The sequence below is a fragment of the Collinsella sp. AF31-11 genome (genome assembly GCF_003475605.1).
Taxonomy (GTDB): Bacteria; Actinomycetota; Coriobacteriia; order Coriobacteriales; family Coriobacteriaceae; genus Collinsella.
On record NZ_QRQS01000011.1, the window covers coordinates 1,583 to 98,952 of the forward strand.

The 97,370-nt window shown below is 60.9% G+C and carries 83 protein-coding genes, 4 tRNA genes and 1 pseudogene; 51 read left to right on the top strand and 37 right to left on the bottom strand.

Translation table 11 applies throughout. The features are described 5' to 3' along the window. Window positions 1–66: 66 nt before the first annotated feature. A complete protein-coding gene (locus DWZ22_RS07815) occupies window positions 67–1,158 on the bottom strand; it encodes a hypothetical protein (RefSeq protein WP_118405839.1) in 1,092 nt (363 codons plus the stop codon). Between the two features lie 191 nt (window positions 1,159–1,349). Between DWZ22_RS07815 and DWZ22_RS10240 the strand changes: the two genes are divergently transcribed. Next, a complete protein-coding gene (locus DWZ22_RS10240) occupies window positions 1,350–1,520 on the top strand; it encodes a hypothetical protein (RefSeq protein ID WP_158573316.1) in 171 nt (56 codons plus the stop codon). 24 nt (window positions 1,521–1,544) lie between these two features. Here the strand turns inward: DWZ22_RS10240 and DWZ22_RS07820 are convergent, their stop codons facing one another. Further along, window positions 1,545–2,648: an RsmB/NOP family class I SAM-dependent RNA methyltransferase gene (locus DWZ22_RS07820; protein WP_118405840.1), complete on the bottom strand. Its 1,104-nt coding sequence runs from the start codon at window positions 2,646–2,648 to the stop codon at window positions 1,545–1,547. Between the two features lie 36 nt (window positions 2,649–2,684). Beyond that, window positions 2,685–4,835: a class I tRNA ligase family protein gene (locus tag DWZ22_RS07825; RefSeq protein ID WP_118405841.1), complete on the bottom strand. Its 2,151-nt coding sequence runs from the start codon at window positions 4,833–4,835 to the stop codon at window positions 2,685–2,687. A gap of 132 nt (window positions 4,836–4,967) precedes the next feature. Between DWZ22_RS07825 and DWZ22_RS07830 the strand changes: the two genes are divergently transcribed. From DWZ22_RS07830 to queA, 3 genes are all read left to right on the top strand, one after another. Then, window positions 4,968–5,534, top strand: coding sequence for a DUF3267 domain-containing protein (locus DWZ22_RS07830; protein ID WP_118256389.1), 567 nt, complete (start codon window positions 4,968–4,970; stop codon window positions 5,532–5,534). A 10-nt stretch (window positions 5,535–5,544) separates the two neighbouring features. Then, complete coding sequence (locus tag DWZ22_RS07835) at window positions 5,545–6,120, top strand: epoxyqueuosine reductase QueH (protein ID WP_117758770.1); 576 nt, start codon at window positions 5,545–5,547, stop codon at window positions 6,118–6,120. A 70-nt stretch (window positions 6,121–6,190) separates the two neighbouring features. Beyond that, entirely contained in the window at window positions 6,191–7,402 is a 1,212-nt protein-coding gene (gene queA / locus DWZ22_RS07840) for a tRNA preQ1(34) S-adenosylmethionine ribosyltransferase-isomerase QueA (RefSeq protein WP_118405842.1), read from the top strand. Between the two features lie 367 nt (window positions 7,403–7,769). Here the strand turns inward: queA and DWZ22_RS07845 are convergent, their stop codons facing one another. After that, window positions 7,770–9,533 carry a hypothetical protein gene (locus DWZ22_RS07845; protein WP_118405843.1) on the bottom strand — a complete coding sequence of 588 codons (1,764 nt, stop codon included), beginning with the start codon at window positions 9,531–9,533 and terminating at the stop codon, window positions 7,770–7,772. Between the two features lie 295 nt (window positions 9,534–9,828). Between DWZ22_RS07845 and DWZ22_RS07850 the strand changes: the two genes are divergently transcribed. The 5 genes from DWZ22_RS07850 to DWZ22_RS07870 all read left to right on the top strand — a co-directional run bounded on the left by DWZ22_RS07850 (window position 9,829) and on the right by DWZ22_RS07870 (window position 13,734). After that, on the top strand, window positions 9,829–10,629 hold the full coding sequence (locus tag DWZ22_RS07850; RefSeq protein ID WP_118271003.1) for an SDR family NAD(P)-dependent oxidoreductase: 801 nt from the start codon (window positions 9,829–9,831) through the stop codon (window positions 10,627–10,629). Window positions 10,630–10,975: 346 nt separating this feature from the next. After that, window positions 10,976–12,115 (top strand): tRNA guanosine(34) transglycosylase Tgt, encoded by a 1,140-nt coding sequence (gene tgt / locus DWZ22_RS07855; protein ID WP_118271004.1) that lies wholly within the window; start codon window positions 10,976–10,978, stop codon window positions 12,113–12,115. Window positions 12,116–12,320: 205 nt separating this feature from the next. After that, complete coding sequence (locus tag DWZ22_RS07860) at window positions 12,321–13,010, top strand: TIGR00730 family Rossman fold protein (protein WP_369833946.1); 690 nt, start codon at window positions 12,321–12,323, stop codon at window positions 13,008–13,010. Between the two features lie 113 nt (window positions 13,011–13,123). Next, window positions 13,124–13,423: a type II toxin-antitoxin system RelB/DinJ family antitoxin gene (locus DWZ22_RS07865; RefSeq protein ID WP_118405845.1), complete on the top strand. Its 300-nt coding sequence runs from the start codon at window positions 13,124–13,126 to the stop codon at window positions 13,421–13,423. A 2-nt stretch (window positions 13,424–13,425) separates the two neighbouring features. After that, window positions 13,426–13,734, top strand: coding sequence for a type II toxin-antitoxin system YafQ family toxin (locus DWZ22_RS07870; RefSeq protein WP_118405846.1), 309 nt, complete (start codon window positions 13,426–13,428; stop codon window positions 13,732–13,734). 93 nt (window positions 13,735–13,827) lie between these two features. Here the strand turns inward: DWZ22_RS07870 and DWZ22_RS07875 are convergent, their stop codons facing one another. After that, complete coding sequence (locus DWZ22_RS07875; RefSeq protein WP_118405847.1) at window positions 13,828–14,688, bottom strand: DegV family protein; 861 nt, start codon at window positions 14,686–14,688, stop codon at window positions 13,828–13,830. A gap of 156 nt (window positions 14,689–14,844) precedes the next feature. On the opposite strand from DWZ22_RS07875, the gene DWZ22_RS07880 reads away from it, so the two are divergent. The 9 genes from DWZ22_RS07880 (at window position 14,845) to DWZ22_RS07920 (ending at window position 24,508) form a co-directional block, all read left to right on the top strand. After that, entirely contained in the window at window positions 14,845–15,507 is a 663-nt protein-coding gene (locus DWZ22_RS07880) for an HAD hydrolase-like protein (protein WP_233546473.1), read from the top strand. A gap of 54 nt (window positions 15,508–15,561) precedes the next feature. After that, window positions 15,562–16,998, top strand: coding sequence for a M20 family metallopeptidase (locus DWZ22_RS07885; RefSeq protein WP_118405849.1), 1,437 nt, complete (start codon window positions 15,562–15,564; stop codon window positions 16,996–16,998). 362 nt (window positions 16,999–17,360) lie between these two features. Continuing rightward, window positions 17,361–18,299 (top strand): phosphate ABC transporter substrate-binding protein, encoded by a 939-nt coding sequence (locus DWZ22_RS07890; RefSeq protein ID WP_117637295.1) that lies wholly within the window; start codon window positions 17,361–17,363, stop codon window positions 18,297–18,299. A gap of 24 nt (window positions 18,300–18,323) precedes the next feature. After that, a complete protein-coding gene (gene pstC / locus DWZ22_RS07895; RefSeq protein ID WP_117637294.1) occupies window positions 18,324–19,232 on the top strand; it encodes a phosphate ABC transporter permease subunit PstC in 909 nt (302 codons plus the stop codon). After that, window positions 19,225–20,151 carry a phosphate ABC transporter permease PstA gene (gene pstA, locus DWZ22_RS07900; RefSeq protein WP_199583474.1) on the top strand — a complete coding sequence of 309 codons (927 nt, stop codon included), beginning with the start codon at window positions 19,225–19,227 and terminating at the stop codon, window positions 20,149–20,151. Before pstC ends, pstA begins: the two co-directional genes overlap by 8 nt. After that, window positions 20,148–21,020, top strand: coding sequence for a phosphate ABC transporter ATP-binding protein PstB (pstB, locus tag DWZ22_RS07905; RefSeq protein WP_199583476.1), 873 nt, complete (start codon window positions 20,148–20,150; stop codon window positions 21,018–21,020). Before pstA ends, pstB begins: the two co-directional genes overlap by 4 nt. Before the next feature lie 255 nt (window positions 21,021–21,275). Continuing rightward, on the top strand, window positions 21,276–23,135 hold the full coding sequence (locus DWZ22_RS07910) for an ABC-F family ATP-binding cassette domain-containing protein (RefSeq protein WP_118405851.1): 1,860 nt from the start codon (window positions 21,276–21,278) through the stop codon (window positions 23,133–23,135). Window positions 23,136–23,141: 6 nt separating this feature from the next. After that, window positions 23,142–23,912 carry a Cof-type HAD-IIB family hydrolase gene (locus DWZ22_RS07915; protein ID WP_117735566.1) on the top strand — a complete coding sequence of 257 codons (771 nt, stop codon included), beginning with the start codon at window positions 23,142–23,144 and terminating at the stop codon, window positions 23,910–23,912. Window positions 23,913–24,118: 206 nt separating this feature from the next. Continuing rightward, window positions 24,119–24,508, top strand: coding sequence for a metal-dependent transcriptional regulator (locus DWZ22_RS07920; protein ID WP_117735567.1), 390 nt, complete (start codon window positions 24,119–24,121; stop codon window positions 24,506–24,508). 417 nt (window positions 24,509–24,925) lie between these two features. On the opposite strand, the gene DWZ22_RS07925 is transcribed toward DWZ22_RS07920, so the two are convergent. The 5 genes from DWZ22_RS07925 to DWZ22_RS07945 form a co-directional block, all read right to left on the bottom strand. Continuing rightward, complete coding sequence (locus DWZ22_RS07925; RefSeq protein WP_199406658.1) at window positions 24,926–26,878, bottom strand: heavy metal translocating P-type ATPase; 1,953 nt, start codon at window positions 26,876–26,878, stop codon at window positions 24,926–24,928. Window positions 26,879–26,978: 100 nt separating this feature from the next. Then, window positions 26,979–27,197 (bottom strand): cation transporter, encoded by a 219-nt coding sequence (locus DWZ22_RS07930; RefSeq protein WP_118405852.1) that lies wholly within the window; start codon window positions 27,195–27,197, stop codon window positions 26,979–26,981. Window positions 27,198–27,260: 63 nt separating this feature from the next. After that, window positions 27,261–27,593: a helix-turn-helix transcriptional regulator gene (locus tag DWZ22_RS07935; RefSeq protein ID WP_158549285.1), complete on the bottom strand. Its 333-nt coding sequence runs from the start codon at window positions 27,591–27,593 to the stop codon at window positions 27,261–27,263. 422 nt (window positions 27,594–28,015) lie between these two features. Then, window positions 28,016–29,137: a hypothetical protein gene (locus tag DWZ22_RS07940; protein ID WP_147352282.1), complete on the bottom strand. Its 1,122-nt coding sequence runs from the start codon at window positions 29,135–29,137 to the stop codon at window positions 28,016–28,018. Between the two features lie 640 nt (window positions 29,138–29,777). Then, the gene (locus DWZ22_RS07945; RefSeq protein ID WP_089572078.1) at window positions 29,778–30,746 is read right to left on the bottom strand and encodes a DNA polymerase III subunit epsilon; all 969 of its coding nucleotides are present in this window, start codon (window positions 30,744–30,746) and stop codon (window positions 29,778–29,780) included. A 171-nt stretch (window positions 30,747–30,917) separates the two neighbouring features. On the opposite strand from DWZ22_RS07945, the gene DWZ22_RS07950 reads away from it, so the two are divergent. Beyond that, entirely contained in the window at window positions 30,918–32,006 is a 1,089-nt protein-coding gene (locus tag DWZ22_RS07950) for a putative manganese transporter (RefSeq protein WP_118405854.1), read from the top strand. A gap of 19 nt (window positions 32,007–32,025) precedes the next feature. On the opposite strand, the gene DWZ22_RS07955 is transcribed toward DWZ22_RS07950, so the two are convergent. Both DWZ22_RS07955 and DWZ22_RS07960 read right to left on the bottom strand, forming a co-directional pair. Beyond that, a complete protein-coding gene (locus DWZ22_RS07955) occupies window positions 32,026–32,487 on the bottom strand; it encodes a DUF188 domain-containing protein (RefSeq protein ID WP_233546474.1) in 462 nt (153 codons plus the stop codon). Between the two features lie 22 nt (window positions 32,488–32,509). After that, the gene (locus tag DWZ22_RS07960) at window positions 32,510–33,112 is read right to left on the bottom strand and encodes an HdeD family acid-resistance protein (protein WP_118405855.1); all 603 of its coding nucleotides are present in this window, start codon (window positions 33,110–33,112) and stop codon (window positions 32,510–32,512) included. Window positions 33,113–33,345: 233 nt separating this feature from the next. Here DWZ22_RS07960 and DWZ22_RS07965 point away from each other — a divergent pair, with 233 nt between their 5' ends. From DWZ22_RS07965 to DWZ22_RS07975, 3 genes are all read left to right on the top strand, one after another. Further along, window positions 33,346–34,017 (top strand): nitroreductase family protein, encoded by a 672-nt coding sequence (locus DWZ22_RS07965; protein ID WP_117735574.1) that lies wholly within the window; start codon window positions 33,346–33,348, stop codon window positions 34,015–34,017. 80 nt (window positions 34,018–34,097) lie between these two features. Beyond that, entirely contained in the window at window positions 34,098–34,640 is a 543-nt protein-coding gene (locus DWZ22_RS07970; protein ID WP_117735575.1) for a histidine phosphatase family protein, read from the top strand. A gap of 18 nt (window positions 34,641–34,658) precedes the next feature. Next, the gene (locus tag DWZ22_RS07975) at window positions 34,659–35,294 is read left to right on the top strand and encodes a histidine phosphatase family protein (RefSeq protein WP_117735576.1); all 636 of its coding nucleotides are present in this window, start codon (window positions 34,659–34,661) and stop codon (window positions 35,292–35,294) included. A 132-nt stretch (window positions 35,295–35,426) separates the two neighbouring features. Here the strand turns inward: DWZ22_RS07975 and DWZ22_RS07980 are convergent, their stop codons facing one another. Both DWZ22_RS07980 and DWZ22_RS07985 read right to left on the bottom strand, forming a co-directional pair. Further along, window positions 35,427–36,125 (bottom strand): DUF1015 family protein, encoded by a 699-nt coding sequence (locus DWZ22_RS07980; protein WP_118405856.1) that lies wholly within the window; start codon window positions 36,123–36,125, stop codon window positions 35,427–35,429. Window positions 36,126–36,164: 39 nt separating this feature from the next. Continuing rightward, entirely contained in the window at window positions 36,165–37,385 is a 1,221-nt protein-coding gene (locus DWZ22_RS07985; protein WP_118405857.1) for a M20 family metallopeptidase, read from the bottom strand. A gap of 152 nt (window positions 37,386–37,537) precedes the next feature. Between DWZ22_RS07985 and DWZ22_RS07990 the strand changes: the two genes are divergently transcribed. Next, the gene (locus DWZ22_RS07990; RefSeq protein ID WP_118405858.1) at window positions 37,538–38,587 is read left to right on the top strand and encodes a hypothetical protein; all 1,050 of its coding nucleotides are present in this window, start codon (window positions 37,538–37,540) and stop codon (window positions 38,585–38,587) included. Window positions 38,588–38,935: 348 nt separating this feature from the next. Here the strand turns inward: DWZ22_RS07990 and DWZ22_RS07995 are convergent, their stop codons facing one another. From DWZ22_RS07995 to DWZ22_RS08005, 3 genes are all read right to left on the bottom strand, one after another. Then, window positions 38,936–40,099 carry a phosphoglycerate dehydrogenase gene (locus DWZ22_RS07995; RefSeq protein WP_117794524.1) on the bottom strand — a complete coding sequence of 388 codons (1,164 nt, stop codon included), beginning with the start codon at window positions 40,097–40,099 and terminating at the stop codon, window positions 38,936–38,938. Between the two features lie 71 nt (window positions 40,100–40,170). After that, entirely contained in the window at window positions 40,171–41,295 is a 1,125-nt protein-coding gene (gene serC / locus DWZ22_RS08000) for a 3-phosphoserine/phosphohydroxythreonine transaminase (RefSeq protein WP_117794523.1), read from the bottom strand. Window positions 41,296–41,521: 226 nt separating this feature from the next. Beyond that, window positions 41,522–43,123 (bottom strand): potassium/proton antiporter, encoded by a 1,602-nt coding sequence (locus DWZ22_RS08005; protein ID WP_118405859.1) that lies wholly within the window; start codon window positions 43,121–43,123, stop codon window positions 41,522–41,524. 252 nt (window positions 43,124–43,375) lie between these two features. On the opposite strand from DWZ22_RS08005, the gene DWZ22_RS08010 reads away from it, so the two are divergent. After that, window positions 43,376–44,215 (top strand): metallophosphoesterase family protein, encoded by an 840-nt coding sequence (locus DWZ22_RS08010; RefSeq protein ID WP_118405860.1) that lies wholly within the window; start codon window positions 43,376–43,378, stop codon window positions 44,213–44,215. A 387-nt stretch (window positions 44,216–44,602) separates the two neighbouring features. On the opposite strand, the gene DWZ22_RS08015 is transcribed toward DWZ22_RS08010, so the two are convergent. Beyond that, complete coding sequence (locus tag DWZ22_RS08015; RefSeq protein WP_233502263.1) at window positions 44,603–46,177, bottom strand: lipopolysaccharide biosynthesis protein; 1,575 nt, start codon at window positions 46,175–46,177, stop codon at window positions 44,603–44,605. 178 nt (window positions 46,178–46,355) lie between these two features. Here DWZ22_RS08015 and DWZ22_RS08020 point away from each other — a divergent pair, with 178 nt between their 5' ends. The 6 genes from DWZ22_RS08020 to DWZ22_RS08045 all read left to right on the top strand — a co-directional run bounded on the left by DWZ22_RS08020 (window position 46,356) and on the right by DWZ22_RS08045 (window position 52,821). Then, entirely contained in the window at window positions 46,356–47,927 is a 1,572-nt protein-coding gene (locus DWZ22_RS08020; protein WP_118273133.1) for an L-lactate permease, read from the top strand. Window positions 47,928–48,205: 278 nt separating this feature from the next. Beyond that, on the top strand, window positions 48,206–49,876 hold the full coding sequence (pckA, locus tag DWZ22_RS08025; RefSeq protein ID WP_199583478.1) for a phosphoenolpyruvate carboxykinase (ATP): 1,671 nt from the start codon (window positions 48,206–48,208) through the stop codon (window positions 49,874–49,876). Between the two features lie 227 nt (window positions 49,877–50,103). Then, window positions 50,104–50,823 (top strand): B3/4 domain-containing protein, encoded by a 720-nt coding sequence (locus DWZ22_RS08030; protein ID WP_118405861.1) that lies wholly within the window; start codon window positions 50,104–50,106, stop codon window positions 50,821–50,823. Window positions 50,824–50,996: 173 nt separating this feature from the next. After that, window positions 50,997–51,446: a MarR family winged helix-turn-helix transcriptional regulator gene (locus tag DWZ22_RS08035; RefSeq protein ID WP_117735596.1), complete on the top strand. Its 450-nt coding sequence runs from the start codon at window positions 50,997–50,999 to the stop codon at window positions 51,444–51,446. A 119-nt stretch (window positions 51,447–51,565) separates the two neighbouring features. Beyond that, window positions 51,566–52,420 carry a DegV family protein gene (locus DWZ22_RS08040; RefSeq protein ID WP_118405862.1) on the top strand — a complete coding sequence of 285 codons (855 nt, stop codon included), beginning with the start codon at window positions 51,566–51,568 and terminating at the stop codon, window positions 52,418–52,420. An 80-nt stretch (window positions 52,421–52,500) separates the two neighbouring features. Further along, complete coding sequence (locus DWZ22_RS08045; protein WP_117735598.1) at window positions 52,501–52,821, top strand: MGMT family protein; 321 nt, start codon at window positions 52,501–52,503, stop codon at window positions 52,819–52,821. Window positions 52,822–52,968: 147 nt separating this feature from the next. On the opposite strand, the gene DWZ22_RS08050 is transcribed toward DWZ22_RS08045, so the two are convergent. The 3 genes from DWZ22_RS08050 to DWZ22_RS08060 form a co-directional block, all read right to left on the bottom strand. Then, window positions 52,969–53,262, bottom strand: coding sequence for a DUF6485 family protein (locus DWZ22_RS08050; protein ID WP_199570190.1), 294 nt, complete (start codon window positions 53,260–53,262; stop codon window positions 52,969–52,971). Between the two features lie 221 nt (window positions 53,263–53,483). Continuing rightward, window positions 53,484–54,533 carry a tryptophan--tRNA ligase gene (gene trpS / locus DWZ22_RS08055; protein WP_118405863.1) on the bottom strand — a complete coding sequence of 350 codons (1,050 nt, stop codon included), beginning with the start codon at window positions 54,531–54,533 and terminating at the stop codon, window positions 53,484–53,486. A 159-nt stretch (window positions 54,534–54,692) separates the two neighbouring features. After that, complete coding sequence (locus tag DWZ22_RS08060) at window positions 54,693–55,892, bottom strand: MraY family glycosyltransferase (protein ID WP_117743957.1); 1,200 nt, start codon at window positions 55,890–55,892, stop codon at window positions 54,693–54,695. Between the two features lie 534 nt (window positions 55,893–56,426). Between DWZ22_RS08060 and DWZ22_RS08065 the strand changes: the two genes are divergently transcribed. The 5 genes from DWZ22_RS08065 (at window position 56,427) to proB (ending at window position 60,910) form a co-directional block, all read left to right on the top strand. Further along, window positions 56,427–57,365, top strand: coding sequence for a radical SAM protein (locus tag DWZ22_RS08065; RefSeq protein ID WP_117763106.1), 939 nt, complete (start codon window positions 56,427–56,429; stop codon window positions 57,363–57,365). A 151-nt stretch (window positions 57,366–57,516) separates the two neighbouring features. Beyond that, window positions 57,517–57,589: transfer RNA gene (locus DWZ22_RS08070), tRNA-Ala, on the top strand. Between the two features lie 64 nt (window positions 57,590–57,653). Then, window positions 57,654–58,112, top strand: coding sequence for a hypothetical protein (locus tag DWZ22_RS08075; RefSeq protein WP_118405864.1), 459 nt, complete (start codon window positions 57,654–57,656; stop codon window positions 58,110–58,112). A gap of 84 nt (window positions 58,113–58,196) precedes the next feature. Further along, window positions 58,197–59,702, top strand: a complete 1,506-nt coding sequence (locus DWZ22_RS08080) for a nicotinate phosphoribosyltransferase (protein WP_118405865.1) — start codon at window positions 58,197–58,199, stop codon at window positions 59,700–59,702. A gap of 80 nt (window positions 59,703–59,782) precedes the next feature. Beyond that, complete coding sequence (proB, locus tag DWZ22_RS08085) at window positions 59,783–60,910, top strand: glutamate 5-kinase (protein WP_117735603.1); 1,128 nt, start codon at window positions 59,783–59,785, stop codon at window positions 60,908–60,910. 99 nt (window positions 60,911–61,009) lie between these two features. On the opposite strand, the gene DWZ22_RS08090 is transcribed toward proB, so the two are convergent. Then, window positions 61,010–62,428, bottom strand: coding sequence for an alpha/beta fold hydrolase (locus DWZ22_RS08090; protein ID WP_118405866.1), 1,419 nt, complete (start codon window positions 62,426–62,428; stop codon window positions 61,010–61,012). Window positions 62,429–62,541: 113 nt separating this feature from the next. On the opposite strand from DWZ22_RS08090, the gene DWZ22_RS08095 reads away from it, so the two are divergent. Both DWZ22_RS08095 and DWZ22_RS08100 read left to right on the top strand, forming a co-directional pair. Further along, on the top strand, window positions 62,542–63,828 hold the full coding sequence (locus DWZ22_RS08095) for a glutamate-5-semialdehyde dehydrogenase (protein ID WP_117735605.1): 1,287 nt from the start codon (window positions 62,542–62,544) through the stop codon (window positions 63,826–63,828). Window positions 63,829–64,044: 216 nt separating this feature from the next. After that, the gene (locus tag DWZ22_RS08100) at window positions 64,045–64,803 is read left to right on the top strand and encodes a transposase (RefSeq protein ID WP_158550252.1); all 759 of its coding nucleotides are present in this window, start codon (window positions 64,045–64,047) and stop codon (window positions 64,801–64,803) included. A 63-nt stretch (window positions 64,804–64,866) separates the two neighbouring features. Here the strand turns inward: DWZ22_RS08100 and DWZ22_RS08105 are convergent, their stop codons facing one another. Continuing rightward, entirely contained in the window at window positions 64,867–65,466 is a 600-nt protein-coding gene (locus DWZ22_RS08105) for an HD domain-containing protein (RefSeq protein WP_117743969.1), read from the bottom strand. Window positions 65,467–65,573: 107 nt separating this feature from the next. Further along, window positions 65,574–66,059, bottom strand: a complete 486-nt coding sequence (locus DWZ22_RS08110) for a CarD family transcriptional regulator (RefSeq protein WP_006235480.1) — start codon at window positions 66,057–66,059, stop codon at window positions 65,574–65,576. A 342-nt stretch (window positions 66,060–66,401) separates the two neighbouring features. Between DWZ22_RS08110 and argS the strand changes: the two genes are divergently transcribed. The 4 genes from argS to DWZ22_RS08130 all read left to right on the top strand — a co-directional run bounded on the left by argS (window position 66,402) and on the right by DWZ22_RS08130 (window position 73,920). Next, window positions 66,402–68,255, top strand: a complete 1,854-nt coding sequence (gene argS, locus DWZ22_RS08115) for an arginine--tRNA ligase (protein ID WP_117655689.1) — start codon at window positions 66,402–66,404, stop codon at window positions 68,253–68,255. Between the two features lie 911 nt (window positions 68,256–69,166). Further along, window positions 69,167–71,749: a transcription termination factor Rho gene (rho, locus tag DWZ22_RS08120; RefSeq protein WP_233546475.1), complete on the top strand. Its 2,583-nt coding sequence runs from the start codon at window positions 69,167–69,169 to the stop codon at window positions 71,747–71,749. 313 nt (window positions 71,750–72,062) lie between these two features. Beyond that, a complete protein-coding gene (locus DWZ22_RS08125; RefSeq protein WP_118405867.1) occupies window positions 72,063–73,463 on the top strand; it encodes a hypothetical protein in 1,401 nt (466 codons plus the stop codon). 7 nt (window positions 73,464–73,470) lie between these two features. Further along, the gene (locus DWZ22_RS08130; RefSeq protein ID WP_117735610.1) at window positions 73,471–73,920 is read left to right on the top strand and encodes a VanZ family protein; all 450 of its coding nucleotides are present in this window, start codon (window positions 73,471–73,473) and stop codon (window positions 73,918–73,920) included. Window positions 73,921–74,034: 114 nt separating this feature from the next. Here DWZ22_RS08130 and DWZ22_RS08135 read toward each other — a convergent pair whose 3' ends face one another. Together DWZ22_RS08135 and DWZ22_RS08140 are read right to left on the bottom strand one after the other, a co-directional pair. Further along, window positions 74,035–74,925 (bottom strand): ROK family protein, encoded by an 891-nt coding sequence (locus DWZ22_RS08135; RefSeq protein WP_118405868.1) that lies wholly within the window; start codon window positions 74,923–74,925, stop codon window positions 74,035–74,037. A gap of 141 nt (window positions 74,926–75,066) precedes the next feature. Further along, window positions 75,067–76,248 (bottom strand): pyridoxal phosphate-dependent aminotransferase, encoded by a 1,182-nt coding sequence (locus DWZ22_RS08140; RefSeq protein ID WP_118405869.1) that lies wholly within the window; start codon window positions 76,246–76,248, stop codon window positions 75,067–75,069. A gap of 166 nt (window positions 76,249–76,414) precedes the next feature. On the opposite strand from DWZ22_RS08140, the gene DWZ22_RS08145 reads away from it, so the two are divergent. From DWZ22_RS08145 to DWZ22_RS08155, 3 genes are all read left to right on the top strand, one after another. Next, window positions 76,415–76,491: transfer RNA gene (locus tag DWZ22_RS08145), tRNA-His, on the top strand. A gap of 22 nt (window positions 76,492–76,513) precedes the next feature. Further along, window positions 76,514–76,589: transfer RNA gene (locus DWZ22_RS08150), tRNA-Lys, on the top strand. Between the two features lie 43 nt (window positions 76,590–76,632). After that, window positions 76,633–76,708: transfer RNA gene (locus DWZ22_RS08155), tRNA-Lys, on the top strand. Window positions 76,709–77,100: 392 nt separating this feature from the next. On the opposite strand, the gene DWZ22_RS10620 is transcribed toward DWZ22_RS08155, so the two are convergent. From DWZ22_RS10620 to DWZ22_RS08170, 3 genes are all read right to left on the bottom strand, one after another. Next, entirely contained in the window at window positions 77,101–78,627 is a 1,527-nt protein-coding gene (locus DWZ22_RS10620; RefSeq protein ID WP_118405870.1) for an FAD-dependent oxidoreductase, read from the bottom strand. 296 nt (window positions 78,628–78,923) lie between these two features. Continuing rightward, on the bottom strand, window positions 78,924–79,928 hold the full coding sequence (locus DWZ22_RS08165) for a GGGtGRT protein (protein ID WP_117640944.1): 1,005 nt from the start codon (window positions 79,926–79,928) through the stop codon (window positions 78,924–78,926). An 18-nt stretch (window positions 79,929–79,946) separates the two neighbouring features. Continuing rightward, window positions 79,947–80,681 carry an iron-sulfur cluster assembly scaffold protein gene (locus DWZ22_RS08170; protein WP_006235554.1) on the bottom strand — a complete coding sequence of 245 codons (735 nt, stop codon included), beginning with the start codon at window positions 80,679–80,681 and terminating at the stop codon, window positions 79,947–79,949. A gap of 403 nt (window positions 80,682–81,084) precedes the next feature. On the opposite strand from DWZ22_RS08170, the gene DWZ22_RS08175 reads away from it, so the two are divergent. Further along, entirely contained in the window at window positions 81,085–81,885 is an 801-nt protein-coding gene (locus DWZ22_RS08175; protein WP_118405871.1) for a transposase, read from the top strand. Window positions 81,886–81,950: 65 nt separating this feature from the next. Here the strand turns inward: DWZ22_RS08175 and sufU are convergent, their stop codons facing one another. The 5 genes from sufU to sufC are packed head-to-tail and all read right to left on the bottom strand — an operon-like array spanning window position 81,951 to window position 87,196. Then, window positions 81,951–82,385, bottom strand: coding sequence for a Fe-S cluster assembly sulfur transfer protein SufU (gene sufU / locus DWZ22_RS08180; protein WP_118346008.1), 435 nt, complete (start codon window positions 82,383–82,385; stop codon window positions 81,951–81,953). Continuing rightward, window positions 82,378–83,703: an aminotransferase class V-fold PLP-dependent enzyme gene (locus DWZ22_RS08185; RefSeq protein WP_199569723.1), complete on the bottom strand. Its 1,326-nt coding sequence runs from the start codon at window positions 83,701–83,703 to the stop codon at window positions 82,378–82,380. The genes sufU and DWZ22_RS08185 overlap by 8 nt, the downstream gene beginning before the upstream one ends. Then, complete coding sequence (locus DWZ22_RS08190) at window positions 83,700–84,971, bottom strand: SufD family Fe-S cluster assembly protein (protein ID WP_118405872.1); 1,272 nt, start codon at window positions 84,969–84,971, stop codon at window positions 83,700–83,702. The genes DWZ22_RS08185 and DWZ22_RS08190 overlap by 4 nt, the downstream gene beginning before the upstream one ends. Further along, a complete protein-coding gene (gene sufB / locus DWZ22_RS08195; RefSeq protein WP_022094821.1) occupies window positions 84,971–86,383 on the bottom strand; it encodes a Fe-S cluster assembly protein SufB in 1,413 nt (470 codons plus the stop codon). Before sufB ends, DWZ22_RS08190 begins: the two co-directional genes overlap by 1 nt. A 12-nt stretch (window positions 86,384–86,395) precedes the next feature. After that, window positions 86,396–87,196: a Fe-S cluster assembly ATPase SufC gene (gene sufC / locus DWZ22_RS08200; protein ID WP_118405873.1), complete on the bottom strand. Its 801-nt coding sequence runs from the start codon at window positions 87,194–87,196 to the stop codon at window positions 86,396–86,398. A gap of 224 nt (window positions 87,197–87,420) precedes the next feature. Between sufC and DWZ22_RS08205 the strand changes: the two genes are divergently transcribed. The 5 genes from DWZ22_RS08205 to DWZ22_RS08225 all read left to right on the top strand — a co-directional run bounded on the left by DWZ22_RS08205 (window position 87,421) and on the right by DWZ22_RS08225 (window position 92,470). Continuing rightward, window positions 87,421–87,852 carry an Rrf2 family transcriptional regulator gene (locus tag DWZ22_RS08205; protein ID WP_055310594.1) on the top strand — a complete coding sequence of 144 codons (432 nt, stop codon included), beginning with the start codon at window positions 87,421–87,423 and terminating at the stop codon, window positions 87,850–87,852. An 8-nt stretch (window positions 87,853–87,860) separates the two neighbouring features. Then, a complete protein-coding gene (locus DWZ22_RS08210) occupies window positions 87,861–88,148 on the top strand; it encodes a nucleotidyltransferase family protein (RefSeq protein WP_006235563.1) in 288 nt (95 codons plus the stop codon). After that, window positions 88,135–88,554, top strand: a complete 420-nt coding sequence (locus DWZ22_RS08215; protein ID WP_055286557.1) for an HI0074 family nucleotidyltransferase substrate-binding subunit — start codon at window positions 88,135–88,137, stop codon at window positions 88,552–88,554. Before DWZ22_RS08210 ends, DWZ22_RS08215 begins: the two co-directional genes overlap by 14 nt. 128 nt (window positions 88,555–88,682) lie before the next feature. Next, on the top strand, window positions 88,683–90,470 hold the full coding sequence (locus DWZ22_RS08220; protein WP_118405874.1) for a hypothetical protein: 1,788 nt from the start codon (window positions 88,683–88,685) through the stop codon (window positions 90,468–90,470). A 203-nt stretch (window positions 90,471–90,673) separates the two neighbouring features. After that, entirely contained in the window at window positions 90,674–92,470 is a 1,797-nt protein-coding gene (locus DWZ22_RS08225) for an AAA family ATPase (RefSeq protein WP_118405875.1), read from the top strand. Between the two features lie 17 nt (window positions 92,471–92,487). On the opposite strand, the gene DWZ22_RS08230 is transcribed toward DWZ22_RS08225, so the two are convergent. The 3 genes from DWZ22_RS08230 to DWZ22_RS08240 all read right to left on the bottom strand — a co-directional run bounded on the left by DWZ22_RS08230 (window position 92,488) and on the right by DWZ22_RS08240 (window position 95,916). Further along, window positions 92,488–93,510: a glycosyltransferase gene (locus DWZ22_RS08230; RefSeq protein ID WP_118405876.1), complete on the bottom strand. Its 1,023-nt coding sequence runs from the start codon at window positions 93,508–93,510 to the stop codon at window positions 92,488–92,490. A gap of 170 nt (window positions 93,511–93,680) precedes the next feature. Beyond that, complete coding sequence (locus DWZ22_RS08235) at window positions 93,681–94,811, bottom strand: acyltransferase family protein (RefSeq protein ID WP_118405877.1); 1,131 nt, start codon at window positions 94,809–94,811, stop codon at window positions 93,681–93,683. Window positions 94,812–94,815: 4 nt separating this feature from the next. Beyond that, window positions 94,816–95,916: a glycosyltransferase gene (locus DWZ22_RS08240; RefSeq protein WP_118405878.1), complete on the bottom strand. Its 1,101-nt coding sequence runs from the start codon at window positions 95,914–95,916 to the stop codon at window positions 94,816–94,818. A 1,010-nt stretch (window positions 95,917–96,926) separates the two neighbouring features. On the opposite strand from DWZ22_RS08240, the pseudogene DWZ22_RS10155 reads away from it, so the two are divergent. Next, a pseudogene (locus DWZ22_RS10155) lies at window positions 96,927–97,370 on the top strand (hypothetical protein); the annotation flags it as partial.

Here is a 97,370-nt window from a genome sequence, read left to right on the forward strand (position 1 = left end):
TAGTCGCTATTTAGGGCGTCCAAGATTTGGGACGCAGTTCAGTGGGGCGGGCCTTGCTGTTGGGGGTTAGCGTTTCTTTCCGCGGAAGAAGAAGCCGTGCAGTGACGGCTTGAGGCCGCGGTTGGCGCGATGCTCCTCGACGCGCTCGTGGATCGAAGCGACGCGCTCGATGACTTCGTCGGGAATCGGCACGTCGGGATTCATGTTCTCGACCTGGCTGACCTCGGCGGCGGAGACCTGGTCGATAATGGGCACATCGTCGTGCGAGATGACAGGTGTGGCGTCTTCCTTCATCTTGCGATAACGCTGCATCATGTCGGTCTGTAGCTGCTGGGCCGAAGGCGGCGTCCAGATGATGGCGTTGGCGCCGGCGGCGATGGTTTCACGGATGCTCTCTGGCGTCTTGCCGCCCGGCGCGATGAGCGGCAGGTTGGGATAGTGCTTGCGCAGCTCGCGTAGGACCTGGGGCGTGTTCTTGCCGGCGGCGATGTTGAGAATCTTGGCTCCAGCGCGCACCTTGGCGTGGGCATCGTCGTCGCAGCGAACGACCGTAGCGATGACGGGGATGTCGGCGATGTTGGTGATGTGCTCGACCATCTCGGCGGTGGCGGGGGAGTTGACCACGCATCCCGCCGCGCCCTGCATCTCGGAGACGGCTGCCATCTGCACGGAGCGCTTACCAGTGGTGGTGCCACCGCCCACACCTACAAAGACCGGGCACTCGGCGACGGTCAGCAGCGCTTGCGTAATGGCGGGCTGCGGCGTGAAAGGGTAGACCGCAAAGACGGCATCGGCGTTGGAGTTGCGGATAACCGCGACATCGGTGGTGTAAATGAGCGACTTGATGCGGCGGCCAAAGAGCGTGAAGCCGCTGGCCTCCTCAATCTCGTCAGGCATGCGAAGGGCCGCCTTGCGCAAACGCCCGTCGATGGGCAGCGGCTCCATGGGGAGCAGTCCGTTGGGGGTCACGGCTACCTGGGGCTCGGTGAACTCGTCTGCGAGCTCGACCTCGGAGAAATCGACCGAGGCGACGATGTCCTCGTGAACCTCGGCGGGCACATCGATGGGGGATTGGTCGTTTGCCGCGGCAGGCGTGTCGAAGGAGCTGGTGCCGACGAAGGCGTCGACGCGCTCATTTAGATCGTTGAGGGTATCCATGGAGGCTCGATTCTATGTGATGACGGCCGGCAGGGTGCCGGCAGCGTTGTGCTTGCTAAACCGTTTGACGAGTTGATTTTTCCCCGCCGCGCCATCCGTTAGACCGAAGGGCCGGCGAACGTGAAGGAGCTGTGGTGGCGGGGATCGAGGTGCTATCTTGAAAGTCCCGTTTAAAAGAGAGGTGACGCGGTATGGAATTTTCGGCAATGTTGGGCTCGATTGGCCTATGCGTGGGCGCAATCGTAGCCGCCGCGGTCATCTACTTTGTGGTCACGGCCATTAAGGGCAAAAGGGCCGAACGCAAGGAGCGCACGATGCTTAAACGGCATCGCGACCAGCAGGGCAAACGCGCACGGAGATAGCTTGTTGAGTTTTGGATCCGTGCGCTAACTGCGTTTTCGGATCAGGGCAATGTAGAAGCCCTCAAAGTCGCGGCTGGGCGGAATGGTGAGCGTGCCGGGCAGGCCGTTGGCGATGGCCGATACCTGACCCGCGGCAATGGCTTCGGTCAGGGCGTTGGACTCGATGCGCGGCTCCTCACCAGCTTCCTGGGCGCGGCGTGCCTCACTTTCGCTCGGCGTGCCATCGAGGGGGATAAGCTCGCAGTCCATGTGCTTGTCGAGGGCCTCTTGCAGGGCGTCCTCGTTTTCCTGCGGCAAGATCGAACAAGTCGAATAGACGAGCGTGCCGCCCGGTTTGAGGGCTCCCATGGCGCGGTCCAGAAGTGCTCGCTGCGAGCGGGCGCACCTGCTCAGCAACTGCTCGGTGAGGCCGCGCAGGCTCTTCTCGTTGCCGCTGACGACTGTGCCCGTGCCGGTGCAGGGAGCGTCGAGCAGGATACGGTCAAAGCGGAAGAACTCGTCGAGCTCGCGTGCGTCGATGCGCATGACGGGCACGTTTTTTGCGCCTTGGCGGTGGAGGTTGGCTTCGAGCTTCTCGGCGCGGGGAATGCTCATCTCGCAGGCGGTAAGGTGCGCCTGGCCCTGCGTGAGGGCGGCGATCTGCGTCGTCTTGCCACCGGGGGCCGCGCACATGTCCAGGATGTCCTCGCATGCCTGGGCGCCCAGGACCAACGGCGGCATCATGGACGACAGACTTTGCAAGTAGATCTTGCCGTCGCGGTAGATGTCGAGGTCCCACAGGTCGGAAACCTGGGCGTCGGGCAGGATGAAGGCGTCTGGGTACCAGGCGACGGGGTTGTGGGCGATGCCGGCGGCATCGAGCGCCGCAGCGATGTCCTCGGCGGTTGCCTTGAGCGTGTTGGCGCGCAGCGTGACCGGGCGTGTGGCCGCGGCGCCGAAGCCCTTGATCATGAGCTCGGCATCGGCGGGCGCATAGGCGCCGGCGACCGTGTCGACCATAAAGCGCGGCAGGTCGGCGGCGCAAGGAAGGGCGGCAAGCTGGTCGGAAAGCTCGGTGGCGGCAAACTGCCTGAGCTTGAGCTCGGCCTTGACCTGCTTTTTCTGCTTACGACGACGCGGCTTGGACATCCGTCTTTCCTTCCCATTCCGTTACATGTCGAGTGTTTAGTACTGGCTCTCGTGCTTGCTAAAGAAGTCGAAGCGCGGGGGCAGCGGCTTCACGCGGTGCTCGCCGGGCTTCTCGCCCAGGATCTCCACGAACTCGTCCGTGGAGGCAAAGATGTTATCCCAGCTAAAGAAAGCGACCGGGTCGACGTCGAAGTACTCGCAGATGAGCTCGCAACCGGCCGGCACAATACCGTGCATCAGGACGGTCGCCACGCGCAGCTCGGTAAAGGCGTCGACAAGGGCCTGCGTCATCGCGGCATTGGCCGGCTCGCCCTCGAGCTTGTTGGCGGCCTTGGAGGCGTCGCTCCAGCGCTTGTTGGCGGCGCGCAGGTAGTCGTCGCACACGGCAAGCGCGCGGTGCGTCTCGAACTTGTACATGGCCTGCTCAAAGGCGAGGGCTGCCTGCTGGGCGGCTTCGACCACGGTGTCAGAAGCGGCACCGGCGGGGATGCAGCCGTTGCGGTAGGGGCTCTCGTCGCCTTCCTTGACGGCGACGCCGTAGAAGCAGCTGCGGGCCAGACGGTTGAACACGCCGGTCAAAAGGGCGCTCTCCTTAAGGGCCGGGTCGATAACGCGCTTGTCGTCGCAGGCGCGTACCTCGTTGCCGTCCTTGTCCTTGCCGGTCACACGCGTGTCGTATGCCTTGGGGCTAAAGCTCACCGGCTTCTCGGATAGGCCGAGCGACAGCCAGTGCGCGCGCATCTGCTCGCAGGTGTAGTGGTTGAGCAGGTCGTCTGCCGGCGGGGGAGGCGTCTGCGAGGACGAGCTGGCCTTTTTGCCCATGTAGAGCAGGTGATAGCAGGCGCTGACGGTGCTCTGCGTAAGGTCCCAACCCAGGGCCTCCCACATGGCGGTTTGCGCGATGCAGTAGAAATAGATGTTGTCCTGACCGATGAACTGGTAGATCTGCGCGTCGTCCGAGCACCACCAGTCGCGCCAGTCGAGCGAGCTGTGCTGGTAGGTGGGCACGGGGACCTGCGTGGAATCGGCGGCGGGCTCGCCCATGAGGGCGGCATCCTGGGCGGCGACGCCCTCGGTCACGCCGGCGGCCTTGGCATCGCGTGCGAGCACGGTGCGAGTGTAGCTGATGGGCGCCCACAGGCTCTCGGGCCAGCACCAGCAGGTGACGTCGGTTACGCCGTCAACCTCGGGCACCGGAACGCCCCAGCCGATGTTGCCGGTGATGCGGAAGGGCACGAGCGCCTTGCCGCTGCGGAAGCGCACGCCGCCGTTGGCGAGCACCGCGTGGGCGTCGTCGCGCTCCTTCCAGCTGGGGAAGGTGACGGTAAAGCTGCTCTTGTTGCCCTCGGGCTCCAGCACGGTGTGCTCGGGGAGCTGGCCCTCGACGGCATCGAAGGCCTCGCGGAACTTGTTCTGGATGTAGAGCTGAGCCGGCAGCAGCCACTCCTCCATGGTCTTGGAGACCACGGAGCGAACCTGCGGGTTCTGGGCGAGCTTGGCGGTATAGGTCTTCATAAAGTCGAGGTAGGCCGGCAGATCAAAGTAGAGATTGTCGACCGGGCGCAGCTCGGGCACCTCGCCGGTGAGCTGGCTCTTGGGCGCGATGAGCTCCTCGGGCTCAAACTGGTGGCCCAGATCGCACTCGTCGGCATAAGCCTTCTCGGACTTGCAGCCCTGGATGGGGCAGCGGCCGATGACCTGGCGGCCGTTGAGGAACGTGCCGGCCTTGGCATCGTAGAACTGCAGCGTGGAGCGCTTGGAGATGGTGCCCTGCTCGTGCAGACGCTCGATAATCTCCGCGGTCACCTCGTTGTGAATCTGCGCAGCCGGCTCAAGGCCCGAGCCGCCGTAGATGTCACAGCTGATGTTGTAGTTGTTGAGGGTCGCGGCCTGGCGGGAGTGATTGGACTCGACATACTCGCCGATGGACTTATCGTAGCCTTCATTCTCCTTGAGCTTGCGGTAGCTCTCCATGATGGGCGAGCCGTAGCAGTCGGTGCCCGAGGTGAAGATGACGTTCTCGCGGCCCAGGCGGTCGCGCAGGAAGCGGGCGAAGAAGTCGGCCGGGACAAAGACGCCGCCAACGTGGCCAAAGTGAAGGCCCTTGTTGCCGTAGGGCTCGCCGGCGGTAACGATGGCGCGGCGAGGCCAGCTGGGACGGTCGTTCATGGAGTATTTGGATGCCATGGGACTCCTTCGCATATGGTAAGAGCGCGGCCGGGCGCAAGGCCTGGCGATGCGGTGGTCAATTCGTGCATATCGTTCGACATTATCGCACATGCGGACGGGTACGTGGCAGGGGCGCTATCCTAAGATGCTATGAATGAGATTTCCAACATACATGCGTTTGAGGACGAGGATTTTCTACACGCTTGCTTCGTGTGGGGGATGGCCGTGATCGCGGTGTTTGCCGTGTGCCTGGTGCCGATGTTTATGCTGCTGGGCGGGCCTGCGGACTTGGATGCGGCTGAGGCGGGCGGCTGGACCACCGTCGTGGGCTGGATGGTCGGTGTGGCTGCGGTTTCTGCAGCGTCGTTTGCCGTGCACGAGCTGGTGCATGCGGTGTTTTTTAAGCTGCTGGCGCCTGCGGGCGCGCATGTGACCTTTGGCGCGAATCGTGAGACGGCGATGATCTATGCCTGCGCCGAGGGCGTTGTGTATTCGCGTCGGCGGTACATGGCCATTTGCCTGGCGCCCACGGTTGTTTTGACGGTGGCGTTTGCCCTGGGGTTTGCGTTCTCGGGCTATCCGCTGCTGTGCTACCTGGCGGCTGGTCTGCACTTGTCGGGCTGCGTGGGCGATTGGTATTACGTGCGGACCATCCTGCGCGACCGCCGCATTGTCGCCTGCGAGGATACGTCCTTTGGCGTGCGCTTTTTCGGGTGAGGAGATGTTGATGAGGCCGTTGTTGTTGCACGCTTGCTGTGCGCCGTGCTCACTTGAGCCGGTTCGCTTGCTGCGCGAAGAGGGGTTTGAACCCACGATTTGCTGGACCAACCCCAATATTCAGCCGCGCGATGAATGGCAGCGCCGCTTGGACGAGCTACGCCGGTGGTGTGCCGATGGCGACATCGAGCTCATCGAAGCGGGGGAGGACCGCGAGCGCTGGGAGGCCGGCGTGGCCCCGCTGGGCGCCGATCGACCCCGTCGCTGTCGCGCGTGCTATGCCCTGCGCTTGGCCGAGGCGTGCCGCGTGGCCCAGGAGCGCGGGTTTGAGTTTGTGGGCACGACGCTCGCCGTCTCGCCGTATCAGCTGTTCGATACCTGCAATGATGTTTTGGAGCGTCTGGCTGTCGCCCGCGGTCTCACCCCGGTGATTCGCGATTTTCGCCCGTATTATCCCGAGGCCACGCGTCGTTCGCGTGAGCTGGGCATGTATCGGCAGAATTACTGCGGCTGCCGATTCTCGGCCGTCGAGGCGGCCATGGACCGCGCTCGCATCCGCGACGAGCGCAAAGCGTCCAAAAAGTAGTTCTTTTGAGCTGGCAGCCTGCTAGGATGTAGAGCGGACTTTAGCTATATAAGGAGTATCCGACGTGTCTATGCGTACCGATGATTTTGACTACAACCTTCCTGAGGAACTGATCGCCCAGGCTCCTGCCGAGCCGCGCGACTCCTGCCGCCTGCTGGTGGTGGATCGCAAAGGCTCCCAGGCGGGGAAGCCGCTGGAGCACGGCGGTACCGTTGAGCACCGCATCTTCCGCGACATCATCGACTATATCGAGCCGGGCGATGTGCTCGTCATCAACCAGACGCGCGTGATGCCGGCCCGTCTTATCGGTCGCAAGGCTGGCTCGGGCGGTGTGGTCGAGACGCTGCTGCTCAAGCGCCGCGAGGATGTTGACCCGCTGGGTCACGTTTGGGAGTGCCTGGTCAAGCCGGGCAAGCGCCTGAAGCCCGGTGCTCAGATTGAGTATCGCGCCGGTGGCGCCCATGCGCCCGAGGGGGCTCCCGTGGTGCTGATGGCCGAGGTCATCGACTTTGTCACCGATAGCCGCGGCGGTCGTCTGGTGCGTTTTGAGCCGGCCGGTTGCAATGCCGCCGGTGACCCGCGCACGCTCGACGAGGCCATCCATGCTGCCGGCCACGTGCCGCTGCCGCCTTACATTACCGATTACGAGGGCGATCCCGAGAAGTACCAGACCGTCTACGCCATGAAGGAGGAGCACTCGGCTGCCGCTCCTACGGCGGGTCTGCATTTTACGCCCGAGCTTATGGCCGCTATCGAGGCCAAGGGTGCGAAGTTTGCCGCCGTCGAGCTCGAGGTGGGTATCGATACCTTCCGTCTGGTGGAGGAGGACGACCCCACGCAGCACGTGATGCACACCGAGCGCTACCACGTGTCGCAGGAGGTTGTCGACGCCGTGCATAAGGCTAAGGCCGAGGGGCATCGCGTGATTGCTGTCGGTACCACCGCAGTGCGCTCGCTCGAGAGCGCCTTTGACGCTGAGGCACCGGTGTCCGATCCGGCCGTGACGGCGCGCTATTTTGAGGGCCGCGAGGACGGGGCCGATACACTTGGCCGCGGTGACATCGTGGTGCGCGAGAACGCCACGACGCAGCTCTACCTTATGCCCGGCTCGACCTATCACGTGGTCGACGCGCTGATCACAAACTTCCACGTGCCGCGCTCCACGCTCATGATGCTCGTGAGCGCGCTTGCCACCCGCGACCAGATCATGGATGCCTACGCCGCCGCCATCGAGGAGCGCTACCGCTTCTTCAGCTTTGGTGATGCGATGCTCATTTGTTAGTTACGCGGTTCTACGAACCGCGTAACGGCTCGACGCTGCAAACCCGCCAGAGCGGCAATCTGCCTTTCAACTTCGGCGGCATGACCAGAAGGTCAATGCCGCCTCGTTTCAAGGCACCTTGCTCGCTCTGGCGGGTTTTCGCTGACTTTGCCAAGGCATCGGCGTCGCCTTTGTTGGCACTTGGGGACGTTCCTTTTGTGTCGGCACTTGGGGACAGTCCTTATGTCAAGAGATTGGTGCAAGAGGGATAGGTTGCCTTGCGTCGATTTAAATAGGTTGCGGTGAGATAGTTCTTGAATTGGCCTTATTGAGGACTAAACAGGAACTATCTCACCGCAACTGCGTTGAACGTTTTTTGGCAACTGGTTTACTTGCTCGCGAAGAGCCAGACCAGGATGATCGCTAGAATCACGGCGACGATGCAGACGATGGCGCCGGTGAATTTGATGCGTGAGTCGCGGGTGCGCTCTCGTACGTCATCCTCGGTAGCCTCGAGCTGGGCCACTTCGTGCTCGGTCTCGGTATGCTCGGCCTTGTCGCGTGCCAAGGCCCCGGCGAGCGATTCGGTGATTTCGGGATGGTCGTGCACCTCGGTCGCCTGTTCGATGATCGACTGTGCATGTGCGGCATCTGCTTGGGCGTTGGCGATGCTCTGCTCCTGGTCGCGGCGTGCCTTGTCCTCGGCAGTGATCTTCTCGCGCAGTTCGCGCTGACGAGTCGCGGCGGCTGTCTTCGCCGTCTGCAGCTCGTCGCGCGCGGCATCGGCTTCGGTCGTCACGGCTTGGTGCGCGCGTTTTGCGTCGGCGATAGGGGCTTGAGCCTGCTCGACGGCCTGCTCGGCTGCGGCAAGCGAGTGCTCAAGGTCGGCGGTGATGCGCGGGACATCTTCTTCGGCTTTACGCAGGGCATCTGCCGTGTCGGAAATCTGCATCGAGAGCTCGCTGGTGCGCACCGTATAGTTGGCGGGATTTGCCGAGGGATTGCGTTGCAGCTCGGCATACTCATGGCGCAGCGTCTCGAGCTGGGCGCGCGTGGCGTCGACGGTTTGTTGTGCGGCCGCAATGCCGGCGTCTCGCTCGGCCTTCACCTTGTCGCGGATGCGCTTGGAATCCTCAAGACGTCGAACGAGGCGGTTGCCGGTCTCGCGAGAGCTCGCCTCGCGGGCCTCTACGGCGTCGAGCGCGGCCTTCAGGCGGAGCTCAGTCGCGTCATCCTCTGTCTTCATTTGTTCGAGCTGACCATTGAGCTCTGTCGCTTTGGCGGCGTGGGCATCACGGTCAATCTCGGCTGCCGCAGCGGTCTTTTGCGCTGTGGCGATCGCCTGACGCTGGTCGGCGACGATCTGGTCGTAGCGGCCTGCGATATCCTGGCGCGTCTCGAGTTCCTCGGCCTGATCGGCAATGCGCTGCTCAAGTTCGGCCAGGTGGGCGCGGGCATCGGCAAGTGCCTTTTTCGCGGCGTTCATCTCGCGCATGGCCGAGGCGCCCTGGGCGATAAAGGTGCCCACGGCGTTCGCAGTGTTCGAGACAGCGGTCCCCAGATCGCGGCTCGCGGCGGAGGAGTGCGGGGCGGTCGGGCGAGCGGTGTCGGCAGCGTCCGCATCGGCAGCCTGCGGCACGGCGATATTGCCGGTACCGCCCTCGATCACAGAAAAGCCTGCTGCGTGCGGGTCGACCGCATCGGCACCAATCGTGGGATGCTCGAGCTGCAGAAACGAGGGCATGGTGCTGCCCTGGTCGGCAACCGGAGTCTCGCCGGGTACAAAGGTCGAGGCCGCCTCGGCGGCCTCCTCTTCCTCGGCGTCAACGTCAGCGTCGGCCACGGCGTCTTTCATCGCTTTGACGGCATCCATCATGGAGTCCATGACGGCGTCGAGCTCTTCTTCCGAAGAAACCTCGATAGGGCCCGCAGCTTGCGGAGCAGCATCCTGTACGGGGTGGTCGTCCTGAGCGGGCGCATCGTCGTTTTGCTCGCCTGCATCTTCGGCGCCGGGGGTTTCCGCCGTAGCGCTTTCGTCTAAGATGGGGTCGTCGAGGCCAATATCATCGCAGGTCACAGCGTCAGCATCTGCAGTGACGTCTGCGGAATCATCAATATGCTGTTGAGTCTGGGGGTCCAGCTCGTCTGTCATAGGCATGTGCTCCTCATCGTTGTTTGTCACCCTATGATAAAGTCTCGCGCCGACATCCCGCGCGCTGCAGCAAAGTTTCAAAACGTGTTCGATGGCTCGCGTCGATAGCAAAAACTCGGCCACTTTATCCAGTTTGTGCTTGACATCCCCTTCGCCGAATGACGTTGTGCCGTTCGCCTGCCGCAGTCTTTATTTTTCACTTGAACACGTTAAAGTTGCATTTCAGCTTTTGGCGCGTGAATTTGGGTGCGCGCAGTCGGCGGGCGTGCCCGTCGTGATTTGAAAGGACTTTCTTATGGGACTTTTCACTGGCAAGACCGTGATCGTCACCGGCGGCGGCAAGGCCACGCTTAAGGACGGTTCCGCTGGCTCCATCGGCTACGGCATCGATATCGCTTTTGCCAAGGAGGGCGCAAACCTCGTCATCACCGGCCGCAACGTTGCTAAGCTCGAGGCCGCCAAGGAGTCTCTCGAGGCCGAGTACGGTGTCAAGGTTCTGCCCGTTCAGGCCGATGTTTCGGCCGGTCAGGACAACGAAGTCGTCGTCCAGAACGTCATCGACAAGGCCATTGAGGAGTTCGGCCGCATCGACGCCGTCGTCAACAACGCTCAGGCCAGCGCCTCGGGCGTGACCATCGCCGACCACACCATGGACCAGTTCAACCTGGCCATTTACTCCGGCCTGTACGCCACCTATCTGTATATGCAGAAGGCCTATCCGCACCTGAAGGAGACCAAGGGTTCCGTGGTCAACTTTGCTTCGGGCGCCGGCCTGTTTGGCAACTATGGCCAGTGCAGCTATGCTGCCGCCAAGGAGGGCATCCGCGGCCTGACCCGCGTTGCTGCCAACGAGTGGGGCAAGGACGGCATCAACGTCAACATCGTGTGCCCGCTTGCTTGGACCGCTGCGCTCGAGAACTTCCAGGATGCCTATCCCGAGGCGTTCAAGGCCAACGTCCACATGCCGCCGGCGGGCCATTACGGCGACGTCGAGAAGGAGATCGGCCGCGTTGTCGTTCAGCTCTGCGGTCCCGACTTTAAGTATATGAACGGCGAGACGGTCACCCTCGAGGGTGGCATGGGCCAGCGGCCTTAAGGGTTACGCGGTTTTACCAAACCGCGTAATGGCTCGACGCTGCGCGGTCGCCAGAGCGACAACTTGTCATTCAAAGAGGACGGCATGACCAGAAGGTCTATGCCGCCCTCTTTTCATGCCAATTTGTTCGCTCTGGCGACCGCTCGCTGACATTTCCAAGACATCGGCGTTGCTGTGGCTTTCGGGAATGATTCGTTGGGGACGGAGGAAAACGGATCATTTTTATCCTGGTGCATTGGTGCAAGGGGGCAGGTTTCCTTTGCACCAGTTTCTGTCGAGTCGGTGCTTCTTGCGGGTTGCCCGTATAATGGTTTGCGTATGAACCGCAACCAAGGAGTTCCAGTTTATGGACCAGAACCTTTTTAAATTCGACCTGATTACCGAGGATCCGACGACGCACGCGCGCGCCGGCGTACTGCACACCCCGCACGGCGACATCGAGACGCCGATCTTTATGCCCGTGGGCACTAAGGCAAACGTCAAGGGCATTCCTACCGAGACTGTCAAGAAGCTCGGCGCCCAGATCGTGCTCGCCAATACCTATCATCTGTCCATGCGTCCCGGCGAGGATACCATCGCCGAGCTGGGCGGCCTGCACAAGTTCATGAACTGGCACGGCCCCATCCTCACCGACTCGGGCGGTTTCCAGGTCTTCAGCCACAACGATGCCGTCAAGCTCACCGATGAGGGCGTGCGCTTTATCGTCAACGATTACGACGGCCGCCACGTGTTTTGGACGCCCGAGGACAACATGGAAATCGCCATGAAACTCGGCTCCGATATCTGCATGCAGCTCGACCAGTGCCCGGGCTATCCCGCCACGCGCGCCTACGTTGAGCGCGCCGTTGAGCTGTCGAGCATGTGGGCCGAGCGCTGCTATAAGGCGCATACCCGCGATGACCAGGCGCTCTTTGGCATCGTTCAGGGCGGCATGCACCTGGATCTGCGCCTGCGTTCGCTGCGCCATCTGGAGGAGTGCGGCGACTTCCCGGGCTATGGTATCGGTGGCTATTCGGTGGGCGAGGATCACGAGACCATGTTCGAGACCCTGGCGCCGCTCGTGAGCGAGTACATGCCCAAGCATAAGCCGCGCTACCTGATGGGTGTCGGCAACCCGACCACGCTCGTGCGCGGCGTTGGCGTGGGCATCGACATGTTTGACTGCGTGCTGCCGACGCGCACCGGCCGTATGGGCACGGCATTCTCCAGCGAGGGTCGCCTCAACTTCCGCAACGCTCGCTTTGCGCACGACGACGGTCCCATCGATCCCACCTGCACCTGCCCGGTGTGCACGGGCGGTTACAGCCGTGCGCTCATTCGCCACATGGTCACGCAGAAGGAGATGCTCGGCGGCATTTTGCTTTCGATGCACAATATCTACTACCTGCTCAACCTTATGCAGCGTGCCCGCCAGGCCATTATCGAGGGCCGCTACGGCGCATTCGTGAGCGACTGGATGAATAGTCCTGCCGCGGTGGATTACTAAGAGCCGCGACCGCTGACCGATGCCTTGCAAGCGCATGATGCATCGTGGGTACCATACCGAATAGTTGATGTTCGGGCGGGTGTTTGACGCATGGCGTCGACCCCGCTCGCTTTTCTTTTTCTCGATAGGAGTACCCTTGATTAAGAATGAGAACGTCGAGGGCGAGCCGGCCTACGACGAGACGTACCGACGCGGCCCCGTGGTCATGCGCGGCCCCATGATTCCTAAGGACAACACCTACGCCAACCTGCTGGCGCCCGAGGACTCGACCGACTGGTTGCATGCCGACCCCTGGCGCGTGCTGCGCATTCAGGCCGAGTTTGTCGATGGCTTTGGCGCGCTTGCCGAGCTTGGTCCTGCGGTGACCATCTTCGGCAGTGCCCGCACGCCCAAGACCGATCCGCTCTACAAGGCGGCGCGTACGGTCGGTCGTAAAATCGCCCAGCGCGGCGTGGCGGTCATCACCGGTGGTGGCCCCGGCATCATGGAAGCGGCCAACAGGGGAGCGGCGAGTGTCAACGGCAAGTCAGTTGGCCTGGGCATTGAATTGCCGCACGAGCACGGGCTCAACAAATACGTGAACCTGGGTATGGACTTCCGCTACTTCTTTGTGCGCAAGACCATGTTCGTTAAGTACAGCTCGGGTGCCATCGTGTTCCCCGGCGGCTTTGGTACGCTCGACGAGATGTTCGAGGTACTCACGCTGGTGCAGACGCACAAGGTCAAGCGCATGCCGCTCGTGCTGGTGGGCAGCGAGTACTGGCAGGGCCTGTTCGACTGGCTCAACGGCCCGGTGATGGACACCGGTATGATCAGCCCGCTCGATCCGGAGCTGGTGCACATTACCGACGACCTCGACGAGGCCGTCGATATCGCCCTGAGCGGGCTGATGTAGGGCGGGCGTTCCTGCCCTTATGGTAATTTGAATGGCAGTCTGATGCTAAGTAACATCAGGCTGCCATTCAAATTGGGTATACTGATGCAAAAGACGAGGCGAGGAGGTCGCGAATGTCTACTGCAACGGTTAAGCCAACGACAGTTCGCATCGAAGAGGGGCTCAAGGAACAGGCGACTGAGTTTTTGGATTCGGTTGGCCTGAGTCTCAATTCGTATCTCAATCTTGCTGTTCGGCAGCTTGTAAATCAGCGGAAGATTCCGTTTGATATTGTGGGTCGGCCCGAAGTCCCCAACGAGGCGACGAGGCGCGCCATGGTGATCGCCGAGGCTCATGAGTTGGGGATTCTGCCAGACGACAGCCCGTCATTCAATAACGCTGATGAGCTTATATCGTTCCTCGATGAGGACTAGCGATGTTTGAGATTAAAGTCGAGGCTCAGTTTAAGGCGGATTACAAACGGACGATGCGCATCCATCCGCAGCTAAAAACCGAGTTTAAGGCGGCAGTCGCAGAGCTTGCAGCTCGCGGCTCGCTTCCCGCGGAATATGGCGCCCATGAGCTTTCAAGCCCGGGCGGCAATTACAACGGCCACATCGATTTCCTTCTATCCGATGGGTTGGTCGATGTGGTCGTTCTGTACTTGCCGCATAAGACTAATCCTGTGATCCGACTGGTCAGAATGGGCTCGCATGAGGAACTGTTCCGGGGTCCGCAGGGCTGATTGCCGATTTCTAAGTTGCGGTGGAATAGGGATTGATTTGCGGCTGATAAGCCAAAAACAGTCCCTATTTCACCGCAAGTGGTAAAGGTGCCCCTAGTGGATGGGCTGGTAGCGGGGGCAGTAGCTGATGGCAATGGCGTCGACGCCTACGTGGGTGGCGATGGTACAGCCGATGGGGCCGGTGCCGGCGTCTACGTAGTCCTGGCCTGCGAGCGCTTGGTTGACAAGCTCCTGCTCCTCGGCGGCGCCGGTTGTGAGCACGCGAACGCTGGAGCCCGGATGCTCGGCCAAAAATGCGAGGCAATCGGACATGGTGTTGGCGACGATGCGTTTGGCGCCGCGGCCCTTCTTGATGGCCTTAATCTCGCCCGATTTCCATTCCGGCGAAACGGCCAGGCGAATGTTGAGCATCTGCGTCAGCTGGCCGGCGAGTTTGGGCGCGCGGCCGTTCTTAACGAGGTTCTCGAGCGTGCGGGGAATCAGCAGCAGGTGGGCATCGGGCAGCGTCGCGCGGATCTGCGCCTCGGTCTCGTCCAGGCTGCGGCCGTCCTCGCGCATGGCCAGCGCGTACTCCACCAGCAGGCCCTCGGCACCCGAGCCGGTGCGCGAGTCGATACAGCGCACGTCGAGCTCGTGCGTTTCGGCCGTCAGGCTGGCGTTGGCATAGCAGGCGGACCACTCGCTGCACAGCGAGATAAAGATGGCGCTGTCGTGGCCGTCGGCGAGCACGCGATCAAAGAGCGCTTTGAACTCGCCGGCGCTCGGCTGCGAGGTGTGCGGCAGCTGCTCGGAGCCGGCCATGCGGGCGACGTACTCTTCGGCGGTAATCTGCACCTGGTCGAGCAGATCCTCGCCTTCGATAATCACATGCAGCGGAATCACGTAAATGCCGAGCTCTTGGGCGCGGGCGGGGGAGATGTCCGACGTGGAGTCGGTTATGATGGCAAAAGACATAATTGCACCTTTCGTTGGGGCGCGGCAACGCCGCCTTCAGAGAGCAAAGTTCGTCAAGTATAGTGGAGTTGCTCTACATTGCTAGGTTCAATTGTTGAATAGACAACAGTTTGAAGTGTCGATGTGGAAATCGTCAACTGGGGAAGAGGAATGCCGATGGAGGCACTGGAGATATGCAGGCGGCCGGTCGTGCTGTTCGATTTTGACGGCACGGTGGCCGATACGGGCCGGGCGGTGATGACCTCGACGCGCAAGACGCTGGCTGCGCGCGGTTTTTCGGAGGCGCAGATGGGTGACCTGCGCCGCATGATCGGGCCGCCCCTGTGGAAGAGCTTTCACGACTTTTACGGCTTTTCCCGCGAGGAGTCGCTTGTGGTGGCCGATGAGTACCGCGCCTTTTTTGATGAGCTGGGGCCGGAGGAGTATCCCGTGTTCGATGGGATTCCCGGGTTACTCGACGGCCTTGCCGCCCAGGGCAAGCGCATGGCCGTTGCGACGTCGCGCATGGAAGCGAAGTGCATCGATATGGTGCATGAGCTGGGTCTTTCTCAGTTCGAAGCCGTGGTCGGCATGAATCCGCCGCAGGGCCGCGAGACCAAGGCCGATTCGATCCGCGATGCCCTGGCGGCACTTGGGGCGTGCGCCGACGATGCCGTGATGGTCGGCGATCGCTTTAACGACGTGGAGGGCGCGCACGCAATGGGCGTGCCGTGCATCGGCATCTATTCGGGTGCGGCGGCGCCGGGCGAGCACGAGGCCGCGGGTGCCGATGCGGTGGTGCACTCGGTGGCCGAGCTTGCTAAACTTTTCGCTATCTAATGACGTAATGTGAGGGGCGGGCGTGCTCGTCGCTCATTGGTAAGGAGGTCGTCCATGAATCAGGTGGAGCAGAGTGTTGCCGAATACGTCGACGAGGTCTGGGAGGATGTCGTCGCCGATATCGAGCAGCTGGTGAGCTACCCGTCTGTTGCCGTTGCCGCCGATGCGGAGCCCGGTGCGCCGTTTGGCCGCCCGGTCCGTGATGCGCTCGATTGCGCGCTCGGCATTGCGCAAAAGCTCGGCTACCAGACGAGCGATGACGAGGGCTATGTGGGTATTGCCGACATTCCCGGCCGCGGCGATAAGCAGCTCGCGACCATTTGCCATGTGGACGTGGTGCCCGCGGGCCCCGGCTGGAACACCGACCCGTTTGCGATGGAGCGTCGCGAGGGCTGGCTGCTCGGCCGCGGCGTGATCGACGACAAGGGTCCGGCGGTACTGTCGCTCTACGCCGGCGCCTATCTGCTCAAGCACGGCATTACCCCGCGCTATACCTTCCGCGCGCTGCTGGGCTGCGATGAGGAAGTGGGCATGTCCGACGTTCACCATTATCTGGAGAACCACGCAGACCCCGACTTTCTGTTTACGCCCGATGCCGAGTTCCCGGTTTGCAATGCCGAGAAGGGCCAGTTTGGGGCGACATTTGTGAGCTCCAAGATCGACGGCGGGCGCATTGTGTCCTGGAGCGGTGCCGAGGCGAGCAACGCCATTCCGTCGCAGTCTATCTGCGAGCTCGCGATTGCCGCCGATGAGCTGCCTGCCCCGGTCGAGAACGCTGATCGCCTGGAGATTACAGCGCTCGATAACGGGCATGCGCAGATTTTCGCTCACGGCATTGGTGGCCATGCCTCGATGCCCGAGGGGACGATCAATGCCGTCGGCCTGGTCGTGACATACCTGCGCGAGATCGAGGACACGTTTGCCGCACGCGACGAGCGCCTGTTGACGCCCGCCGAGCACGAGTTTGTCAAGTTCCTGGCCTTTGTACATGCGGACGCCTATGGTCGCGGCCTGGGCATCGACGCGACGAGTCCCGCGTTTGGCCCGCTCACCTGCAACCCCGGCGTCATCCGCGTGGCGGATGGACATATTGAGCAGGTTATTGACGTGCGCTTCCCCGACAGCACGAGCGCCGACACCATCTGCGAGCAGCTGGAGCCGCTCGTGGGTCGCTTTGGCGTGACGTGCCGCGTGGGTCGTGCGAAGGTGCCGTTCTCGGTTTCTGCCGACGACCCGGCCGTGAAGGCGCTTATCGATACCTATAACGAGTTTACGGGTAAGCATGCCGAGCCCTTTGCCATGGGCGGCGGCACGTACGCGCGCAACTTTGCCCGCGCCGTATCGTTTGGGCCCGAGGAGACCGGCCTGAAGCTGCCCGCATGGGGCGGCCAGATGCACGGCCCCAACGAGTGCGCCAACGAGGAACAGCTCAAGCAGGCACTCAAGATTTATATCGTGGCGATCCTGCGTTTGAATGAATTAGAGCTTTAAGGTTACGCGAACGCCAGAGTGACAACCTGTCTTTTGAAGAGGACGGCATGACCAGAAGGTCTATGCCGTCCTCTTTCTGAAAATGATCCCTTAGGGACGGAGGAAAACGGATCATTTTGGGGTCTGCTCAACCCGATGATCCGTTTTCCTCCGTCCCCAAGGGATCATTTGGTGTAAAGGCTGGCCATGCTTGGCGGCGGGTTTGTTATTCGTTTGTAAAGCCGAGCCGCGCTTGCGGTAAGGGTCTATCAAAAGCCCGTAAGAAACCGCAGTTGGTGCGGGCGCTGACCGGTCGGGGCCGTATCTTTCCAAACAGCAAAGCGGGCAGGGTGCCCGCGAGTCGCTTGTATGAAAGGAAGATCATGCTCGATCAGGCTTATTCTCGTCGTCAGTTCCTCGGCCTCGCTGGTGGTCTCGCCAGCATCGTGGGCCTCGGCCTCGTTGGTTGCGGCGGCGCAGGCGCTTCCGACGCCGCCGACAAGGGTAGCGCCGCTGCCGCCGAGTCCGTCTCCGGTGAGGTGACCTACGACGGTGCCTCCTCGTTCCAGGCTCTCGTCGAGGCCGCTGCCGAGAAGTTCATGGATGCCAATCCGGACGTCTCCGTCTCCGGTTCGGGTAACGGTTCGGGTAAGGGCCTGACCGCTGTCGCCGCCGGCACCGTCACCATCGGTAACTCTGACGTCTTCGCCGAGACCAAGCTCGAGGCCGATCAGGTCAAGAACCTCGTCGACCACGAGGTCGCCGTCGTGGGCATGGGCCCCGTCGTCTCCAAGAACGTTACGGTCGACGACCTGTCCCTCGAGCAGCTCAAGGGCATCTTCTCCGGCCAGATCACCAACTGGAAGGAGGTCGGTGGCGACGACGCCACCATCGTCGTCCTCAACCGCAAGGCCGGCTCCGGTACCCGCGCCACCTTTGAGGCTGCCGTCTTTGGCGACGAGGCCAACGACTTTAAGGGCGACGCCGAGCTCGACAAGTCCGGCGACGTCCAGACCCAGATGGCCAGCACCGACAACGCCATCTCCTACCTCGACTTCTCGCACTTCGACGACTCCAAGTTCAACGCCATCAAGGTCGAGGGCGTCGAGCCCAAGAGCGCAAACGTTACCGACGACTCCTTTAAGATCTGGGCGACCGAGCACATGTACTGCTCCAAGGACGCCGACGAGGCCACCACGGCCTTCCTGGAGTTCATGCTTTCCGACGACGTCCAGGGCAAGCTCGTCGAGGAGCAGGGCTTTATCCCAGTCTCTGCCATGAAGGTCGTCAAGGACGCCAGCGGCAAGGTATCCGCTAAATAAGTAATCGCCCCGGAAAGGTTTGCAATGGCAAAACAGCTGCCAAAGCGCGACCTTGAGAACGTGGGCCTGGGCGTCACGGGCGCGTGCGTAGCGCTCGTGACGCTTGTCGTTGCCGCGCTCATCTTTATGGTCGCCCAAAAGGGCCTCTCGGCTTTTCTCAAGGACGGCGTCTCGGTCGTAGAGTTCTTCGCCGGCACCAAGTGGGATCTGGCCAACACAGCCGAAAACGGCCTGCCCTACACCGGCGCCCTGCCCCTGATCGTCACCTCGTTTGCGGTCATGGTGCTCTCCACGCTCATCGCGCTGCCCATCGCCATCGGCTCTGCCATCTTTGCGGTCGAGATCCAGCCTAAGTTTGGCTCCAAGGTCTTTCAGCCGCTTATTGAGCTTTTGACCGGCATTCCCTCGGTCGTCTTTGGCCTGATCGGTTTTCACGTGGTCGTCGGCCTTATGAAGAGCGTTCTCCACGTGAGCACAGGCCTGGGCATCTTGCCCGGCGCCATCGTGCTGGCCGTCATGATCCTGCCGACCATGACCACGCTTTCGGTCGATGGCCTGCGTGCCGTGCCCGACAGCTACCGTCAGGGTTCGCTCGCGCTGGGCTACACCCGCTGGCAGACCATCTGGCACGTGGTGCTCAAGAGCGCCATGTCCTCGCTCATGACCGCGGTCATCCTTGGCATGACCCGCGCCTTTGGCGAGACGCTCGCCGTGCGCATGGTTATCGGCGGTATCGAGGCCATGCCGACGTCGCTGCTGTCGCCGGCCTCCACCATCACCACCACGCTCACCACGTCCATGGCGGTCTATGCCGAGGGCTCGGCCCAGGACGACGTCCTGTGGGCGCTCGGTCTTCTGCTGATGGGCATGAGCCTCATCTTTATCCTGATCATCCATCTCATTGGCCGCAAGGGGGCGAAGGCTCGTGGCTAGCACGCGCATCCATATCGACGAGGCGAGACTCGGGCGTGTCCAAAGGCAGGACCGCATCGCCACGGGCGTGCTGACGGCGATCGTCGCCATCGTCATGCTCATCGTCGTCTCCATGGTGGCCTACATCCTGTTCGAGGGCATCTCGACGCTGTTCCAGCCGGGCTTCCTCACGCAGCCTGCGCGCGCCAACGGAACCCAGGGCGGCGTGCTCTACCAGCTGTTCGACTCGTTCTACCTGCTGCTGATCACTCTAGTCATCTCGGTGCCCATCAGCCTGGGCGGAGCGGTCTTCCTGGTTGAGTACGCGCCGAACGGCCCTATCCGCGACATCGCCTCCACCGCTATCGAGACCTTGTCCTCGTTGCCTTCCATCGTCGTCGGCATGTTCGGCTTTCTGGTGTTCTCGGTGCAGCTGGGCTGGAAGTACTCCATCATCTCCGGCGCCGTCGCGCTCACCATGTTCAACATCCCCATCCTGGTGCGCGTGATTCAGCAGGCGCTCGAGGACGTGCCGCAGGCCCAGCGCGATGCGTGCCTGGCCATGGGCCTCACTCGCTGGGAGGCCACACTGCACATCCTGATTCCCGAGGCCATGCCCGCCATCGTGACCGGCATCGTGCTTTCGGCCGGCCGCGTGTTTGGCGAGGCCGCAGCATTGCTCTTTACCTCGGGCATGAGCTCGCCGGTTCGCCTGAACTTCTTGAGCTTTAACCTGTCGAGCCCCACCTGCGCCTGGAACGTGTTCCGCCCCGGTGAGTCGCTCGCCGTGCATATCTACAAGATCTATGGCGAGGGCAGCCCCGAGGCCCAGCAGATCGTCTGGGGCACCGCGGCGCTGCTGATGATTTGCGTGCTGCTGTTTAACGTAGTCGCCCGTATCGTGGGCAAGCAACTGGCAAGGAGGATGACGGCCGAATGAGCGAGATGAGCACAACGCCCGCAACCGAAGCAGCATCGTCCGAGACCCGGGACTTCCTGTCGAGTGTGGGGGAGAGCGAGAAGCGCGTGCGCGTGAGCGGCAAGGCCGCGAGCGACGAGGTCGTGCTCTCTACCAAGGACGTCAACGTGTACTATGGCGACCACCATGCGCTGTACGACACGTCGCTCGACTTCCACAAGGGTGAGATCACGGCGCTCATCGGGCCTTCGGGCTGCGGCAAGTCGACCTTCTTGCGTAGCCTCAACCTGATGAATCGCGAGATTCGCCGCTGTCGCGTGGAGGGCGAGATCAACTACCGCGGGCGCAACGTGAACACCAAGACCGAGAACACGTACGAGCTGCGTCGCTCCATCGGCATGGTGTTCCAGCAGCCCAACCCCTTCCGCAAGTCCATTCGCGACAACATCACGTTTGCGCCCAAGCGCCACGGCATCACCGACCGTGACGAGCTCGACCGCATGGTCGAGGAGAGCCTGCGCGGCGCGGCGCTGTGGGACGAGGTCAAGGACAAGCTCGACAAGAGCGCCTACGCGCTTTCGGGCGGTCAGCAGCAGCGCCTGTGCATCGCGCGCACGCTGGCGCTCAACCCCGACGTGATCTTGTTTGACGAGCCCTGCTCGGCGCTTGACCCCATCTCGACGCTGGCGATCGAGGACCTGATGTCGTCGATCGTGGCCGACCGCGCCATCGTCATCGTGACGCACAACATGGAGCAGGCGTCGCGTGTGTCCAACCGCACGGCGTTCTTCTACATGGGCGATATGGTCGAGTACGACGAGACCGACGAGATTTTCCAGCGGCCCAAGGATAAGCGGCTGAATGATTACCTCACCGGCATGTTCTCCTAGTCCGGAACATGCTTGAGGCCCGCGGCGGCCACGGTCGCCACGGGACTGATTGGAGAGGCGGGTCATCTCTTGCGGGAGATGGCCCGCCTTTTTGCTCTGCGACCGAATCGACCACCACAAAGGGGACAGGCACCTTCGTGGTGGTTTTTCGAATAACGAGGCGCCTGCCCAAAACCACCACGAAGGTGCCTGTCCCCTTTGTGGTGGTTTTCGCTATCATGGACAACGTTGAATTTCTACGAAGGAGCAGGGCATATGGCGATTCTTTTGGGATGCGATTCCGTCAGCCTAGAGTTTCCCACCAAGCATATTTTCGATAGCGTGACGCTCGGCGTGGGCGAGGGCGACCGCATTGGTATCGTCGGCAAAAACGGCGACGGCAAGTCGACGCTGCTGAGCGTGCTCGCCGGCACGCTGGAGCCCGACGACGGCCGCGTGACGCATCGCCGCGGCACCACGATCGGCCTGCTCGGCCAAAAGGACGACCTGGTCGATACCGACACAGTGCACCATGCCGTCGTTGGCGACACACCGGAGTACGAGTGGGCTTCGAGCCCCCGTACGCGCCAGATCCTCGCCGGCCTCATTAGCGATGTGCCCTGGGAGGGCACGGTGGGCGAGCTCTCGGGCGGCCAGCGCCGTCGCGTGGACCTCGCGCGCCTGCTGATTGGCGACTACGACGTGCTCATGCTCGACGAGCCCACCAACCACCTGGACATGCGTACCATCAACTGGCTCGCGCGTCACTTAAAGGCTCGCTGGCAGCGTGGTCAGGGCGCGATGCTCGTGGTCACGCACGACCGCTGGTTCTTGGACGAGGTCTGCACCAGCATGTGGGAGGTCCACGACGGCCAGGTCGACCCCTTCGAGGGCGGCTACTCCGCATATATCCTGCAGCGCGTGGAGCGCGACCGCATGGCCGCAGTCACCGAGGAGCGCCGTCGCAACATGGCGCGTAAGGAGCTCGCGTGGCTGAGCCGCGGCGCCCAGGCGCGCTCCACCAAGCCCAAGTTTCGCGTGGATGCCGCTCGCGAGCTCATCGCCGACGTGCCGCCCGTGCGCGACGAGCTGGAGCTCAAGCGCCTGGCGGTGAGCCGTCTGGGCAAGCAGGTTATCGACGTGGTCGACGTGGATGCCGGCTATGCGGATGCCGATGGCGCGCCCAAGCAGGTGCTTTCCGACGTGACCTGGCTTATTGGCGCGGGCGACCGCTATGGTCTTTTGGGCGAGAACGGCGCCGGCAAGTCCACGCTGCTCGAAGTGATTCAGGGCAAGATTGCGCCCACGCGCGGCCGCGTGAAGATTGGCCAGACGGTGCGCTTTGGCGTGCTTTCGCAGCAGCTCGAGGAGCTCGAACCCTACATGGGCGACACGATCCGCGAAGTGCTCAGCAACTACAAAAGGTACTACGTCATCGACGGCAAGGAGACCTCGCCCGAGAAGCTCTGCGAGCGCTTGGGCTTTACGACCCAGCAGCTCTGGAGCCGCATCGGCGATCTTTCGGGCGGCCAGCGCCGTCGCCTGTCACTGTTGCTGACGATCCTGGACGAGCCCAATGTGCTTATCCTGGACGAGCCGGGCAACGACTTGGATACCGACATGCTGGCGATTGTCGAGGACCTGCTCGACGGCTGGCCCGGCACGCTGATCCTGGTGACGCACGACCGCTTTTTGATGGAGCGGGTGACCGACCAGCAGTGGGCGCTGCTCGATGGTCACCTGACGCATATGCCCGGCGGCGTGGACCAGTACCTGCGCCTGTGCAACGCTACTGCCGATGGCGAGCCCGTGGGCGCACCGAGTGCCAAGACCGGCACGTTTGACACCGGTGCCGCGGCAGCTGCGGCCGAAAAGCCTAAGGCAAGCGGTCAGCCCAATGGCCTTTCCAACGCCGAACGTCAGAAGCTCCGCCGCGAGGTGAGCTCGCTCGAGCGCAAGATGGAGACGCAGCGCGCTCGCGTTGAGGAGGCCGAGGCCGCGATGGCCCAGGTCGATCCCACCAACTACACGGCGCTCGGCGAGCAGCAGGCAAAGATCGACGAGGCTCACGCCGCCATGGACGAGCTGGAGATGGCGTGGCTCGAGGCGAGCGAAAAGCTCGAGGGCGAGGAGTAAGCGAGAATGATCAAAGCCGCGTTTTTCGATATCGACGGTACGCTGCTGAGCTTTAAGACCCACCGGATTCCGGCGTCGGCGCAGCAGGTGCTCGACAGCTTTCGCGAGCAGGGGATTGCGTGCGTGATCGCCACGGGCCGTCCGACCTACCAGATGCCGGACTGGCTGTTCGACCTGGGCTGGGATGCGTACATTACGCTTTCGGGCCAGCACTGCTTTGATGCCGAGGGAGTTTACCGCAGCTGCCCGATCGATCCGGACGACGTCGCGGTGATTGTGGACCAGGTGGCGCAGGGGCGCTACGACTCGCTGTGCATGCAGGGCGAGAACTCGTTTGTGAACCGCCTGTCCGAGCGCGTGGTGACGGCTGGCAGCAACGCGGGAATCGTCTACCACGAGGAGCCGTTTGAGCACGCCTTTGACGCACCGGTCTACCAGTTCTGCGCCTTTGTGGACCCGGCCGACGAACATATCGTGACCGACGCCGTGTCGCATTCGCTCACCACGCGCTGGTGCGACCTGTTCTGCGACATTATTCCCGCTAACGGCGGCAAGGACCTGGGCGTGGCGGCGACGCTCGAGCGGCTTGGTATCGACGCGAGCGAGGCGATTGCCTTTGGCGACGGCGAGAACGACCTGTCGATGTTTGCCGCCGTGGGCACGAGTGTGGCCATGGGCAACGCGCAGGACACCGTGAAGGCCGCGGCGACCTACGTGACGACCGCCGTGGACGACGACGGAATTTACAACGCCGCAAAGCACTTTGGGCTGCTATAGCTGCGGCTCGGCACTTGGGGACGGTCCTTTTCTGCCGGCAGCTGGGGACACTCCTTGCGGGGCGTTCCCATTTTGTTTCATCCCGCACGTTTTGTGAAACACGGCTAACTTTTAGGTAAAGTAGTAAGACATGGGCAACTTTTGCGGTAAAGTAAGCCGTGGAAAGTATCCAACGGCTAACTAGCAATCATCGCGAAAGGCGGCCCATGGCCCTACGTGAATCCGGAGAAGACTATCTCGAATCGATCTACGTTCTGTCGGAACGTCAGGGCATCGTGCGCTCGATCGACGTCGCGGAGTACCTCGGCGTAACCAAGGCGAGCGTTTCCAAGGCCATGGCGACGCTGGAAAGCAACGGCTATGTCGAAATGGGCAAGCGCGACGTTCATCTGACGGAGCGTGGTCTGGAGGTCGCTCGCCAAATGTGGGAGCGTCACTGCTTTTTCGTGGGGCTGCTGGAGGATGCGGGTGTTTCGGCTGAGGTCGCGTCGCAAGAGGGCTGCTACATGGAGCACTGCCTGAGTGAGGAAAGCTTCGAGAAGCTGAGGGCTATGCTCGCCAGGGAAGAGACGTCGAACTCAACAACGGAATCCTAACAGGTCCTCAGTAGCGCGGAGTTCGCGCAAAGCGCGAACCAGCGAAAAGGGGATAGAGACTTCTAGCAGAAGGGACTTTCTCCGAGTCCACAGTAAACCTGTCGGGATGTAGCATCCTTTCAGCAGCGCCGCCCTTCCATCCCAAAGAGACGCGTCTCCCGCGCCGAAGGCGCGGGACAGCGGCCGGGACGAAAGGTCCCGCCAACCAAATTCAACTCAGACAAGGAACCTCGCCAGCAAGCGATGCCCAAGAACCGCCAGCTGTGTCAATGCAGGCCGGGACCGGGCTTGGTTTTGAAAACACTCCGCAGCGCGAGGCCCGTCTTTCCGTTGCTCCGTAGGAGCAGGAAAGACGGGCCTCATGCGCGAGGACGTTTTCAAAACCAAGCCCGGTCCCGGCCGGACAGCCCACGAACGCTACAGGTTCTTGACACCCATCGCGCGCATGGTGTTCAGGATAGCGATGATCGCCACGCCCACGTCGCCAAAGACAGCGAGCCACATGTTGGCGATGCCGAGCGCCGCGAGCACAAGGATCAGCAGCTTAATACCCAGCGCAAAGATGATGTTCTGCCAAACAATCGACATGGTCTTGCGAGCCACGCGGATCGCGCGGGCGATGTTGGACGGCTTGTCATCCATCAGCACGACATCCGCCGCCTCGATCGCAGCGTCGGAGCCCATGGCGCCCATGGCTATTCCGACGTCGGCTCGCGTAAGCACAGGCGCGTCGTTGATACCGTCGCCGACAAAGGCGAGCTTGCCCTTGCCGCTTTCGGCCGCGATCAGCGCTTCAACGCGCTCGACCTTGTCGCCCGGCAGCAGCTGCGCGTGGAACTCGTCGAGGCAGAGCTGCTTGGCCACCGCAGCAGCCACTTCCTCGCGGTCGCCCGTGAGCATGACGGTGCGCTTGACGCCGGCGGCGTGCAGGTCGCTGATCGTCTGCTCGGCATCGGCCTTGACGGTGTCTGCAATCACGATGTGGCCGGCGTACACGCCGTCAACGAGCACATGCAGAATCGTGCCGACGACCTCGCAATCGGGCGCTTCGACTCCGGCCGCGGCGAGCATCTTTGCGTTGCCAACGACGACGTGCTTGCCGTCGATGGTTGCCGTCACGCCATGGCCCGCGTCGTTGGTGGAGTCGCTTACGCGCTTGGGGTCGACCTCGCCCTGGTAGGCGACACGTACGGACTGCGCGATGGGGTGATCGGAGAACGACTCAGCAAGGGCTGCGACTTCGAGCAACGACTGCTCGGTATAGCCGGCCTCGGGGTGTACCGCGACCACCGAGAACGTGCCGTTGGTGAGGGTGCCCGTCTTGTCAAAGACGACGGTGTCCACGTCGGCGAGCGTCTCGAGGTAATTAGAACCCTTGATGAGAACGCCCAGCTTGGACGCGCCGCCGATGCCGCCAAAGAAGCTCAGCGGCACGCTGATCACGAGCGCGCACGGGCAGCTGACGACCAGGAAGGTCAGGCCGCGCAGGATCCAGTCGGACCAGGCGCCGGTGACCAAGCCGCCGCCGAGCGCGAGTACCGCGGCAGCGCCGGTGACGGCGGGCGTGTAGATGCGGGCAAAGCGCGTGATGAAGTTCTCGGTGCGCGCCTTCTTTTCGCTGGCGTTTTCTACGAGCTCCAGGACGCGCGCGACGGTGGACTCGCCAAAGGGCTTGGTGGTGCGCACGTGGATGAGCCCCGTCATGTTGATGCAGCCGCTGATGATATCGTCTCCGGTTTTGGCCGGGCGGGGGACCGACTCACCGGTAAGGGCGGCGGTGTCGAGCTGGGTTTCGCCTTCGACGATGACGCCGTCGATGGGCACGCGCTCGCCGGGCTTGACCACGATGACGGTGCCGACGGCGATGTCATCGGGGAAGACCTGTTCGAGTGTGCCGTCGGGTTGTTCGACGTTGGCGTAGTCGGGTGCGATGTCCATCATGGCGCTGATCGATTTACGGCTCTTACCCACGGCGTATGCCTGGAACAGCTCGCCGACCTGGTAGAACAGCATGACGGCGGCGCCTTCGGCCATGTGCGGATCGGTGTCGGGGAAGAGCACCATGGCAAACGCGCCGATGGTCGCGACGGCCATGAGGAAGCTCTCGTCGAAGGCCTTGCCGCGGCGGATGTTATTGAATGCCTTTTGCAGTACGTCGTAGCCGGCAATCAAAAACGGCACGAGGAACAGCACAAAGCTGGCGTAGATGTCGCCCGGGGTGCCGAATGCGGCAGTGAGGGTGCCGAGCTCATCGAGGGCGTACACCACGGCAAAAATGCCCAGCGCTACCAGGATGCGGTTGCGCTTATGCTCGAGTGACTCTTTTTTCTTGCGCTTCTTCTTTTTCTTCTTGGGGTCGGCGGTGGCCATGACTCGTATCCTCCCATTTGAATGTATGAACACTCGCTCATACAATTTCGTGAGCAAAGGCCGCGGCAAGCGCGGCCTTGCGTGTTGGCGTAAACCTGGGCTAGAGAATGATCTCGCAGTCCGGCTCGGCGTCGGCGGTGAACTCCACAACGCGGTCGAGGACCTCGTCGAACTCGGCTTCATCGGCCTCGAGCGTTAGCTTCTGGGTCATAAAGTTGACCGAAACGGACTTGACGCCCTCGAGCTTGGCCAGCTCGTCCTGAAGCTCGCGCGCGCAGTTGGCGCAGTCGATCTCGTCGAGCTTGAACTGCTTTTTCATGGCGGGTTCCTTTCCCTGCTTTTGCGGCTTGGATGCTGGCCGCGTTGGTGCCGTGGTTGGTCGCTATTCGCAGATGTGGCTCATGCCCTGATTGAGCATGGTGTAGACATGGTCGTCGGCGAGCGAGTAGAGGATGTTTCGGCCGTCGCGCCGGAATTTGACCAAGTGCGACTGCTTGAGGGTGCGCAGCTGGTGCGACACCGCGGACTGCGACGTCGCGGTTGCTTCGGCGATGTCTGCCACGCAGAGTTCGCGGCCCATGAGAGCGTAGAGAATCTTGATGCGCGTGGTGTCGCTGAAGACCTTGAACAGGTCGGCGAGGTCGTAGAGAAGTTCCTCGTCGGGAAGGTCCTCGGGCGAGCAGGTGGTGGGGATTGCGGGTTCGGTGGCCTCGATGTCGGGTTTCGTTTCATCAACGCGGATGCTCACTGCAATATCCTTTCATATGAACACGCGCTCATATAACTTACTTCCGATTATATGAGCGCATGTTCACATGTCAATACAATTTGCGATAATTTCGATGGCTGCTTGCCGCCTCTGCGATTTTCTGTGGGTTGGGATGCATCGACGCAATGCTCGCCAACATATTTTGAGATGTTCGGCCAGCATGCTAAGATAGCCGCCTCGAGAAGCATTAGAACTGTTCATATTTGTACTTTATCTTGTTAAATACCGTGAGAATCAGTTCTTTCTCTACGGGAGTTCCTGCAGAATCAGTTTTATCTAAAGTTATATTGAGCATTGCTGCGGCCAATCCGGCACATCGGCGGCCGAATAAGTCGAAAAATGTAGGTGGACATCCGCAGAGATCGACTTTAGAAGAGTGAATTCTCAATCAGATTAATAATCGTGTCGTCTTCCGTGCGGTTTTCATCGATTTTTGCGGACATGTCGCATTCCCAAGGCCCATTGATTTCTTCAGCAAGGGCCCCGACGTGTTGCATGTCGTCGGGTTCGGGCACATCGTTGATGCTCGGGTCATCAGCTTGCGGATATTGGCTTGCAATTTCGCGCTTGGCGGACTCTTCTTCTTTGAGAGCCTCCAGGACGCGGCGACCGTATTCGAAGTAGCGCCGCAAGACAAATCGACGAAGAGTTTCTTGCAGGATGGCGAAGCTATCCGGGAGTCGACCAGGCCAGATCTTCTCGCGAATGCGAATCGCTTCCATGACCCGTCTAAAAGCGGACTGCTTGAAAAACGAATGACGACTAACTGTGATAACGGCATATCCCATGTTTCGCAGCGTGTTGCGGCGTTCCTCGTCAATTGATTGCTGCTCGGGCTCGTCGTGGTAAAAGCCGTTGTATTCGATATCGGTCATCGAATTCTCGAGCAGCGCGTCGAGGTAGAAAACCATCCGTCGCGTTAGGGCGGCGTATCTTTTGGGGACTGGGATCGGATAATCCGTTTTGATAGCGCGTATGGCTAAGCCACCCATTGACTTGGGCATCGTCAGCATCATGACAAACGCCGTTTCGAGTGGGGAGCGACAGCCTTCGCGTACATAAGAAAGTGCCTTAAGGGCTTTATTAGATCCACGATACCCCGACGCCTCTGAAAAGAAGGCTCTGAGCTCTTCAACGCTGGTTAGGGCCGGGCGCTCGCGATATTGAGTTTCGTTGGACGTTTCAAGCGCGTAGGAGCCGCAGATTTCAAAGTAATACTCAACGAGCTCCGAAAGGTTGAGGTCGGCTGTTGCTTCTAACGCGCACAGCTTGATATCGACGATGTAGACGTTCGGCTCGAGTTCTAGGTAGCTTTCTGCATTAAACGTATAGCGCGTGCAGTGGCAGATGCAGCCCTTGCAGTGCCTTTTGGCATTATTGGAAAACGTCAGCACATGGATGCTTTCAGAATCGACATTCTTTCTGTTGAGCCATGCTCGTGCCGCTTCCAGGTCGGACGTGGTCGGCGCAGACACCCTGATCTTTTCCATAGGTATGGGATCGGTCGCGTAGCTTGCGAGCGAGTTGGCTGTTTGGTATACAGCGCGTGCCGTGGTATGTGACAGAACGATTCCCATACGCGCATGATGGCATAGCGGACGCCACATACGCCCGAAACTTCGGGCAACGGTATTGGGGTGCGGCTTATCTTCTGCGAACGGTGGGTTTTTGAGCTGTCGTATTGAGGGGGGCAGCTTCGGCCGGGGAGGTTTCTGCCAGCTGCGCCTTTTTTGGTGAACTTTAGTTGCGGGTTCGTAGCTTCTAAGCGTTTTTGCCGACCGCCCAGATGCCTCACCAACATAATTTGAGTTATTCGGCCTTTTCCTATACGAATGGTGCGATCACAATGTCCTATTTGAATTGATTCAGGTAGATTAATGGGGCTTGGTTGCGAAATTAAGGCGACTACAGCGCTCGATTGCGGTTCAAGGGGCCTTGACTAGTGGTTCAGCTGGCCGAACAACTCGAAAAATGTAGGTGGGCCAACCTGTCGACTGTGTGAAGCACGCGTATTTGCTTGTTTTGATGAAAACTAGGGTGCAGCCATAAGGCTGCGCCCTAGTTTATTGCGTGCCGGTGCGCCCAGACGGATTGCGCTGTGCCTGGCAGGCGCTCCCGCAGATGGATCGGTTACTTCGCGAATAGGTTCTTGAGGTTGAACTCGGCTTGGACGGTGCGGAGCATGAGGTCGGTGTCGTCCAGACCCAGATGCTGCTCGTTGGCATCGGCGGCGAGGGTTCCGCGGCGGCGCGCCCAGTTCTCGAGCGCGGCGGGGGCGGACTCGCGGGGGAGCGAGCGGACGTCGGCATCCAGGCTGCGGCAGATCTGGCGCGAATCGATGACGATAATCTTGCCGGCACGGCGCGCCTCGGCGTAACCGTCCAGGTGAATTTTGAACCAGCTGTCCTCGAACGCGGCGTTATGCGCCATGTACGGGTACTTCTTCATAAGCTTGAGCAGCTGCTTCTGCAGTTCCTTGTTCTCGCGGAACGGCTTTTTGCCGTCGATGTCGTCCCAGGTGATGTGGTGGATATTCGACAGCGGCACATCTTCGCCGCGGTAGATGTCGGGCAGGCCACAGTAGTGCGCCTCGGCGTCATGCGGGACGGCGTCGCTAGTGAGTTCCATGATCTCCCAGCCGACGTTGATGATATAACCGCGTTCGGGTGCACGGCCGGTGGTCTCGATGTCGATACCGAGCACGGTGCCCTGGATGGGCTTACGGGCGTAGGCCACGCCGAGCGCGTCGCGGTCGCCGCGGATCTCGCGCATAACGGACGCGGCGGTGCGCTTTTGCATCTTGCCGATGGCGGCGCAGGTGTCGGCATCGGACAGGCCGCGCGAAAGCGTCGCGGGCGTCACGTTGCGCAGGCGCGCCTCGCCGATCTGATCGCACAGGTCGCGGTTGCGGTCGGCCAGGTCGCGCACGGTGGCAAAGTCGAAACCGGGGTCGCCCTCGGCGGTAAAGTACTCGGTTTCGAGCACCTTAAGGGCCTCCTCGCCCTTCTGGCGCTCGGACTCCATGGCGCCGTGATCGCCATAGATAAACATGGGAATAAACGGCTGGCGCTCGTATTCGAGTGCTTGCGAAACGTTCATAGGCTGCTCCTTGGACGGGCCGCGTCGCGCGGCTCGGGGTTACTGAGTTGTGGCGAGATGATAGTTTACCATGGGCAACTATTGGCACCGCGCCCGGGACTACTACAATACCCTAGTTGACCGCTAGGACTTTTACAATGCTGCCGAAAGACACGAAAGGTTCCGTCCGTCATGGATTTACTGATAGATATTCTGCTCGATGCCGGCAAAGACACGCTCTCGCTGGTGCCGTTTTTGTTGGTGACGTACCTTGCGCTCGAGACGCTCGAGCATGTTGCGGGCGACCGCGTTAACGGCGCCATCAAGCGCGCTGGCGCTGCGGGCCCCGTGGTTGGCTCGTTGTTGGGCATGGTGCCGCAGTGCGGCTTTTCGGCCATGGCGGCCACGCTGTACGCCGGTCGCGTCGTGACGCTGGGCACGCTGGTTGCGGTGTTCCTCTCGACCTCAGACGAGATGCTGCCGCTGTTGCTAGCCGAGCAAGTTCCCGTGCAGACCATGGCGATGCTTTTGGCTTCGAAGGTGCTGATCGCGCTGGTCACGGGCTTTATCGTGGATGCCGCCATTCGCGGCCTGCGTCGTAACGCTCGCGCGCATGCGGCGATTCGCCGTACCGTGCTGGGAACCGCGGCCAACCCGGCCCACGTGAACTGCGCGCACGATGACCACACTGGCGGTGACATCATCGACGAGGTGGCCGAGGCGGGCGTGAGCGCCGACCACATCCACGAGTTGTGCGAGCGCGACCATTGCGGCTGTGATGAAGACGAGGACGAGCACGAACACGGACATGGCCACGATCACGGTCATGAGGGCGAGCATGAACATCATGATGGCCACGGTCGCTCCCACTCACACGAAGGTGCGCCCGCCGTGTCGATTATCCGCAGCGCCATCTCGCATACCGTGCAGGTATCGGTATTCATTTTCCTGGTGACGCTGATTCTGGTCGCCGTGCTCGAGACCTTCGGCGAGTCCGCAATCGAGCAGTTCCTGCGCGGCAACGAGACGCTCGCCGTCCTGGGTTCGGCGCTTGTCGGCCTGATCCCCAACTGTTCTGCGAGTGTGGTCATCACGCAACTGTACCTGGAAGGCGCGCTGCAGCTGGCCCCGATGCTCGCCGGCACGCTCATCTCTGCCGGCGTGGGCTACCTGGTGCTGTTCCGCACCAATCGCAGCGCCCGCGAAAACGTCCTGTTCCTGATCATGATGTACGTTATCGGTGCCGGCTGGGGACTCGTTCTCTCCGCCTTTGGTCTCTAAGCCCAAAATTCTACCTTGGTCAGCGTAGCAGCTCGGTGAGGTTGCGCTTAAAGCGGGCGCGATCTTCGCTGGTGAAGGCTGCCGGCCCGCGGGTGCGACCGCCAGCGCGGCGCACCTTCTTTTCTTCGTGACGAATAAACAGCTGCATATCGATGGTCGCTTTGTCGTAGACGCGCCCGCGCACGCCGATGGCGGCGGCGTCGCGGCCGAGCGCCATGCTCGCCAGACCTATGTCCTGCGTCACGACCACGTCGCCAGTCTGCAGGCGCTCAATAATGGCAAAGTCGGCGCTATCGGCTCCCACACTCACATCGAGCGTCGTGACCCAAAAGCCCCGACGCGCATGCTCGGCGTCGCGCGGATCGTCGCGGCGAATGTGGCGTTCCAGGTTTTGCGTGCTGTTGCCGGCGATAACGACGGCAACAGCACGCCCTCCGCGCGCAGTCGATCGACTCGCGCGTGACCGGGCAGGCGTCGGCATCAATAAAAAGCGTCTTTGGCATCTAGCGCACCAGTTTGCCAAATTGAATAGCGCGAACAATCAGTGTCACGCCAAACACCAGCAGCGCGGCGCCGCTAAAGATGACGAGCATCTTTGCCGACCACAGCGGATAGATAAACACGAACATGCCGGCGATGATGGAGAGCGCGCCGCTCAGGATGGCGAGGGCGCGGTTGGCGGAAAGTTCGGATTCCAGAATCGACATGACGCCCTCGACGATCCAGCCAAAGCCGGCGACGACCACTACAAGCGTGGTGAGCGTCGCGGTCGAGAAGGCCTGATTGCGCAGGATTATGACGCCACCCAGAATGATGAGCAGGTTGGAGATGATGCTCGCAACGCGCCATCCGGTGGGCAGAAGCGGCTCAAAAACAGCGGTAAACAGCCTAATGGCAGCGGTGATTACAAAGTAGAAGCCCAGTACGGTCGTCAAAAAGACGAGGGTCTTAGCGGGTGCAAACAGCAGCGCGATGCCGGCGATGAGCGCGATGACACCCGTGGCGGCGTAGATCCAGCGCACGGCTTTAATCGCCTTGCCTGCCATGCTCTTCTCGTCAAATCCAAACAGACTCGATTGTTGGTCGTCATTCTTAAAGATGCCCATGAGGCCTCCTTTCCGTGCGGCGTAAGCCGCGATCGTTACAACCAGTATCGCCTAAAGGCGCTGGCGTATGGGCCGGGGAGGGCGAAACGCAACCCAAAGGCCCCGATTTGTTTCCGTTGTTCCCCACGTTGCGATTTTCTATTCAACAGGTGTAGAACATTGCAGCTCTGTTCGTTATTGCCTGCGTTTTAGGTTAGATTTTCCTAAGAACAATTGGCTTTTTGGGGGTCCCTATGAACGAAGCAGTTCCCGTGGTGCCGTTGAGCGCCGAGTCGATGGCAAAGCAGGGTTGCGAAAAGCTTGGCCTGGATGCGTTTGATGCGCTGATCCGTCGCGCCCGCACATGCCGCCGTTTTGACGAGTCCATGCGCGTGCCGCGCGAGTTTTTGCTCGAGCTGGCAGAGCTGGCGCACCTGGCTCCCTGTGGCGCCAATGCTCAGCGCTTGCGTTTTCATGTGGTGAGCGGTGCCGAGGACTGCGCTCGCGTGTTTGACGAGCTCGCATGGGCCGGGGCGCTCAAGGACTGGCCGGGTCCTGCCGAGGGCGAGCGCCCGACCGGCTACATTGCAGTTCTTGCCGAGCGCACCGTTCCCGGCAAACCCGCCGCGCCTATCACCGAGGTCGACACGGGCATCGCGGCTCAGACGATGATGCTCGCCGCGCGCAGCGCAACGCCTGAGGTGGCGGCTTGCATGTTCAAGGCCTTTACGCCCCGCGCGATCGATGCGATGGGGCTCGACGGCGACAAGTATGAGCTCAAGCTGATCATGGCTTTTGGCGTACCGGCCGAGACCCAGGTTATCGACGCGATCGATTCCAACCCCGACGGTTCTATTAATTACTGGCGCGACGAGGCGCAGGTGCATCACGTGCCCAAGCGTCCGCTTGCCGACGTGCTGGTGTAGTTGCGTCGTTGCGGCGCGATTCGGCGGCAAGCCACCGCAAAGGTGCCTGTCCCCTTTGTGGTGGTGCGAGAGGAGGGCGTGTGTCCGATCTGTATTTGGTTCGGCATGGGCAGACCGAGCTTAACGTGCGGAACATTTTGCAGGGCTGGCAAGACTCGCCGCTCACGGAGTGCGGGCGCGAGCAGGCACTGGCGACGCGCGCGGCGTTTGAGGCGCGCGGCATCTCCTTTGACCACGCGTATTCGTCTCCGTTGGGTCGGGCGCGCCACACGGCCGAGCTGATCGTTGGCGAGGATCTTCCCATAGAGCCGGTCGATGATTTGCGCGAGTGGCGCCTGGGCTCGCTGGAAGGTACATCAAATCGCAAGATGCCGCCGCAGCCCTGGGGCGATTATCCGGTGGCCTTTGGCGGCGAGTCGGAAGCGCAATTCCGGGCGCGTATGGTCGCGGCGCTGTCCCGCATTATGGCCCGACCGCAGCACAACTGCGTGCTGGCTGTCTCCCATGGGTCTGCCTGCCAGGAGTTTCTTGAGTACGTGGCCGGCGGGGGAGAGCAGCCCGACAACGGTGCCGTGCTCCATTTTGGCTATTGCGACGGGGCGTTTTCGCTCCTTGATTGGTAACGAACGGAAGGACCCCCTATGAATAAAGACTTGTATCTGGTCCGTCATGGACAGACAATATTTAACCTTAAGCGTATCATTCAGGGGTGGAGCGATTCGCCGCTTACGCAGTTGGGCTGCGACCAGGCGGCGCGCGCCGGCATGTTCTTGCGAGCGCGCGGCATTGAGCCCGATCATGCCTACACCTCGACGCTGCATCGCACGGAGCAGACCATCGCCAGCCTGTGGCCGGGCCTTGCCTACGAGCGCCTAGATGGCCTGCGCGAGTGGTTCTTTGGCGACTTTGAGGCCGAACGCGTGATGCTCATGCCCGAGCGTCCGTGGCGTGACTTCTATCGCCAGTTTGGCGGCGAGGGGCAGATGCGGGTGCGTGAGCGCATGGTGGCGACGTTGACCGATCTGATGCGACGCCCGGACCATTCGTGCGTGCTCGCGGTGAGCCACGCCTCGGCCATCAAGGAGTTTTTGGATCATGTGAGGGGAGCGGCGGCCGACGAGCGCGAGCGCGTGCCGGGCAACTGTTCGGTGCTGCACTTTGCGTTTGACGATGCGACCGAAACGTTTGAGCTGGTTGAAGTCTTTACGCAGGAAGATTATGCGCGTGAGCTGGGTCTTGAGCCGTTGACGGCGGCAGCGGGTCCACAGCGCGGGTAACGCAGGCGTGACGATACGGGTCGCCGACATACTTGCTCGATGCAAAAGGGGCGGAGATGCATGCGCTGGCATTGCATCTCCGCCCTTCGTTTGTTGGACTGCCGAGTCTTTGCGCTAAGCGTTTAAGTCCTGCTAGTATCGTGCAATCTGGTGAGTGAGCAGACCCGTTGGAACCTGCGGCGCGCCGCCTGCGACCTGCGCGGCAGGGAACAGCGCGGAAATGACAAAGTTGAACGGCTCCTTGCCCGTGTAGGTGCCGGCCGCGCGGGCCTCGTCTGCCAAGAGCTGTGCCGCCCCTGCCAGCGCGGCGACATAGGCCGGATCGTCTGCGGGGGCAGGCTCCGGTGCCTGGTCGAGCATAGCGTGGATGGCGGCAACGGCGTCATTGCGTTTGACCTCCCACACGCGATGCGTAATGCCGGCGGGGTCGGTGACGGCATAGAGCGACGCGCCCTCTTTGGCGGCGCCGAGGATGATATCCATGACGGGCGAGGCTTCGTAAGCAAGCGTTACAGGGCGGGGCTGCACCTTAAGCTCGGTGATTGCACGGGCGGCCGCTGCTACATCTGCGGAGGCCGCGTCGCCGTCACAGGCCGCGTCGTCGCCCGCCAGCACGCTGACCGGGCAAATCGCCACAACGCCCGTCACGCGCCCTGGCTCTCCGGAGCATTCGTACACGTAATATGCCGAGCCCGGATCTTTGAGCATGAGCCCGTCGGCAATGGCGTCGCGCAGGGCGTCGTTGCCACTCAGGATGCCGCCCATCTGCGGCAGCGCTTCGAGCACGCGATCCTGGGCTGGGCGGATGCAGGGAAACGGAAGTGCTTTCATGGGCGGTCCTAACGCGCGAGTCGGTTTGTTCGCGGCTTATTATGCCCCAACTTGGTTGCTCGCGTCCCAGAGCGTGTTATCGACAAGCGCGATCAGCACGTTCTGGCAGCGAACGATATCGGCGTGGGGAACATATTCGTTGGGCTTGTGCGCGAGTGCCAATGAGCCGGGGCCGTAGCTCATGCAATTGCGGTTGCCCGTCTTGCCGGCAATGACGGCGGTGTCGGTGTAGCCGGTAAAGAAGCCGACGGTCGTGTCCACGTCCGTCACGTCATCGGCGGCACGCTTGAGTGCAGCTAGAAGGGGAGAGCTCGGGTCGCGCTCGATGGCGGGGCGATCGCCCGTCACAACATAGCTGCCGTGACAGCCGGGAACCGCAGCTTCGGCAGCGGTGATGGCCTGCTCCACCATGCGTGTCGCGGCGGCCGTATCGGTCGGCGGCGTCAGGCGCATGTCGACCCAGACCTTGGCGTGGTCGGGCACGACGTAGGGGCGATAGCCGACCTCGATTTGTCCAAACGTAATGGTCGAAGGCCCCAGCTCATCATGCACGGGCAGCGCCGCGAACGCATGGCGAAGCGAACACACGACCTCGGCCATGGCGGCGACGGCGTCTGCACCCTTCCAAGGCTGACTCGCATGCGCCGTGCCGCCGGCCATCTCAATTTCGAACCACGTGCGCCCCTTGTGCGCCACCTGAATCTGCGCGTCGGTGGGCTCGGTGTCCAGCACCCATTCGCGCGAGCCGATCCAGCCGGAATCGATGGCGGCCTCGGAGCTGCGCATAAAGTCCTCCTCGTCGACCGAGCAGATGAGTGAGAAGCCACGGCGGGTCAGCTCGCCGCTTGTCGCTATGCGCTCGAGTACGTGGACAATCGCGGCAATGGCGCAGGCCAAGCCACCCTTCATGTCGCAGGCACCGCGGCCATAGAGCTTATCGTCCCGCACGATCGCTCCGAGCGGCGGAATGTCCGCGTCCCAGCCATAGCCCAGCGTAAGGGTATCCATATGGCAGATATAGACCAGCCGCGGCTCGTCGCTCAAACCGGGCGCGGTGACCATGAGGTTGCGGCGTCCGGGGAGCACTTCGAGCTCCTCAATCTGCACGGCCTCGAGCGTAGAACTATCAAGTTGTGCCAGCTGCTGCTCAATGAGCCTCTTAATGAAGCGCTCAATCTCGTCCTCATATGCGCCCGGGTCTGAGCTGTCAACCTTCACAAGGTCCTGCGCAAGCCGCCAGGCAAAGTCCTCATCAACCATATGCATCCTCACAATTAGTCTGCTTTCCAAACTGATTGTAAGCCTCCTGAGAGATCCGCGGCGCGCGTGGCGGTATTTACCGTTCGCAGGCGGAGCCATCGCGTTTGCCGTCCGAGCGGGCTCACAAACGACGTAGTGGGTACGTACCCTTCATGGACGACATGCTGTGCGACATATCTGCCTTTCGGTATCACCGGATACCTCCACAGGTCTTGGCAATAATGCCAGACCTGCCCGATTCTGCGGACGATCCGCGCAGGGAGCACCTATGTGAGCATCCGCTCGTCACGCATTTCCTGGGCACCCCGTTACATGTGTTGGCACAGGGCAGCTGCGGACGTAAGGGCGATCGCATCGTCAGGCATGTTTGGAACGGGGAGAGGCCGTTTGGCTCCGTGCGGCCGACAGAGTTTGGTCTCGATATCGCGTCCCCGCTCTTTACCTTGCTGACACTGGCCTCCTCGGTCTCAAACGAGCGACTGATCATGTGCATGTATGAGATGTGCGGCACCTTTGCCGTGTGCAAGATTGCGCCTCAGGTAAAGTCGGCACTTGAGCAGGCGTATGGGAGCCGGTGGGGTGACGCACGGTTGGGCTGGGAAAACGTAAAGGATGCCTCGGGGAATCCAACGGACCTGTGGAAACGACCGCCCTTGATTGAGTTCTCTGAACTAACCGAGTACGTCGATAAGATCCGAGGGCTTCGCGGTGCTAAATCGTTCACACGTGCCGCAAAATGCGTTACGGGGGTGGCGGCATCGCCGCTCGAGGTCCAGGCTTCGATGCTGTTTGGTCTTTCGAGGTTGCGCGGCGGTGAAGGGCTGCGCCTTACCAATAACGTTGAGATTCGTATGACGCGCAGTGCCCGTCTGATTTCGGGGCTTGATAGGCGCTATGCCGATATCCTGCTGGCAAATAAGGACGGCAGCCGAGAGTGCCTGGTTGAATGTCAAGGTAAAGCCATTCATGGATCCATAGAATCCAAGATCTCGGACTCCGATCGAACGACGGCCTTGCAAGCGATGGGATATCCCGTCGTTCTGATGACCTATGGCCAGCTGGTTGACTCCGATGCCTTCCGCGTAGTGATGGAACTCATCATGTCCTATCTCGATGTGCCGCTGAAAGACAAGACGTCGCGGCAGCAGGAGCTCGAACGGCGGCTTCGTGAGGAAATTTTTATCGATTGGGCGGGAATATAGTCGCGCAGGCAGAAAACGCTCGCGCGAGCTAGAGTTTTGGTCGCAAAAAGGCTTCAATTTTGCCTTGGAAGGGCTTTAAAAATGCTATCCAAAAAAAGTTGTTTCGGAAAATCGACAGTCAACTTGAATATGGTATATAGAGATTGATTTTTACCTACTAAAGTCCCTGATAAAGCTGTTTATCAAAGCGGGTGTGCTTGGTGATTTGGGTCTTACTGTCGATTATCCGAAAAAACTTGTTCTGGGTATCATTTTAAAGTCGTCCGGAGCAACGAAATCGGCCCCCGTTTCGCGAAAACGGGGGCCGAATGGGGCTTCATGGCCTGCCTGGCAGGCTTGGCGCCGGCGCTATTTGATCACGCGCACGCGATGCATCGACGGAATCTGCTTGAGCGCCTCGATGGTGCTGCTGTCCAGGTGCTCGTCGGTGTCGAACATGGTGTAGGCGTTCTCGCCGGCGGACTCGTTGGTCATGCGCTGCACGTTGGCGTTGTCCTTGGCGAGGATTGCCGTGATCTGGCCGATCATGTTGGGTACGTTGGCATGCAGGCAGGCGATGCGGCTTGCGGCGCGCGCCTTGCCCATGCTGCAGGCGGGGTAGTTGACGCTGTGCGCGATGTTGCCGTTCTCCAGGTAGTCCTTGAGCTCGCTGATGGCCATATCGGCGCAGTTGGCCTCGGCCTCGCCGGTGCCGGCGCCCGAGTGCGTGGTGATAAACGTATTGGGCATCTTGACCGTCTTGGGCGTGGCAAAGTCGCAGCTAAACCAGCTCAACTTGCCCGCGCGCAGGGCGGCGTCAACGGCGTCCTCGTCAATGATGGTCTCGCGCGCATAGTTGATGAGCACGGCGCCCGGGGCCAGCAGGTCGATCTGCTCGGTGCTGATCATGCCGATGGTGTCGGCCTTGCTGGGCACGTGTACGGTGAGGTAGTCGCAGCCGCGGCAGAGATCTTCGAGCGTGCCCACGCGCTGCACCTCGCGGCTCAGCACCCACGCGTGCTCGACGGAAATGAACGGATCGTAGCCGTAGACGTCCATGCCCAGGTCGACGCAGGCGTTGGCGACCTTGGAGCCTACGTTGCCCAGACCGATGACGCCGATGCGCTTGCCTTTAAGCTCGCGGCCCACAAAGGCCTTCTTGGCCTTTTCGGCATCGACCTGAATCTCGGGGTCGTCGGCGTTGTCACGTACCCAGTTCATCGATTGCACCACGCCGCGGCTCGAAAGCACCAGCATGCCCAGGACGAGCTCTTTGACGGCGTTGCTGTTGGCGCCGGGGGAGTTAAAGACGACGACGCCCTTTTTGGCGTACTCCTCGACGGGGATGTTGTTGACGCCGGCGCCGCAGCGGGCGATGGCGCGGATGCCCTCGGGCAGCTCGTAGCCGTGCAGGTCGGTCGAGCGCATCAGGATGGCGTCGGCCTCCTCGGCGCTGCTTACAAACTCGTAGCCCTCGCCAAACTCGACTTTGCCGTCTTTGGTGATGTCGTCGATGGTCTTAATCTTGCGCATGGAAAACTCCTTAGCAGGTTTTGATCTAAACAGGGTGGTCTGAGGTGCCTGGTCGGCCCGCGTATTGCGGGCTAGTTAGATCGCGGACTCAAACTATGCTGCGCTTCGAAGTCCTTCATGTACGTGGCCAGTGCCTGCACGTCTTCCATGGTTACGGCGTTGTAGACGCTGGCGCGCATGCCGCCTACCATGCGATGGCCCTTGACGTTTTGAATCTGGTACTCGGCCGCTCCCGCGACAAAGGCAGCGTCGAGGTCGGCGTCGCCGGTGCGGAAGGTGACGTTGGCGATGGAGCGGCTGTCGGCTTGCGTGGTGCCATGGAACAGCTCGCTGTGCTCGAGCAGGTCGTAGAGCAGGTTGGCCTTGGCCCAGTTGCGCTCGGCCATGGCGGTAAGTCCGCCGGTCTCCTCGACCCAGCGGAATACCTTGCCGCATACGTAGATGCCAAAGGTGTTAGGCGTGTTGAGCATGGAGCCCTTGGCAGCCTGGGTTTTAAGGTCCATGTACTGCGGCGTCTGCGCAAAGGCAGGGCCTTTGGCGATGAGGTCGTCGCGCACGATGACCACGGTCACGCCCGCGGCGCCGGCGTTTTTCTGCGCGCCGGCGTAGATGAGTCCGTAGCGCTCAACGTCGAGCGGCTGCGACAGAAAGCAGCTCGAGACATCGGCGACCAGCGGCACATCGCCGCAATCGGGCAGCTCGTGGTACATGGTGCCAAAGATGGTGTTGTTCTGGCAGATGTAGACGTAGTCGAGCCCTTCGCCCGCGGCCTCGGCGGCAATGCGCGCGTTGATATTGGCCATGGTGGGTATGCGGTCGAAATCGGTGTCCTCGGAGCTAGCGAGCAACACGGCCTCGCCGTACTTGGAGGCCTCTTTGTATGCCTTGTTGGCAAAGTTGCCGGTCACGACGTAGCCGGCGCGGCCGCGGCGCATGAGGTTCATGGGGATGCCCGCAAACTGCAGCGTGGCGCCGCCCTGCAAAAACAGGACGCGGTAGTTGTTGGGGATGCTCAGCAGGCGGCGCAGGGTTGCCTCGGCGTCGTCGATAATCTGCTGGTACATGCTAGATCGATGGCTCATCTCGAGCACGGACATGCCGCAACCGCGGTAGTCCATCATCTCGTCGGCGATCTCGGCGAGCACGCTTGTAGGTAGCGCGGCCGGGCCAGCTGAGAAGTTGTGCACACGTGCCATCTTCTAGTTCCCCTCGTAGTCGTTTGAACGTTCGGGATACTTTAGCACAGTGGAGCGCCTGGCGCGACCGCATCACGGTAAAACTCGAGTGCGCCGCTATGATTTACAGGATGGCTACATGGGGGAGGGGTGCTTTACTTCTCAGGCAAATCCAAATCTGCGAGCGAAGGCATGGGGTTCTCTAGGCGCTTGATCTTTTCGTCGCGAATTAGCTACCTCCTGGTCACTACGACGCCAGCGTGGCGATGACGGCTTCGTCGCCAGCGTATATAAGGGTGTTGCCGTCGGGGATGATCGTTTGGCCGTCGCGCTTGAGCATCACCACGATAAACGGGTGCTTGCCCTGCGGCACGTCGCGCAGACGCTGGCCGGCCAGCCGACCGTGGGGCGTTACGGTGACCTCGCGCAGTGTAACCTCGGCACGCTCTTCAAACGTCGGCGCGGCCATCACCAGCAGATCGCCTTCCTCGATCACGGTATCGCCGTTGGGCAGCACGGGATGCGCGCCATCGCGCAGCACCAGGACCACGAGCATATCTGTGGCGCTGCCAATATCGGCGAGCGAGCGCCCGGCAAACGGATGGCCAGCACCCACCTTGAGCTTTACAAATGACATGCCGTCTTCGTCGCGATAGTCGTTAAAGGTGCGGCGCACGTCGCCGGTCGCATCGATCATATCGAGCTTCTTCGCCACCGCTGGCAGCAGCGAGCCCTGCACCACAATGCTCGACACGGCAATCACAAACACCAGGTCAAACAGGTCGTGACCGCCGGGAACGCCGGCCACCACGGCAAAGAGACTAAACAAGACCGAAGCCGCGCCGCGCAGGCCCGCCCAGCTTACGAGCGCAACCTGGCGGGGGTTGGTCTTAAAGGGTGCCAACAACATGCCCACGGCGATGGGCCGGCTCACGAAGAGCATGAACGCCATGAGCGCCAAGCCCGGCAGCAGCATCTGCGGCAGGCGCGCGGGCGTGACGAGCAGGCCCAGCAAAAAGAAGATGGTCATCTCGGCCATCTCGGTGAGGGTATCAAAGAAGTGCGCCATCTCGACCTTGCCGGTGATGTCGCTGGCCCCCAGCACAATGCCGGCAAGGTACACGGCCAAAAAGCCGTTGCCACCCAGGTAACTCGGCAGTGCGTAGGCCACGATGGCCACGGCAAACAAAAAGATGGTCTGCGCGCCCTCGGCTGTTGCATGCGCGCGCTCAATCAGGCGGCTGGATGCCCAGCCGATGGCAAGGCCCAGCCCCACGCCCAGGATAATCTGCTTGGCCAGCAGCATGGGGATGTCGATATTGCCGCCGGCCGCGAGTGTGGCGAGCACCGCGGTGAGCATGTAGGCGACGGGGTCGTTTGAGCCCGATTCGACCTCGAGCAGCGAGTCGGTGCCGTCACGCAACGACAGGTTGTGCTCGCGCAGCACGCCAAAGACGCTCGCCGCATCGGTGGACGCCACAACCGAGCCCAGCAGCAGGCCGCCGATCCAGTCGAAGCCCAGAACCAGGTGCGTAAACACGCCGGTGATGCCGGCGGTGATGACCACGCCGAGCGTGCTCAGCAGCACCGCGGGCACGGCGACGGGTTTGGCACGGTCGATGTTGGTGTTAAAGCCGCCGTAGAACATGATGAACAGCAGCGCCGTGCTGCAGACGGTTTCGGTGAGCGCATAGTCGCTAAAGTCGATATGCGCCGGGCCGTTGACGCCCAGTAGCATGCCGAGCGCGATAAAGATGAGCAGGGTGGGGAAGGGGAGCTTTTTGCCGACGGGTTTGATGGTCAGGCACAGAATAATGACGAGGCCGATAAAGAGAAGTATCTGGTTCATGGATGGTGTCCGCTCCTGGGTGGTTGGCGTGGCACGGTTAGTTGTCTGCGGTATTTGTACCCAAAGATGGTGGGTTTATGGGGTTGGATTGCGGGCGCGCGCGATATCGTCATAGACGGCTGCCGTCTTTGCCTCTGCTCGGAAACCCTTTCCAGCTTTATTGCAACGGAGTACAATGGATAACGTTTAAGTTCAACTTGAAGTTTTAGTTGCGGCTCCGGGCTTCGGCCGCAATGTAAAGAGAGGCGTTCCATGGCGATCTATGTGACATCCGATGCTCACGGGCACGTGCGTGCGCTTGACGAGGCCCTTTCCAAGATTTCGCTGACGTCCGAAGACACGCTGTATGTGCTGGGCGACATGATCGATCGCGGGCCCGATCCGGTTGGCGTTATTAAGCTCGTGCGCTCGCTGCCCAACGCTCGCGTGCTCAAGGGCAATCACGAGCAGATCATGCTCGACGCCATCATTGGCCAGGATCCGCTCGATGCCGAGACCTGGGATATCAACGGCGGTTGGACTACCCGTCAGCAGCTCAACGACATGGAATTTGAGGCGTACGAGGAGCTGATCCGCTGGGCTGCCGCCCTGCCGCTCTATGCAGTGGCCCAGACTGTCGAGCGCCCGTATTTGCTGGTGCATGCCGGCATCCAGACCGAGGCTGCTCGTGCGTTTTTGCTTGAGCACGGTGTCGATTGCGGCAACGGCAGGGGAGCGGTCGATGCCGATGCCGAGTTGCTGCAGCAGATGCTTGCGGTGCAGTCGTCCGATGACCTGCTGTGGATTCGCCATGGCTATTGGGATGCGCCGACGGGGCTGCTTTCTGTCGAGGGCAAGGGCCCGGTCGTGGTGAGCGGCCACACGCCCACGGTGTCGCTCGGGCGTTATTGCGAGGTCGGCGGCCTGGCGGGGCTCGATGAGGAGTCGGGCCGCGGGCAGATCGTGCGCCTGGGCGGCGAGGATACCGCCGGCGTGCCCGATCGCATCGACATCGACTGCGCCGCCGCCACTGGGTCGGAGTTTGGCCGCGTAGGTATCCTGCGGCTCGATGATGGGGCTGAGTTCTACGCGAATATCAATCCTGGAGAATGATGGCGCAAGGGGTAGCTAATTTGGGACGGAGCTTTTTTGACTACTTTCGGAGAATAGCGCCTTCTTGCTCGGTAAGCGCGAGAAATGAGGAGCGTCTGCGTCCTCGGCAGTGCGAAAATGCTCGAAAAACCGTCGCAACGGAGTCAAACGACGTTGCGACGGTTCTTTTTTGGCTGCCCGCTGGCTAAGTGAGTAGGCTTTTTTGGAAATGCCGAGCACCCAACATATTTGCCTCAATAAAACCGCAGATCACAGACTTGTATTATGTCGGTGTGGTCGGGGATTCGGTAAAAGTCTACTCACTTAGTTTTGCGTGATGCATATTGTCCGCAACCGGACCCCAGCCGGGGTGATTCCATCGCAAATTCCGGTTCCGGGGGCAGCTAATTAGGCTCCGTACGGGTTCCGGTCTCGCTCGATGCGCTGACGGATGTGGGCGTACTCGATTATCAACAACACCAGCAGTAGGGCCATGACCGCCAGGTAGCTCACCACAGCGCCCATCAGACCCAGCAGCTCAATCAGGATCACCGGCAGCACCACGCTCACGGCGAAGCAGATCAGGTAGATCTTGGTGACGTCGCCGGCGTGGCGCAGCACCGTGATGATGGCGTAGATAAAGTCGATTGCCGCGGTGACGCCGCCGGCGACGACCATCAGCAGTGCCAGCGTGCGGTAGCGCTCAAAGTTAAGGCCGTACATAAAGCTCATGATGGGGATGCCGGGGCCTGCCATAAATGCGGCGCACGCTCCGGTGATGACTACGATCAGCGTCATAACGGCAACAATAATCAGGTCAAAGCGGCGACGCTTGCGCGGATTCGCCCAAATGCTCGATAGACGCAGGAGCTGCGGTTTATAGATAAATCCAATGCTCAACAAAATGGCCTGCGCCGGAAAAAACAGCGCATTAAAGTACAGCTGATACTTGTAGGCCAGCGTGCCTTCCATCACAAACTTGGGCATGCTTTCGATAAGGTTGAACAGGAACAGCGCGCCAAAAAGCGGGGCGCACTGGACAAACAGGTGACCGACCTCGCGCAGACTCATGCGGCGTGATTTTTCGGTCTCGAGCAGGGCGAGCGGCGCGGTGACCAGTACGAGCGAGGCAATCGCGGCGATGCCCATGGCCATGGCGGCGATGGGCATGCTGCGCGTGAGGAACAGTGCCACGCTAAAGACCGCGATGACGCCGGCGGAACGCAGCGTTTGACTCATGCCAGCCAAGTAGAGCTTGTCGGCCTGCTGCAGGCGGCCTTCGTACGCGTCGGCGACGCCGTCGATGACCTTGTAGAGGTAGACCCCAAGGCCGATCGTCGCCATATGCGCGTCATAGCCGCGGACGCTGCTATAGAGCAGGCCGCAGCCCAAGGCTAGGGCCCCGCAGATCCAACGATTGAGCTGGTAGGAGGCGAAGGACGTCTTTTCGTCGATATCCGAGACCTGGAAGTTGCGCACGCCGTAGTTGCACGCGATCATGATGAGCGTGCCGGTGACAAAGGCGATGGAGAACTTGCCTGCTTCTTCGGCGCCCACGAGCTGCGTAGACACGATGGTGAGCAGGGGAAACGTCATGCCCCACACGGCGGTGCCGATGGTGTTCCAAAGGTAGTCGCGATGGGTGGCGTGATCTTCGTACTCGGCTTCTTGTGCGGAGAAGCCGCCGCCGTAGACGGCTCCGAGCAGGCGGTTCCACCAGGCATTGACCATGCGGTGGATGGGGCCGGGCTGGCGATCGCGCTCGCGGCGACGGCGTGTGGCCTGGCCGTTGTCGGGACCGCCGGCGTTACGCTGGCTTAGCTCTTGGATGCGTGCGAGCTCCTCGGCGGTGTGAGATGCGGGGAATAGACCGTTCTCGATGCGTCCGCCCTGCCCGTGCGCCCCGCCCGATACGGTGGGGTCGGTGACGCCGTTACGGCGGGCGATGGCGCGGCGAATGCTGTCGAGGGGCGTGATGCTCAAGGCGAGTCCTTTCTATTACTGCGCTCTAGTATAGACGCGACGGCGTCCGCTCGTGTTTTTGAACCGGTTGTTCAATAATTTCGGCGGGCGGCTGTAATTTGTCGGCAAACGTGCGGTATCCTGATGAAGTTTTGTGACACCCCTATGCCGCCCGCGCGGTAGCAAGGAGCTATGAACCATGGACGTCGCCGCATTCCTGCTGGCTCTTGTGCCGATCATTTGGCTTGTCGTGATGCTGCTGTGCTTTAAATGGCCAGCTTGGAAAGCCGCTATCGGATCGTTTGTCCTTTCGTGCGTGCTTGCCCTTGCGTGGTGGCATTTGCCGACGGCGCAGATAGCCACGGCCTCGCTCGAGGGCTTTTTGATGGCCCTGTGGCCCATCGTGCTCGTGATTATCGCCGCCGTCTTTACGTATAACCTGTGCGTGCGCACGGGTGCCATGGACGTGATCGGCAGCATGATCACCTCCATCAGCAGCGACCGTCGTCTGCTGGCGCTGCTCGTGGCGTGGTGCTTCGGCGGCTTTATGGAGGGCATGGCCGGCTTTGGTACCGCCGTTGCCATTCCCGCCGGCATGCTCGCGGGCCTTGGTTTTGGGGCCGTGCCTGCCGTGCTGATCTGTCTACTGGCCAACGGCGTGCCCACGCCCTACGGCTCCATCGGCATCCCCACGGTGTCCGTTGCCGACCTGGTGGGCCTGGACCCGCTGCATTTGGCGACCGTTCAGCTGGTGCAGCTCGCACCGTTCTTTGTGGTGATGCCGCTGCTCATTGTATTGGTCGCGGGCCGTGTCGCCGATGATCAAGGCAACGTAGCGAGCGTAAGCGAGCGTCTGCACGGCGTTGCCGGCGTGGCGCTGCTTTCCGGTGTGTCCTTTGTCGGCGCGGCCTTGGTCGTTGCCATGTTTGTGGGTCCCGAGCTTGCCGTCGTCGTCGGTTCCATCGTTTCGCTCGCGCTGACAGCTGCGCTTGTCATGCGTGCCGAGAAGTCGGGGCATCTGGACGCACGTTTCCACATGAATATCGAGGCCGGCGAGCAGCTCACCGCTAAGTCGGCGCTTTCGGCTTGGTCGTGCTTCATCCTGATCTTTGTGCTGCTGTTGGGAACGTCTAACCTGGTGCCTGCCGTGCATGCTGCGCTCGCACCGTTTGCGAGCCAGGTGCAGGTGTATTGCGGCGAGAACCCCGGCACGCTTACGTTTTCGTGGATCAACACGCCGGGCGTCTGGATTTTCCTGGCGGCGTTTGTCGGCGGCGCCATTCAGGGTGCTTCGCCGCGCATGATGGGCAAGGTACTGGCCGCGACCGTCAAGCAGATGATGCCGACGGTCATTACCATGCTTTCGGTTCTGGGCTGTGCCAAGGTTATGGGCTATGCGGGCATGATCTCTTCGATCAGCGCGTTTTGCATTGCGGTCGCCGGTGGCCTGTACCCGATTCTGGCTCCGTGGATCGGCGCGGTCGGTGCGTTCGTGACCGGTTCGGGCACGTCCTCAGGCATGCTGTTTGGCCCCATCCAGAGCCAGGCTGCCGCCGCGCTGGGCGTGAGCGACTACTGGATGGTCGCGCTGAACGCGCTTGGCGTCGCCGCCGGCAAGATGATCTCGCCGCAGACGCTCGCCATCGGCCTGGCCGCCGTGCACGTGCGCGGCAAGGATGCCGAGCTCCTGGGCGCCGTCCTGCCCTACGCCGCCGGCATGCTGGTCCTCATGAGCGCCATCGCCATGCTCGGCCAAGGCCTGCCGCTATAGTTGGCACTTAGGGACGTTCCTTATGTGCCGGCACTTTGGGAACGTCCCTAAGTGCCGGCATCTGGGGACACTCCTTGGTTGTTGCCTGTTCAAGAATGTCCCGAATGGCTAGTCGTTTAAGAACGTCCCCAATGACTAGGCCGCTTGCGTGCGATTTTTGACCGTTGGGCGGGTGCTTCGCGGTTGCCGCAAAAACGTTTTTGCATATCGGGTACAACGGGCTTTATGTGAGTAAAGTGCGCGCCGCGTCCACGTGCCGCGTTTTTAAAGGAGGCCCCATGCCTGGTGTTACCCCTGCAGAAGTTCTGTCCAACTTTGGCATTACGCTGGTCGAAGATCCCGCCGAGAACGAGCCCCGTCTGCTGGTCGATCTACCCGCCGCGGAGCTCGTCGAGCACGCCATCCGCCGCGAAGAGGGCCGTATGGCGTCCAATGGCGCACTCGTGATAGAGACGGGGGAGCGTACTGGCCGCTCGCCCAACGACCGCTTTATCGTCGACACGCCCGATGTGCACGACAAGATTGCCTGGGGTGCCGTCAACCGCCCGCTGTCTGTCGAGAGCTACGAGGCCATCAAGGCCGGCGTCGTCGACTATCTCAACGAGCGCGACGTGTTCGTCACTCGCGGTATGGCCGGTGCCGACCGCAACTACACGCGTCGCCTGCTCGTCGCCTGCGAGCGTGCCAGCCAGGCGCTCTTCATTAAGCAAATGCTCGCCCGTCCGCTCGCTCGCGAAATTGCGCGCACCGGTGAGCCGGACTTTTGCGTGCTTGCCGCCCCTGGCTACCAGTGCGACCCTGCCCTCAAGGGCCTCAACTCCAGCGCCGCCGTGGTCATCAACTTCCAGGAACGCGTGATTCTGGTCGCCGGCACCGGCTATTCCGGCGAGATCAAAAAGTCCATCTTCAGCGTCATGAATTACCTGCTGCCTGTCGAGGACGATGTGCTGCCCATGCACTGCTCGGCCAGCATGGATCCCGTCACGCACGAGACCGCGGTGTTCTTTGGCCTGTCGGGCACCGGCAAGACCACGCTTTCGGCCAACCCCACGCGACTGCTGATCGGTGACGACGAGCACGGCTGGTCCGACATGGGCATCTTCAACATCGAGGGCGGCTGCTACGCCAAGTGCGAGGGCCTGGACGCGTTCCACGAGCCCGAGATCTTCAACGCCGTTCGCTTTGGCGCCATCTGCGAAAACGTGGTGCTCGACGAGAACCGCAAGCCCAACTACAACGATGTCTCGATCACGCACAATACGCGCGTGGCCTATCCCGTTGAGCATATCCCCAACGCGTGGACCAAGGGCATGGGCACCATCCCGAGCGTCGTGCTGTTTTTGACCTGCGATGCCTTTGGCGTGCTGCCGCCCATCTCGCGCCTGACGGCCGATGCCGCCATGTATCACTTTGTGACAGGCTTTACGGCCAAGATCCCCGGCACCGAGGTCGGCGTCACCGAGCCCACGCCCACGTTCTCCTCGCTGTTTGGCGAGCCGTTTATGCCGCTCGACCCTATGGTCTACGCCAAGATGCTCGGCGAGCGCATTGCCGACGGCCGCACGCGCGTGTACCTGGTCAATACCGGCTGGATCGGTGGCGGCTACGGCGTTGGCCATCGTATCGAGCTTGCCTACACGCGCGCCCTGGTGGCCCGCGCCCTCGACGGTACCATCGAGGATAGCGAGTTCGTGCACGACGATATCTTTAACGTCGACATTCCCACCACGTGCCACGGTGTGCCCGACGGCATCCTGGTGCCGCGCCAGTACTGGCAGAGCACCGCGCGCTACGACGAGGCCGCGCACAACCTGGCGGTGATGTTCGAGGAGAACTTCGAGAAGAAGTACTCGCACCTGCCCGAGTCCGTCAAGGCCGCCGGCCCGCACGCCCAGGTGCCCGCCGAGGCCCGTCATCGCGGCCGCGGCCTGCTGGGACTTCGTCTCTAGCATCGCCGCGAGTTCAAAACCACCACAAAGGGGACAGGCACCTTTGTGGTGGTTTTGCTCGGGCGGAAGACTCGGGTTACAATACGCCTGACATATCGCCCCCTTCTCCGGATGGGGGCAGCGTAAGCGCTCTTGTGGCGGCACCGTAGGACTTTGAAGGTGGCCGTCGTAAGGGCGCTTTTTGTTTAGGCACCCGGGCTCGGGCGCATGCTATGAAGGGAGAGTACATGAAGAGTTTCGTTGCCGAGGATTCGTTTTGGGAACTGTTTCCGCAGGCGGCTATCGGCGTTGTGGTCGTAAAGGGCATGAAGCCCGCGGTGCAGATTTCCCAGGAGGACGTGGATGCGATTGCCGCGCTGCTTGACCGCGCCAATATCGATGCGGAGCGTCATCTGACGAGCGATACCATCAGCGAGAATGCGCCGGTCAAGGCATGGCGCGAGGCGTATCGTCTGTTCAAGACTAAGAAGGGCGCGCGTTGTTCGATTGAGAACCTGCTTAAGCGCGTGCTCAAAGGCAAACCGGTCGGTCATATTACGCCGGCGGTGGATATCTACAACACGGTGTCGCTGACCTATGCGCTGCCTGTTGGCGGTGAGGATGTGCACGCGATTGAGGGCAATCTGCGCTTGGCGGTGACCGATGGCGGCGATGCGTTCCTGCCGCTTGGCGAGGAGACAGATGATCCGACGCTTTCCGGCGAGCTCGCCTATATTGACGATGCGGGCGCCGTGTGCCGCTGCTGGAACTGGCGCGACGGCGTTCGCACGGCGCTGTCCGACGATTCTGCCGATGCATTCCTGGCGATTGAGTGCGTGGAGCCCGAGCGGATGGGGGATTGCCAGGCTGCCGTTGATCGCCTCGCTGAGTTGCTTGAGCGCTATCTGGGAGCGACGGTTGTCGTCAAGACGCTTGTGACTCGCGACAATCCTTGCGTGGAACTGTAGCGACGCCTGCGGATCAAACTCGACGGTCACAACCACCACAAAGGTGCCTGTCCCCTTTGTGGTGGTTTTTATGTTGATGGGTTAACAAATGGGGCGCGTGGGGCTGCCGGTCGCTGAGTACGGCTAAGATGTTTACTCGTTAGCATTATGCAAGCGAAAGGCGGTTGTCTCCCATGCAGCAGAGCGACGAGACACGTTTCGAGGACTTTGTCGGACTGATCAGCGGTCTCTACAAGGAGATCCAGCGCATTAAGGCATCTGAGGGCGCAAGGCTGGGCCTCAAGGGCTCCGATGTTATGTGCCTGTACTATCTGGAGCGCAGCAAGGACGGCTTGACTGGGGCCGACCTCGCCCGCATGGCAGGCGTGACCCGTGCCGCTGTCTCGCGCACGCTGGCGCATCTGGAGGAGGGCGGCTACGTCGAGGTCGAAGATTCGGGCGATGCTGCCGTTAAATACCGTGCCCCGGTTCGTCTGACCACGTTGGGTGGCGAGAGCATGAACGAGGCCGATCGCATTATTCGCGAAGTGCTCGACACCACCGGCAAGACCATGGGCGTGGAGCAGCGCGAGCAGATGTACGCGTCGTTGCGCACGATTCTCAACACCCTGCGCGAGCTGTAGAGCCGCTGGGGCATTTGCTTCCGATAAACAACTGCAGAGTCCCGTTTGAGCGCGTTCGCCGTGCCGGGGCATTGCTGTCAAAATTCCCTGCGCGAGGCCCGCGCAAGAAAGGATCAACTATGTCTGTCCGCATTATTACCGATTCCGCAAGCGATATGTCGCCGGCCGAGCATCCGGCGCTGGCCGTTTTGCCGCTGTCCGTCACCTTTGGCACCGATGTGTACATGGATGGCGTCGACATCGACCACCAGCGTTTTTACGAGATGCTCGTGGAGCGCGATGAGCTGCCCATGACCGGCCAGGTCAACCCGTATGCCTTTTCGCAGGCGATTGCCGAAGCACGTGAGGCCGGCGACGAGGCCGTGATTATTACCGTGGGCGCTAAGCTTTCGGGCACCAATCAGAGTGCCCGTACCGCACTTGCCGAGGCGCCAGGTGGCGACGTGTTCGTGGTAGACAGCAACAACGTCACCCTGGGCGAGCGCGTCCTGGTCGAGTATGCGCTGCGCTTGGTGGACGAGGGCCGCAGTGCATCTCAGATCGCGGCGGCTGTCGAGGCCGTGCGCGACCGAGTTGTGGTTATTGGCCTGCTCGAGACGCTGGAGTATCTGGTGCGCGGCGGTCGACTGTCTGCTGCGGCGGGCGCCGTGGGTACGCTGCTCAACGTAAAGCCCGTGGTGGCTGTAGAGGACGGTCTGATCGTACAGCTGGGCAAGGCGCGCGGCTCCAAGAACGGTCGTAACCTGCTGAACCAGAAGGTCGAAAAGGCGGGCGGCGTCGACTTCGCCATGCCCCTGGCGCTTGGCTATACGGGACTTTCGGATGCGGTGCTCAAGAAGTATATTGAGGACAGCGTGGCGCTGTGGGCTGGCCACATCGAGGGCGAGCTGCCCGTCCATACCATCGGCGCCACCATCGGCACCCACGTAGGTCCCGGCGCCGTAGCCATAGCCTTCTTCCAGCCTACCAACTAACCGACCTGCCATAAACCACCACAAAGGGGACAGGCACCTTTGTGGTGGTTTATGCTTTTCCGGATGGAAAGGAGTGAGCAATGGCGTCTGAGGGCTTTTTTGAACGGGTGTACGAGGTGGTCGAGCAGATCCCCGAAGGGATGGTCGCCACGTACGGTCAGGTGGCGCTGCTCGCCGGTCGTCCGCGGAGCGCGCGTTTTGTGGGCTATGCGCTGCACAGCAATCCGCGCCCCGGCGAGATTCCCTGTCACCGTGTGGTGTTTGCCGACGGGCACATTTGCGAGGGTTTTGCTTTTGGCGGTCCCGATGCTCAACGTGAGCTTTTGCTAGGGGAGGGTGTGGCGTTTAAGGACGACATGCACGTCGATCTGGGCGCCTGTCGCTGGCCTGCCGGACTCTAACGGTTCTGCCGTGGCTAAAACCACCACAAAGGTGCCTGTCCCCTTTGTGGTGGTTTCTTTCCTGTAAGCATGGGGCAAACCCATCAGGTCTGTTATCCCATAATGAGGTACTGACGTTTGGTTTTAGGGGGGCACTAACTTTGATTGTTAGTCCCGCTTACAGCAACCGATCTTGGTAAATCCCTGCGGCGCTTCTTCGCCTGCGGGGATTCTTGGGCTGTCGCTTCCCAGATATGCTTCTACATGCCGCGCGAACGCTTGCCACGACCACTCGTCTTTATCGGCATCAAGCCGATCGGGAGAAATCGCGTTGAACAGGCACGTTGGAATCTCGTGCTCGTGCAGATTCTTAGCGATACATGGTGTGCAGCCCTTGTCGTGGTTGACAGGGTTAAATGGGCATTTCCGGTCGTTGCAGGTACAAAATGCAACTGAGCTCATGGGACTCCTTCCGGTCGGTCGGGTCTGCCGTAAAAGCTGCCGCATGTTAAACAATAGGGTGTCATTGCTTAACAGTATATAGCCTCAAGGTGCTTGCGACTTAGGGGTTCTGCCAAGCGGCTGAATATCTCGGCGACCGACCTCTGAAGAAAACAAAACCGCCGCAACGAGGATTGTGCTCATCGCGGCGGTTTAGTTTGAGTGTTGTTTATTGCTCTCGACTAGTACACCATACCCATGGCGTCCTGAACCTCGGCCAGGGTCTGCTCGGCAATCTCGTTGGCACGACGGTTGCCCTCGTGCAGCACGTCCTTCACATAGTCCAGGTCGTTCTCATAGCGCTGGCGACGCTCGCGGATCGGCGCGAAGTACTCGTTGACCGCCTCGGTCACGTATTTCTTAAGCTGACCGGAGCCGCCCATGCCAATCTCTTCGGCAATCTCAACCTCGGAACGACCGGTGCAGATGGCGGCTGTCGAAAGCAGACCAGACACGCCGGGGCGGTTCTCGGGGTCAAACGTGATCATGCGCTCGGAGTCGGTCTGGCTCTTCTTAATGCGCTTGGCCGTCTCCTCGGCGGTCATCGAAATATTGATGGCGTTGCCGTAGCTCTTGCTCATCTTGCGACCGTCCAGGCCGGGCAGCAGCGGGGTCTCGGACAGTAGCGCGTCGACCTCGGGAAACACCTTGCCGTAGCGGTTGTTAAAGCGGCGTGCGATGGTGCGGGTGAGCTCGATGTGCGGCAGCTGGTCGCGCCCGACCGGCACGACGTTGCCCTTGCAGAACAGGATGTCGCAGGCCTGGTGCACCGGGTAGGTGAGCAAAAGGCCGGTGAGCTCATGGCCCGAGGCCTCCATCTCGGCCTTAACCGTGGGGTTGCGCGCCAGCTCGGCCTCGGAGACCAGCGACAGGAACGGCAGCATGAGCTGGTTGGCGGCGGGCACGGCGGAGTGCGCGTAGATCATGGTCTTGTCGGGGTCGATGCCGCAGGCAAGGTAGTCCATGACCATGTTGTACACGTTGTCCTGGATGTGCTCGGTGGTGTCGCGGTCGGTGATGACCTGGTAGTCGGCGATGAGCACGTTGGTCTTGGCGCCCATGTCCTGCAGCTCGACACGGCCCTTGAGGGTACCGAAGTAGTGGCCCAGGTGCAGACGGCCGGTGGGGCGGTCGCCGGTGAGCATGGTGAACTTCTCGGGCGTCTTGGCCAGGCCCTCGCGAATGGCGTTGCTCTTTTGCAGCGCGACTTCGTAGCTGTTCTCGTTTGGCATGATTGCTCCTAACGTTCGTTCGCAGGTCTTGATGATAGCGTGTTTATTGAGAGGGGTGGGCGTGAGTGGGTGAGGGACTGTCGGGGGCCGGCTTTCATGTCCGTCACGGCGTCCGCGCGAACGGCTGCCAACGCCTTAGCCCATCCTCGCCAGCAAACCCTAGCGCCTGTGGTGCCGCTCTTCCTTACGCTCTTCCGCCGCCTGCTCCTCCTGCTTAAAGGCGGGGTCGTCGGGGGTTACCAGCTCGTCCTCGTGCGTGCGCTTGTTGTAATGGTGGCGCAGCACGGGCTCAAACAGGTGCAGGTGCTTGGCGAAGGCTGCGGAGCCAATAGCGAGCACGGTAAAGATGAGCACGCGCATGGGGACCTCGACCTGATTAATGGCGGCGGCGCCGGCCGAAAGCATGATGCACCAGGCATAGATGAGCAGTACGGCCTGCTTTTGGTTGTAGCCCTCCTGAATCAGGCGATGGTGGATGTGGCCCTTGTCGGCCTGCCCGATGCTGATGTGGGCGCGCTTGCGGCGCACGATGGCGCTAAACGTGTCGATGATGGGCACGCCGGCAACGATGAGCGGGATGATAAGCGAGGTGAGCGCGGCGGTGCGGCTCACGTTGAGCAGCGAGATGGAGCCCAGCGCAAAGCCCAGAAGCAGCGACCCCGAGTCGCCCAAGAAGATGCTTGCGGGGTTGAAGTTGTAGCGCAAAAAGGCCAGGCAGGCGCCAAAGAGCGCAATGGAGAGCGCTGCGGCGTCGATGCGCCCCGAGAGAACGGCCATCGAAAACATGGTGAACGATGCGATGCCGCAGATGCCCGTGGCCAAGCCGTCGAGGCCGTCGATGAGGTTAATGATGTTGGTGAATGCCACCAGATAGATCACGGTGATGGGGTAGGCGAGCCATCCGAGCATGATTTCGCCGGGGGCAAACGGGTTGACGATGACGACGATCCGCAAGCCGCCGATACAGGCGATGAGCGCGGCGAGTACCTGACCGGCCAGTTTTTGTTTGGGCTTGAGCTGATAGACGTCGTCGATAGCGCCGGTCGCAAAGATGACGGTAAAGGAGAGCGCCAGCATGGGATAGCTAATGTGAAGGCGTGGGTGCGGTACCAGGACGGGCGGCCAGCCTAGGTGCCAGGTGCCTAGGATTTGCACAATGCAGGCAACGACCAGGCCCAAAAACACCGCCGTTCCGCCCAAACGCGGGATGGGCTTGGTGTTGATGCGGCGCTTAGAAGGATAGTCGACGGCGTCGAGCTTAATTGCCAAGCGCTTGACCAGGGGCACCGTGAGGAAGGTCGTGATAAAGGCCGCCGCTGCCACGCATAGATACGGTATGTAGCTCGGGGATAAAGCCATGAATCTAAAAACCGCCAAGCGTCGAAGGAAAAGGTCAAAGGTTGCTGCGCAAAAAGGCGTAGCTGACCCATGATACTCGACCGAGGGGGTGCGGAGGTTTGCACCGTGCGATTATCACGCGCTTACCAGATATTGGGATGTTGGTGGGGATTCTGCTGGATGCCACTGAGCGTCCATGTGGGGCCTGCAGTGGCGGTATTCAGAAAAATCGGCAAAAGAAAACCACCCCCCACGTTACGAAAATGAACCCACCTAAAACAGGTGGGTGCCCTCATCGACTGTTCCAGCGTCCTTAACAACGAAGGATACCTGTACTAGGTACGACTGTGTGGGCTCCCTAAATAAACGCGACGGTTCACCCAGTTGCTCCGCGGGGGGCGGAATACCTACATCATAAAGCGGCACTTTATCGATTCCAGTCTTGACATTACAAAAATCGTGTCGGACGATTACGGCGCTTTTAGGCTCGAGCCGTCTGTGCGGCCTAGCCCTTTACGTTTGAGCTGCTGAATCGTTGTTTTGGAGCATGTTTTTATGCCGACGTCGTTGACCGAACTTTTTTCGCCCGCTTGCCATTTGTGTCCGCGCCGTTGCGGTGCGGCGCGCGATGAGGGCGCGCGCGGCGTATGCGGTGCTAACGACACGCTTAAGGTGGCCCGCGCCGCACTTCATATGTGGGAGGAGCCGCCTATCTCGGGCGAGGCCGGCTCAGGCACGATCTTCTTTAGCGGCTGTTCGCTCAAATGCGTCTACTGCCAGAACCACGAGATCTCGACCGGCAATTTTGGCCTTGAGATTTCGCCTGAGCGCCTGGTCGAGATTATGCTGGAACTGCAGGACCAGGGTGCCAACAACATCAATTTGGTGACAGCGACGCACTATGCGCACCTGTTGCCTGCCGCGATTGCCGCGGCACGGACGCGCGGGCTGGTCATCCCAATCGTCTACAACACGAGCGGTTACGAGCGCGCGAGTGCCGTGGCGGCGCTGGGTGACCTGGTCGATGTGTGGCTCACCGACTTTAAATATGCCGATGCCGGGCTTGCGCAGTCGCTTTCTCATATCAAGGACTATCCGCGCGTGGCCGTGTCGGGCCTGGCACAGATGGCGCGCGAGGTCGAGCGCCGCGGGGGAGAGCTGGTGGACGAGGACGGGCTCATGAAGCGCGGCATCATCGTGCGTCACCTGGTGCTGCCGGGGCATGCGGATGACTCGTGCCGCGTGCTAGACCTGGTGTGGCAGACAGTGGGCGATGTGCCGATCTCGGTCATGAACCAGTACACGCCCAATGCCCTCATGCGTGAACAAGGCGGCGATCTGGCGCGCGCCGTAACGCGCGAGGAGTATGAGCAAGTGCTCGACCATGCCGACGACCTGGGCTTTACGACGATGTTTTGGCAAGAGGGCGGAGCGGTAGACGAGAGCTTCACCCCAGCGTTTGACACCACCGGTGTTCTTACCAGCGCAAAGTAGCGCGTTTGCCGATGATTTTTCTGGGACGGGGATTAAAAAATCATCGGTTGGTTCGCTCGCTCGAAAAGTAGTCAAAAAAGCCCCGTCCCAAAAAGACTGGTTATTGGGCGTTGACAGTTGGCGAGCCGTAGGTAAAATATCGACTTGTCCTGGGGACGTAGCTCAGTTGGGAGAGCGCTGCCGTCGCATGGCAGAGGCCGAGGGTTCGACTCCCTTCGTCTCCACCCTTGGATTTGATAAGCCGTCGACATTGTGTCGGCGGCTTTTTTTGAAAGAAAGGGCTGCACCATGGCCGAGCTTGAGTCCCAACCACTGTCTGCCGAGGAGCGCGCCGAGTTGGAAGAGCTCCGCGCCGAGAAGGCTCGTCGCGAGGCCCAGGAAGAGGCACGCCGCGAGCGTGAGGAGCTGGCCGCCCTGCGTGCCGAGCGTGCGAAGGCCGAGGAGGTCGCCGCGAACGCCGCATCCGCACCGGCACCCGCGCCCGCACTCAAGCCCGCTGCTGCGAAGCCTGCACCTGCCGCGCCCAAACCTCAGCCTAATAAGTTCGTTCGTTCCAAGTCCGTCGAGCCCAAGCCGAGCCGTGACGAGATGACCTTTGCCCAGCGCATGGTTACCTCCAAGGAGCCTACGGGCGAGAACGAGATCCCTGGCATGGCGCCGGCTCAAAAAATCATCATTGTCCTTGCCCTCATCGCGTTTGTCATCTTTATGGGCTACACGATCCTGACCAGCATGGGCCTGCTCTAACCGATTTGCATCGGGCGTCATGTCCGCATGCTCTGCTCTCGTTCAACCCTCAAATTCTGCACCACACATCCGAAAGGTCGCCCCATGGCTTTGACCGATATCTCTCATCCCACCGACATCGCAATGCTCACCGATCTGTACGAACTCACTATGGCCCAGGGCCTGTGGGAGAGCGGCAAGGCCAATGAGCAGGGTTGTTTTACCGCGTTTTACCGCGACCATCCCTTTGGCAGCGCCTATGCCGTCATGTGCGGCACTGCCGAGCTGCCCGAGCTAGTCGAGAATCTGCGCTTTACGCCCGAGGATATCGACTACCTCGCCTCGCTCCAGGCCCCGGCCGGCGGCGCGATGTTCAAGTCCGCATTCCTCGACTACCTGCGCGATTTTCGTGCGCATGTAAATATCGACGCCGTGCCCGAGGGCGAGCTCGTCTTTCCGCGCGAGCCCATGGTGCGCGTCACCGGCCCCGCGCTGGAGTGCCAGCTGCTCGAGACGGCGCTGCTCAACATCGTCGGCTTCCAGACGCTTGTCGCCACCAAGACGGCACGCGTGGTGCTGGCGGCGGACGGCCGTCCCGTTGCCGAGTTTGGCCTGCGCCGCGCTCAGGGTCCCGATGGCGGCCTGGCCGTCGCGCGCGCGAGCTACGTTGCCGGCTGCTCCTCTACGTCCAATGTGCTCGCCGGCCGCCGCTACGGTATTCCCGTCTTTGGCACGCATGCGCACAGCTGGGTGATGAGCTTCGATTCCGAGCTCGAGGCCTTCCGTGCCTTTGCCAAGTCGAGCCCCAAGAACTGTACGCTGCTTATCGACACCTATGACGTGCGCGAGGGCTGCGAGCATGCCATTACGGTTGCCAAGGAGATGGAGGCGGTGGGCGAGCGCCTGTCGGCTATTCGCATTGATTCGGGTGACCTTGCCAAGCTCTCCAAGTATGTTCGCGGCCGTTTTGATGCCGAGGGCCTGCCCTATGTGGGGATCTCGGTTTCTAACGATCTGGATGAGTACACGATTCAGTCGCTGCTCGACCAGGGCGCGCCCATCGACAGCTTTGGCGTGGGTACCAAGCTTGCGACCTGCTATGACCAGCCGGCGCTGGGTGGCGTGTACAAGCTTTCCGCCCGCCGTGCGAGCGAGGCAGATCCGTGGACGCCGGTGGTCAAGCTCTCCGAGCAGCCCTACAAGCGCACGATCCCGGGTGTGCAACGCGTGCGCCGTTATTACGACGGCTTTGGTGGCCCGGTCTGCGACATGATTTATGACGAGGACCATCTGGCAGGGGAGGGCGCCGCGCGCGGCAATACCCTCGTGGCCGTGAACGATGCCGCCCTGGTGACCGACGTGTCCGAACTTGAGTATCGCGAACTGCTGGTGCCGATCGTGCGCGATGGCAGTGCGGTGGCTCCGCGTGAGAGCATCCAGGACGCGCGCGAGCGCTGTGCTTGGGCGCTCGATCATCTGGACACAGCTTTTAAGCGCTTCCTGTACCCGCAGACCTATGTGGTGGGCATGGAGCAGGGTTTGGCCCAGGTACGCGACGAGCTCGTGCGCAAGAACATGGCCGCGGCTTCTGCCTTTCCCTGGGCTCACTAATGGACTTGGGCGGTAAGGGCGAATCGCGTTCCTTCGGCCGCTAGCTCGCCCGTTCGCTGAACATTCGATTGGTTTAACGTATGACGACTTCTTATAAAACGATGGTGGTAAAGATCGGTTCGTCCACGGTGGTGGGGGCCGACGGAAAGGTCAACCGTGCCTTTATCGGTGGACTTGCCGATCAGGCCGCAGCGCTGCGCAAGCTCGGCTGGCGTCTGGTCGTGGTGAGCTCGGGCGCTATCGCCTGTGGCTATCCCGTGTTGGGCTTCGACCGCAAGCCGGTCGGCGACCTGCCGAGCCTGCAGGCCTGCGCCTCGGCTGGTCAGTGCATCATCTCGTCGGCCTACGACGAGGAGTTCCATGCGCGCGACCTGCTCACCTCGCTCGTGCTGCTCACGCGCCACGACACGGCGCGCCGTACGTCCTATCTGCACGCTCGCGACGCCCTGCTGCGCCTAGTGGAGCTGGGCGTGGTGCCGGTTGTCAACGAGAACGACACCGTCACCGTCGATGAAATCAAGTTTGGCGACAATGACACGCTGGCGGCGCTTGTGAGCTGCCTGGTTTCTGCCGATCTGTGCGTGACGCTCTCGGACATCGACGGCCTTTACACCGCCAATCCGCATGAGGATCCTGCGGCCGAGTTTGTCCCGGTCGTGCATAAGATCGATGCCAAGATTATTGCCTCGGCGGGCGATTCTTCCACATCGGTGGGAACGGGCGGCATGATTACCAAGATTCGCGCGAGCCGCATTCTGATGACGGCGGGCATTCAGAGCGTCATCTGCTCGGGCGAGGAGCCCGATGCGCTCGTGCGCCTCGCCCGCGGAGAGAGCGTGGGCACGCTGTTCGATCCGCCGGCGGAGCGTCTGGACATCGCACCCCGCAAGCTGTGGATCGCACTGGGCGACAAGGCACATGGCTCGGTGACGGTCGATGATGGTGCTGCGAAGGCGCTGGTCAGCCGGGGCTCTTCCCTGCTTGCGGTGGGTATTCGCGAGGTCGATGGCGCGTTTGCCGAGGGCGATGTGCTCGACGTGTGTGACCCGAGCGGCATGGTCGTCGCCCGCGGTATCGCCGAGGCCGATTCGGACGTGCTGGAGCTTGCGGCCGGCCGCCGCCAGGATCAGATTGTCAGCAACCGCCTGCTGGCGGATCTGGCCGAAAAGCCGGCGATACACAGGGATAACTTGATCGTATTTGCATAAAGAAAGACAGTGCTGTGGATCGTTTCCCGCAGAGCTGTCTTTTTCGTGCCGGCACTTGGGGACGTTCCTTTTGTGCCGGCACTTTGGGACGCTCCTTTGCTAGAAGATTCGACGCAGGTCTCCGCGGTTGAGGGCTTCGTCGAAGAGGTGCTTGAATACCACGCTGCCGTGCAGGCCGTCGTGCTCGAACTCGTTGGTCACCCAGGCGTGCGAGTTGCCCACGCGGCTGAGCGTGTCGAGCTGCATGCCCGAGTCCACGTACATGTCATCGAAGTATACCGCGGCCTGGAGCGGTACCTCGTTACAGGCCAGGCGCTGCGGGTCGTAGATCTTGTCCCAGCTGGTGTCCTCCATCAGCAGGTCCATCGCCGGCTTGAAGGGCTTAAGTTCGGGCATCTGCTCAAACATCCACGGGAACATGGCCTCGCCGGTAAACATGAGCGGGCGTGCGAGGGTGTCGAACTCGGCACGATGGGCTTTCTCTTCTGCTGCGGCCCAGCGAATGGGCATGGTGTCGCCGTCGGCGTAGATGAACTCCTGCAGTGTCCAGTACAGCGGGTTCGTGCGCGTATTGGTGCGCTCGAAAGCGCGCATCAAAAAGCTGTCGGATACCGAGGCGCCGCAGCTCAGCGTGCCGTCACCATCAACAAACGCGTGGTCGATAATCCAGTGCATGCGCTCAAAGCTCGGCTTCATGCCAAAGTCGCTGCCCATGAGCTGCAGACGCTCGACCGTCATCGGCGAACCGTCGGGCAGTGCGGGCTTTTGCACCTCGATCGCATCGGCCAGCGCCGCCACGCGCTCGACATCGGCGGGGTAGCGGTCGTAATACTGCTGGGTCTTGGCCGCCATGCGCGGGAAAGTGTGCGCGTAGACCTCGCTGGCGCTCGCCGGCACGTGCGGAATGCCGCCGCAGGTAAAGCTTGCCGTCACGCCCTCCGGGAAGAGGGACAGATAACTCAGCGTCAAAAATCCGCCGTAGCTCTGGCCGATCGTGACCCAGGGCTTGCCGCCAAAGCCCACCAGACGCAGGTACTCAAAATCGCGCACGATGGAGCTGGCGAGGTGACGCTTGAGAAAGTCTGCCTGCGAGCGGGCCGCATCGGCGCCGGTTGCCTCCGCGCGCTCGCCCAGGGCTGCGATCGTGCGTCCGTCAACACAGCTGCTGCGTCCGGTGCCGCGCTGGTCGGGCAGCACGACACGGAAATGCTTGACGGCCTCCTCGATCCAGCCGTCGCTGGTGGGCGACAGCGGACGCGGGCTCTCGCCGCCGGGGCCGCCCTGCAAAAAGAGGAGGAGCGGCAGATCTTCGTTGATGCGGTCGGGTGCGCAAACCACGCGGTAGAAAAGCTTGATGCTCTCGGGCGCGCCGGCGATGGGCGCCGGCATGGCGCCGCGGCGCATAGTGCTGCCGACGGCCAAAAGCATTGGCTCAAGGCCGCGCCAGTCGAGAGGGACATCGATGCTGTGGTCCTCGACATACAGGCCGGGGACGTGGTACGAAGTGATGAGCGCCATGTAATGCTTCCATTCGTTGCGGTGTTTCGGGTTGACCAATTCTACCGCCGTCGGCGAGGATGCGCATAAATCGGCTACCATGGTTGGCAAACATCTAAGAGAAAGGGCCGCCCATGTCGGTCGATATAGCCACGTATGTCCACGATCTTGCCGTCGAGGCCAAGGCCGCTTCAGCCGCGCTTGCCACGGCGAGCGATGCCCAGCGCCAGGAGGCCGTGCGCGCCATGGCCGCGGCGCTGCGCGACGGTGTCGATTGCATCATTGCCGCCAACGAGCTCGATATGTCTTCCGCGCGCGATGCGGGCACCTCGGCCGGACTGCTCGACCGCCTGCTGTTGACGCCCGAGCGCGTTGATGGCATGGCCGCCGGCCTGGAGAAGCTCGCTGAGCTGCCCGATCCCGTGGGCCGCGTGCTCGACCATCGCGTGCTTGCAAGTGGTGTGGACCTTACGCGTGTGACTGTGCCGCTGGGTCTGGTTGCCATGGTCTACGAGGCACGTCCCAACGTGACGGCCGACGCCGCGGGCATCTGCATCCGCACCGGCAACGCCTGCATCCTGCGCGGCGGTTCGCTGGCGTATCACTCGTGCGCCATGATTGCCGAGCTGCTGGCCGATGCGCTTGAGGCCCAGGGTTTCCCGCGCGAGGCAGTGTCGATGATCGAGTCTACCGACCGCGAGGCCACCGGCGAGCTCATGAAGCTCCGCGGCATCGTCGATGTGCTCATTCCGCGTGGCGGTGCGGGCTTGATTCAGCGTTGTGTGCGCGAGTCGCTCGTACCGGTGATCGAGACGGGCACGGGCAACTGTCACATCTACGTGCATGAATCCGCCGACTTTGATAAGGCGCTCAACATTATCGTCAACGCTAAGACGCAGCGCGTGGGCGTGTGCAATGCCGCCGAGTCGCTGCTGGTCGACCGCGCCGTGGCAGACACGTTTTTGCCCGCGGCTGTGGCTGTGCTGCACGACCACGGCGTGCTCATTCACGGCGACGAGGCCACGTGCGCCGCATGCGCCGACGCCGGTCTTGCCGAGGGCGACGACTACGTGGCCGCGACCGAGGAGGATTGGGGCCACGAGTATCTGGCGCTCGAGATGAGCGTGAAGGTCGTGGCGGACGAGGATGAGGCCATCGCGCACATCAACCGCTACGGCACCATGCATTCCGAGGCCATCATCGCCGAGGACGCGGACGCTTGCGAGCGCTTTTTGGATGAGATCGATGCCTCGGCCGTGTATGCCAATGCCAGTACGCGCTTCACCGACGGCGGCGAGTTTGGACTGGGCGCCGAGATCGGCATCTCGACCCAAAAGCTCCACGCCCGCGGCCCCTTTGCCGCCGAGGCCCTCACCACCTACAAATACAAGCTCCGCGGTACCGGCCAGGTCCGCCCCTAAACCTCCCGTAAGCAAAAACCACCACGAAGGGGACAGGCACCTTTGTGGTGGTTTTTGCTTCCTCGCGCATTCGTTCGTTGCTCAAATGTATCTAAGCATATTTTCGTTAAGCAATAGATGGCATTTCGGCAGGTGGGCGGCATAATCGGTGAATAGATTCTCGCCGCTTTGCGTGCGTCGCGGGGTTATTTTTGACATGAGAGCAAGGAGATGCCCATGTCAAGAAAACCTCGGCAGAAATCGCAGATTGGCCTATATCACATTACGATGAGGGGCAACGGCAAGCAGCTTCTATTTGAGGATGATGCAGACAGGAGGCGGCTGTTGTCGCTTGTCCGGTCGTCGTTATCGAGGTTCAACGTCAAACTTATTGCTTGGTGCCTGATGGGCAATCACGTGCATCTTGTCGCGAGCGATCCCGATGATAACGTAAGTGAGTCCATGCACCTTGTCATGTCTTGCTACGCAACATGGTATAACCGCCGGCATGGGCATGTCGGCCACGTTTTTCAGGATAGATTTTCGAGCACTCCCATTTCGAGCGAGGAACATCTTCTTGATGCTATTCGATACGTGCATTTCAATCCGCAAAAAGCCGGTATTTGTCCGTATGGCGAGTATCGATGGAGCAGCCATTTGGATTATGCTGAACGCGACCCAGCTATTGCGACGGTCGATTTGGCGTTTGTTCGCCTTGCGTTTCCGCGCGCTTGCGACTATCGGGCCTTTATGGACGCATCCGATGTCGTGGTTGTTCGTCCGTCAGCGGGTGGGCGCATCGATGAAGATGAAGCTTTAGATGTGGGGATATCGCTGGTTCGCTCGTTTGGGCTGAGTGAGCTTTCCGATGTTAAAGCCCTCGATAAGGCCAAACGAAATGAGATTTTGGCTGCGATGCGGAGCGCCGGCCTTTCGATCCGTCAGATTCAGCGCCTGACGGGTGTAGGGGAGTGGTCGATTCGCAAGGCAGGTTAGCTCGTTCTGATGCAAACAAAAACCACCACAAAGGTGCCTGTCCCCTTTGTGGTGGTTTTAGTGTTAGGCCTGGAAGGTGTCGCGATCGGGAGCGAAGGACTGCATGGCCGCGATGGTGCGGTCAAAGAGCTCGGGGAGTTCCCAGCCCAGCATCTCGGCGCCCTGCGAAATCACGTCGCGCGAGCAGCCGGCGGCAAAGCGCTTGTCCTTGAACTTCTTCTTGAGCGACTTGGTCGTAAAGTCCATGACGCTCTTGCTCGGTCGCATGATGACGGCAGCTCCGATCAGGCCGGTAAGTTCGTCGCAGGCAAACAGGATCTTCTCCATCTGCAGCTCGGGCTTGGGCAGCGAAGTGTTGAAATCGGACGTGTGCGACTGAATGGCACGGATGAGCTCAGGAGAGGCACCTTCGCCTTCGAGGATCTCGGCAGCGTAGATGGTGTGGTTCATGGGGTCGTCCTCATGCTCCTCCCAATCCAGGTCGTGGAGCAGGCCGACGATGCCCCAGAACTCCTCGTTCTCGGGGTCGAACTCGCGCGCAAAGTAGCGCATGGTGCCCTCGACGGTTTCGCCATGGGTGATGTGGAACGGATCCTTGTTGTGCTCGTTGAGCAGTTCGAATGCGCGGTCGCGGGTGATTCCGGCGGTAAGCGACTCTGCCATAACAGACTCCTTGTGCTCGTGGGTATCGATAAGATTGAATACTACTAGAACAAGAAAACCACCACAAAGGTGCCTGTCCCCTTTGTGGTGGTTTTGGCGTGGGCAGGTTAGTTGAGGGCGGCTTGGGCTAGGCGGGCTTCGGCGGCCTCTTCGGTGACGCCCAGGGCCACGGCGAACTCCTCTATAGAGCGGCGCTTGGCCTCCTTGAGCACACGCATGTAGTAGGAACTGGGCTTTTTATCAGCTTCCTCGGCCTGGCGAATGCGGTGCATCATGGTTTTTGCCACGCGGACCGTCTCGGGCGCGCCCAGCTTGAGCTGCTGCTTAAAGTGCGTCTCCTCAAGCGAGCTGTTGCGCTCGGTAAAAGTGTCGCACTCCAGCTCGTCGTAGTGGCTCAGCAGGTGCTCGGCATCCTGCTGAGAGATGGCGGCATGCAGACGGTCGGCTTGCGCCACGGGGTACATGAGGATCGTCTGCGCATGTCCCTGCTTGGTCTCGAGCAGCAACATGGGCTGCGGCGTGTCGTCCCTAAAACCGACGACGGTGCAGACTCCCTGGCCCGGATGAATGACGTGTTGACCGATTGAGAACATGCTACCTCCAGCTTATACGAATTTGCGTATGTCTAGAATACCACGCTGACGTGCGCAAACCATCGCTTTATGCAGGAAAAGCACACAATTCCGATAGGTAAGAATATTCGATATTCCGAGCAGCTCATGCGCGTGTTTATGCATTTTCGGCAGATGCACAATCAGCAGGCAAACCGCCATCTTTGAGTGGCCCTGTGCGAGCTGTAGTCATTTTTGTGCATATGCAATATCGATTAACTTTACCCTGCGACAGTAGTTACCGCTTGTGATAGAGTGCTACAAACTCTGGCTTTTGCCCTACGAGTGACCAAGAGCTCGGGGGCTTTAACACAAGGAGGATCTATGCCCGAGAAGATTGAAGAGCTGGTACGCGCTGCGCTTGCTGCGGCCCAGGAGGCCGGCGACCTTTCCGCATTTGAACTTGACGATTGCGCTATCGAGCGACCGGCCGACACTTCTCATGGCGAGTGGACCTCCACCATGGCCCTGAAGTCCGCCAAGCTGGCTCACTGCGCCCCGCGCAAGATTGCCGAGGCCATCGTTGCCCATATGCCCGAGGACCCCGCGATTGAGAAGGTCGAGATCGCAGGCCCCGGCTTCATTAACTTCTACCTCTCCGTTGCCGTCAAGAACGCCATTTTTGGCGAGGCCCGCGAGAAAGGCATGGACTTCGCTAAGTCTAACGTCGGTGGTGGCCTGAAGACCCAGGTCGAGTTCGTCTCCGCCAACCCTGTCGGCCCCATGCACATCGGCCACGGCCGCTGGGCCGCTCTGGGCGACTCCCTTTGCCGCGTTATGGACCACGCCGGTTACGACATCCAGCGTGAGTTCTACATCAACGACCACGGTTCTCAGATGAACACCTTCGGCAACTCCATCAGCACGCGCTATATGCAGCTTGCCGATATCATTGCCAAGCAGGGCGTTGATATCGACGAGGCTCACAAGCTGCTGATCGCCGACCGTGACGCCTTCGTTGCCGACGAGAACGACGAGCATCCCGAGACCCATCCGTATCAGGACAACTTTGCCGAGACCCTGGGCAAGGACTCCTACGGCGGCGACTACATCATCGATGAGGCTGCCGAGTTCTGGCGTACCGACGGCGACAAGTGGGTCGACGCCGATCCGCAGGAGCGCATGGAGAGCTTCCGTGAGCGCGGCTATGTGAAGATGGTCGACAACATGCGCGACCTCTGCCACGCCGTCAACTGCGACTTCGATCGTTGGTACTCCGAGCGCTCGCTGTATGTGAAGGACACCGAGGGCGAGACCGCCGGCACCTCTGCCGTCGACCGCGCTTTTGAGAAGCTCGACAAGATGGGCTACCTCTACACCAAGGACGGCGCCCTGTGGTTCCGTTCCACCGATCTGGGCGACGACAAAGACCGCGTCCTAATCAAGTCCGACGGCGAGTACACCTACTTCGCCTCCGACGTCGCCTATCACTGGGATAAGTTCCAGCGCGTCGATCACGTCATAGACATCTGGGGCGCCGACCACCACGGTTACATCGAGCGCGTCCGCTGCGTCTGCGACGCTCTCGGTTACCCCGGTAAGTTCGAGGTTCTGCTGGGCCAGCTCGTCAACCTGCTGCGCAACGGCAAGCCCGTCCGTATGTCCAAGCGTAAGGGTACCATGGTGACTCTGCAGGAGCTCGTCGATGAGGTCGGCTCCGATGCCGCTCGCTACACGCTCATCTCCAAGAGCTCCAATCAGATGGTCGACTTCGACATCGAGGCCGTTAAGAAGCGCGATAACTCCAACCCGGTCTATTACGTGCAGTATGCTCACGCCCGCGTGTGCTCCATCCTGCGCCGTGCCGCTGACGTTACGCCCGAGCAGGCTGACGAGATGGGCATGAAGGCCGTCGCCGCCAAGGCCATCGGTGAGAACGTCGATTACTCGCTGCTGACTGATCCGACCGAGCTCGCCCTTTCGCGTAAGCTCAACGAGCTCACCGACCTGATTGCCAGCTGCGCTCGCGATCGCGCTCCGTTCCGTCTGACGCATTTTGCCGAGGAGCTCGCCGGCGACTTCCATAGCTTCTACGCTGCCTGCCAGGTGCTGCCGAGCGAGGGCCGTCCCGTCGACCCCGAGCTTTCGCGTGCCCGTCTGGCCGCTTGCGACGCCGTTCGCGTGACGCTCGCCCTGGTGCTCACCCTCGTTGGCGTCTCCGCGCCCGAGCAGATGTAATCTGCGGTTCATTTGACCGTGTAGGTTCGGCTTTGCTGAGCCCTATAAGCCCGATCTCCATGCGGAGGTCGGGCTTTTTGCGTTTGGCGGGGCTTTTTGGCGTGTTGGAAAATGCTACAAAAACGCAACTATACCGCTTTACGGGGCTGAATCGCTGCCTGGCGACCATAGCGACAGCAGTGAAAATAAAACCGCAGGTAGACGGCTTGCCGAATATTAAAATGCAGGGTATGGTTGGCTTGCGCCGTTCTTGCACCGTAATCCGCCATAGTTTTGAAAATGACCCCTTGGGGACGGAGGAAAACGGATCATTTATGTCCCGGGGGAGAGCGGTACGAAACCGTCCGCCACGAATCGGGCTTATCTACTACGTTTAGTCGCATACCCCGAACCATGTCGAAAGGCGCGATATTAAAACCGCAGGTAGCGGGATTGCGATTTTAGGAAGACCGAGGGAATGGTCAGGGGTCGCGGGCCAAACGTAGTAGATAGGCGCGATTCGTGGCGAGTCGATCCTGGGACTGACGATTCTGCCCCCGTGCCTCGTGGTCACTACGATCTTTGGGGGCTCGGCTGGCCTCTCCATATAAGTTGCAGTGGAATAGTTCCTGTTTGGGGCGGCTGCCGGGTTTTTCAGGAGCTCTTTCACTGCAACTTATGAGAGCTGGATTTCGCCGCCCGCGGCTTTGTAAAGAGTGTCCCTTTTGACTAGTCGTTTAAGAACGTCCCCAATGACTAAGTTGCAGGTGGCGGCGGTTGTGTTACACTAACGCTGCGTAGTTGACGCAATCATCTCGATACAGATCAATGATGTCCGTCGTTTTGAACGGAACTAGACTGTTTAGCCGTCCTGAAGGTTTATGCAGGGAGCATGTGATCACAGGGCTTGAAAAGAAAGTTGAGCAAACACTGTGTCTGATCAACAGCAAGAAAACGAAATAACGACGACGCAGGCCGCTCCCGCTGCACCGGTTGCGTCGGACCAGGTCACGGCGCCCGCGCAAGCCTCGGCTCCTGAGACGCCCAAGGCTGCTTCGACGCCTACGCCTGCAGCGGCTGAGAAGGCCGTGTCTGCAACTAGTGAGGAGGCTGCTCCGGCAAAGCCCAAGCGCACGCGCCGCACGGCCAAGCCTGCCGCTGACGGCGAGGAGGTCACCAAGCCCAAGCGCCGTACCACGCGCACGACGCGCGTCAAGCGCACCGTTGCAACAGACTCCTCGGCGCCGATTTCCGATGAGGTCGCGCAAGCACGTGCGTTGGCGCAGATTAGCGAGGCTCAGGTGGTGCGTGCCCGCCGTCGTGCTGCCGAGCGCGAGGCCGCGGCTCTGACCGAGCTTGCAGCTCCGTCTGTGCCCGAGACGCCTGCCGCCACCGAGACCCCTGCCTCCGACCAGCCGACCGAGAAGCCGGCACCTCGCTCACGCCGTCGCACGGCTGCTAAGGCCGAGCAGGTTGCCGAACGGGTAACCCCCGAGCTCACTGAGGCTTCGGTCCGTTCCGCGGCAGGGAAGGGCGCATCGCCTGCTGAGCCTGCTGAGCCTGCTGCGCCTGTCGAGGCCGGCGAAGTTCCCGTTGTCGATCCGGCTTTGCGCCCGCACCGTCGCGGTCGCAAGCCCAAGGCCTTCGTCGAGGCCGAGAAGGCCGCAGCCGCAGCCGCCGCCGCTCGGGATGCTGCGGCGACCGCCGAGTCTGCAACCGCTGCCGACGCGCCCGTCCAGGATGCTACGACTTCCGAGGCCGCTCCCGCCGATGCCGAGCCCGCCGACGTCCGTCCCGGTCGCAGCCGTCGCACCGCTGCTAAGCGCACGTCCAAGGCTAAAGCTGCTAAGAAGGGCGCGTCCGAGGATTCCGCCGAGACGACCGCCGATGCATCGACTGATGTCGCCGAGCCTCAGGACGTCGAACAGCCTGCGTCCGAGAAACCCAAGCGCGGCCGTAAGAAGTCCGCTAGGGCCAAGGCCGCCGAGCAGCAGGCTGATGTCGAAGCGCAGGTCGATACCGGCGCCGAGGCCAATGACGCCGCCGCGGCCAATGTTGACACCGCCGCAACCGATGGCGCCGCGCCCGCCGAGGGCGAAGACGGCGCTCGCCCCAACCGTCGCCAGCACAAGCGCAACGACGAGCGCAACGAGCGCAAGGATGACCGCAACAACGACCGCCGCAACCGCCAGCGAGATCGCAAGCAGCGCAACAAGGAGCGTAATGCCGCTCCCACCGAGCCCACGCTTTCGCGCGAGGAACTCGCGGCCATGAAGGTCGCCGAGCTGCGCGAAAAGGCCAAGGAGTTCGAGATCGAGACGACCGGCAAGAAGAAGGCCGAGCTCGTCGAGGAAATCTACACCACCGCTGCGAAGGCCGAAGGCTTCCGCGACATCAAGGGCATTCTGCAGATTCGCCCGGACAGCTCCGGCATCATCCACGCCCATGGCTACATGAAGTCCAACGACGACGCCTTCGTGCCTGCCTACCTCATCCGCTCCGCGCGTCTGCGCACGGGCGATGTCATCGAGGGCTCGCTGCGTCCTTCGCGCGGCGGCGACAAGCGCGCCGGCCTCGCCAAGATCACGACCGTCAACGGTCTGGACCCCGAGCAGATTCGCAACCGTCCCAAGTTCGGCGACCTCACCCCGGTCTATCCCAACGAGCCGCTGCGCATGGAGCACGGCAAGGACTCCATTACCGGTCGCGCCATCGACATCGTGTCGCCGATCGGCAAGGGTCAGCGTGGCCTGATCGTGTCCCCGCCCAAGGCCGGCAAGACCACGATCCTCAAGAAGATCTGCCAGTCTATCTCGATTAACAACCCCGAGGTGCACCTCATCTGCCTGCTCGTCGACGAGCGCCCCGAAGAGGTCACCGATATGCAGCGTTCTATCAAGGGCGAGGTTGTGGCGTCGACCTTCGATATGCCCGCCGACAACCACACCCGCGTGGCCGAGCTCGTCATCGAGCGTGCCAAGCGCATTGTTGAGCTGGGCGGCGATGTTGTGGTGGTGCTCGACTCCATCACGCGTCTTGCCCGCGCCTACAACTTGGCGGCGCCCGCCTCAGGCCGCATCCTTTCGGGCGGCGTCGATTCGGCGGCGCTGTATCCGCCCAAGCGCTTCCTGGGTGCAGCCCGTAATATCGAGAACGGTGGCTCGCTCACCATCCTGGCCTCTGCCCTCATCGACACCGGTTCCAAGATGGACGAGGTCATCTTTGAGGAGTTCAAGGGCACCGGCAACATGGAGCTTAAGCTCGACCGCGACCTGGCCGACCGCCGCATCTTCCCGGCTATCGACCCCGTTGCCTCCGGTACGCGTAACGAGGACCTGTTGGTCGACGAGCAGATGCGTCCGTTTGTCTTTGGTCTGCGTCGCATTCTTGCCGGCATGAACAACACCGAACGCGCAGCCGCGTCGTTCATCAAGGGTCTTAAGGGCACCAACACCAACCAGGAGTTCCTGGTGCGTTCGGCCAAAAAGCACAGTGACTACGAGCAGACGTTCTAGGTTGTCATCCACGCGCAGCGATAGTCATCAATGCGGTAAAGGGTCGGGGCTTTGAGCCTCGGCCCTTTTCCATATCGCCGCTCCGCGCTTATTTTTGACCATAAGACAGGCAAGCAGCAGGTTTCCCGTTTCAATCCGACATTGTCGCTTGCAATCGACAGGGCGGTTTCGCATAATAGCTTTTAAGCTTCGCGACGGAAAACGCAGATGAAACGAACCATATACCGTTGCTTTGGGGCATAGCCCCGCTTCATCTTCTCTCGCGCAGCCAACTGAATGATGCGATTTGGGTGCTGGAAGATGGGGAGAGCTCATGGCTTCTTCTGATGCAACACAACGAGCAGTCCTTGCCGGACTTTCGTGCGGGATCGGCCTTGCCGCTCCCGTGGTTATGTATGCCGCGACGCTGCCGTTTTCGTCGGTGAACGAGACGGTCGTGGCGGGTGCGGTTCCCTTTGCCGTGGGCGCCGTGGCGGGCGTGGGTATCTATGCCGCCTCGCTGGGTATCTCCGAGTACCGTGCGCAGCGTGAAGAGCGTCTGTTCCAGCCCGATGCCATGGGCGGTGCCGCCAATCTCAATCAGCATCAAAGCGAGTTCAAGACCGCCTCGATTCCAGTTCAGCAGCAGGATGCGACTCCTTATGCTGCCGCTTCTGCTTCTCAGACTCAGTCGGAGCAGTCTACCTCGGCATTCCTTTCCGGCCTGACCGGTGCGTTCCAGCGCCGTCATGCCGATGATGGTGTCCCTACCATCGCTCGAGCCGCAGATGCTATGGACGAGGCGGAGGCTTGGTCCATGATCGACAGTATACTCGACGACGATTCGCCGGTGAGCTGCGACCCTGCACGCTCGCGCGACGTCTATCAAGTCGCCATCGACGAGCTCACCAATGGCGGACAGACCGGCTCCTTCAATCGCGATGACATCGCCGCCGCGGCACGTGCCGTGTCTGGCTCCCAGGCCGCCCCTGCGGGCAGCACGGCGGCTTTCGTGGCACTCGTTGCCAACGCCGCAGCCAATAACGCCTGCAGCGCCACCTCGGCGGACGTGAACGCTTCTGCCGGTAATTCGTACGTTGATGAAGCCATGACCGCGGATGAGGAGGCCGTTGCCGCCCGCCGTGCCGCCGAAAGCTCGCTTTGGGGCGCTCCTGCCCAGCAGCAGGCGGCTGAGGCTGCGCCGTACAACGCAAACCTCGCCAGCATGCCTATCATCTCCGGTGCTGCGGACATCGATCTCGATGACCTCGATGAGCCTGCAGCCATCACCGCATCGATTGATGCCCAAGATCACATCGACACCGGCGACCTTCCGGACGCCTCGCTCGAGGTTGATGTCCCTATGGCCGACTACTCGGGCCACGAGGACATGTGGGCCGCCGCCACCGCGATTCTGGATGAGATCGACGAGCCTGCTCCTGTTGCGGCCCCCGCTCCCGTCGCTGCCCCTCAGCCTGCTGCCCCCGCCTATGTCGGCCGTCACAGCGCTGTGTTCCCCGAGGATACCGCCCGTATCTCGCGCGAGAGCATCGAGCGGGCCGAGGCTATTGCCGCCGGCATTATGGAAAATCGTCGTCACGAGCGCGTCAATCAGATCCTAGAAGAAGAGATCGAGCGCCTGCAGTCCTCTACTGCCAAGCGTACGGGCCGTGCCTATCTGAGCGTTATCGAGGGCGGTACCGCCAGCTTCGCGCCGCTCCGCGCGGAGGCATAACTTCTGCATGGTTAAGATCAATCGAAAATGGGCGGTCGTGACCTGCCTGATGGCACTCTTGATCTGGGGCAATTCGCTGGTTCCCGGCTCGGGGTCGGGCTCGCTGAGCCTGACGGTCATGGAAGCTATCCGCGGTTTCCTGCACGGCGTGGGACTTCCATATGCATGGGTGACCAACTTTGTTGTTCGCAAGTGCGCGCATTTTACCGAGTATATGGTGCTCGGCATCCTGGCAACGCACGCCTTTGATTTTGAGGGCCGGCGCACCTTTGACGTGCTGCTGCCCACGGCGGTGTTCCTGCTGCTGATTCCCTCGATCGACGAGACGATTCAACTCTTTGTGCCGGGACGCGCCGGCATGATCACCGATGTGATGATCGACTGCTGTGGAGCGGCAACGGGCGTTGTGCTCCGATATCTCTTACGGTCGCTGATGTGCGCCAAAAAGGCCGCCTAGGACGTATTGTTTGGTCCTAGGCGGCCTTTTTTATTTGAGGGTTTATATGAGGCGTGGTGGCGTCGTTCCGTAGGTCGGATTTGCCGGGCGTGCCACGTCCCGTGGGTGCGTCTGCTACTGAAGCGCCTGTGCGCCCAGGGCCAGGCAGCCCATAATGCCCTGCTTGCCCTCGAGGCTGTTGTTGACGATGTAGTTATCGATGTCGTTGACCTCGGGCGTGACGATATAGCCGTTGAGCATCTCAGCGCACTTTTTGCGTGCGAGCGGCACGATGGGGGTGTGGTCGGCCACGCCTCCGCCGATGATGATCTTTTGCGGCGCGTAGCACAGCGTGTAGGTCATGAGCGCCTGTGCCAGATAGCCGGCGAGCAGGTCCATGGCCTCCGGGTCATCGGCCATGTCTCCGGCGCTCTTGCCATCCCAGCGCTTTTTAACGCCGGGGCCGGCGATGAGGCCCTCGAGACAGTTGTCGTGGAAGGGGCAGGCGCTGTGCTCGCCAATGGTGTCGCGCGGGTCGCGCGTGACCAGGATGTGGCCGGCCTCGGGATGCATCATGCCGTGCACGAGCTTACCGCCCGAGAGCACGCCGGCGCCCACGCCGGTGCCGATGGTCAGGTAGACCACGTCGGTGAGGCCCTGGGCGCAACCAAAGGTGACCTCGCCCAAGCAGGCAACGTTGACGTCGGTGTCGTAGCCACAGGGAATATTGAGCTCGTTTTGGATGGTGCCCAGCAGATCAAAGTAGCGCCATGCCGTTTTGGGCGTCTCCAGGATCTTGCCGTATTGGGGCGACGCGGGGTTGACTGCGGTGGGGCCAAAGGCGCCGATGCCCAGCGCGGTGATGCCCTTGTCGGCAAACCATGCATTGACGGCCTCAACGGTCTCCTGCGGGGTCGTGGTCGCGATCTGCTCACGCTCCAGGACCGTACCGTCTGCATAGCCCGTGGCGCAGACCATCTTGGTGCCGCCGGCCTCGAGCGCTCCGATAAGCTGCTGTTCTGCCATAGTATTCCTCTCTCTGGGACGAGTTGCTCCGTGACTAAAGTATAGGGCTCTAAACTATTTAAGAAAGCGTTATAAAAAGAAGCCTCGCAACGCGGCGGGCGGTGCGAGGCTTCTTTGGTTGCTTTAGTTGCTGGGCCGTCCTTACCCGCGCGGCTTGATTTTATCACGTAGCGACTTGAGGTTCTCCAGCGCCGCGTTAAGCGTCTCGTCTCGCTTGGCAAAGTGGAAACGAATCAGATGGTTGACGGGCTCGCGGAAGAAGCTCGAGCCGGGCACGGCGCCCACGCCCACCTTAGACGCGAGATCCTCGCAGAATTCGAGGTCGCTGTCATAGCCAAACTCAGAGATGTCCATCATGACGTAGTAAGCGCCCTGCGGCACGTTGTGCTCAAGACCGATGCTATCGAGCCCCTGGCAGAACAGGTCGCGCTTGGCGGTGTAGAGGGCGAGGACCTCCTGGTAATAGCTGTCATCGAAGTTGAGGGCGGTGACGACAGCTTCCTGCAGGGGAGCGGCGGCACCCACGGTGAGGAAGTCGTGGACCTTCTTGATGCGCTCGGTGATCTGGGCCGGGGCAATGGTGTAGCCAAGACGCCAGCCGGTGATGGAGTACGTCTTAGACAGCGAACTGCAGCTGATGGTTCGCTCGAACATGCCGGGCAGCGTGGCCATATAGACGTGCTCGTGGGGCGCGTAGACGATGTGCTCGTATATCTCGTCGGTAATGCAGTAGGCGTCGTACTTTTTGCAGAGGTCGGCGATAAAGGTGAGCTCCTCGCGCGTAAAGACCTTGCCGCAGGGGTTGGAAGGGTTGCACAGGACGATGGCCTTGGGGTCGTTGTCGCGGAAGGCCGCCTCGAGTGTCTCGCGGTCAAAGTCGAATGTGGGCGGGTTGAGCGGCACGTAGATGGGCTCGGCACCCGAAAGGATCGTGTCGGCGCCGTAGTTCTCGTAGAACGGCGAGAAGATGACGACCTTATCGCCGGGGTTCGTGACCGTCATCATGGCGGCCATCATGGCCTCGGTGGAGCCGCAGGTGACTACGATATTCTCGTTGGGGTTCACCGGCATGCCCATAAAGTGCTCCTGTTTGGCGGCGAGCGCCTCGCGCATGGCCTGGGAGCCCCAGGTGATGGAGTACTGGTGATAGAGCGGCTTGGGGTCGCTGGCTATGGTGCTGAGGCTATCGAGCAGCTGCGCCGGGGGATCGAAGTCAGGGAAGCCCTGCGAGAGATTGACAGCGCCGTACTTATTGGAGATGCGTGTCATGCGGCGGATAACCGAGTCGGTAAATCTTGCCGTGCGGTTGGAGAGTTCTTTCATGACGGTCCTTTCGAGGATTTGCAGTGGGGCAAGTTTACTCCTATGAAACCGGTGGGATTTGCTCGAAATGGTCTCGAAAAACTCTTTTCAAAATTCTTGAAAATTGGGGCTTGCATCGCGTGGCGTTCCTTGCAATAATAGTCGAGCGCGAAGCGCACAGGACACGGTGGGTGTAGCTCAGTTGGCTAGAGCGACGGGTTGTGGTCCCGTAGGTCGAGGGTTCGAGTCCCTTTACCCACCCCAGTTCTTGCTTCGTGTTGATATCGGGTCGTTAGCTCAGTTGGTAGAGCAGGGGACTCTTAATCCCAAGGTCCAGGGTTCGACCCCCTGACGGCCCACCACACGATATCTCCTCTAAAGTCCGCCATAACGGACTTTAGCTTTGGGTCGTTAGCTCAGTTGGTAGAGCAGGGGACTCTTAATCCCAAGGTCCAGGGTTCGACTCCCTGACGGCCCACCAAAGCAAGTTAAGGCGGTCAACTTCGGTTGGCCGTCTTTTTTGTTGACCTTGCATGGGGTCGAACCCGTCGGGGCGCGAAGTTGGGGAAATGCGTGAGCATTTACCAGCGTAGCGCGCAAGGCGCCTTGGCGCCGCAGCGGTCGCCTGCAAAGCAGGCTGACCCCCTGACGGCCCACCAAAGCATTGTAAAGCGACTGGCTTCGGCTGGTCGTTTTTTTGTTGACCTTTCATGGGGTCGAACCCGAAGGGGCGCGGAGCTGAGTAATCTGCACCGTGATTCCCTTAGGGAAACACGGCTAAAGCCCCGTAGGCGTGTTCTCCTTAGAGGAATCATGCTTACGGGGCTCGATGCATGTTGAAAAGTTGTGATCAAACTCAAAGTGAGAATCGATTTAGTCTGCTCGATAGTGCGATCCGAGACTTTCGGTTCGGTTGCGCATGGCTTTGACTATTTCTTTTGCTAGCTGAATCTGCGATTCCAGGCGGGCAAGGGCTGCGACTTGGCTGTCATGAGCGTTTCGCATGCTCAGAGTCGTTGCTTCCGTCTCCAGGCTCTCAATCTCCTGCAGTGCTGTGGAGAGGCCTCTTTCGGTCCTGTTGATCATGCAATAGGTACTCATCGTGTGTTTGAGGCTGCGAGTCAGACGCTCGGCGTCTGTTGTGGCAATGTCGTACTGGGGGAGGGCGATATCCGCCTTAGGGGCCTCCTCAAGTGCATTCTGTGCTGCTTGGGCTGCCGATGCGCCCGCGATCCGCCCAAACACGATGCCGTTGGCGCTTGACAGGCCACCAATGCGATCGGCGCCGTGCATGCCGCCTGTTGCCTCGCCACAGGCGTAGAGGCCCTCAACGCCCGTGTACGCGGTTTTGTCGATCCTGATGCCGCCGTTGGCGGCGTGGGCATACATCGCCACGCGCATCTCGTCGCTCGGCGCGATACCGTGCTCGTCTTGTAGCCAGGTGGCAAAGGTCTGCACAAACTCGGGGACGTCCTCGCGGGGGAAGTCGTAGTGGAGCGCCAAGCCCTCTGCACCTGCCTGATCTATGACGAGGTCGATGGCGCGGGAGGCTAAGCGCGAGGTGAAAGGGCCATATCCGGAGCGCTGCTCAAGCAGACCGTCCAGCTTGCCGTCGGCAATATCGACCGGCTGGTCTACATGTACGTAACGCCAGGTCTTTTCGTTAAAGACAAGGTTTCGCTTAGGCTCGATGAAGCCGGGCATCATCTGCATGAACTCTATATTAGTAAGGGACGCACCGTGCGCCAGCGCGATTCCCTGTGATGAGCTGAGCACGTCGGCGGAAGTGAGGCTGCGCTCGAACAGGCCGCCTGTGCCGCCCGCAGCGATGACAATGGCCTTGGCTGCAATAGGCACGAGATGCTCGCTTGCGCGGTCGTAGAGCACGGCGCCGGTAATCTTCCCGGTTGTGTCCTCAACAAGGTCGATAAGCTCATGGCGGGGGAGCAGGCGAATGCCGAGCGATTCGATCCGGGCCGTACACGCGTCCTCAAGGGGCTTGCGGGTGAGGCCGCGCCACATGCGCGTCTTGTGGTCAAAGCAGGGGATAAACTGCTTTTGCTGAGCGCTCTCAGCGCTTTGCGGACGCTGGAGCTCAACGCCTAGGTCTTGCTCGAGCCATTCAATTGCCTGGGGAATGCCGTGGACGAACGTCTGGACGAGCGTAGGGTCGGCAACGCCGCCACCAACGGTCTGGATGGTGCTGATGAGGTCCTGTTCGTCGTCTTCGTCGACGGGGCCAATAAGACCAAGGCCCCAGGTGCCCGGGAAGAAGCTCGATCCGCTCATGGTCTTGCCGGCGCTTGCGACGGCAACGGTCGCGCCCGCGCTCGCCGCTTCGATAGCGGCACAAAGGCCCGCAATGCCAGATCCAATTACTAGTACATCAGTCGATTCCATCGGATTCCTTTCTCGTCCGGCGCATTGTCGCATGGGTGATCGGCAATGGGGCCGCAAAGACTCGGCAAATCGGTAAAGGGCAAATATGGCAGGTGGGCGTCATGGGCGCGTGATGGTTCCGTCTCGCTGCAACTCATATTCCCCTGCAGCTGATATATCGGTAGTAGATGGTCTTGCGACGGGGTAGCTAAAATAGCCCCGTCCCAAATTAGCTACCCCTCTGGAAGAAAAAAGAGCCGCTACCCGGGTGGGTAGCGGCTCTAAAGCTCAACTATATGAGCATCGCGCGGGCGCGATTAGGCCTTGAGGGCCTCCTCGACGGCGACAGCGCAGGCGACGGTGGCACCGACCATGGGGTTGTTGCCCATGCCGATGAGACCCATCATGTCAACGTGCGCAGGCACGGAGGAAGAACCGGCGAACTGGGCGTCGGAGTGCATACGGCCCATGGTGTCGGTCATGCCGTAAGAGGCAGGGCCGGCGCCCATATTGTCCGGGTGCAGGGTACGGCCAGTGCCGCCACCAGAAGCGACGGAGAAGTACTTCTTGCCAGCCTCGATGCGCTCCTTCTTGTAGGTGCCAGCGACGGGGTGCTGGAAGCGCGTGGGGTTGGTGGAGTTACCGGTGATCGAGATATCGACGTTCTCGTGCCACATGATGGCAACGCCCTCACGGACGTCGTCGGAGCCGTAGCAGTTAACGGCAGCGCGGGGACCATCGGAGTAGGGGATGGTCTCGACGACCTTGAGCTCGCCCGTGTAGTAGTCGAACTGGGTCTTCACATAGGTGAAGCCGTTGATGCGGGCGATGATCTGGGCGGCGTCCTTGCCCAGACCGTTCAGGATAACGCGCAGCGGCTTCTTACGAGCCTTGTTGGCGTTCAGAGCCAGGCCGATGGCGCCCTCAGCGGCAGCGAAGGACTCGTGGCCAGCCAGGAAGGCGAAGCACTCGGTGTCGTCGGAGAGCAGCATAGCGCCCAGGTTGCCGTGGCCCAGACCGACCTTGCGGTCCTCGGCGACGGAGCCGGGAACGGTGAAGGCCTGGATGCCCTCGCCGATGATGGCGGCAGCCTCAGAAGCGGACTTGGCGCCACGCTTGACAGCGAGAGCGCAACCGAGGGTGTAAGCCCACTCGGCGTTCTGGAAGGCGATGGACTGGGTGTTGTTGACGATCTCACGCGGGTTGAAGCCCTTGTCGGTGCAGATCTGCAGAGCTTCCTCGAGGGAGGCGATGCCGTTGTCGGCGAGGCACTTGTTGATCTTGTCAGCGCGGCGCTCGTAACCTTCGAACGTAACAGTCATAGTTATTTCCCTCCCTTTCTACTCGTGAACCGGGAACACGCTGGCGACGGAGTGAGTCTCCTCGTCGGTGCGCGGGTCGATGTACTTGGCAGCGTTCTCCCACTGACCATAGTGGCCCATAGCGCCAGCGATGGCCTCCTCGGGGGTCTTGCCGGCCTTGACGGCGTCGGTGAACTTGCCGAGGTTCAGGAACTCGAATGCGATGATCTCGTTCTTGTCGTTGAGAGCCATGCGGGTGACGTAGCCCTGAGCGAGCTCGAGGTAACGAGCGCCCTTGGCCTTGGTGCCGAACATGGTGCCGACCTGAGAGCGAAGGCCCTTGCCGAGGTCGTCGAGGGAGGCGCCCACGGGCAGGCCGCCCTCGGAGAACGCGGTCTGGCTGCGGCCGTAAACGATCTGCAGGAAGATCTCGCGCATAGCAACGTTGATGGCGTCGCAGACGAGGTCGGTGTTGAGGGCCTCGAGGATGGTCTTACCGGGAAGGATCTCGGAAGCCATGGCGGCAGAGTGGGTCATGCCCGAGCAGCCGATGGTCTCAACGAGGGCCTCCTCGATGATGCCGTCCTTGACGTTCAGCGTGAGCTTGCAGGCGCCCTGCTGAGGTGCGCACCAACCCACACCGTGCGTAAGACCGGAGATGTCGGAAATCTCCTTAGCCTGGACCCACTTGCCCTCCTCGGGGATGGGTGCGGGGCCGTGGTATGCACCCTTGGCAACGGGGCACATGTTCTCCACTTCCTGTGAGTACTGCATGCCTCTCCTCTCTATCGTGTTGGCGTCCCGTCTGGGGGTCGTGGCTGGCGATTGCCGGGCGACCCTTCGAAAGGGACATGACATGCAGCCCCTATAATACCGCGAAATGCACGGAATATTCGGCGAACGGCTCAGTTTTCGTAGCGAGAAGTCCGGAAGTTTAAATTGAAACGGTTTAACTCTATGTTCTGTGGTCGCGAACTTCCGTAGAGGGGGTTCGTATTGGGCAAGCTTTTGGTCAGCTCTTGTATGCGTTGCGGGGGCTGACCTGTTGCAACGGTGCCGTTCGCCGCCTATTTACCGCCTTTGGCCGCGCGAGTCCATTGTTTTGCGTGGATGTTTTGATGGCACGCTTCAATCGTGCTGTATTAGATGGCAAGCAGATCCCGGCGAAGGGAGCGCCATGCAGCGCGTTTGGAGAACGGTTACCGGCTTTTACCATGTCTGTGCCCGCGGTACGGGCAAGCAGCTCATCTTTGAGGGCGACGAAGACCGGTGGGAGTTTTTGGAACTGATGCGCGACTGCTGCCGCGAGGCGGGTGTGACGGTTATCGCCTGGTGCCTTATGGGCAATCACGTGCATCTTGTGCTTGCAGATTACGAGGACGCGATGAGCGCGGCGATGCACCGGCTGCTTTTGACGTACGCGCGGCGGTTCAATAAACGCACGGGGCGCACGGGCCATCTGTTCCAGAACCGTTTTGACCGGCGCTCGCTCGATACCGACCGTTATCTAATGGCTGCCATTCGCTATGTTCACGCTAATCCGCAGGAGGCGGGTATCGCCCTGATCGAGCGCTATCCGTGGAGCAGCTTTGCCGAGTATCTACGAGCGTATGACAACGATACGACGAGGGGATTTTCCGACCCTTCTTGCGTGCTCGAGCTCTTTGAGTCTGCCAAGGGGTTTCTGGATTATTCTCTGTCGATGCCAGATGGTTCCGATCCGGTGATTCACGATATGGATGAGACGGAGTGGGAGCGGCGTGCGTTTGCCGACAAGATGGCGAATCGCCTGGGCGTGCCGCTCAACGAACTCAAGACCGTAGCACCGTCGCGGCGAGATGGAATCATTTTCTCCCTGCACGATGGCGGCTACACGGTGCGCGAGATTGAACGCTATACGGGAATCAGCAAGAGTACCGTCTCTCGTATCGTGCGCGCTTATGCGCGGGCGAAGGCTCAGGCTGAGGGCTCGGAATAGAAAATGGCCGAACCGCTCTTGTCAAGCGATTCGGCCAACATAATTCTTAAGATTTGGGACAAATACTACTGATTATTTTGTCCCGTGAGCATGCCGTCGAGGGTGCGCCAGGCGAGCTCGGCGCATTTGACGCGGGCGGGCATGTGCGAGATGTCCTGGAGCTGGGCGGCTTCGTCCAGGTCTTCCAGGTCCTCCTCGGAGAGCTTCTCGCCGCGGATCATGGCGAGGAAGAGCTCTGCCAGGCGGCGAGCTTCCTCAACGGTCTCGCCGGTGATGAGGTCGGCCATGATGTCAGCGCTGGCCTGACTGATGGCGCAGCCGTGACCGGTAAACGAGGCCTCCTCGATCACGTCGTTCTCGACGCGCAGCTGCAAGGTGAGCTCGTCTCCGCAGCTGGGGTTGATGCCGTCGTGCTCGTGCGTGGGGGCATCCATCTCGTACTTATAGTCGGGGTGCGAGTTGTGCTCCATAAATGTGGTGGAGGTGTACAGATTACCCATTGAACGTGCTCCAAACGTGATGCAGACCGGCGATGAACTTGTCGATGTCGGCCTTGTCGTTGTAGAAGGCCACGCTGGCGCGGCAGCAGGCGAGGTTCTCGACGCCCAGCCAGGTGAGCAGCGGCTGCGCGCAGTGGTGACCGGCGCGGATGCAGACGCCGTCCATGTCCATGATGCTCGCGACGTCGTGCGGGTGGATGCCGCGGACGTTAAAGCTCACGACGCCGTGATGGTTGTCCCAATAGATGGATCCGATGATCTGGACAAAGTCGAGCTGCATGAGCTCGCCCATCAGATAGTGGACGAGTGCCTGTTCGCGAGCCTGGATGTTCTCGTAACCCACGGTGTTGACCAGGTAGTCGAGTGCCGCACCCGTGGCGAAGATGCCGGCGGCGTCCTGCGTACCTGCCTCGAACTTCTCGGGGACAGGAGCCCAGACGGCGTCCTGCTCGGTGACCGAATCGATCATCTCGCCGCCGGTGAGCATGGGCGGCATGGCGTTGAGCAGGTCCATCTTGCCCCACAGCACGCCGATGCCCATGGGGCCCATGGCCTTGTGCGCGCTAAAGGCAAAGAAATCGGCGCCCAGGTCGGCCACATCGACCGGCATGTGCGGCAGCGACTGCGCGCCGTCGACAACCAGATAGCCGCCGTATTTGTGCACGAGCTTGCCGAGGTTCTTGACCGGGTTCTCGACGCCCAGCACGTTAGAGACCTGACCCACGGCCAGAATCTTGGTCTTGGGACCCACCTTGGCAAGAACCTCCTCGGTGGTGAGCTGACCGGTCTTGGTGGGGTAGAGGTAGACGAGCTTGGAGCCGGTCTCGCGGCAGACCTGCTGCCACGGAATCAGGTTGGAGTGGTGCTCCATGATAGTGATGACGACCTCGTCGCCCGGTTCGAGGACCGTGGGCGCAAAGCTCTTGGCGACCAGGTTGAGCGACTCGCTCGTGTTGCGGGTGAAGACGACCTCGTTGGCCTGGGCGGCGCCGATGAGGTCGGCGATCTGCTGGCGCACCTTTGCGATGGCGTCGGTGGCCTCGACGGACAGCGAGTACAGGCCGCGCAGGGGATTGGCGTTCATGCGCTGATAGAAGTCGCGTTCGGCGTCGAGCACACAGGCAGGGCGCTGCGCGGTGGCGGCGCTATCGAGGAAGGCGATCTCGGGGTGCTGCTGGAACAGCGGGAACTGGCCCTTGTAGGGGTTGGTCTCGATGTCCACAGTGGGCCAGCCGCGCGAAGCCTCGTCGCTGGCGTCGAGCTCCATGGGCTCGGGGGCAGTACAGGTATCGCATTTAACGTGCTCGGTGTCGATCATGCGAGCTCCTCCTCAAAGTTGTCGATCAGGTTGTTGCCCAGGCGGACGACGGCGGCGCGGGCGCGCTCGTCGGTGGCAGAAAGCACGGCGTCCTCCAGCTTGGCGCGGATGAACAGGTCCTCGGCGGCGTTTTGGTCAAGGCCACGGCAGGCGAGGTAGAACAGCTGCTCGTCGCGGACGTGACCGATGGTAGCGCCGTGATTACCGGCGACGTCGTCCTCGTCGCAGAGGATGACGGGAACGGTCTTGTTGTCGACGCCCTTGTTGGCCAAAAGCACCGTTTCGCGCTCGGTGCCGGTTGCACCCTTGCAGCCGTGCACGAGGTCGATGGTGCCGCGGTAGACCTTCTTGGACGTGCCGGTCAGCACGCCGTTGGCGTCGATCTCGCACTCGGTCTTACGACCGCGGTGGCGCAGCTCGTAGTTAAAATCGCGCACCTGATCGCGGGCGCCCAGGTAATCGGTATCGATGGTGACCTTGGCGGTATCGCCCAGCAGGTCGCCGGCAAGGCCGGTGGCGCTGGCGCCAGCACCCAGAACGGTGTGCTGCACGTTGACGCGCGCGCCCTCGTCCAGGAACAGGCCGGTGTCGTCGAGCGCGATCCAGCTATCGTCGAGCGTCTGCGTGCAGGCCACGTTGACGGTGGCGTACTCGTGGGCGCACACGCGTAGCACAGAACCCACGACGCCCTCGCCGGCAACGGGGGAGTCCAGGGCGATCTGCAGGTCGAGCGTCGACTGGGGACGGGCGACGACGTCGATGGCGGCGATGGCCGCGGCTGCATCGACACCGCTCACGCGCACGGTAACCGTGGCGTGCTTGTATGCGGGCACATCGATGACGACGCGCTTGGTGGCGTGGTCGGCCAGGTAGGTGTAGGCAGCCTCGCCCATGCCAGTCTCGAAGGCCTCAGCGGGGGAGAGCTCCTCCTCCAGCTTAATGGCACCGGCCTGGTAGACGGAGGTGGCGGGCACGTCGAGCTCGGTCTCGGGCGTGATGCGGGCGCGGTCGGCGGCATCACCCGGGGCGGAGGCGCGGCGCTCGGGGAAGCGCTCGGCCATGGCGTCCATGGCGGCGTCGAACGCGTCTGCCACGCCAGCAAACTGCTCGTCCAAGCCCTCAACCTCAATGGTCTCGGCGGGAGCGGCGGCAAGCTCGTCAGAGAGCTCGAGTTTGGTCTGGTTCATTTTCAACCAGCCCCAGGTTGCTGCGGGCATCGCGTTGACCTGCTCGAGTGTGGTGGCAGCGGTGTTGGTTTCCTGTTTCATTATCCGATCGCTCCTTCCATCTCGAGCTTGATCAGGTTGTTCATCTCGACGGCGTACTCAAGCGGCAGCTCCTTGGAGACCGGGTTGGCAAAGCCGTTGACGATCATGGTGCGGGCCTCTTCCTCCGAGATGCCGCGGCTCATCAGGTAGAACACCTTGTCGTCGCCGATGCGGCCGATGGTGGCCTCGTGGCCGATGTCGACGTTCTTGGCGCGGATGTCCATGGCCGGAATAGTGTCGGAGCGGCTCTGGTCGTCGAGCATCAGCGACTGGCAGCTCACGGTTGCCTTGGAACCCTCGGCCTTGGGTGTCGCCACAATAGAGCTGCGGAACGTCTGGATGCCGCCGCTCTTGGAGATGCCCTTGGTCTCGACGGTCGCCGAGGTCTCGGGGGCGTTGAGCACGACCTTGCAGCCGGTGTCGAGGTTCTGCCCGGCGCCGGCAAAGGTGATGCCGGTAAAGCTCGAGCGGGCGCGGCGGCCGTTGAGCACGCTCATGGGGTAGAGGTAGCCCACGTGGCTGCCGAAAGAGCCGCTGATCCACTCGATGTCGCCGTCCTCGTCCACGCGCGCACGCTTGGTGTTGAGGTTGTACATGTTCTTGGACCAGTTCTCGATGGTCGAGTAGCGCAGGTGTGCGCGCTTGCCCACAAAGAGCTCCACAGCGCCGGCATGGAGGTTTGCCACGTTGTACTTGGGCGCGGAGCAGCCCTCGATAAAGTGCAGGTCGGCATCGTCCTCGACGATGATGAGCGTGTGCTCAAACTGGCCGGCGCCCTTGGCGTTGAGGCGGAAGTAGCTCTGCAGCGGGAAGTCGAGCTTGGTGCCCTTGGGCACGTAGACAAACGAGCCGCCCGACCACACGGCGCCGTGCAGGGCCGCAAACTTGTGGTCGGTGGGCGGGATAAGCGTCATAAACTTCTCGTGGATGAGCGGCTCCCACTGCGGGTCGTGCAGGGCCTCCTCGATGCCGGAGTAGACGATGCCCATCTTGGACGCGGTGTCCTGCATGTTGTGGTAGACGAGCTCGGAGTCGTACTGCGCGCCGACGCCTGCCAGATAGCTGCGCTCGGCCTCGGGGATGCCCAGGCGCTCAAAGGTGTTCTTGATGTCGTCGGGCACCGACTCCCAGTCGTGCTTTTGGTCGGTGTTGGGCTTGACGTAGGTGACGATGTTGTCCATGTCCAGGCCCTCGATGGAGGGGCCCCACGTCGGGTCGGGGAAGCGGTTGAAGATCTCGAGGGACTTGAGGCGCAGGTCGAGCATCCACTGCGGCTCGTCCTTCTTGGCGCTGATCTCGCGCACGATGTCGGGCGTGATGCCGGCGTCGAGGCGCTCGAAACCCTCCTCGCCATAGGTGAAGTCGTAGAGGCTGCGGTCGATGTCCGCGACCTCGGTGCGGTTCTTGGTCATTGCGTCGCCCCTTTACGCCTGCTGCTCGGCAGCGGCGGCCTCGGCCTGGGCGCGCTGCTCGGCGGCCTCGCGCTCGAAGGTTTCAAAGCCGTTCTTGTCGATCCAGGGGATGAGCGAGGCGTCGTCCTCGCGCACGATGTGGCCCTTGACCATAACGTGGACGCGGTCGACATCCAGGTGCTCCAGGATGCGCGTGTTGTGCGTGATGATGAGCATGGAGCCGTCGCAGCTCTTGCGGTAGGCGTCCATGCCGTGGCTGACGGTGGACAGGGCGTCGACGTCCAGGCCCGAGTCGGTCTCGTCCAGGATGGCGAGCTTGGGCTGCAGCAGCAGAAGCTGGAGCATCTCGACCTTCTTCTTCTCGCCGCCCGAGAAGCCCACGCCCAGCTCGCGGTTGAGATAGGCGGTATCCATGTTGAGCTCGGCCGCGAGCTCCTTCACGCGGCGGCGGAACTCCTTGCCCTTCATCTCCAGGCCGGGGCGGCCGGCGATGCTGGCGCGCAAAAAGCTCGACAGCGGCACGCCGGGGATCTCGACCGGCGCTTGGAAGCTCAGGAACAAGCCGGCGCGCGAGCGCTTGTCGGTGGTGAGCTCGGTGATGTCCTGGCCGTCAAAGACGATACGGCCGCCGTTGACCGTGTAGACGGGGTCGCCCATGACCAGGTGGCCGAGGGTGGACTTGCCGGCGCCGTTGGGGCCCATCAGCACGTGGGTCTCGCCGGCGGCGACGTTGAGGTTGACGTTGTGGAGGATCGTCTTCTCGTCCACGGAGGCGGTGAGACCTTCGATGGAAAGCAGCGGATTTGCGCTCATGCTGTCCCTCTCTGTATATGGTGTACTCATAGGTGCACTAAACCCTAGGAATCTTCTCGGAATAAAGTTACTATGGGTTCGGCGTTAGTCAAGGGAAAACCCGACTAATCCACTCGACTTTTCAAATTCTGGGACAAAATAACCTGTTGTGTTTGTCCCACTTACTTAAGATTTGGGACAAACAAACCTGGTTATGTTGTCCCAGATGCGATGGGAGGGTAGGTATGCTCATTTCTTCCAAGGGCCGCTATGCCCTCCGGCTGATGATCTATATCGCGGCGCTGGGCGACGCCGAGGGCAAGATTGCCCTTCGTGAGGTTGCCGACCGCGAGCATATCTCGCAAAAGTACTTGGAGCAGCTGGTCCGTCCGCTTATGAAGGCGGGCCTGCTTAAGAGCGTGCGCGGCAAGGGTGGCGGCTACATGATGGCCAAGGACCCGGCCGAGGTGCGTGCTGGCGACATCCTGCGCGCTGTCGAGGGCAGCACGGCGCCCGTGGCGTGCGACGGTATCGACAACAGCTGCACCCGCAGCGATTTGTGCTCGACCGTCAAGTTCTGGCGCGGTCTGGACGACGTGATCGAAAAGTACGTCGACGGCGTAACGTTGGCCGACTTGGCTGCCGTTCCAGAAATTAACTTCGACATTAAGCTGTAGGGGTGCAAATGGCATCTCTCGACAAGGTGTACAAGCAAATCGAAGTTTTTGCTCGGGAATGTGACGCTGAGAAGGTCGTGTTGTTTGGTTCTCGTGCTCGAGGCGACAACTTGCCCAAGAGCGATATTGACATCGCCGTAGCAGGTTGCCGGGATTTCGGCCGTTTCTCATATTTGATCGAGGAACATCTTGATACTCTTTTAGATGTAGATGTCGTCAATCTCGACGAGTCCCTATCGCAGCAATTGCTCGATGAGATTGCCAGGGATGGTGTGATTCTGTATGAAAAAATATGAGAACTTTGTTAGCGCCTTGGCGAATCTTGAGGATGCGCCCAATCAGGATCTCAACAATGATTTTGTTCAGAGTGGATTGATTAATAAGTTCAATCTTCAATTTGAACTGAGCTGGAAGCTCCTTAAGCGTCTGCTCGAGTATGAGGGCGCCACGCTTGCCGCGTCGGGGTCTCCTCGTGCCATCTTGAAGGAGTCGTACCGATTTTACGACTTTATTGATGAGGCGGCCTGGCTAGACATGCTCAGAGACCGCAATACGAACGTCCATATCTACGACAACAAGCTCGCTCAAGATTTGATTCAGCGCATCTTGAACGTCTATATCCCCGCTTTCTGTCAGTTGAGGGACGGGCTGATGGAGCGATACGGCGAGCTTCTGATGGCGCCCGACGACCAGTTTGTTTAATTCCTTAAGATTTCGCGGAGGGTTGTTGCCGTTTACCGAGGGGTTGTTGTGCAACAACGGGCGAGCTGCAATACTTAACTTTATCTTTGCAAACCGCACTTTAACTACACCAATGCAGGGAGGATCTTATGCAGCCTAAGCATTCTGCTATTGTCGCGGGCCTGACGCTGGCGCTTTCGTTTGGCGCCGTTTCCGCGCCGGCACCCGCCGCTGCCGAGGAGCCCACGCCGGGCGTTGCCTCGGATGCCACCGATATCGATAAGGGTCTCTACACCCAGCAGTCCTTCTCGGGCGTGCTGAGGTCGGTCCAGGGCGTTTCGTTTGTCAACGTGACTCCCGAGATGAAGTACTTCACCAAATATGAGAGCCATGGCAACTATAACCAGGGCTTTTCGTATGGTGACGGCTACAACGCGCTGGGTTATTACCAGTTCGACCGTCGTTGGTCGCTCATTCCGTTTATGAAGCAGGCCTACAACTACAACCCCGAAAAATACAGCATGCTCAAGGATGCGATTGATCGCGGCAGCGAGATTTCCAACACGAGCAATGCCATGTACGAGAACGGCCAGCTCACCGAGTTGGGCCGTATCGCTCAGGATGCCTTCCAAGGTGCGTACAACACCGATCCTGTTGAGTTCTCAGCACTTCAAGATGCCTATGCGTACAACTCGTACTATGCGGTGACCGAGGCGTGGCTCAAGAGCGGCCTTGGTATTGATATTTCGGGCCGCGCCGATTGCGTCAAGGGCATGGTGTGGAGCATTACCAACATGTGCGGCACTGGTGGCTGCAGGGACTTTTTCCGCTGGGCGAATCTTTCCAACGATATGTCCGACCGCGAGTTTGTGACGGCGCTTTCCAACAGCGTGGTCAATAACGTGGCGACCAAGTATGCAAGCCAGCCCCAGTATCATGAGGGCTGGAAGAATCGTTATAAGAATGAGCTGAAGGACTGCTTGGTTTATATCGCTGAGGACGAGGCTGCCGCTGCGACGCCTGTGCAGCCCGAGCCTACGCCGGCGCCCTCGCCGACACCTGATTCGAATGACGGCTCGAGTGACGATGTCAACGATGACAAGATGGATGCGCCCTCGACCGATGCTGACGGTGATGGCTCTACTGGTGGCACTACCAACGATGGCTCTACCTCGAACGGCTCCGATTCGAACGGCTCTGCTGCGGGCGATTCGTCTTCAAGCTCTGCCGGCAATACGGGCAGCGCCGCCTCTGGTTCGACCGACGCTGGTTCCTCCGGCTCTTCCACTGGCTCGAGTGATTCGTCGATTGACACCGGCTCTAACAACGGCTCCGGCTCTGACGCAACCCCTGATTCCGATGCTTCCAAGGACAACTTGAATAAGGCGCCGGACGCTCCCGTTGCTTCTCCGGACAAGAAGCCTTCTTTCTCCGAGCAGCTTGGTTCTACGCTGGGTTCTTCGCTGATGGCTGGCGTCAATAACGGCTCGGCCCAGAACAAGGACAACTCTGATCAGGTTTCCACGGAAAAGACCGAGGTCGCAAAGGGCGACTCCAAGGACGAGACTTCCAAGAAGACCGAATCCGATAAGGGTCCTAGCTCTGATGAGAAGGACGAGGGTAAGAAGTCTGAATCTGAGGAGAAGGACAAGAGCAAGACCGAGGGCGAAAAGAAAAAGACCGAGGACGACGACAAGAGCGGTGCCGACAACCAGAGCCAAGAGCAAAATGGCTCCAAAACGGTGACCACTACTACCACGACGACTACAACTACCAAGTCATCTGGCGGCAATATGCCCAAGACGGGCGACTTGATCGTGATGGCGAGCCTTGCCAGTGCAAGCTTGGCCACACTGGGCGCTACGTCTATCGTAAGTGGTAAGCATAAGCTCGATCAGCAAAAGAAGGCTGCTAGGCAGAACGACTCCGAGGAGTAGTCCCTTTCGGTTGCCCGACAACTAAAGATCCGCAATGGGGCCCGGTGCAGTTGCATCGGGCCCCATTTTGTTGCACAACGATTTGTTATGCCCCCTCAAGGCCTTTGTTCCTACCGTTGCCCGATGCCTTTGCACGGATCCAGCGTTGCACTTGAACTGCTCGCTACAATGGGCTTCGTGCTGCGTTTTAGGGAGAAGTTACGGTGTCTGAACAGGAGTATTGCAACAGTGACGATACTTTTGGCGTACGGCTTGTCAACCATGTCGATGATGCGGTTTTGCCGGTCGGTGTGCATGATTTTGCCGATGCCATTGGTCGTTGCATGCTGGTTGACAAGACCATGTTTATTGCCGATGTGTTGGACTGCGACGCGTCCGTTGTGGTGTGCTGTCGACCCGAGGGTTTTGGCAAAAGCATGAACTTGTCGACGCTCAGGGCTTTTCTGGAGCGTCCAGCGGTTGGTCGCGCTGATCAGCGTTTGTTTGCCAATGCTCAGATTTGGGATGCAGACGGTGGGCGCTATCGGGATGAATATGCTTGCTATCCGGTGATATCGCTGGACTTTTCTGGCGCTGCGAGGCTTGGTGCCGCTATTGCCGACGTCGTGCGCGATGCCCTTTCGGGCGAGTGCGCTCGCTTGTTGGCGCTCTTGGAGGCTCCTGATTTAGCTCGAGATAAGGTGCGTCACATCGAACGTGTTGCGCGTGGCGTGGCGAGCGCGGACGAGGTTGACTCGGTGCTCGGTGTGCTCATTGAGCTGCTGGAGATGGCCTGCGATGAGCAGGTTGTATTGCTCGTTGATGGGTACGATGCGGCGTGGTCTCGCCGTGCGAGCGCGAGGGACGCTTCCGACGCCGATCCGGCAGGGCTATTCGATCGCGTGCTGTTCGACGCCATTGCCACTGCGCGCGATTCGTTGCGGCTGACGTGTCTGATGGGGGAGTGTCCCGGTCCTGCCGAAGCGGCGCTTTCTTCGCGCGGCTGCTCGTATTGTCTGTCGACGCCGCTTTCGACGTGGTGTGACCGTTGGTTCGGCTTTTCGGATGCCGAGGTCCAGGCTCTGTTGAATCATGCTGGGCGCGAGGAATACCTGGATGATGCGCGTGAATGGCTCGAGGGGTATCGGTTTGGCAGGGCCTATTGCTCGAGCCCAGAGCGTGTGATCGGTTTTCTGGACCGAGGCTGCACGGCGCCTGTGCGTGCCGATCTGTATGGATATGCCGATTGCCTGAATAGGGTAGTTGCCGGGTGGAATCTCGACCGCCTTTCGGTCTTGTTTGATTTGCTCGAGGCCCATGGGTGCGCTGAGGTCCCGCTTTGTTTGGGCACTGCAGAGCCAGATGTTTCGCCTGACGATGGCATGTGGACAGCGCTGTATCTGTCCGGTTTCCTGACGACAGATATGACTGAGGAGCCAGAGCATGGCGATCGCCTCCGTGTTTTGCGATTGCCCAATAAAGAGCTTCGCCAGGTCTTGCGTCTAGTAATTGTTGAGTGGTTTGAGTGCGCTGCCGAAGACATTCGAGACGTCGATGCGTTTCGCGACGGGCTGTGCCGTGGGAACGAGGATACCGTGAGGCGGGCGCTAAGCCGCATCCTGGGGGATGCGGGAATCGGTGAGACCGACCCAGATAAGCCGCTGCCATATCATCTGCTCTTGCGGGGTCTCTGCTTTGGCTTGCCGGGCTATGCCAATCCTGCCTCGAGGCGAAAGTGTGGCGCGGGTCGCTGGGACATCCAGATTTTCCCTACGAGTGCTGTGTTCGACGTAGCAGACACGATTGGCATGCTGGACGAGCGCCCGCTGATAACGATTAACTTGATGTATGACCCCGATGTGGATGCGTTGGGCCTGGAATTGCTGGCCGTGCAGTCGCTACTCGACATAGAGCGCGACGGCATCGACGAAATCCGTGTGCCGCGACCCGGCGTGGGTCGCATGCGCTGGGGGTTCGGTTTTGATGGGCAGCGTGTGTCCGTGGTGTGCCAACGTCTGTAGCGGCGGGCGAAAGCCCTTTACTGTTCCGTGTCCTTCAGGGGCGGCATGGGCTTCCAGTTGGGGTCCTTGACGATCTTGCGGGCGTCCTTCATGCCTCGGCGCAGCGCCGGAATGCCGGTCTTAAAGCACTTATCGACCGCAGCCAGGCGAATGAATTCCTTGCAGAAGGTCGCGGCATTGCCCAGGCGGAACAGCATGGGGTGGTAGTCACCGTAGATCTGCATATAGCGAGCGAGGAAGCCTCGGTTGCGCATGATGTAGTAGCGGTTGGTGTCGCTCGTAGAGTTGAGCTGGCGCTTGCCGGCGATATCCCAGTTAGAGACGGCGCGGGCTCGCTTGAGAACCACGTCGGCAACAACGGCGGCGGGGAAGTGTTGGCTGGCTACGTAGCCGTAGCAGGCATCGTCGCCGTAGATAAAGAAGCGCGCATCGGGCAGGCCGATCTTGTCGACCACGCGGCGCGAGAACATGCCGCCCTCAAAGCACAGCTGGTTCATGGCGCGATAACCCTCTGGACCCAAGTCCCACTTGGCGACGGGGTTGGGAATGCCGAGCGAAAGGATGAGTTGGTACTGCCAAAAGAAGGCGCCGCCGTCAAAGTCCAGGCGCGAACCCTGGATGACATCATAGCGGTCGGTCCACTTGGCAAGACGCTTGATGCCTTCGGGGATGACGAGCACGTCGTCGTCCATGACCCAGAACCACTGGGCCCCCAAGTCGTAGGCGCATTTAGTACCGGCGGAGAAGCCGCCCGCACCGCCGCCGTTTTCGAGCTGCGGGACGTAGATGACACGGTCGGTGCCGCCCTGCGCGTCAGGCTGCTCGGTGTCGATGCCCCACAGGTTAGCCAGGCGCTCGTTGAATGCGGTGCACATGGCCTCGGTCTCGCGCGAATTTTCGTTATCGACAATCACGATGCGCCAGGGCGTTGCTGTGAGCTCGGTCATGGAGTCGAACAAGTTGGCCAGGAGTTCCTGGCGCTTGTACGTAACGACGACGATGGCGAGCTTGTCGATGGGGGCGGGAAGGGTTGAAGGCATGGGGCAATATATCCTTTCACGCGCGGCGCGCATGCGCTGCACGGAAGCTATCGAATACGTCCTTGGGACTGTCCTATTGTAGAGGCTCGGCGCACCTTGACGGCAAGCTTTGAATAAAACGCAGGAACCTGCCACGGCTGTAGCGGCTTTAGCGTCTGACGGCAGCGTGTCTATTGCCGCTTGAGCTTGCGAGCGATAAAGCTTCTGGCTGCATCGATGATGAGAAGTGCCAGAGCAAAGACGATGCTAATGACGGTACCCGTGAAGATGTATATAGCTACCGGGCTGTTTTGGCTGACCAGTATGTTTGCGAGCAACGTATTGAAGACGGGACGCCACAGGCTACTGGTGAGTGACTGCATCACATAGAAACCAAGCGTGGCGGTCGATAAGGTGACGATGACACCTGCAGTCCGCGGATTGCCTGAGGCACTGCGTCGGGTTGCCGCAAAGAGCAGGCAGGCGGCAGCGAGGGCAAACGAGATCAGCGAGGTCGATTTGTAGGAGAGGATTGTCATCGCTGTGAGGTTGTCGGTGAAGGAGAGTGCTCCTTCCAGGATGATGGTGAGCACCAAAACCGTTACGAGCGAGCGCATGCCCAAGGCGCCCACCCTGTCCGAATCCATGACATCGGTAACGTCGCGGAGCAGTCCGCCGATCAAAAACGCGACTACGTACGTGACGGCGCTCATGAACTTTTGGAGCCAAGAAAACTCGCCGGCGCTTGTCGCACTCATAGCGGCTAAATACCCGTTAACAACAAATGCGAGGATGCCAACGGCGATGACCGTCGCCGTGTAGCTCTTCCGGGGGAGTCGACTCCTTGCTAGTCCAAACCATGGCGCCATGAAGACCGTGGCGGCATAGACCCAAATGAACTCGAGTCCCAGGGTATACCAGTTGTGCGTGTTGAGGGCTACATCAGGAATGGGTGAGACGACCGTGGACCACGCGAGCGCCACGAGGCAATAAAACGCAGTGGGCATAATGACCTTGCCAAGGCGCTGCGCCGTCCGTTGCATTTGCGACTTCCACGTTGCTCCACCGTCCCAAGCACGCGCGGCCGAAGCGATGAGAAAATAGCCCGAGATCATAAAGAAGACCTCGTTGGCCCAGCAGCCAAGCAAGTTAATGAACCCCAGCAGTCCCGAATAGGGGAAGGCGGCGAGCGGTGCATATTCCGGCACGCTGATGCAGACGGCCTGGAAGGTCCACTGAAACGTGTGGAATACCGCGATGCCAGCGACCGCTACCAAGCGCAGCGCTTCGATGGAGGTGTTTCTGCTTGTTTTGCTGCCCATCAGACTATTTTCCAGCGCGTGCGTTGTATGAACCAAAGTGCGATGTGATCATTTTTAGAGTTTGCTTGGGCCCCTTGTTCCATACGTTATACAGGCCCTCGCCCACGAGGTCCTTGGCGTATGCGCAGTAGCTGATTTTAGGGTTGGCGATGCCCATATACTCGGCATAGAGCTTTTTGGCCGCAGGGGTAATGCGAGGATTGGCAAATACCAGCTCTTGCGGCATGCGTTCGAACATCCTGTGGATCGCCCGCTCGATTTCGGGGTGGCCATCAATTCCGGTGTGCTCAATCATGATGCCCATATAGGTGAAGCCACGTGTGATTTGGGGTGTCCAAACGGCGGGGTCGGTGACGTTGAGCCGCTCAAGAATATCGACCATGTCGTTCCAGCGATTAAACGGCATCAAGGGGTCACGCTTTGCCAGAGCAGCTGCCTTTTCGGGTGTTTCCTCGCGGTAGCAGTAATACGGCTTGGGCCAGTAAGCGATCGCCTTTGCCTGACAGAGCGTTTCGACAAGGAATGGATTGTCGGCCCAGCCCGCACCGGGGATTTCCTTAAACCAGATATTGTTTTGCATTAGGAAGTCGCGACGATAGATTGCCGACCAAATGGACGGATGATGGGCCAGCAGGTGTGGAGCGTCGTGAATGGTGAACGGTTGCCGAGACGGTTTGATGCGACCACGATATGCGCAATGTAGTTTGACCTCTTGGGGGGTATCGGGGTTGCGAATGATCCAATACGGGGTCTCAATAATATCGAGCTTGTTCGGACCGCCAAATTCGCGCTTGGCAAAGGCAAACATGTCGGAGTACATTCCGGGCTCGATCCAGTCATCGGGCTCGAGGATGGCAATCCAGTCGCCCATTGCCTCGCGAATGCCCAGATTGCAGGTTGCGCCATAACCCTGGTTTGCCTTATCGATCACTCGAACGCGTGAGTCGCGCGCAGCGAAATCTTGCATAATGGCGAGCGAGTTGTCGGTGGATCCGTCGTTGATGGCGAGGATTTCCAGTTCGATTTTGTTTTCGTTTAATAGGCTGCCTATAGCCTGAGAAAGATACGGCTCGGCATTGTAAGTAGGCACGATTACGGTCAGCATTCAAACACTTTCTCTAGGCGATTTGGAAGAATTATACCTAATTGCATTTGCAACGGTTTTAGTTGCGTTCGCCTAATACTGCCAAGGGCTGCACGACTATTGCTGACGCTGCGCCTGTAATGGATGTCAGCGATCGGCTGCAATAAAAATGTCGGCAGTGGCGAGACGGTTGTCCTTCCCATTCTTGCTCGTTATGGGACCAATCGATTGTGGACGCGGACTGAACCTAAAGACCAATCGTTGCCCAACAGGACGCGTGGGTTCGAAGGTGCCCTACAGGCATCTTCGAACGATGCACGTATGAATGCATGGTTTAAATCTCAATCCATTTGGGAGTAGCAGAATAGGCGTGACAGCGCACTGTTCTCTGCGGTTAAAAAGGCACCGGCCTCATGTTTTGATGCCGCTGCTTCTACCGTGGACGCGATGGTCGATTTTGATGCCGAACTCGGCCAGCTGGTGTTTACATATAAGCACTGCCGATGGTAGTTACCATCGCGATAGGATTCACTCTATGAGCGACGGATATCGTGGCACGTCGAGCCTTTTTGCGGACATCGCATATCGCATGGCGATGTTGAACCCCGCACTAGGGGATCGTGTGCTCAAGACGCCGGGCGTGGTAATGATTGACGAGATCGACCTTCATTTGCACCCTCGTTGACAGGCACGAATTCTGGAGGACCTCGTTCGCATCTTCCCCAACGTGCAGTTTGTCGTGACCACGCATTCGCCGGTTGTCGTGGCTTCAGTGCCTCGTGACAATATTTGCATTCTTGATGGCGAGACCACGTCGGTTCCTGCGACGGAGACACACGGACGTGATGCGGGAGACATTCTCAACACTGTTTTAGATGCTTCCTCGCGTCCCGAGGAAGCAGCCCATTTGTTCGATGCATTTAACCGTGCTGTAGACGAAGGACGTCACGCCGACGCTAACTGTGCGGGCTTGGCCCCCGTCCCCCCAATCTAGTAGACTCTAAACCGTTGCTAGATTAGGGGGATTTTCCATGAAACGCTCCATGAAACGAGTTTCCGGGGCCGCCGCCGTCCTCGCGGTCGCTGCCGCCCTGGCCCTGTGCGGGCCCGCGGCCTACGCCGCCCCCGCCGCGGCGGGGGACACGCAGCCGCTCCCCGGCGAGGCGCAGCCCGCCGGCGGGGAGTCCGGCGCCCAGGACGAGGCCGCCCAGGCCGAAACCGCCCAGGCCGACGGGGGCCAGGCGGAGGCCGCGCAGTCCGATGGGGCCACTGCCGTCTCGCTGTCTTATTCCGCCCACGTCTCCAATATCGGCTGGATGGGCGCCGTCGCCGGCGGCGAGACCGCCGGCACGACCGGCAGGGGGCTCCCCCTCGAGGCGCTGCGCCTCGTCCTGTCCGACGCCTCGACCGGCGAGCCCCTCGGCTCTGACGCCATATCCGTCGAGGCCCACGTCTCCAACGTCGGCTGGCAGGCC

Bases quoted from the DNA above. Each gene is read 5' to 3' on its own strand.
- DWZ22_RS08125 (WP_118405867.1), top strand. From the start codon at position 72,063: ATGGCTTCTTCTGATGCAACACAACGAGCAGTCCTTGCCGGACTTTCG.
- DWZ22_RS08185 (WP_199569723.1), bottom strand. From the start codon at position 83,703: ATGATCGACACCGAGCACGTTAAATGCGATACCTGTACTGCCCCCGAG.
- DWZ22_RS08190 (WP_118405872.1), bottom strand. From the start codon at position 84,971: ATGAAACAGGAAACCAACACCGCTGCCACCACACTCGAGCAGGTCAAC.
- DWZ22_RS08220 (WP_118405874.1), top strand. From the start codon at position 88,683: ATGCAGCCTAAGCATTCTGCTATTGTCGCGGGCCTGACGCTGGCGCTT.
- DWZ22_RS07960 (WP_118405855.1), bottom strand. From the start codon at position 33,112: ATGGGCATCTTTAAGAATGACGACCAACAATCGAGTCTGTTTGGATTT.
- DWZ22_RS10620 (WP_118405870.1), bottom strand. From the start codon at position 78,627: ATGGAATCGACTGATGTACTAGTAATTGGATCTGGCATTGCGGGCCTT.
- proB (WP_117735603.1), top strand. From the start codon at position 59,783: ATGACGACTTCTTATAAAACGATGGTGGTAAAGATCGGTTCGTCCACG.
- DWZ22_RS08235 (WP_118405877.1), bottom strand. From the start codon at position 94,811: ATGGGCAGCAAAACAAGCAGAAACACCTCCATCGAAGCGCTGCGCTTG.
- DWZ22_RS07985 (WP_118405857.1), bottom strand. From the start codon at position 37,385: ATGGTTGATGAGGACTTTGCCTGGCGGCTTGCGCAGGACCTTGTGAAG.
- DWZ22_RS07950 (WP_118405854.1), top strand. From the start codon at position 30,918: ATGGATTTACTGATAGATATTCTGCTCGATGCCGGCAAAGACACGCTC.
- DWZ22_RS07930 (WP_118405852.1), bottom strand. From the start codon at position 27,197: ATGAAAAAGCAGTTCAAGCTCGACGAGATCGACTGCGCCAACTGCGCG.
- DWZ22_RS10240 (WP_158573316.1), top strand. From the start codon at position 1,350: ATGGAATTTTCGGCAATGTTGGGCTCGATTGGCCTATGCGTGGGCGCA.
- DWZ22_RS07885 (WP_118405849.1), top strand. From the start codon at position 15,562: ATGAATCAGGTGGAGCAGAGTGTTGCCGAATACGTCGACGAGGTCTGG.
- DWZ22_RS07875 (WP_118405847.1), bottom strand. From the start codon at position 14,688: ATGTCTTTTGCCATCATAACCGACTCCACGTCGGACATCTCCCCCGCC.
- DWZ22_RS08240 (WP_118405878.1), bottom strand. From the start codon at position 95,916: ATGCTGACCGTAATCGTGCCTACTTACAATGCCGAGCCGTATCTTTCT.
- DWZ22_RS08175 (WP_118405871.1), top strand. From the start codon at position 81,085: ATGCAGCGCGTTTGGAGAACGGTTACCGGCTTTTACCATGTCTGTGCC.
- DWZ22_RS08065 (WP_117763106.1), top strand. From the start codon at position 56,427: ATGCCGACGTCGTTGACCGAACTTTTTTCGCCCGCTTGCCATTTGTGT.
- DWZ22_RS07820 (WP_118405840.1), bottom strand. From the start codon at position 2,648: ATGTCCAAGCCGCGTCGTCGTAAGCAGAAAAAGCAGGTCAAGGCCGAG.
- DWZ22_RS07880 (WP_233546473.1), top strand. From the start codon at position 14,845: ATGGAGGCACTGGAGATATGCAGGCGGCCGGTCGTGCTGTTCGATTTT.
- DWZ22_RS07865 (WP_118405845.1), top strand. From the start codon at position 13,124: ATGTCTACTGCAACGGTTAAGCCAACGACAGTTCGCATCGAAGAGGGG.
- DWZ22_RS07910 (WP_118405851.1), top strand. From the start codon at position 21,276: ATGGCGATTCTTTTGGGATGCGATTCCGTCAGCCTAGAGTTTCCCACC.
- DWZ22_RS08170 (WP_006235554.1), bottom strand. From the start codon at position 80,681: ATGCAGTACTCACAGGAAGTGGAGAACATGTGCCCCGTTGCCAAGGGT.
- trpS (WP_118405863.1), bottom strand. From the start codon at position 54,533: ATGCCAAACGAGAACAGCTACGAAGTCGCGCTGCAAAAGAGCAACGCC.
- DWZ22_RS07975 (WP_117735576.1), top strand. From the start codon at position 34,659: ATGAATAAAGACTTGTATCTGGTCCGTCATGGACAGACAATATTTAAC.
- sufU (WP_118346008.1), bottom strand. From the start codon at position 82,385: ATGGGTAATCTGTACACCTCCACCACATTTATGGAGCACAACTCGCAC.
- DWZ22_RS08100 (WP_158550252.1), top strand. From the start codon at position 64,045: ATGTCAAGAAAACCTCGGCAGAAATCGCAGATTGGCCTATATCACATT.
- DWZ22_RS08075 (WP_118405864.1), top strand. From the start codon at position 57,654: ATGGCCGAGCTTGAGTCCCAACCACTGTCTGCCGAGGAGCGCGCCGAG.
- DWZ22_RS08135 (WP_118405868.1), bottom strand. From the start codon at position 74,925: ATGGCAGAACAGCAGCTTATCGGAGCGCTCGAGGCCGGCGGCACCAAG.
- DWZ22_RS07860 (WP_369833946.1), top strand. From the start codon at position 12,321: ATGCGCGGCCCCATGATTCCTAAGGACAACACCTACGCCAACCTGCTG.
- DWZ22_RS08110 (WP_006235480.1), bottom strand. From the start codon at position 66,059: ATGTTCTCAATCGGTCAACACGTCATTCATCCGGGCCAGGGAGTCTGC.
- DWZ22_RS07870 (WP_118405846.1), top strand. From the start codon at position 13,426: ATGTTTGAGATTAAAGTCGAGGCTCAGTTTAAGGCGGATTACAAACGG.
- DWZ22_RS08010 (WP_118405860.1), top strand. From the start codon at position 43,376: ATGGCGATCTATGTGACATCCGATGCTCACGGGCACGTGCGTGCGCTT.
- DWZ22_RS08165 (WP_117640944.1), bottom strand. From the start codon at position 79,928: ATGACTGTTACGTTCGAAGGTTACGAGCGCCGCGCTGACAAGATCAAC.
- DWZ22_RS08050 (WP_199570190.1), bottom strand. From the start codon at position 53,262: ATGAGCTCAGTTGCATTTTGTACCTGCAACGACCGGAAATGCCCATTT.
- DWZ22_RS07995 (WP_117794524.1), bottom strand. From the start codon at position 40,099: ATGCGCAAGATTAAGACCATCGACGACATCACCAAAGACGGCAAAGTC.
- sufC (WP_118405873.1), bottom strand. From the start codon at position 87,196: ATGAGCGCAAATCCGCTGCTTTCCATCGAAGGTCTCACCGCCTCCGTG.
- pstB (WP_199583476.1), top strand. From the start codon at position 20,148: ATGAGCGAGATGAGCACAACGCCCGCAACCGAAGCAGCATCGTCCGAG.
- DWZ22_RS08045 (WP_117735598.1), top strand. From the start codon at position 52,501: ATGGCGTCTGAGGGCTTTTTTGAACGGGTGTACGAGGTGGTCGAGCAG.
- DWZ22_RS08215 (WP_055286557.1), top strand. From the start codon at position 88,135: ATGAAAAAATATGAGAACTTTGTTAGCGCCTTGGCGAATCTTGAGGAT.
- DWZ22_RS07925 (WP_199406658.1), bottom strand. From the start codon at position 26,878: ATGGCCACCGCCGACCCCAAGAAGAAAAAGAAGAAGCGCAAGAAAAAA.
- DWZ22_RS07830 (WP_118256389.1), top strand. From the start codon at position 4,968: ATGAATGAGATTTCCAACATACATGCGTTTGAGGACGAGGATTTTCTA.
- DWZ22_RS07940 (WP_147352282.1), bottom strand. From the start codon at position 29,137: ATGGAAAAGATCAGGGTGTCTGCGCCGACCACGTCCGACCTGGAAGCG.
- serC (WP_117794523.1), bottom strand. From the start codon at position 41,295: ATGGCACGTGTGCACAACTTCTCAGCTGGCCCGGCCGCGCTACCTACA.
- DWZ22_RS08105 (WP_117743969.1), bottom strand. From the start codon at position 65,466: ATGGCAGAGTCGCTTACCGCCGGAATCACCCGCGACCGCGCATTCGAA.
- DWZ22_RS07890 (WP_117637295.1), top strand. From the start codon at position 17,361: ATGCTCGATCAGGCTTATTCTCGTCGTCAGTTCCTCGGCCTCGCTGGT.
- DWZ22_RS08210 (WP_006235563.1), top strand. From the start codon at position 87,861: ATGGCATCTCTCGACAAGGTGTACAAGCAAATCGAAGTTTTTGCTCGG.
- DWZ22_RS08090 (WP_118405866.1), bottom strand. From the start codon at position 62,428: ATGGCGCTCATCACTTCGTACCACGTCCCCGGCCTGTATGTCGAGGAC.
- DWZ22_RS07815 (WP_118405839.1), bottom strand. From the start codon at position 1,158: ATGGATACCCTCAACGATCTAAATGAGCGCGTCGACGCCTTCGTCGGC.
- DWZ22_RS08030 (WP_118405861.1), top strand. From the start codon at position 50,104: ATGAAGAGTTTCGTTGCCGAGGATTCGTTTTGGGAACTGTTTCCGCAG.
- DWZ22_RS07945 (WP_089572078.1), bottom strand. From the start codon at position 30,746: ATGAACGTTTCGCAAGCACTCGAATACGAGCGCCAGCCGTTTATTCCC.
- DWZ22_RS07835 (WP_117758770.1), top strand. From the start codon at position 5,545: ATGAGGCCGTTGTTGTTGCACGCTTGCTGTGCGCCGTGCTCACTTGAG.
- DWZ22_RS08130 (WP_117735610.1), top strand. From the start codon at position 73,471: ATGGTTAAGATCAATCGAAAATGGGCGGTCGTGACCTGCCTGATGGCA.
- DWZ22_RS08040 (WP_118405862.1), top strand. From the start codon at position 51,566: ATGTCTGTCCGCATTATTACCGATTCCGCAAGCGATATGTCGCCGGCC.
- DWZ22_RS07920 (WP_117735567.1), top strand. From the start codon at position 24,119: ATGGCCCTACGTGAATCCGGAGAAGACTATCTCGAATCGATCTACGTT.
- DWZ22_RS08020 (WP_118273133.1), top strand. From the start codon at position 46,356: ATGGACGTCGCCGCATTCCTGCTGGCTCTTGTGCCGATCATTTGGCTT.
- DWZ22_RS07850 (WP_118271003.1), top strand. From the start codon at position 9,829: ATGGGACTTTTCACTGGCAAGACCGTGATCGTCACCGGCGGCGGCAAG.
- pckA (WP_199583478.1), top strand. From the start codon at position 48,206: ATGCCTGGTGTTACCCCTGCAGAAGTTCTGTCCAACTTTGGCATTACG.
- DWZ22_RS07965 (WP_117735574.1), top strand. From the start codon at position 33,346: ATGAACGAAGCAGTTCCCGTGGTGCCGTTGAGCGCCGAGTCGATGGCA.
- tgt (WP_118271004.1), top strand. From the start codon at position 10,976: ATGGACCAGAACCTTTTTAAATTCGACCTGATTACCGAGGATCCGACG.
- DWZ22_RS08080 (WP_118405865.1), top strand. From the start codon at position 58,197: ATGGCTTTGACCGATATCTCTCATCCCACCGACATCGCAATGCTCACC.
- DWZ22_RS08205 (WP_055310594.1), top strand. From the start codon at position 87,421: ATGCTCATTTCTTCCAAGGGCCGCTATGCCCTCCGGCTGATGATCTAT.
- DWZ22_RS07955 (WP_233546474.1), bottom strand. From the start codon at position 32,487: ATGCCGACGCCTGCCCGGTCACGCGCGAGTCGATCGACTGCGCGCGGA.
- DWZ22_RS08140 (WP_118405869.1), bottom strand. From the start codon at position 76,248: ATGAAAGAACTCTCCAACCGCACGGCAAGATTTACCGACTCGGTTATC.
- sufB (WP_022094821.1), bottom strand. From the start codon at position 86,383: ATGACCAAGAACCGCACCGAGGTCGCGGACATCGACCGCAGCCTCTAC.
- DWZ22_RS08035 (WP_117735596.1), top strand. From the start codon at position 50,997: ATGCAGCAGAGCGACGAGACACGTTTCGAGGACTTTGTCGGACTGATC.
- DWZ22_RS07990 (WP_118405858.1), top strand. From the start codon at position 37,538: ATGGACGACATGCTGTGCGACATATCTGCCTTTCGGTATCACCGGATA.
- argS (WP_117655689.1), top strand. From the start codon at position 66,402: ATGCCCGAGAAGATTGAAGAGCTGGTACGCGCTGCGCTTGCTGCGGCC.
- DWZ22_RS08095 (WP_117735605.1), top strand. From the start codon at position 62,542: ATGTCGGTCGATATAGCCACGTATGTCCACGATCTTGCCGTCGAGGCC.
- DWZ22_RS07915 (WP_117735566.1), top strand. From the start codon at position 23,142: ATGATCAAAGCCGCGTTTTTCGATATCGACGGTACGCTGCTGAGCTTT.
- DWZ22_RS08060 (WP_117743957.1), bottom strand. From the start codon at position 55,892: ATGGCTTTATCCCCGAGCTACATACCGTATCTATGCGTGGCAGCGGCG.
- DWZ22_RS08230 (WP_118405876.1), bottom strand. From the start codon at position 93,510: ATGCCTTCAACCCTTCCCGCCCCCATCGACAAGCTCGCCATCGTCGTC.
- DWZ22_RS07825 (WP_118405841.1), bottom strand. From the start codon at position 4,835: ATGGCATCCAAATACTCCATGAACGACCGTCCCAGCTGGCCTCGCCGC.
- pstC (WP_117637294.1), top strand. From the start codon at position 18,324: ATGGCAAAACAGCTGCCAAAGCGCGACCTTGAGAACGTGGGCCTGGGC.
- DWZ22_RS07845 (WP_118405843.1), bottom strand. From the start codon at position 9,533: ATGACAGACGAGCTGGACCCCCAGACTCAACAGCATATTGATGATTCC.
- DWZ22_RS07980 (WP_118405856.1), bottom strand. From the start codon at position 36,125: ATGAAAGCACTTCCGTTTCCCTGCATCCGCCCAGCCCAGGATCGCGTG.
- queA (WP_118405842.1), top strand. From the start codon at position 6,191: ATGCGTACCGATGATTTTGACTACAACCTTCCTGAGGAACTGATCGCC.
- DWZ22_RS08005 (WP_118405859.1), bottom strand. From the start codon at position 43,123: ATGAACCAGATACTTCTCTTTATCGGCCTCGTCATTATTCTGTGCCTG.